We start from the raw sequence: 114,619 nt of genomic DNA, 5'->3' as shown, positions 1-114,619 counted from the left end.
CATAGCCCTGGGCTTGGGAGAGATTATGGATAACATCCTGGATAATCTCATCAGGAGCGTCGAAACCGAAAGGGGCGGGGTTGCCGATATTCAACTTCAGGATTCGGTGGCCTTCTTCTTCCATCCGGTAGGCCTGCTCCATGACAGGGCCGCGGATTTCATAGCAGACGCCGTGCAGTTTTTCAGATTTATGGATGTCCTTCATGGTGGTTCGGCAGCCCTGTAGCTTGGCAGGAGCGGTCCTGGGCCGCGTGCGAGCTGCGCGAAAGCCGGGAAGTTCACTGGCGGCGATTGCCGCTCCTGCGGGAACTGGTAAAAATGGAACAAGAGAGTATGTCAAAACCAAAAGACGATAACTACTGGCGCGATAAGCTGACAGATGAGGAGTTTGAGGTATGTCGCAAGGGGGGGACAGAGCCACCATATACCGGCGAATATTGGGATGTTTTTGACGAAGGCGTTTATCGTTGCAAGTGTTGTGGCGAAGTTCTGTTTGATTCCGGAGCGAAATTTGAGAGTCACTGCGGCTGGCCCAGCTTTGATGCAGAGTTTGCCGAGGGGATAGTGCGAGAGCTCCCTGATAACAGTTTCGGTATGCAGCGAGTGGAGGTGCTTTGCAGCAAGTGTGACAGTCATCTCGGGCATATATTTGATGATGGCCCTACAGAAACCGGGTTGCGTTACTGTATTAATTCCTTATCGGTAAAACTGGATAAAAGCAGCGGCGAGGAAGGGGAAGAAGAGTGATTGAAAAACACTGGAGTCGCTGGCTGTTGTGGGCCCAATGGGTGCTGCTCAGTGCGATTGTTCTGGCCGGGCTCGCGCTGAGATTTGGGCTGCTGCATTTCAGTATGGCTTTCAAGGTGTTCACCTACGCCGGTGCTGCGGCCCTGGCGATCGCCTTGGTCAGCCTGTTGATCTTTGTCTGGGGGGTACGTAGTAACAGCGCCGTGACCCGTAGTAATGCGTTGTGGGCAGTATTGCTCGGCCTACTGCCGGTGGCAATTCCGCTGATCACGGTGGGCAAGGACAACTTTACTGTGCCGAGAATTCACGATATCACCACTGATACCCGTAACCCACCCCAGTATCGTGTGGTGCCGGGCCTGCGTAAGCCGGGGGAGAACAGTGCGGAATACGGAGGGGAAGAGGTGGCAAGGTTGCAGCGGGAGGCCGATGTTTATGGCGATATCTATCCCTTGCATGTGCACCTGCCGGTCGAGCGCACTACTGAACTGGCCGCTGAGGTGGCTAAGGAGCTTGGCTGGGAAATTGTTTCCTACGAGCCCAGTAATGGCCACCTCGAAGCCGTGGATAGAACTCTGTTGCTGGGATTCACGGATGATATTGTTGTGCGAGTCAGGGCGGAAAGTGACGGTAGCTCACGAGTGGATGTCCGGTCCAGCTCACGGGTTGGGGTGAGTGACCTTGGTGCCAATGGAAAGCGTATCCGAGAATTTCTGGAGGAGTTGCGCCTGCATGCAGTCAGTGCGGCGAACAGTGCCGTCTCCCAGGGCCGGAAATCTGTTCCCTCGAATCCACCGGGTTAGGTAAGTGCCTGACAATAAAAGAAAAAAATTTTAACTCGGGTGTTGACAGCACCCTGAACGGTACATAGAATGCGCCCCACTTCTGACGCAGAGCTACACTTTAAAACGCAGCGATGACGACAGAGGTGATTCTGGGTCCCCATCGTCTAGAGGCCTAGGACACCGCCCTTTCACGGCGGTAACAGGGGTTCGACTCCCCTTGGGGATGCCACGCGGGAATAGCTCAGTTGGTAGAGCGCAACCTTGCCAAGGTTGAGGTCGCCGGTTCGAACCCGGTTTCCCGCTCCAAGTTTCACGCTTCACGAGTAGATCTCTAGTTCGCTCGGGAAGTATCGCCACAGAGAAATCCGTGGCCACTGCCATGGACAGCATGGCAGCACAGGGCCGAAAGGCTGCAGTGCAAGTTTCTGTCCCCATCGTCTAGAGGCCTAGGACACCGCCCTTTCACGGCGGTAACAGGGGTTCGACTCCCCTTGGGGATGCCAATACGACCTGGCAGCAATGCTGCCGGGTCAAATTGCGGGAATAGCTCAGTTGGTAGAGCGCAACCTTGCCAAGGTTGAGGTCGCCGGTTCGAACCCGGTTTCCCGCTCCAAGTTTTGCTTTACAGGGTGATGTTCAGGTCATATCTGGAGAGTGAAGTCACTGGAATACCAGTGGCAATGCCATGGACAGCATGGCAGCACGGGACCGACAGGTTGTAGTGCAAGTTTCTGTCCCCATCGTCTAGAGGCCTAGGACACCGCCCTTTCACGGCGGTAACAGGGGTTCGACTCCCCTTGGGGATGCCAATAAGGCCCGGCAGCACTGCTGCCGGGCCAACCCAAAGCGCGGGAATAGCTCAGTTGGTAGAGCGCAACCTTGCCAAGGTTGAGGTCGCCGGTTCGAACCCGGTTTCCCGCTCCAAATAAAAAGCCGCTCAATCGAGCGGCTTTTTAATTTTCCGATATATTGCTTCTTAATTTATCGCTTGTGCCAGAGCTTTTGGGACTGTAAGCGCGCGCCTGGACTTTCGGCAATTGCCAGGCTGGGCCACACTGTCAAATCCCAGTATTCCACCGGTTGAATTCCTTTGGGCAAGCGCGTTGAATGGCGCCTCCAGTAACGGGAGTGAGAGATGACCGCCGCGCTATCTATCCAGAATCTGCAAAAGACCTATGAAGGTGGCTTCCAGGCCCTGAAGGGCATCAGCTTTGAGGTGCAGCCAGGGGATTTCTTTGCCTTGCTGGGCCCCAACGGTGCGGGGAAGTCCACCACCATAGGCATTATTTGTTCCCTGGTGCGCAAGAGCGCCGGGAGCATCTCTATTTTTGGGGTTGATATCGATAGTGATTTTCCAGCCGCCAAGCGTCTATTGGGCGTGGTACCGCAGGAATTTAATTTCAGCCAGTTCGAGAAAGTATTCGATATCGTGGCCACCCAGGGCGGCTTTTATGGGATGCCGCGCAAGTTGGCGGAAGAGCGCACTGAAAAGTACCTCAAGCAACTCGGACTTTGGGATAAGCGGGCTACCCAGGCTCGTATGCTGTCCGGCGGTATGAAGCGCCGCCTGATGATCGCGCGGGCCCTGATCCACGAACCCAAATTATTGATTCTCGATGAGCCCACCGCAGGGGTGGATATCGAGCTGCGCCGTTCCATGTGGGCTTTCCTGGAGCAGATTAATGCGCAGGGCACCACTATTATCCTCACTACCCACTATCTGGAGGAGGCAGAAAGCCTGTGTCGCAACATTGCGATCATCGACAAAGGTACGATTGTTGAGAACACCTCAATCAAGTCCTTATTGAAGACCCTCAATCGTGAGACATTTATTCTCGACTGTAGTGAATATCTGGAAAAGGCGCCGGGGCTTTCAGGGTTTGAATGTCATCTGTTGGATAGCCACTCCCTGGAAATCACTGTCGAGAAGGGGCAGTCGCTGACAGAGGTTTTCATTGAGCTTAAAGCCCAAGGCGTTACTGTGACCAGTATGCGCAATCGTGCCAACCGCCTCGAGGAGCTGTTTATTTCCATGTTGTCCGAGGAAAAAATGGAGGGTGTGGACGAGTGAGCAGCAGATTAACCTGGATCTCCTTCAGCACAATTTTCCGGCGGGAAGTGCGTCGCTTTATGCGTATATGGCCGCAGACACTGGTGCCGCCAGTAATCACCATGTCATTGTATTTTGTGATTTTTGGTTCTCTCATTGGGAGCCGAATCGGAGATATGGGGGGTTATCCCTATATGGAATTTGTGGTGCCGGGTCTGATAATGATGTCGGTAATTACCAATTCTTATGCCAATGTTGTGTCCTCTTTTTATAGTGCCAAATTTCAGCGCAGTATTGAGGAGCTTTTGGTATCACCCACTCCCAATTGGGCGGTAATGGCTGGATATGTACTTGGCGGCGTGGCGAGGGGCTTGATTGTCGGCTTGATTGTCACCCTGGTGGCGATGTTTTTTACATCGCTCAGTGTTGAGCATGTTGGCGTTACCATAGCTATCGTTTTCCTGACCGCAGTACTTTTCTCTTTGGCCGGGTTTATTAATGCTATCTACGCCAATAGCTTTGATGCTATTTCTATTATCCCCACCTTTGTATTGACCCCGCTCACATACTTGGGGGGTGTTTTCTACTCTATCGAATTGCTTTCGCCCTTTTGGCAAGGGCTGTCAAAGCTCAACCCGATTCTCTATATGGTGAATTCTTTCCGCTATGGGATACTGGGAGTTTCAGATATCAACGTGGCTTGGGCTTTTATTGGGGTTTTGGTATTTATTGCACTTCTCGCCAGTTGGGGGCTCTACCTGATGAGTCACGGCAAGCGATTGAGGCATTGAGGTTGATTATGAGCAGAGAAGATTGGCAGAACCTCCCGCTGGGTCGGGAAACCACTTACGAATCCACTTATAACCCGCAGTTGCTGCACCCAATTCAGCGTTCCATCTCCCGCGCGCAGCTGGGCCTGTCCGCGGGGGCCCTGCCATTTTTTGGTGAGGATGAATGGTGGGGCTTTGAGCTCTCCTGGCTGAACCCGAAGGGTAAGCCGCAGGTTGCAGTAGCGCGATTTAGCTTCCCTGCGGAAAGCCCCTGTATGGTTGAGTCCAAGTCGTTCAAGCTGTACCTCAACTCCTTTAATCAGAGTAAATTTGAGTCTTGGCGATTGGTTCAAGATACCCTGGCAAAGGACCTGGGCGAAGCTGTTGGAGCTGCGGTTGAGGTGAATCTCCTGGATGTGGAAGATGCTGCCCTGGCGGTAGAAAGACCGCAGGGTTTTTGCCTGGATGACCTGGATATTGCCGTGGAGCAATACCAGCCGGCCCAATCGCTACTCGCTTTGGAAGGAAGTGGGGAAGATGTCAGTGAAACCCTCTACAGTCACCTGTTGCGTAGTAACTGCCCGGTTACTGGCCAGCCGGACTGGGCCACGGTTATGGTGGAGTACAAGGGGCCGGCGCTGAAAAGAGAGGCGCTGCTGGCCTACATTGTTTCTTTCCGTGAGCACCAGGATTTCCATGAGCACTGCGTAGAGCGGATATTCTGCGATCTGCAGCAGTTGGCGGAATTTTCTGAGCTGACGGTATGTGCCCGCTATACACGTCGTGGTGGCCTGGATATTAACCCATTGCGTTCCACTCGTATTGAGAAACCGCTGCCACCGCGTTTCGCCCGCCAATAATAATTTCTCTAGCTCTTATAGGCCTGGCACTAGCTGGGCCAGCTAAAGGCGCTTTTCTCCTTTTTATTTCCATCAATTGGCCAGCTTTGTAAAGGCTGGTACAGGATCAATACCAGTATTTCAGAGTCTTGAACTACGCTTTCTTGAATAAAACTGTGGGAAATATGCATCAGCTGCTGAAATAGCACTTTTAATTTGAGCAGGCCGGGCCCGAGGGAGATGGAGTCAAGCCTTAGATATGGAAATCAATACACAATCCCCTGCGCTTCCTGCTGTGATTGTGTTTGCCATACAGGCTCTTTTTGCCCAGCCTTCGATTGCGCAGGTATATGTTGAGGCGGATCAGTTACTGCGTGTTATCGAGGATCAGCAGCGCCAGCTGGAAGAGCAGGAGGCACAAATCCAGCGGCAAAAAGCGGCTCTTGATGCCCTGCGCCAGCAGGTGGAGGAGCTGCGGCGCGCAATCCCCCAAGACCCTTCACCCCCTCCTCGCATAAAAAACCATCCTCCCGAAATTTCACCCTCTGAATTGGAAGCGGCGATCGCCGAAGCACCAACAGACTGGCCAGGCTCAATTCAGGTAACTGGGACTGAGCTACGGATCAAGATAGGCGGCTTCGCGGAGCTGGATGCCAACTACGACACTGGTGCAATTGTGAGTCCCGCTGAATTTACTACCAGCGCTATTGTCACCAGTGACAGAACCGCAGCCGAAGGGGAGGATGGGCAGACCAATGTCAGTGTGCAGGTTTCGAGGTTAGAACTCGAGACCAAGATGCCCTGGGGGGGGAGGCAGATCAAGACTGAAACGACAATGGATTTCCTCAGGGATACCACTATTGCCGAGCCAATTTTACAGTTGCGTAAGGCTTATGGTCAGGTCAGCGATATCCTACTTGGTGGTGATTTACTGATCGGCCAGGACTGGTCCACATTCACTAATCTTAATGCCTGGCCAAACACCCTGGATTATGAGGGGCCAAATTCAATGCTGTCCCTGCGGCATCCTATTGTGCGTTGGCATCGCAAATATCACCCAACACTTACTCTGGAAGTTGCTTTGGAGGCGCCCGATGAGCGAGTGTTTGAGGGCGCTGTAGAAGTTTCTCGTTGGCCTGATGCGGTAGTCGCTGTTATCTCCCAGACGGACCGTTTTAATTTTCAAGGCAGTTTTATAGTGCGGGATTTACGTGGCAGTGGGGAACCACAATCCGCTGTTTCAGATACCGGGTGGGGAGTGAATTTGAGCGGTGTTATAGATATGCCTGGGCGCTTAGCTCCGGATTTCATTACATACTCCTTAAGCTTTGGGGCGGGATATGGGGGGCTCCTGAACGATTTTCCTGCAGATGCCTCTTATGATTTTTATGAAAACCGGCTGGAGGCGATTCCAACACTTGCCTGGTACATCGGCTACCAACATTGGTGGAGCCCATGCCTGTATACCGTCGCTACCTACGGATTGGTACAGCAGGATAATTTCGACTTTCAGCCTGGCTTTGCATTCCGGGAAACTCAATACAGCAGTATTAACCTGACATGGACTCCGACACCGCAATGGTTATTTGGTGTGGAGGCTCTCTACGGTACTCGGGAGGATAAGGATGGCGCCTACGGTTCGGTTTGGCGTACCCAATTCACTAGCCGAATTTCGTTTTAAGGGGATGGCCAGTGGTTATTAGAGGAGTTTTACTTCTGGCCTTCCTGTGTGTGTACAGCTGCCATTCTGCGAGAACCATAGTTATTCATAGCTGGCATTCTCCATATATAAGTGCACGCCCTCTGGGGAAAACTCTGGTATTGACCTACACAACGGTACCTCGTCCAATCGTTGGAATTCATGTTGAAGATGTTTGGATTGATGAATTGAGCCGCTACGAGATACAGGCCTACTCCTGGAGTGATTTTGCAACGGGGCACGAGGTCCCATCCATGGAAGAGGTCGCCGAAGTGCTGGCAGCTTATCAATTCGATACGCTGTTAGTAACACAGCTAAGTGAGTTCAAACATTTGAACCGGAATATCTCTAACTCCCAGGTTGCCATAGTGGAAACCCGGCTCTATGAGGGCCCGAGTGAGGAGCTGTATTGGTCATTGAAAACTGAAACCTTTCTGGTGAATTACATTGACGGAGAAATTCGTCGGCCACGGGAGGGGGATGCTCTGGAGTATGTGGAGACGGTTCTTCAGGAAATGATGAAGGATGGTGTTTTCTAGGGTGATAACTCTTCAATCGCCGATTAAATGTAATCGTCCGCCAGAAACTTAGCCCAGCAGGAGAGTACACGAGGTTAAAGAATATTTTAATCAGCTATTCTGGTGAGACAAGTCGCATAATAGTGCCCGGTGAGTACAGGGAGTACTTGGCTTTAAATCGTAGGGTGTCGCGACTGTTTTAGTGTAACCGGTAGCCTGAAATGGGTGCCAGCGAGTCCTTTCGTCGGTAGGCTTTACAATGGATTGGAAAGTTGACACGCCAATGGGGTTTTCTCAGAACTTTATACAGTTTTTTAGGTGGTTTTCTCACTTTTTTCCCCGGCCAGTATTGGCTCTGCCCGTAATTATTTTGTTTTTACTGAATGCCAATCCCACCTTTGCATCCGAAAGCTTCCTGATGCCATTAGGTCCAGTGGCACATGAGCAGAAAACCCATTTCTTCTGGGCTACAGCCCTCACTATGGTGGCTGTGTTGCCCGTTTTTATTTTGGTGCCAATTATTTTATTTAAATACCGACGCAAAAAAGGTACCGGTATTTATACGCCTAAATGGGAGGTCTATGGCCCGCTGGAAGTCGTGATGTGGGGCGTGCCTTTCCTGGTTATTCTGGTGCTCTCGGTCATGCTTTGGCGTGCCACGATTAGCCTGGATCCTTACGAGGAAATTCAAGGAGTGGTACCGCCTGTTAAGGTGGAAGTGGTGGGGCTCGATTGGAAGTGGCTGTTTATTTATCCGCAGCTGGAAATTGCCACGGTGGGGGAGTTAGTTGTCCCGGTACACACACCGGTATCTATGACTCTCACCAGTGATACGGTGATGCAGTCTTTTCTCATTGCAGCGTTGGCGGGACAAATTTATGTCATGCCAGGAATGACGACCAAGTTGAATTTTATTGCCACCAAGCTTGGGAAAACCCAGGGGGAAAACACCCAATTTACCGGGAAAGGTTTTACTGACCAAAAATTTGATGTGTTCATTAAGAATGATGAGGATTTTCAGGCTTGGGTAGCACAAGTTCGCGCCTCAGGTATCCCGTTAAATGAGGATACTTACAATCGCCTGGCGACACGTACCACCCGTGAGGAGGCGCACAAAGAGCTGGCCACGGCGCAAATGCCTGCCCAAGCCATTTATTTCACTCTCCCAGATGCCAGTCTCTTCCAGGATATAGTGATGCGCTACCACTCCGGTAAACCCCTCAGTATTGAGGAGCAGCCCGGCACCGAGAAATTTGGACGGGATAAGGAAGTGGAGGGCGCGCAACCATGAATGGATACGGTTGGTTGGGCAAACTAAATTGGGACTCCCTTGTTTTCAGTAAATTAATCACCGATCCCTCGGTGAGCGAATTTGTCGCCAGTACTGCCGGCAGTATCGTGATTATTGCCACTGTCGCAATTCTCGGCTTGCTGACCTGGTTCCGGGTATGGGGCACCCTCTGGTCCGAATGGCTTACCAGTACTGATCACAAAAGAATTGGCATCATGTACATAGTGTTTGCACTGGTAATGATGACCAGGGGGCTGCTGGAAGGAATGGTAATGCGGGCGCAGCAGGCTGCCGCGCCAGATGGTTTTCTCTACGCCGATCACTTTGCCCAGCTATTCAGTACCCACGGCACCATCATGATATTTTTTGTTGCCGTACCTTTTGTGGTTGGGTTGGTTAACTATGCGATGCCATTACAGATTGGTGCACGGGATGTTGCTTTCCCTGTTCTTAATCAAATCAGCCTGGCAGTTACGGTTGCATCTGGAATTTTATTAATGGTTTCCCTGGTGGTAGGGGAATTTTCCACTGGCGGTTGGTCTGCTTATCCACCTTATACCGGAGGGGATTTTAATCCAGGTGTCGGGCCCGATTATTGGATATGGGCCATTGTGTTTTCGGGTGCCGGTACCACCCTCACGGGTATTAATTTCACCGTTACAATCATCAAATGTCGCGCTGCCGGAATGAAATTCTTCCGTATGCCGATGTTTTGCTGGACGGTACTTTGCTCCTCTATTTTGATGATATTTGCCATGCCACCCTTAAGTGTGGCGGCGTTGATGCTGGGTTTCGATAGATACCTGGATTTCCACTTTTTCACCAATGATCTCGGTGGAAATATGATGAACTATGCCAATCTGTTTTGGCTGTTCGGGCACCCGGAAGTTTATTTGTTAGTGCTACCGGCCTACGGCATATTTTCCGAAGTTTTCTCTACCTTTTCTGCAAAGCGCTTGTATGGCTACAAGTCTCTGGTGATCGCCACTATGAGTATTGGTGTGTTGAGCTTTACTGTATGGCTGCATCACTTCTTTACCATGGGTCAGAGCCCCACAATTAATATTGTGTTTGGTATTGCCACCATGTTGATTGCAGTTCCTACCGGAGTGAAGGTCTACGATTGGATGGCGACTATGTACCGGGGACGAATCCGTTTTACCACGCCGATGATTTACTCCATCGGGTTTTTGATTTTATTTGTAATTGGTGGTCTATCCGGTGTGATCCTGGCTAATCCCACCGTGGATTTCCAGGTACACAATACCTTGTTCCTGGTGGCGCACTTCCACAATGTTTTAATTCCGGGCGTGCTGTTTGGGTTGCTCGCCGGATACAACTATTGGTTCCCCAAGGCTTTTGGTTTTCGTCTCAATGACAAGCTTGGGCGCTGGTCGGCATTCCTTTGGGTTCTCGGTTTTATGCTGACGTTTTTCCCGCTATATGGTGCTGGCCTGTTGGGAATGCCAAGGCGTTCCTTCAGTTATATGGACCTAACTTTCAAACCCTACATGCTGGTTGCATTTGTTGGAGCCATGGTGGTTTTGTGCGCATTAATCAGCTTGGTGGTGCAATTGGTGGTCAGCCTGAGAGACAGGGATAAAAACCGTGTTCCAGTGGGGGACCCGTGGGATGGCCGGTCTCTTGAGTGGTCAATTCCTGCTCCAGCGCCTTCTTACAACTTTGCCGAACTGCCGAGGGTCACTGATCGGGACGAGTTTACCGAGGCCAAGGAACAGGGGCGCGCTTATCTGGCGCCAAAAGTCTACCGTGATATCGAAGTGCCAAAAAATAATCCGCTGGGTTTTCTCCTCTGTGTGTTGAGCGGCATCCTCATGTTTGCGCTGGTTTGGTATATCTGGTGGCTGGCGCTGATATCCGCTGTGGCCATTATTGTTGCAGTAATAGCCTCCACTTTCCGTTGGGACAGTGAACGGGTAATCCCAGCAAGCCAGGTGCAGGAAGACACGGAAAAGTGGCTGGAGCAGGTGAAGAAGAGCAGGGCGGTTGGCAGGGATTTGGAAAATACCCCTGCCAATGTTGGGTACGCCAAGTTGGAGCACTAGGCTGACAAATGAACGGAACCCCTTCGACCAGTAACCCCAGTGTAAACCCAGGCCAGGTGCCTGGGGCGATTCACAAAGACCCGGATATGGTGATCTTTGGGTTCTGGGTTTTTATGATGAGTGACCTCATTTTCTTTGGGGTGGTCTTCGCCATCTATATCACCATGATTGGGGCTACCGCAGGTGGTCCTGGACCAAGGGAATTATTCGATTTTGGCAGTTTATTCGCGCAAACCATGTTGCTGCTTACCAGTAGCCTTACCGTGGGCATTGCAACTGTCACCATGAAGCACCAACGCAGCCAGGCGAGCTTTCTGTTCTGGGTGGTGGTAACCCTAATTTTGGGGTTGGGCTTCCTGACATTGGAGCTCTACGATTTTTCGCAAATGGCGGCACAGGGTGGTGTGCCCCAGCGCAGTGGCTATTTATCAGCTTTCTTTGGCCTGGTGCCCTTACACGGCTTACATGTCAGCTTCGGCTGTTTATGGATGCTGGTGTTGATCGTGCAGATATGCAAAGTGGGTATGCTGGATATTATCAAGTTGCGCTTCCTGCGCCTGGCCCTTTTCTGGCACTTTCTGGACTTGATCTGGATCGGGATTTTCTCGGTTGTCTATTTTGGCGGATGGGTATATGGCTAATAAATCCGGTTACGCGGCCCATTTACGTACCTACCTAACCGGTTATGTTCTGTCGGTAGTGCTTACCATTGCGGCATTCTGGGCAGTTTTGGCAGTGGGGCGGGAAAATAAAAGCGTACTTATTTTGGTTGGTTTGCTTGGGGTAGCGCAACTGGCAGTGCAACTTAAGTGCTTCTTGAATGTTACAACACAAAAAGAAGGACGGGACAACCTGGCCTTGGTTCTTTTTTCAACCCTGATTCTGCTGATCATTGTGGTAGGTACTGCATGGATTATGGGGAACCTGGCCGTGCGTATGCATACCACTATGTAAAGCTAATTGGCAGAAACCGGGCGAGCTAGATAATGACCTTGCTTTTGAGGCTTGAGGTGGCTTTCTCCAGGGATTGCAGCACCTTGCCCTTGTCATAATTACGTATCTTATCCAGATCCAGGTGCATAGAGAAACCCGGGGCGTGTTCTTCCAGGTAGCTTTGTTGACCACCGAGGTTTTTACGCAGGTCTGTCACCTGGTAAACCTTAACCGGGGTGCTGATGCCTTTAACAGTGATATGGCCTTTATCACGGCACATAACCGTGTGCTTGATCATTGCCCAGGTCTCATGGCTGATCAGGATTTCCCCAGGCTGGGCCGCACCCTCAAGGCGTGAAGCCAAGTTCACATGGGTGCCCATTACGGTATAGGACTGGTAGTTGGCTGTGCCAAAGATTCCAACAGTACAGTAACCTGTATTAATTCCCATTCGCACTTGCAAGGGGCGGGAGATCCCCTTGTTGTACCACTCCTGCTTCATCTCACGAACCCGCTTGCGCATGGCCAAGGCCATAGCGACACAGCGCAGAGCATCAGATTTGGGGCCCTTGCTTTCATCATCCCCAAATACCACCATAACCGCATCACCGATAAATTTATCGATGGTGCCGCCGTATTGGCCGGCGATACGTGCCATTTCTGAAAGGTAGTTATTGAGCAATAGAGTAAAGGTTTCAGCCTCCAGCTCCTCGGTAAGCTGGCTGAAATCCTTGATGTCTGAAAAGAAAACTGTCAACAGCTTACGCTGTGTAGTCAGGGCCTCTTCATCACCAGTAGTAATAGAACGCCATAGGCGCTGCGGCAGATATTTGGAGAGTTTATAGGAGCGTACCTTACTTACACGTTGCTCGGTGGTGAGGGCATGATTGGCCTCCTTGAGCTGGCTGATTTGTCGGTGGGTAAAAAATGCATAGGCACATAAATAGGCGAGGATGCCTATTAAACTCACGGTGCTAATAGTGAGGTCGGCATTAATCAACAGTGCCGGTCTGTGTATCAGGTAGCCAACTACAACACCGACGAGAAGGCCTGTGTTGTGTTCAAACCACTTTCTGCCACCGCCCTGAGTCAGGGCATTGAGCTGCACCACAGTGACAAACAGCAATGATGGCAACATGCTGAAATTGGCTAATGCGATAGTGATACCAACAAATATGGTATCGATAAAGGATAGACAGCGCCGGGTTTTATAGGCTTTTTTATCGCGGGACTTATAAAGCAGGAATTGGGCAAAGCCGCAGTAAGCGAGTAGTAATACTGCTATGCCAATTGTAATCAGCTTGTCCAGTTGCCATGGAGAAGACCAATCGACAGTATTTGCCAGGGTGCCCGTAGCCGCAAAACAAATTAAGGTGCGGAAATAGGTAGAGTAATGGGGGCTAATGCCCCGCTCTGTGTTCCCCTCAAGCTTGTCCTGCATCTGTGGTTATCTTTTTGTCCGTTTAGCGGAATTATACATATAGCGAGCGGCCCGTAACCGGTTTCAATATCCCTGGCTTTTACTCGCAGTGCATCGATTTACTGGGCGAAGTGTACTCCTCCAAAAGCCAGATTGCTAAAAAACCGATATTTATACTGGGTTTTAATACGGGGCGCACGTATGCGCTACGTAGGCTGGTTAGGGTACACTCCGCGCTCAGACTTCAACTGGAGAAAACGATGGATGCCCTGACCGCCTTGCATAACAGAGTCTCAACGGGAAAGCTTATTGAGCCAGCTCCCAATGAACAGCAGCGCCAGAACATCTTTCGCGCCGCCCTTCGCGCGGCGGACCACGCCTGTTTGCGCCCCTGGCGCTTCCTGCTAATAGAGGGCCAGGAGCGTAATCGATTGGGGGAGCTATTCCTGCAGGCGGCTGAACAAGCTGAAGGCGCTCCACTAGTGGAAGCCCAGCGCAAGCGTACATTGGCTATGCCGCTGCGAGCGCCTTTGATCATTGTGGCTATCACCCGTCTACAGGAGCATCCCAAGGTACCTCACATGGAGCAGCATATGTCTACTGCGGGCGCCGTACAGGCTATGCTCACCGCTGCCTTCGCAGAGGGTGTTGGCGCCTACTGGCGTACTGGCCCCCTGGCCAGTAACCCGGTGGTTGCTGAGGGGCTCGGCCTTGCGGAAAATGAGCGTATAGATGGTTTTATTTACTGTGGGACCCCGGATAAAGCTCCCCGCCAGGCACCGGATTTACAGGTGGATACATATTTTTCCCAATGGAATGCACAATAGTACTTGCACATCAGGAAACATTTGGGTAAAGTGCGCGCTCTCTCGACGACACAGCAGCTATCTTCCTGATTTTCTTGAAGATTTCTCTAAAGAGAGATCCCCGCTGAAAGGCGGATTGCCCTCCCAGAGGGTGACAATTTGGTGAGGTGTCCGAGTGGTCGAAGGAGCACGCCTGGAAAGTGTGTATGTCGAAAGGCATCGAGGGTTCGAATCCCTCCCTCACCGCCATCTACTAAAAGCCCGGTTTATGCCGGGCTTTTTTATTTCTGTTTACTGCTTAACTCTCCGTTATCTTTTCGGCAATTATTATGCTGACTGTATAGATATTCGTTTGTCAGATGGGCCTCAACTATTTAAAGCGGCACTATCTAGTTAATTCTCTATTCAAGCTTTTATTTTCTGGCTGCCCCAACCGATAGCGCCAGGACCTATTGAGTGCTGCTATGGAGAGATATCTTTTCATTGGCTACCCGGTAATGCTGCTGTGCTTATAGCCGGTGAATCGTTCGATCTAAGGTGAGCGTAAATACAACTTGGTATGTTCATTCGGTTTAAACGCTTCTATGGGTTTCCCCCTTATTGTGGCTCTTCTTGTCTGTTGGCATTTCCTCTACGGACAAAGTTGCGCGGGTTTGGTTAGCTCAATTGAATGGATTGCAGTTGCGAATTTAACTTGCTGCCTTTGCTTTGAGTCACAGCGGCGCCTTTTATCTTTTCAGTGTTTATCTCGCTCGTATCTGCATCATGTATTTTTACTGACTTGGTTTGCTTTTTAGAAAATTATTACCTGGTGAGTAAAGGCGTCATGTTCATAAATATTTCCTACTTCTTGTTTTTATCTTCTTTAGTATGGAATTACCCCTTATCTGTTAGCTGTTCTAGTGCAACTGCCCGGACAAGATTGGCTTAACTAAAGCGGCTTCGTCAGAGTCGATTTAGTTAAGTTGCACGGCCAACGCGACCTGTCGATAATTCAATCCAATACCGCCCGCCACATACTTTTTCTTGACGGTAGGCAGAGTAATATCGAGTCCAGCACCACCGTTTGTGGGCTGTCTTGGGCTGTCTCAGGCAAGCTGATAACCACGCTGGGCAAGCATAAGCCGGAAATCTCCGATAACCGCAACGGTATAAAAGTGCCGCTATATGAAAGCAGGAGTGAGGCTCGTTGAGATTATCCCGAGCGCGCTAGGGTAGGGTGATCTGTTCACGCCAGGTCAATCGGCAAGGGCCAGGGAGACTATGCAAGCCAGTGATAGCATCAACTGCAAGTTTGGTCGGGGCACTCCTTTCCTGGGGGCTGAAGGCATCCAGAAGAAATGAAAGATGCGGCAGGCTTATACATCGCCTGCCTATACCACTTGGTGGTGGGACTTGCTTCAGGTGATGGCTTGAGTTGTTACCGGAAGCAGCGCTTTAGGAGTTTTATGCCAAGAGCAGTGGCAGTTATTTGGGGAGGGCTGCCATTGCTGCTAAGGTTTTTTAACTAGATGTTTACGTAGACTGCGTTGATTTTTATCCAGGAGCTTTGACAACCTTCAACATTCAGCCTTACTTCTTTCTCCGCTATAGCGGCGGATAGCAGTGTAGATTTCAAGATTGGGTCATCGTCGCTACTTATGCCTGCGTAGCCATTATTTGTTGGGCATTCAGCTTTTGCTTCGTCGCTAAACCCTTCTTTCAATTTAAGTGCAACGGCTCCATTAGCGGTTGAATAGTAGTAGCTGATGGTTCCAATTGTTTGTGCGGAATGTGCTGGGATTGATGCCAGCATTATAAGCAGTGAGGTTAGCAGCGTAGGCTTTTTCATAGGTTTCCTAATTAATTAAGTGTCCAAATCTTATGCTTGCGTAATAGTAATCACTATCCACTTCAAGGCAATCTGGCAGCGCACTTTGCCGTATGAACTGCATTATTTCAATTAGAGTTTGAATGAGCAGAACTCCATTCTCAATTGGTGATCTGGAGGTAACTGTGAAGCTGTTGAGAAAGGCTAGGTCGGGATGATCTAGTCACGCCAGATCAATCTGCAAAGCCAAGTGAGACTATTGATAGTATCAACCACAAGTTTGGCCGGGGGACTCTGTTTCTCGGGGCTGAAGGTATCTAGAAGAAATGGAAGATGCGGTAGGCTTATACGTCGCCTGCCTACACCACTAAATGGGGTGATTTGCCTAAAGTGACAACTTAATCTGATTGTACTAATTAGATTCCGATAGATTTCATACTTTGCAAAGCCCTCAGTAGGTTAAAATGAGTGCATTTGTATAAATATACAGCAGGGATTGGCGCCCCATAAAATGTCTAAGATTTGCTCCTAAATTATTGATCTATATAGAGCAAAAATGAGCAATAAAGGGTAGTTTTCTTAGACAGAGATTCCCCGGAAAGCTAGCAATCACGAGAGTTAGAGGGCTGTTTTAGTCAATACTGCTGCAGTATATGAGTGCCTTTATGAAACCCTCCTACTACCAGGCTGAGGTTGCTTAAGTTGCCTAGTCGACCATAAGTAATTATCGTTTTCAAAGAGGACGCCGCTCCGACAGGCGGCTTCTATAAAATTCTCAAGTACTATCCAGTATTTGTTCCTTATTGCGAAATGCCTTCTTCTCTCCTGTCGCGGGAAATTGATCGAAACCCATAAGCAGTAAGCTCCCCTCGCTTTGTCCGGTGTAATACTATTGGCATTTCCATCTTGGATAATTGAATGCTTTATTGACTCAACTCCAGGGGGCAACCAAAATACCTGCCTAGTAGTAATTTGCCGCAGTTTAGTTTTATGCGACTTAAGTCTTTGTTATTGATTTCCTTGCTCTCAGTAAGCGGATGTTATGAGGTTGCGCCTCAGTCTTACAATCGTAGTGAGTGGTTGCCTGGTTGGGCTGATGTGGATGGAGATTGCCAGAATACTCGCCAAGAGCTTTTGATAAGGCTTTCACTGGCTCCGGTAGTTTTTAACAATGAAAAAGGTTGTACAGTGGTGTCCGGTTTATGGATAGACCCATATACAGGGCAGTTTTTTGAAAAGGCATCGGACTTGGATGTAGAGCATATAGTACCGCTTTCCTGGGCCCATAAACATGGTGGCTCCACTTGGAGTCGAGAGCAGCGTAGGGCATTTGCCGAAGATCCAGCTAATCTTTGGCTGGTGGATGATGGCCACAATCAACGTAAGGGTGGTAAGGGGCCGACTGAGTGGTTACCTCCATATCAGCCAGCCCGAAGCGTATATAGGCGGCAGTTCATGGCTATCGCCAGGAAGTATGGGCTCGATCAGTGAAGTAAATAGTGAGATGTACCTTCACTTGGCAATTTATATTGACTTTTGAAGGGGCAATTTTTGATTGAGTTCTGCTTATTCTAAATTATTGCTTACCCTTTTATCGGTAATCTCTCTTTTTGAATTTTTTTTGTTTTATATTCTTTCGTCTGATTAATATGTCTAGGTATTCTGTGCCTCGGAGCCAGGTTGATTAATTAAAAGCGTGCTGGTTATAGTTGTTTAAGATCTTGGGACCGTGATTCTAAATATCTTGGCATAACTATCTACTTGTACCGCAATACTACTGCGCTTCGTTGCCTTGGGTGATAAGTTCTGCGACTACTTGACCTTGTGGTAAGTTGGGGTGTTGTCGAGAACGTGTCTATAGGTTGCATAATTAAAGTGCTTCTTATGGGGTGAGAGCCTTTTAGGTAGGGAAGTAATTTCCTGGTTTAGTGGAAGAATAAAGGATAACAGTATGGACAGGGTTGCCGGAGTTTCATCAATATGTATGGGGCTAATCTATATTGCCGCTTTTTTATTTTTTGGATTTTTTTGGGCCTTTCCATCGGGTGGAAGTCCTACTGAAAAGATGGCATTTCTGGCAGAAAATCAACTGCTATTTAGTAGTGTTTATATATTAATGTACCTGGTGTTTGCTGTCTTTTTGGGGTGTTTGGTGGTTTGCCTTTATGAAAAGCTCAGGAATAGAGGCAGGAGGATCACAGCTCTAGCTTCCTTATTTGGGGCAATCTGGGTTGGTCTTGTGATTGCTAGCGGTATGATTGCGAATATTGGGCTTGCTTATGCCTTGGGGCTCTCCGAGGTCAATGTAGAAAAAGCTTTTGAAGCTTGGGGTGTTATATACCTGTTGGTTGAGAGCCTTGGTGGAGGGAATGAGTTGGTTGGTGGGCTTTGGGTCTTGCTGATTAGCGTGGTTGCGTTGCAAGCAAGGGTTTTCTCCCGCCCATTAAATTACCTTGGAGTGATAGTAGGAGTCGCTGGAATTGCGACCGTTTACCCTGCTGATATTCTCACGGAAATTTTTGGTGTCACTCAAATAGGCTGGTTTATCTGGATGGGTATTTCTTTATTAGGAAAGAGCAGTAATAGGCAGACTTGGGAAGCTGCTAACGCTGTTAATGGTGCTACGGAATAGTTTCGTGCTGACTAATTATACTTCAGTGTAGAGAAGGCAAGTATTTTGTTGTGGTTATTATCGCCTCCACTTCCTAGTGTTTGTCTTCATTGGCCCCCTCTTGGCATTATCAGTGGGATGACTTTGTCTGTTCCACTGGTCTTGCTTACTTTACTTTCTGCTGGAGGGTTAAAACTGGAGCTTCTGGCTTCACAAGAAGTGATATCAAAGGCTGCTTAGCATTTTTTTGGATCTCGCGCCAAAAAATGAAAAATGCGTCTATTCTTTCAATGGGCCAGACAGTCTTTAAAGAGGTGTCCTGGCTAGAGTTTCCGCTGTAAAAGGTGTGGTGTAGAGACGGGCTTTACCAGTTGCCCATTGCTTTCAGTGTTTTTAGGCATGAATAGCTAGTCTCAACCTGCCAGCTCCTGGGAAGCGAGCGGATAGCACATTACCTGCAATTGATTTACAGGGTGATAGCCCTGGAAACTTTGGAGATCTTATTGTGAAAAGCAAGCAGTACATCCTTCCTTTGGTAATTGCCAGTCTTGCTGCTTCTGCTGCCCTTGCGGATTCTCATCCCAAGAAGCCGGCGAAGGACTGGACTTGTGCAGATTTCCTGGCCATTGATGATGAGTTTAAGCCTAAAGCAGTCTATTGGGCTGCGGCTTATTCAAAGCGCGGTAAGGAAGAGGGCGATATGTTGGATATCGAGGGCACCGAAAAGGTGACACCAATGATTATCACCGCCTGTGCCAACGCGCCAAAAGAGTCCTTCTGGGCCAAGTTTAAGGATGAGTGGCACAAGATGGGGCGCCACCACGGTAAGGACAAGGCGAAGCAAATGATGAACATGCAGGGTGGCGGCAATAACATGGGTACCGATGGCAATAACAGTGGTACCAACGGCAGCAACAATATGCAGAAGCAAAAACAGAAGCAGTAGCCCACTGCGTTGGATGATACCCGGCTTCGGCCGGGTTTCGTCTATTCTGGTCTTGAAGCTTACCTTTGGCGGGGTATAGGCTATTGGTAAGTTTTCAAACCGGCTAGAGTTGGAGCTGCGATCGTTGCCGGGTAATCAAGTAGTCAAATGGAGTTGTGCTATGGGGAAGTCTGTTAGGGATGGTGTGAAGCGTGGACGGAACATTAATCGTTCTGCCAGGCTGTTTTGGGGTGCGGTGCTACTGGCGGGCCTCTTCATGGCGCTGTTTATGCACTCAGCCAAGGCGTTCCCTCTGTAGCGCTTTTCTATAGCATAAGGGGGATAGAGATGGCGCCCCCGGGTGGACTCGAACCACCAGTCCGGACTTAGGAGGTCCGTGGTTTATCCTGTTAACCGACGGGGGCAGGCACTTTAACCGAACTTTGTATCTGGCTATGGGTGCGAAGGGCGGCCATTCTATCCGGTATGCCGGCAAATGTCATGTCATCCTGCACCCTCAACGTCTATCTGCTTAGTTTCATTATTCGCCGATACTCGCGAGTAGACCTGTCACTCTAGGTAACAGGCAGAAGCTCTAGTTACCGCATTACCCGCTGTTTCCTATCTGTGCGGTTTTCGAAATTTTTTCATAATTATTTGCTGTGCCATCGTTGATTTTGTGTTTGAAAAACGCAATTTGGCGGACATTTTTGCGTGCTGAAAAGCGGAATCTGATTGAAGTCAATTTGTCATTGTTTAGGTGTAAATTTTTGCTTGACCATGATTGTTTAGCATCGCTAATCTGCAGTGGCACCCAAGGTGCAATAAGGATATTTCTGCTTTCGCGAATCAAGATTATGGAGTTTCGTATGAGCGGTAACGTTAACGAAAAGTACATGGATTTTGACAGTGTGGATATTCCACAAATAGCTAATGAAGTACTAAAGCAGGCTACTTCCCAGCCGCCGCGTGACGCGCGCAGGATGGTGGAGGATAAACTGGAGGAGATACGCTTGAGGCGGGAGTTAATGGATTATGATTTTGAAAACTAAATACTCAAAAGGGATTTAAGTTACCAATTATTTTAGGGTTGTACGGGGTTGCCACTAAAGCCCCGTACAATTTGAGAACTAATTACATCCATTTATTTACTGCTTTATTCATTGCTAATAAATTTCCCACGGATTAATTTCCATTGAAATTAGCTGATAAGTAGTTGATGGGAAAATCTATCAATAACGCCCCAATTATCGCTGATGCAATTAAATGCTGACGTCCAGCGCTCAGAATTTCTCTATTACTACGTAGAGTTTTGCCGCTAATGACTTTGTAACTAAGTAGTGGTTCTCTATGCGCTTTTAAGCAGGAATGAGCGCTCTATAAGGAATTGCAAGCAAAGGCGGCCCAGGAGCCGCACCTTTGGCATTTAATTACATTTGTGTAGCTGTTCCTTCATCCCCTTTACTTTGCTTGCCGCCAAACCAGCCCAACAGTTGCTTTAGCTTATGGGATAACTTGCCGCGCTTGGCTTTACGCTCTTTGTCAGCAGCACTTACCAGCCAGGCTACCTGGATAACCATTCGCTGCCCCTCAAAAGGCAAATGGCCGTGGAACGAATTATCCGCGCGCTTAAAGGCAGCAAGGGTGCCGTAGACAGGAGAGACTTCAGGCGCAACAGTATCTTCGAAGTCATCTATGCGCTTAAGGAAACGTAGGCAGCCGTTGCCATCCACGGTCCACTCAGGGTTGAGGTAGAGCAGGGCGGTAGCGATTTTGGATTTACCGTCGGTATGAATCCTGCCGTGTCGCTTTTTCAAGGTGCGGCTGATGGAGACATAAGTTGGGTATTGGGAGAGCTGTTCAATGCCCAGGTTGTCGCCGATGGCATTGGCAAATTCCGGATCGGTAAACTGGGTGATCAAGGTATTAATGGAAGTCCCGCATTCCTCCTTTTCATGGGGGAGGTAGCCAGCGCCTTTAAGGCGCGGAAAGTCTTCAATAAATGAAGACATCATGTTTTCGTTCAAAACTTTCTGGGCTACAAAGAATGGGAAGGGCTGGCGGTTAATCAGGATATCTTCGCCGGTCAAGTCACTGGCATTGAGCCAGCGGCTGGCTTCAGCAGCAGGGCTAGTCATTATTGTGCATCCTTACAAACTGGTCCGGTGTAGCCACCGGGTCACATCGAAGTTTTTGTTGATGTCGACCACAGAGTTTCAGCCCTGGTTCACTTGGGCATACGGCACTTGGCGCCGCCTCACGACAGTGCGAAAAGTATCAGAGCCAGGCTCTCGGGCCAATACCAGCGTACAAATACTGCCCCGATTTCTGGCTTTGCCTTGCTTGAAATCAAGGGCATGTGAGATAGGTTGCGTTGAATACCATGCATTTGGCGCAAGTGCCGGTATAATGCCGTTCAGATTTTCGTCAGAGCGGTTTTATCCAAGCAATGTCTGTGACTTCCAAGTCCCCAGTTGTATTGCAAGTACGCGACCTCGCCTGTGAAAGGGATGGTCGTCGCTTGTTTGAGGGCCTTGATTTCTCACTCCCAAGCGGGGCTGCGATCCAGGTTAAAGGTGCCAATGGGGCGGGTAAAACCACACTGTTGCGCACCTTAATTGGCAGTTCCAGTGATTTTAGCGGAGAGATCCTCTGGCGCGGCAATCCTTTCCCTGAGGCTTTGCGGGGAATGCGTGAGTCCCTACTATATATCGGCCATCGGGGTGGGGTACGGGCTGGATTAACTCCCTTGGAAAACCTCACCTGGTATGGGGCAGATAATGAGTCTGCTCTGCAGGCTCTTGATAGGGTGGATTTGTTCGGTTTTGAGCACAGTTTGTGCCATAGCCTGTCTGCTGGGCAAAACCGCCGAGTAGCCCTGGCCCGGATGTTCTTGCCGCAGGCGCCACGTTTGTGGGTCCTTGATGAGCCCTTGACTGCCCTGGATGTTGCCGGGGTGGCTGCGCTGGAAAAGCAGATGTCTGCGCATATGGATAAGGGTGGTTCCATACTCCTGACCTCTCATCAACCACTGGCCTTACCTGGGCTCGATTTTATCGATCTGTCTGACTTTGTAGTCGATGAGTCTTTTACAGATATCGGGGGAGAGCATGTCTTCAGTTGATGTCCAACCCCCGGTGAGTGAAGCCCGTACAAGCCCCGGTTTTGTTGCACTCTTCCGGATTGAAATGCTACTGGCCCTGCGTAAGCGGGCAGATATTGCTAACCCCTTGCTGTTTTTTGTCACAGTGCTCGCGCTTCTACCCCTTGGAGTAGGACCGGAGCCCGATCTATTGGCAAAAATGGCCCCCGGAATGATCTGGGTGATGGCTCTACTCGCCACCATGCTCTCCCAGGAGAGCCTGTTCCGCGGAGACTTTGAGGACGGAACCCTGGAGCAGTTAACCCTATTGCCGCAACCTCTATATTTTGCCGTATTGGCAAAGTCATTGGTGCACTGGGTTGCTACCGGGTTGCCACTAGCGCTTTTATCGCCGTTGTTGGCATTGATGCTGAATCTCCCCGTCGAGGGATATCTCTGCTTATTTATTTCGCTGTTCCTAGGGACGGCAAGCCTCAGTTTGATAGGCGCAATAGGCGCGGCGCTCACAGTAGCTCTGCGTCGCCCCGGTCTGCTGCTGGCGCTAATTGTTATGCCCTTGTATGTGCCCGTGCTAATCTTCGGCACCGGCGCGGTGCAGGCGGCTATTGATGGCTATGCCTACAGCGCACAGCTGGCGATTTTGGCCGCTCTGCTGGCCGCCGCTGCAGCCCTTGCTCCGCTCGCTGCTGCCGGGGCGATACGTATCAGCCTGGATAATTGATTCGGAGGTCTTCTTGGCTTGGCAATGGTTTCACCGTTTAGGTTCGCCGCGTTGGTTTTATCAGAAGACCAATGTGTGGCTTCCCTGGCTGGCACTGGCAAGTGTTGTATTGTTGTCAGTGGGTACTGTTTGGGGACTTGGTTTTGCGCCGGAAGATGCCAAGCAGGGCAATAGCTATCGCATTATTTTTATTCATGTGCCAGCTGCTTTCCTGGCCCTGGCCGGCTACTACATTATGGCGATCAGTGGGGCTATCGGCCTTATCTGGAAGATGAAGCTTTCCTTTGCGGTGATGCGGGCCGCAGCGCCTATCGGTGCGGTGCTAACTTTTATTTCCCTTTTCACCGGTGCTGTTTGGGGCAAGCCTACCTGGGGCACTTACTGGGTATGGGATGCTCGTATAACCTCCATGTTGATTCTGTTATTCCTGTATATCGGTGTGATGGCCTTGTCGCAAGCTGTCAGCCGTGAGCAAGTGGCCGATAAAGCCAGCGCACTCCTTGCCCTGGTAGGCACGGTGAATATTCCGATTATCTACAAATCGGTAGACTGGTGGTTTACTCTGCACCAGCCTGCCACCATCCGCCTTACAGAATCCAGCAGCATCGATCCGAGTATGTTCTACCCATTGCTGACCATGATCATCGGTTTTTACTGTATGTACGCCTGGACCCTGCTGACCCATACTCGCGCTCTGTTATTGCGCCGGGAGATTCGCACCCAGTGGGCACAACAGGAATTAGCGGGAGGAAAATAACGTGGAGTTCCAGTTTTCCAGTTTTGCAGATTTCCTGGCGATGGACGGCCACGGTATCTTCGTGTGGATCTCTTACGCCGTTACTTTTGCAGCACTGGCTGCCATGGCTCTTTATCCCCGACTTGCCCGCCGCCGTCTGCAGCGGGAACTGCAACATCAGCAACGGATTAGCCAGCGGCGCCAAAAGGTGAAAGCAGCGAGGCAAGCTGTAAAGGAGCCCGCATAGGCTGTGCCGGTTCACAGGTTTAGATTTAGATGTTTGCCCGGTTGTGACCGCTGCCCAGCTAACAAGATCAAAACTTAAATATATGGAGTTTAACTAAGACAATGCATCCTGTACGCAAGCAACGTCTGATCCTGGTACTTGTCCTGGTCACCTTGTCTAGTGTCGCCGTGGGTTTTGTGACCTATGCGATGCGTGAAAATATGGATTATTTCTACGCGCCCAGTGCTTTTGCGGCTGGAGAGGTCCCTTTTGAAAAGCGTATTCGCGCAGGCGGTTGCGTAGTGCCAGGCAGTGTGCAACGCGCTGAAGATAGCCTGGATGTGCGGTTTGTTATCACTGACGGTGAAGCCGAACTGGCCGTGGTATTCGACAAGATACTGCCGGATTTGTTTGCTGAGGGTGAAGCTGCAGTAATTTCCGGGCGCCTGATGCAGGACGGCACCATGCGTGCAGACCAGGTCCTGGCCAAGCACGATGAAACCTATACGCCACCAGAGGTGGCTGAGTCTATGGTTTCTCACGAAAGCTGTGCTGATGGAGCAAAAATATGATCCCTGAGTTGGGCCATTTTGCACTGGTAGCGGGATTGCTGCTTGCTATTGCCTTATCTGTCCTGCCTATTGCCGGCAGCTATACCGCTCGGCCCTTATGGATGGAGGCCGGTAAACCCCTCGCCATGGGCGTATTCGTCTTTGTATTGATCTCTTTTGCTTGCTTGACGATTGCCTTTGTACAGAGTGATTTCACAGTTAATTACGTCGCAAAGAACTCCAATAGCATTCTGCCTGTTTACTACAAAGTGACGGCAGTTTGGGGAGGGCATGAGGGCTCCATACTTCTGTGGCTTTTGATTCAGGCTGGTTGGGCAGCTGCGGTTGCCATGTTCGGCCGGCAGTTGCCACCGGAGCTGTCGGCACGGGTGCTGTCTGTAATGGGCATGGTGCTGATCGGTTTCTTCCTCTTTATCCTTTTAACTTCGAATCCATTCGATAGAACCCTGCCTTTCCCGCCGATGGAAGGTTCAGATCTGAATCCACTGTTGCAAGACCCGGGAATGATTTTCCATCCGCCTCTACTGTATATGGGTTATGTGGGGTTCTCTGTGGCTTTTGCATTCGCTATTGCAGCCCTGCTCGGTGGCCAACTGGATGCAGTGTGGGCGCGCTGGGCCAGGCCCTGGACGGTCGTGGCCTGGGCTTTCCTTACCCTGGGTATCGCCCTGGGTAGTTGGTGGGCTTATTATGAACTCGGCTGGGGTGGCTGGTGGTTCTGGGACCCGGTGGAAAATGCTTCCTTGATGCCATGGCTTGTTGGCACTGCACTGATGCACTCACTGGCGGTGACAGAGAAACGTGGTCTGTTTAAGAGCTGGACTATTTTGTTGGCGATATTCGCCTTCAGCCTGAGCTTACTAGGTACCTTCCTGGTACGTTCCGGAGTGATTACCTCAGTACATGCTTTTGCTACCGATCCCCTGCGGGGCAGTTTTATCCTTGGCTTCCTGGCGCTGGTTGTCGGGTTCTCCCTGTTGCTGTTTGCTTTGCGCGCGCCTTCAGTCAGTGCTCGCAGTGTATTCTCCTTCCGCTCCCTGGAGACTTTCCTGCTCGGCAATAATATTTTGCTGATCCTCATTATGGCGGTGGTGCTGACTGGTACTTTGTATCCATTGGTTGCAGATGCTTTGAACCTCGGCAAGATCAGTGTGGGACCGCCGTTCTTCAATCTGTTCTTTGTACCGATAATGGTTGTGTTGTGCCTGCTGCTGGGTATGGGAGTGCACGCCAACTGGAAAGACAGCCGTTGGGACAAATTATTGAATATTTGGCGTTTGCCGTTTTTGGCAGCATTGGTTATCGCTCTGATTTGGCCGTTGGCTTTCGACCATTACCACTGGGGGGCAGTGCTGGGTATCTTTATCGGTGCCTGGGTATTCTGTGCGAGCCTTGCCGATATCGTAACCAAGACCCGCAACGCCAAGTCTTTCTTTGCTGGATTAAAGCGCCAGCGTGCCAGCTATTATGGTATGCATCTCGCGCATATTGGCCTGGCTGTTGCAGTACTCGGGGTTGTATTAACTACGGTATACAGCGTGGAAGATGACCTGCGCATGGGGGCTGGGGACAGCCATCAAGTGGCTGGCTACGATTTCAAATTTGATGGGGTGCGCCTCGCTCAGGGTCCAAACTACCGTGCCTTTGAAGGGGTGTTGCACGTAAGTAAAAATGGCGAACCTGTAGCAGAGCTGCTTCCGCAGAAGCGGAATTATTTCTCTGGCGGAAATACCATGACCGAGGCGGCGATCGACACTGGTCTGTTCCGCGATATATACGTAGCCCTGGGCGAACCCTTGGACCGCAGCAATCCCAGCGGCGATTGGGCGGTAAGGCTGCAATATAAGGCATTTGTAGTATGGATCTGGCTCGGTGCTTTATTAATGGCGATTGGCGGTGGTATTGCGGTTGCGGATAAACGTTATCGTAAAGCCAAAGTGGCACGTCAGGTGCCGATTGCTGGCAATGTAGCTACTGCGTAGATTTGGGGAAGATAGTATGTCCAGATTAAAACTTTTCTTGCCTCTGATTATTTTTATTGGATTGGCCGCACTTTTTTGGCGCGGCCTGTCCCTGAATCCGCAAGAAATGCCCTCCGCGTTGCTTAACAAGCCGGTGCCGGAATTTTCCCTGGAGAATGTTGCCGATAGTAATCAACTGTTGCAGAAGAGTGACTTACCAAAAGCGCCGCACTTGCTCAATGTGTGGGCGACCTGGTGTGTTGCTTGCCGGGTGGAACACCCCTATCTGAATGCCTTGGCGGAGCAGGGTGTCCCTATTGTTGGGGTCAACATGAAGGATGAGGACGAAGCTGCAATCAAGTGGCTGGAGAAATTCCACAACCCTTATATTTACAGCCTTGCAGACAGGGAAGGGCGCCTGGCCCTCGACTTGGGGGTTTTTGGAGCCCCGGAAACTTTCCTGGTGGATGCCGAGGGTACCATTCGCTGTAAGCATGTAGGCGTAGTGGATAACAAGGTGTGGCAAACCAAGCTACAGCCCCTTTACGAAAAGCTGAAAACCCAGCATTGGGACGAGTTTGCCGGTGACCTATCAGATTCCCTCGTCTCCCGTTGTCAGTGAGACCGAAGAAAAGAAAAGCCGCTTTATCTGTTGGTTGGGCCCGGTCGAAGATAAGGTGGAATTTCAGCAGCAACTTGACCTGGTTCGTGCAACATATCCGGATGCCAGTCACCACTGTACAGCATTGGTGATTGGCAACCCTTCCAATCCTGAAGTGATGCAAGCGGATGATGATGGTGAGCCTGGCGGCAGCGCCGGTCGTCCTATGCTGGAATTGCTGCTCAAACAGGGTATCGGTAATGTCGGAGCTATAGTTACCCGTTATTTTGGTGGTACCAAGCTGGGGGTTGGGGGTCTGATGCGGGCCTATAGAGGCTCAGTTGGCAGCGCCCTGCAAGAGGTCAGGCTCGACACTTTTGTACCTCTGGAAAGTATTGTCGTTGGCTGTAATTTTGCCCAGGAATCCCGCTTGCGTTTCCTGGTAGGGCGTCATCAGGGAAGCTGTGGGCCGGCAGAATATGCGAGCAAGGTTGCTATTCCCATCTCCCTGCCAAGTAGTGAATGGCCGTCTTTACGATTACAGCTTCTGGCTGAAAATTTTGAAGTACAGGATTAACTAAATAATCCCATTGTTCTTCAGCTGCTTAATTTCTGTTTCTGAATATCCCAATTGGGAGAGAATGTCGAAGTTATCCTGCCCCATTGTTGGGGCTTGCTTGAACTCTGGCATTTCTTTGTCACAGCGAATTGGCGGTGCGAGAATTTTAATTTGCTTTCCATTGTCATCATACATTGATTGTATTTTGCCATTCTCTGTGACAAATGGGTTGGTCAATGCTTGCTCCACGTCATAAATAGGAGCTGCAGGAACGCGACTCGAAAATAGTTTAAGCCACTGGTTAGTCGTCTTCTTACTGAGAATCATATCCAGTATTTCTGTGAGTTGATCTCGATTTTTTAGGCGTGTTTTGAAATCCAAAAATCTGGAGTCAGTGGTTAACTCAGGGTGCTCTATAGCCTTACATAGTTCTGTCCAGAATTTTTCCTTATTACACATTAGGTAAATCCAGTCGTCTTTGGTCCTATACAGTTGGCAAGGGGTAAGGGAAAAATGAGCCGAGCGGGGCTGTCGATGCTGGTTGTGCCCGGCATTCAACTGCCACATAGCTACATAGTTTAAATTATATAGTGCGTTATCAAATAAGCTGATATCGATATCTCTTCCCTTTTCCGTTTCCCTGGCACTGAAAATACCTGATACCAATCCAAGTGCCATAGCTACCCCGGTAGATAGGTCCACTAGTGAGAGGCCGCAACGTGTGGGTGGTCCGTCGGGTTCTCCTGTCAACTTGAAGTAACCGGCCTCCGCTTGCATGGGATAATCGTAGCCTGGCCAAGATGCTCTTTCTCCACTCCTGCCAAAAGCGGTTAGGTGGGCGCAGACAATTTTAGGGTTGACCTTTTTAAGGGCATCAAAAGTGATTCCCAATTTTTCAGGTACGTCACCACGTAGATTACCGGTTACCCCATCAGCAGTTGCAACGAGCCTATGGAGTATTTCCTGCCCTTCTCTCGATGTGAGGTTAAGGGACAAGCTCCGTTTATTGTGGTTGAGTCCCTGGAAAAACAAGCTGCTGTTATCTGATTTTTCACCTTTTATAAAATAGGGTCCAACGGTGCGGGCCACATCCCCACCATGGGAAATATCCTCAATTTTTATGATTTCAGCGCCTAAATTGGCGAGAAATAATGTGCCAAAGGGGCCTGCGCCATATTGTTCTACGGCGATTACCCGCAAGCCGGAAAGAGGGAGCATTGAGAAGTTCACCAATCTTTGTTTATCGTCAATTACGATTTTAGGACAGATAAATCTGGGAGTGCTTCCCAGCAGTATTGATTAAGGAATGGGAGGCTGGCGCAAAAAAGGGTTTCAGTCCGATAAGCCATTTTAATTGACAGCGCTTAATGAGCTCATGATTTTTAGGGCTGCTAATATGCTGGGATAGATCTAAGTATGAAGATGTCATTAAGAGTTAAATTTTAAAGATTTGGGCGAAGAAACCTGGTAAGGCGAAAGTGCAAATGATGGACCATGAGACAGTTTGTTTTTTTCGCAGTATTTTGTTTATTCCCGCTACACGTCCCGACAGATATATAAAAGCGTTAATGAGCGAAGCCGATGTAGCATGTGTTGATCTGGAAGACGCTGTTGCACCAGGTGAGAAAGAAGCTGCCAGAGAGAAAGTCGTCGATTTCTTTAAAGCCAAAACCTCAAATTCTATCCAACGGGCATTGCGAATTAATCACCTGGCAAGTGAGCAGGGATTGAGAGACATGTTGTTGATATTGAAGATGGAGCCGTTGCCAGACATCGTTATGATACCGAAGGTGGAATCCTCCGAGGAGATCGCTTGGTTTAACGAAGTCATGACCTCTCTTGAACACCCTGTCAGATTAATACCCTTGGTTGAAACGACAAAAGGATTGGAAAATGCCATCAAAATTGCAATGGCGCCAAATGTAGTGGCTATCGGTTTTGGTTCAGCAGATTACTCATCCGAAGTAAGGGGAGATATGAGCTGGGATTCCCTGCTGTATGCTAGAGGGCGTATTGCGCAGGCAGCTGGACATGCCAATATAGCGGCAATTGATGGGCCCTGGTTGGATCTAGGCGATGACCGCGGCCTGCTTGAGGACACACAAAAAATAACGGCATTGGGTTTTACTGGAAAAATTGCACTACATCCGGGTCAATTGCGGGGAATACATCGGGGAGTCTCTCCGTCGGAAGAAAGTCTACGTCAAGCGCAAAAAATTGTAGATGCTTACAGGGCAAACAGGGGAGGGGTCTTGGTGGTCGATGGCCGGATGGTGGATATACCTGTGGTTGAGCGGGCGCAGCGGCTGATCAACCTGGCTAATAGGAAATAGCCATTCAGTTACGGCCAGGTAATTTGCTTTTCAGGACTTTATTTATATGGAACATCTTTGTTATCCCGGATATATAAGGGTAGGCGATAACCGATATAGGGAGAGATACGGTTTGGATTTTGAAGATTTTCAGGTGGGTCAGGTTTTTAAACACCGCCCCGGAGTCACTATAAGCCAGCAGGATAATGTCGAAGAATGTATTACTACATTTAACCAGGCAATGATACATTTTGATTCAAATTATGCAGCACAGACAGAGTTCAAGCAGCCACTAATTGTGACCACATTGATTGTATCGCGCCTGATGGGAATGACCTGGAAAACGTTCAATCGGCGAAAAAGCATACTGGAGTGGAAAAGTATTGACATGCTCGCACCAGTATTTGGTGGGGATACTCTCTATGCCGAAAGTGAAATCTTATTTGTTGGTGCAACTTCCAAAGACTCAGACGCAGGCCTGATAGAAGTCGCTGTTCACGGCATTAACCAGGATAAAGTAAAGACGAATGAAATGCGTTGTAGTATGTTGATTTTCAAGCGGGATCATCTACCGTTTTCCGCAAATAATTACTAATGATTAAATCAATAGATTACGTTGGAGAGCCATTGTGAAGGATTCATTCAGTTTTCTCCGTGAGGTTGAGCCCAATGTATTTATTGAAACTTATGGGGTAGATTTTGAGGATTTTGAAGTAGGCCAGGTTTTTGAGCACCGGCCGGGCCACACCTTCTCAGAAGCCAGCTCACTGAGCTATGCAGGCAATGTATTTGATCTCAGCCCCGGTTATGCTGATCAACGCTATGCCCGAAGGGTCTATGGTGACCGGATAAAGGTATCTGAGACTTTTGTTTTAAGTGCGATGGCTCTTACAACCAAAACATTTGGTAAAGTCGTGGCAAACTTGAGTGTGACGGATTGTAAGGTTGAACCAGTATATGTTGGTGATACTTTATATTTTGAATCAGCAATTCTCGGAAAACGCAAATCCAAATCACGCCCCGATCAGGGACTGCTACATGTTAGTTCACGTGCGCATAATCAAGATGGCGCTTACGTATTAAGTTTCGAACGGAAACTGCTAGTTTACAGACGCCATGTTGGTCCTTATACAGCTGCCGGCTACTAACTAATAGGATCAAAGTGTTCTGGGGGTCGATTATATAATGTGGTTCTTTAACCAAAAGCTCATTAATTCTAATATTATCAAGGGTATCAATATTCAATAAGTGTGAGAATACCACCTTGATGGAAACAGTATTTTCCACCATATATTTGACCCGATCTCACCTCAGGGGTTAGATTCCTTAGTAGTTTCAAAGATATTGTTTGCTGTACATGGTCAATGCTGAAAACTTCAGCGTCGAGGAAATCAAAATATTGTTTTACTTTTGGGTAGAGGGCTTTGAACAGGCTTTCCTTGATAGAAAATATCAAAGTTAACCAGTTGGCGTAAGGTAAGCCGGAATTGGAGAGTAATAGCTTTTCCTTTTCACTCACTATCAGGTTACTAATTTCATTGGCGGTCTTATCTGTCACGGGTAATTCATAATCAATACCAAGCCCAACAGATTGTCTGCTGATTGCACAAACAGCTCTATTACCCGCATGTGTGATAGATCCAATCACACCTTTTGGCCATTGCGGGGACCGGTCCTGCCCAATCGGAATATCAATATTTTGATAACCATAATGATTTAAAGCTTGTTGGGCACAATACCTCCCTGCAAGAAACTCAGATTTACGTTTGTCTCGAGCTAAACGAACATCTTCAGATAAAGTAACATCCAGGGCCTTAAATAAAAGGTCGCTATACTCCTTGGGATTGAATTCACACTCGAATAGCTGACCCTGTAAAGGAAGCTTGGTAATTGGCCTTACTTCCGAAATAAATTCTTTAGTTCCCTGATTTTGAGGTGGAGTGCTTGTATGTATCATGGTGACATGAAGGTTGGTGTCTATATTCTTTGCTTCAATCTCGCTTCCCCCCTTGTTATCCGAGGATAGAAGTAAGGATGTAAAATAGGATTTGCGAAGGTAGTAATTTCAGTATCATTGTCACAGATAGCTGGAGAACTGCAAGAGAAAAATAAGGATCTTTGAAAAAATACTATCTCTATTTACCCCTTCGCTATAATTCCCTAAATACCAAAGTTATCGCTGGTTAATTTCTGTGCAGCCCAGCGATTGATTGTAGTTGTTAGTATGGTTCTATGAGGTATCTCAGAGTAAATCAAGCCCCTTAAAAGCTACTTCTACTACAGGTTAGGGCACTAACGTGGAAAGTTAATTTGCATACTTATCCCTGGGAATTGAGAATATCCATAGCAGTTGTGTTTCGAGAATCGGTAGAGAAGCAGTACAAATCTATTTTTTTAGGATAGTTTCTCAGTTACTTTGAGTAGCTCAGCAATTTTTTTGCTAATTGATGACAAGATATTTGACGTCAAGAAATCCGACGTGATGATCAAATCTCACCAGGTCGGTATTCCTTTTAATCTCTCCCTAAAATAATCACTCAACTTAACGATGCTCTGCTCTAAACAAACTGATTTGCTCGATAATTAACCAGCGGGCTCCGGAAGTGTATGTGCATAAATTTGTGCCGTGACGAAAAGTGACGAGGCCTGGACTGTAAGTTCAATTACCGTGACTGCTATTTCTGAATAGTAACTTGATTAGCTTAAAATAAAATCATAGGGTTGTGTACTGATGGATATTTCGGGATAGTTGTCATGATCACTTTATAAATGTTAAGTTATCTATGAATTGGATAAGCGGCGTTTCAGTGGCGAAGTTATCCAAATGATCAATTAAAATGGGTAAATTTGAAGTAATTGAATATAGTGGCAATATTTCAGTAAAAGCTTCTGATATTGTTTCAAATTGATTCGAAATCTTTCAGAGCTTGATAGAAAGTTACCGTAGCTTAGCATACGTTGTGGTGGGAGCCTTATTCGTACTACCGTTTTAACTATTCCAGTAGCATTGGTTTAAGACTATCGAGGAAACTGGAACCAAGGCCTGTGAGCTACTAGGAGAACCGGCCTGATGGTATGGCAATGTATATGATCCGCAAAATAATTAATTTAATTAGTGGATGTAGCTGGCTTCACGATGCAAAGCCCTGTGGCCGAATAATTTTCATTGCACGAACTATTTATGACTTTACCTTTGTGTTATGGCTACCAAGATGACTAATCTATCACTTTTCAGTGAATTATAACCCCCTCAGAATTTACCAAATACTTAAGGAGGTATGAATGAACATCGAAGTAACATCAACCCCACAAAAAGAAGATTTAAAATTTATTAGCGAGGGGATAAAAAAATATAATCAGAAGTATATTCCGGATGATGTTGTATTTGAAGAAGATGCTAAATTTGCAGTGTTTGCTAAAAGTGAAAATGGAGAAATTCAAGGTGGCATCCGGGCAACAGGGTTCTGGAACTATTGCATTATCGAGTTACTTTGGTTGTCGGAGGATACCCGCGGTCTAGGTGTTGGTAGTGAATTGGTGGCTGCTGCTGAAAAATATGCTCTTGAAAAGGGGTTTCAATATATTCGCACGGAAACATTAAGCTTCCAGGCTCGTCCTTTTTATGAAAAACTTGGCTTTAAAGTTTATGGTGAGTTGCCAGATTACCCCAAAGGACATACAACATACTGCCTAGTAAAAAAGTTATAACAATGTGTTCTAGGGGCGCCCTATCAAGTAGCCCCAAAAGTCAATGCTAGGTGGTTGTTCAGCTAAGGTTCATAGTTTAATAGAGAGAATATTAAACTTTGAATCGGAGGTTCAGCATGTACGAAGATTTAGCATTAAGAGCAACCATGACGGAGTTTCCTCAATCATTACGTACGAAGATCGATATTAATTCCGGTTTGAAGGAAAGAGCTTAGCTTGACGGAGAGTGTTCTTAAGATTCCCTCATAGCACTCAACTATGTTGCTAAGTATTAGTTGTGAAGCTTAGTAGGTTATGAATCAGGGTTTTGGCACTTATGTAATGGCAGTAATTATCTAATTTTAAGTAATAGTGATGCTGTGGGGTGTATAGCATGGATTCCGTAAGAGCTTCTATCCTAGAAAGCCACGAGACAAATGGTTAAAGCTGGTTAAGGGCGCAAAACTCAGCCTGCTATTTTAGGTGTATTAGACAAAAAATATGAAACAGTTTTCAGAATTGACGATTAAGATTTTGGCGGCATATCTGGTTCTAAGTAATTTAGGAAATGCCCTACCGTTTATCATTGCACCTGCATCTTGGGGTATCAGTGGGCCAATACCCATTGCTCCCGTTCTTGGATCGATAGTAGTGCCAGCTGTTATTGGCATAATTCTTTGGGTATTGGCTCCAAAAATAGCACCTAAAATCATCAGATCTACCGATGGGGATACCTCTATTTCTGAGAAGGGACTGGTGGCGGCTGGCACTTTTCTTATAGGAGTCTACTGGGCTTTAAAGTCTGTGGGAGTTATTGTTGGCCAGCTTTTTACTCAGGGAACTATCAATTACGGTTATGTCACTGTTTTGCTAATTTCACTCGCAATGATTTTTGGTGGTAGGTTTGTTACTACCATGTACCATCGATTACGCACAGCAGGTACGGGTGTATAACCAGGTATAGTACTTGGTTATCCACCTTTTTACTGGTTGCTTTATGCACATTTCTGGACTAGATATATAGCATTGTCCTCTGATGAGAACGGCAATAAAAGAGAGTTGATATGAAGAAGATTGTTTTTTTTATTTCTTTGTTAATATTTGCTAACAACGCCTTTGCATTGAGATGCGGCAACGAGTTGATATCGGTAGGAGACATTAAGTATAAGGTGTTGAGCGCTTGCGGCCAGCCCGTAAGTGAAGAGGTTATTGGGTATATTGATCGGGAAGATGCTGCGGGGAACAGGGTTCGGGTAATGAAGATTGAGGAGTGGATCATTCAAGTTACTAATTATGGAAAAACTAATTACTACAGTTTGGTTTTTGAAGGGAATAAGCTTTTTAAGATAAATGCTGTTGACCAAAATTGATTGTGTCGTGTTTTCAACTTCCTGTGCTTCACAAGCTGTTGGTCAAGGGCTGGCACTACATGTTAGCCTCATCGCTATCTTATATGATTTTCAGGTAAGCAAGTACTTGTTTGGTGTGACTGGTATATACATACCTTTAGTCTATAGATATGGAATTAGCATTTTATAATAGACTGTTTGGTGAAATCAAAAACTCTGAGTTAACAGTTTTGTTATCTACCTGGAAACATGATTGTTGTCCAAAACTTAGTGTATATCTGAAATATATCGTCAAATATATTGGTTTAGGATAAGATATGAATGTGAACTACAGGCTTGGAAAAAAGGATGATTGTCGCCGTATTGCAGAGCTAGACTATATTGCGTCTGACGGAGCTGTAGAGTATCTATTTCATGATTTGATACCTAATGTGCCAGCTATTGAAGTGCTTTCCAATGGTTTGGAGCAAGATATTTATCCACATACTTTCCGTAGTTGTATTGTTGCTGAGTCTAATCAGGAAATCGTCGGGGTAGCTTTGTCTTATCCTGCAAAGTTCCACTGTATAACAAAAGAGTTAGTGAATTTTCTTCCCCCGGATCGTTTAAATAGGTTTCGAGAATTTTATTCCAGCAGGGTTGAAGGGAGTTATTTTCTAGATGCTATGTGTGTTGATGAGGCATATCAACAGAGAGGGATTGGAAAATCATTGCTGGAACAGACGAAAGAAAAAGCAAGAAATGAAGGCTACAGTGAGCTAAGTCTTATCGTATTTTCTGACAATACTATAGCCATTAAGCTTTACGAAGAGCAAGGATTCAAAAGCATTAAGAATGTTAAATTGGAATCACATCCACTTATTCCACATGTTGGTGGGTGTAAACTGATGAAATGCTTGTTGTAAGGAGTTTATGTTGTAAACAGATTAAACAATGGTTTATTTTAGTATATTGCCTAATGAGGCAGCAGGTTAAGTTTTCAGTAACCCTGATGTTTAGTGATATGCGCTTGCGATAGCGGAAAAATCATAAGATGCATATAAATGATTTCATTCCAATATGGCGCCTTCTAACTTACTGATATTCACAAAATGTAAGCCCGTCAAGAGCTGGCGCAATCTGGGGCAGCCTTGAGTGCTAACCGGGCTAAACAGGATCTCTCTAGTACTAGTCCGCACAGATTACCTAAGACTTTCTTGGGTTATTCTTGTTGGTGACATTGCTTGCCGTGGGTGTTTGGCTGAGCGCTTATTTCTCTATTTAAAAGTGTATCAAAATTCAGTAGGAAAGACTGATAACTTCTTATTAAGTCTAGATTTACAGCTATGACAAATTACAAGAAAAATTTGCAAGTTCGAGCTGTCAATTAGAAGTCATTTGATTAGTGACTAGCTTTATCTGCATGAAACATAACTTCTTGATGTCATCACAGAAAATCTTAATTTTTCTTTTTTTAATTTTCACGCGAGATTAATCCTGGCTGTAAGTTGATGTATTTTTGCGTGCTTGGCTAAAATGTGTTGATCGGTTAGGCTTTCTCGAAATTGTTAGGCTCACTTCGGTGGTTTCTTAGGCGAGATACCTGGGCTAACTCTTAGTGGAAACCAGTTAGTAAAAATGTAACAAATGATTGCATCACAATATGGCCGCTACATAGTTTTCACTTGATTCTCATCAGGTTACGTTACTAGTGGGGAGTGTCAGGCGGTAGGATGTAAGATTAATAATATATTTTTAAGGGCTTCGTGATTCTAGTTAATAAGTTAACACTATTCTTTCTTATATTTCGGTTTGCAACTTGGTTACAGAAATAGGCTGTATTTCAGTAGAATCTATTTGGCTGGAGTTCCTGAGGTGAATTTTCCAGTCACAACAGTTTTATAGTTGTAAGGTTTGACCATTATATACCAAGTGTCAGAGCCAATATGGATATTCTCTATACAGGAGGGGGTTCACTGACCCCGCAACGTAGAGTAGGTTAATCAAAAAACTATTGAAATCCAATGGATAATTTTTAAGTTTTTGGAGCATAGGTGGCGGAGACTAAATTTTTATGGTGCAAGTTGGTATGTTGATTGTAAAGCTTCAGCAAATGAACATTTCAACAGCATTAATCTTCAGTTTGGGTTTTCCGAGTGTGAACGTTGTGGTTACTTCTGGTTTAAAAAAGGGGGCAAGAGTATAGGGAGTTTAATGAATCTTTAAAGTGTGTATGTCTGATTTTAATAATACGTGTTTGGTTGCCTAAAGGGGACTTTCAAACACGCTAATCAAGTAAAAATGGATAGATCGATGCTTAAAAATAAGATTTATAAAAAGGCTTTAAAAGGGATTGTCGGGGTATTATTTATTTCTGTGAGCTGGCAGGCACAGGCGTTAACCTGCCCGCAACTGGAAGACGTTCAATTGCCACCCAAGTGTAACTCTACAGATCTGGAAAGCTGCAACGTCGCAGTGCAGAATATTATTCCTGCAGCGGCGTGTGCAATTTTTGAAGTGTCTCCCGCTGCTAATGACGCTACTTTAGTGCTCCGTTTTACGACGCTAATTACCAACTCTTGGTTTGATGCCACAGCCCCTTATCATCCGACTGCCAAAGGAGTTTACTCAGATATTGCTCGGATGGCTGAGCCGACAGATAACAGTGAGTTAAATATTGCACTTTCCTATGCGTCTCATAAGGTATTGAATGGGTTGTTCCCACACTTGGTATCTGAATGGGATAATCTGTTACTTGAGTTAGGGTTGGATCCTGATAACTTTTCAGAAGATACTACTACCCCGATTGGTATAGGGAACTATGCCGGTAGAAAAGTATTGGAAGGGCGTGTTAATGACGGTATGAATCAGCTGGGTAATGAGGGTAATCAGTTGTATCACCGCTTACCTTATGCCGATTATACCAATTTCAAACCAGCTAACACTGCCTATAAATTACGTTTTCCTTCGAAGTGGCAGCCAGCAGTTTTAATGGAGCGCCCTGGCGTATATCGGGTTCAACAATTTGTCACGCCCCAGATAGCGCTGACGACGCCATACAGTTATGAGTCTCCGGATGAATTCACTTCGCCGGTACCTCTAAAATCGAAAATATGGAACTATCCAAGTTACGTGGCGCAAGTAAATGATGTTTTGACTACGTCAGCTAACTTAACTGATGAGCAGAAAATGAAGGCAGAGCTGTTTGATATGAAGATCTTCAGCTTAGGCTTTGCTGCTGTGTTTGCATCGGAGGCTCAGGGTTTATCGCTGATGGATTTCATTCATTACGATTTCCTGACTAATATGGCTGCCTTTGATACTGCTATTGCGATTTGGAAGGAGAAGCGTCGACACAATTCCGTACGCCCCTTCTCTGCAGTTCGGTATATTTATAAAGACGAGCCTGTTACTGCCTGGGGAGGAGTGGGAAAAGGAACGGTAAATGATTTGCCTGCTAGTCAGTGGACCAGCTATTTGCCTGTTGCTGATCACCCAGAGTATCCGTCTGCTTCTGCCAGCTTTTGTGCCGCGCATGCTGAAACAAGCCGCCTCTTTTTACCCCAAGGTGATACATTGGGCTATACCGTGTCAGCGTTTGCAGGAAGCTCGCAGATTGAGCCAGGCATAACACCACAAACCGATTTGTCTTTGCACTTCCCAACCTGGACTTCATTTGAAGAAGACTGTGGTAATAGTCGTGTTTGGGGAGGTGTGCACTTTGAGCCCTCAGTTCCGGCGGGCCAGGCGATAGGTCACCAGGTTGCAAACCGTGCTTATCAATTTTATCTTTCTAAAGTGGCGGGTGAATAACAGGTAGAAGTTGGGATGGAGGATATATTTATCAATCAATATGATAAATGTTTATACCCTCCATTCCATTTTAGTTGTAAGGGTAGCGTAAAAAAATTCTGGTTTGTTATTCTATTAGGTACATGAAACATTACATTTGGAAAATGAACAATTGCTCTGTTGGGGTAAGCAGCATGGATACTTCAGCTGATTTCTATAGCTATCTTTTCAAATGAGATTCTCGTTACGAATAGAGCTGCTTCAAGACTGGCAATTTGCTGCAGAATACAACCGGTGAGGGCCATATTCTCAACGGTTTCTATTGCTTGCTTCCTGTTTCTTTTGGATACGGATATAAACTTCTTCTCGGTGAACAGATAAGGATTTAGGGGCATGTATTCCTATCTTTACCTGATTACCGTTAACCTCCAATACGGTGAGAGAGACATTCGCCCCAATTCTTAGGTTTTCGCCAGTCCGGCGTTTCAAAATCAACATTTTTATTTCCTGTTAATACTTAAGTCATGGGTGGGCGCTTTTGGGTGAAAAGCTTAGAAGTCGACATCTGGAGGGCTTGAGGGGTGGGGCGCGGGAGCGGTGGGCACAAAATAGGAAAAGGCGAACGCTAGGCTCCCGGAGCTTGGAAAGTCGCTCCAAGCTGCTGAATATTCTCGACTTTATTGAATGCGAGCGGGTTTCTAGCGTACTATGCATATAGCCAACTTGATAGGATCGATATCAATTTGGTTAGCTGGCCCCTGGTGTTGGTAGCACCTTGGGTCAGCGCCTTTTCTCTATTCTTAGGTCACGCTACCGCTCTCCTATTGAAGGGTGGATCATTGTGAAAGTTTTAGGCTCCTTTAAGGTATGAGCCTTACACAGCTTGCTTGATAACCAGCCGCAATACTGATAAATATCTATTGATTTTACGCGGCTTTGACACAGATAAAAACCAAATAAAATCCGATAAGATTATTCGTGCGCCTAATTTTTTACAGGCACTATTATTTTTTCGGATTTTTAGGTGGTTAAAGGAATCTCATGTTTTTACAAGTTAAGCATATTTGTAGTATCTGACTTAACCGGTTCCGCAGCTCATCCAGCTGATTTCGAGGCTCTTTTTTGTGTGGGATTTTGGGTGGCGGTTGATAGGGCTTCTTTGTAAGTGTTAGTTGATTTTGGCTTCCTTTGTACTAAGGGACCAGGTTTGCCATTGCTGTTCTACAGATGCGCCCAGCTGCTTATAGAAATCTTGCGCATTGATATTCGAGCAAAGTACTTCCCACTTTATTTTTGTACTACCTTGCTTGCGGGCTTCATGGATCAGTTGTTGCATTAAAGATTTGCCTATTCCTTTTCGGCGGTATTTCATACTGTCATTTACATATAGTTCCTTAATCCAGAACCAGGGAGTTAAGTCATAAGTAAATGGCAGGGGGTAAAAGGCCAAGTAGCCAACAATTACTCCATTATCTTCAGCGACTAGACACTTGAAATCTGCTTGATCGAATAGCCGGCTTTTCAGTTCACGCTCGTTGACTTTGAACTCAGTTAGGTAACCTTCAAATTTGGCGAGGGCACGCATCATTTTTAATAATTGGGCACCATCGCAAGGCATTGCGTAACGTATTTGCATTGGTCTCTTTTTTCTTTATTGGAATTCAGGTTGGGGAGACGATTTTGGGCGCAGTCCTGCGCCCCCTTGATTTCTGAATTGGTGAGACAAGATCCAACTTGCTTACTCGGCGTTGGTAGTTTCGCTATCTTTAATAAGATGAAATCCTTCATCTATCCAACCAGTAACACCACCAATCATCTTTTTTACCGGGCGACCCAACTTGGCAAGCTTGATAGCGGCTTTCTCTGTGGCATTGCAGTGGGGGCCTGCACAGTAGACAACAAACAGTGTATTGGCTGGATAGTTGGATATAGATTTTTCATTGATACGTTGGTGGGGTAGGGAGTGAGCGTCCTGGATGTGGCCTTGCCGGAATGATTCTTCGCCACGGACATCCAGCAGAACAAAATCCCGTCGCCCATTGGTAATGGCATGGTGGACATCCCAGCAGTCGGTCTCGTAGGCCAGCAATTCCTGAAAATGAAGCAGGGCTTGTTGGCTGCTGGCTGGGGCGAAGCGGCTTACAGCTGAGCTCATAAGTATCTCCTTGGTTCTTACTCTCATAAAAGCTTGTGCATAGTTTGTTCCTTGGCTGACAATTAGGCGATTGGCTTGAACGCCAAATAGCGTTAAGTTTGAGCCAAGCGTTGAATGGTGATGACTGATAAAGGGGCTGGGCCAATGGGGTGTAGTGATCCAAAGCGAGTAGCGATTCTGGTGCACCGGCAAGTTGCCTTGTTTGAACTTGGCTGCGCGACTGAGCTGTTCTGTTTGTCTCGCCCGGGTATGGATGAGCTCTATCAGGGTGAGGTGGTCTCCTTTGCCCCAGAAGCCCCGGTAGGCGTGGGCGGGGTGTCTCTGCAATGTAAGCAGATCAGCAGTTTGTTGGATTACGATCTGCTAGTGGTTCCCTGCTGGTCTACTACGTCACTGGCCAAAGATCGTTATTTGGACTCTTTGTACGGTGCTCTGGAGGGGTTCGTTGCGGAGGGTCGGCAAATCCTGACTTTCTGCTCGGGTTCATTTCTGCCTGCTGAAGTTGGCTTGCTCGATGGGAAGCAAGCTACTACCCACTGGCGCTATGGGGATGTCTTCAAACAGCGTTTTGCCAATGTGGAGTACGTGGGGGATGTGCTTTATGTTTGGCAGGGTGCGCTGGCCTGTTCGGCTGGCAGCTCGGCGGCAATAGATCTGGGGATAGAGTATTTGCGTCGCAACCATGGCCAAGAGTTTGCCAACTCTGTGGCTAAGCGCTTGGTGATGGCTCCCCACCGACAGGGAGGGCAGGCCCAGTTCGTGGAGACTCCAGTTCCCAAGCGGCCAGACCATTTCGCGGGGGCGCTGGATTGGGCCCTTGCCAATCTGCATAAACCTATCATGGTGGGGGACCTGGCAGAGCAGGCCCATCTTTCACGTCGCAGTTTTGATAGGAAATTCCGCCAGTCTATGGGAGTCGCTCCGAAGGCGTGGTTGATTCAGCAGCGTTTAAGGATGGCGCAGAAGGCGCTGGAGTCCGGCAAGGAGAGTGTCGATCTTGTAGCGCAAATTGCAGGCTTTGAGTGTAGCGCAACCCTTCGCCACCATTTTCGCAAAGCCTTCGGTATATCCCCCGGGCAATACCAAAGGCAATTTGCCTGTCCGGAAAGGCTTGGGGTTATAAAAGAGGAGTGAGTCTTTGACGATGAGAGCAGGGGGGCTTACTGGCTGGAAGCCGATTCCTTCCGTTGATACAACCCTAGCCGCGAACAGGTTATGATTCGCCCTTTATTGCCTGAATTCAGTACAGGAAACAAAGGATTTATGACCAAGCAGCGCGTATTGACCGGTATTACAACTACCGGCACTCCTCACCTGGGTAACTATGTTGGCGCCATTCGCCCGGCTATCGCCGCCAGCCAGGACGAGAATAACCAATCTTTTTACTTCCTGGCCGATTATCACGCGCTGATCAAGTGTCAGGACCCGGAACAGGTACATCAATCCACCCTGGAGATTGCCGCCACCTGGCTGGCTTTGGGTCTCAATACAGACAATGTCGTGTTCTATCGGCAGTCCGATATTCATGAAATCCCGGAGTTGACCTGGCTGCTGACCTGTATGACTGGCAAGGGCCTGATGAACCGCGCCCACGCATACAAGGCTGCCGTGGATGCTAACCGTGTGGATGGCGAAGATTCTGACTTCGGTGTGACCATGGGTTTGTATAGCTATCCGATCCTGATGGCTGCAGACATCCTGATGTTCAATGCCAATAAAGTGCCGGTGGGCAAGGACCAGGTCCAGCATATAGAAATGGCTCGCGATATTGCCCAACGCTTTAATCACCATTATGGCGAACACTTCGCGCTGCCAGAGGCGGTAGTGGACGACCATGTTGCCGTATTGCAAGGGCTTGATGGTCGAAAAATGAGCAAGAGTTACGGCAATACTATTCCGTTATTCCTGCCTGAGAAGAAACTGAAGAAGCACATCAATAAGATCAAGACGAATCTTCTGGAGCCAGGAGAACCTAAAGATCCTGATACTTCAACGGTCTTCCAGATCTGGCAGGCATTCGCTACTGAAGAGCAAACCGCAGAAATGCGTAAGGCGTTTGAAGAGGGTATTGCATGGGGGGAGGCCAAGAAGCAGCTATTCGAGCTGGTTAATGGTCAGATCGGTGAAGCCCGTGAACGGTATAACACGCTGCTTGAAAACCCATCTCAGATTGAAGCAGAGCTTGAAAAAGGGGCGGCTAAGGCGAGCGCTTACTCTGCTCCGTTTATTGAGAAATTGCGCCATGCGGTAGGTATCCGCAAGATCGGTAAGTAATGTTTTGAATTAAAGTTGGGAGGCTATGGCTTCCGTAGCCGTCCTATAGATAAAAGAGCATTAATAAAAATATAACGATACAACAGGGATTCATTATGGAAAATGTTCAAGCTAACCCTGCAGAGGGTGGCGACGCGAACAAGAACGGCTGGATCAACCGGGCCCTCAACTTTATTGAAGTGGTGGGGAACAAGCTTCCCGACCCGGCAGTACTCTTCCTCGTATTAATGGTTGCTATCTGGGTGCTGTCCTGGATGTTGTCTGGAGTAAGTTTCGATACCTTGCATCCAGCCACCGGTGACGCAATCCAGGTGACCAACCTGCTCTCCAGTGGGGAGCTGGCTCGCTTCCTCTCCAGTATGGTGACCACCTTTACGAGCTTTGCTCCACTTGGTGTGGTGCTCGTGGCCATGCTGGGCGTTGGCGTTGCAGAGCAGAGTGGCTTTATTAATGCCGTTCTGAAAAAGCTACTGGCGGTGACCCCGCAGATGCTGCTTACCCCGATGCTGATTCTGGTGGCGATTGTCAGCCATACCGCTGTAGATGCCGGTTATGTATTGGTGATTCCCTTGGGCGGTGTGATCTTCTATGCGGCTGGCCGTCATCCTTTGGCAGGTATCGCTGCGGCTTTTGCCGGGGTATCCGGTGGCTTCTCAGCAAACTTTGTTCCTTCGGCCATTGATCCCTTGCTGCAGGGCTTTACCCAAACCGCGGCACAGATTGTTGATCCCGAGATTCAAGTAAACCCTCTCAATAACTGGTTCTTCACTTCGGCTTCCTGTCTCGTAGTAACTATCTTGGGCTGGTGGCTCACCGATAAGGTGATTGAGCCCCGCCTGAAGAATGTCGCCATTGATGGGGACAAAGAAGATATGCCAGTAATGCAGGAGCTGGGTGCTCGCGAGAAAAAGGCGATGTACCTGGCAGTGACTGTCATGGTGGCTGGAGTTGTGGGCCTTATCGCCTGGATGTTGCCAGAGACTTCTGCATTGCGCGACTCCCAGGGGCAATTGGCCTCCTTTAGCGCGCCGGTTATGAAGTCTATTGTGCCGCTGATCTTCTTACTGTTTGTTATCCCTGGAGTTGTATTTGGATATGCCGCTGGGACCTTCCGTAAAAGTAAGGATGTGATCGATGCGATGTCCAAGACCATGGGCTCCATGGCTTACTACATCGTGATGGCATTTTTCTGTGCCCTGTTTATTTCTGAATTTGCCCGCTCCGGTTTAGGCACCCTGTTGTCAGTAGAGGGAGGCAGCCTGCTGGCTGCCATGAATCTGCCGGGCCCAATTACCCTGATGGGTATTATTGTGCTGGTGGCATTTATTAACCTGTTTGTGGGCTCGGCCTCTGCTAAATGGGCGCTGCTCTCGCCCATTTTTGTACCCATGTTGATGCAGATTGGTTTCTCTCCGGACCTGACCCAGGCGGCATACCGTGTAGGTGATTCTTCCACCAACATTATTACGCCGTTAATGCCTTACTTCCCACTAGTAGTTGTCTATTGCCAGCGCTACGTGAAGGGAACAGGCATTGGTACACTGGTATCTATCATGTTGCCCTACTCGGTGGTGTTCCTGATCTGCTGGTCCATATTCCTGGTGATTTACTGGAATCTGGGTATGCCTTTGGGGCTGCAAGCCAGCTATACCTATCCAACGCCATAATGAGTAGCACCGGTGTGGTTTTACCCGCCCCGGGATGCATCATTTCAGTTTCCACTCAGAGGTGTCCGGGTTCCTGGGCGCCTCTTTCCCAAGCTCTCCCCAACTAAAAATCAGCCTGATCTTTGCCAGGTAGTCCCTTCTATTCATCTTTTTAAATATAAAAATATTGATTAATTCATGGCTTGTGCTGGGTATGAGCGAGGCTGAATTTCGATGGTCCCATGTGCCTACACCTCGCTCCTCCAGAGTATCTATTTCAGGCGCAGGTTTGCTCCCTTGCCTGCAATAAGGACACGGGCCAGACCGCATTAGTAAAAAAATGTTCTAATAATGTTGTAAGTGATAACGATTCCTATTAAGATCCGCGTCAACTTATTTCGGTAGCAACTGCTGCGGCAGATAATATTTCCACTGAATTTTGAGGGATATCCATGGGCACCGCTCGAATCCAAGGTTTACGCCAAAACTCTTCTCCCATTCTTTCTGGGCTGAGCCACTCCCTGTTGGCATTGGCTATTGCAGCAGGCGGCTCTACTGCAGCTTTTGCAGCAGAGGATAAGAATGAGGGTATTGAAGAGGTTCATGTAACCGGCGAGCTGAACCTGTCCCGCCAGACTTCTATTGGCAAGCAAGATATTCCGGTTGATGAGACGCCGTTCTCTATTTCTCTGCGCGATAAAGATTTCTTCGATGTAACTGGCTCTAAAACTGTGCAGGATATCCTGCAGTACTCTGCCGGTGTGAATGGTGGCTTGTTTGGCGTTGATGCTCGCGGTGACTGGTCTACCGTTCGTGCTGTTGAGCCAATCATGTTTGTCGACGGACTAAAAACTACTTTCGGCAGTTATACCGGTTCACGTGCAAACCTGTATGCCTTTGAGCGTGTAGAAATCCTCAAGGGGCCTTCTTCTGTGCTTTATGGACAGGGTTCTACAGGCGGTATAGTTAACTTGGTATCCAAACGCCCCAAAGAGGAGTTTGGCGGTGAGCTGATGGTACAGGGCGGTGACTATGATCGAAAAGTTATAGCTGGTGACGTAACAGGTGCTTTCGATAGCGATGGCGAGTGGCTCTATAGGGTAGTGGGTTACGCTCGCGATGCTGATGCTCAAGTTGATCATGTTGATGATGACAGCACCCTGTTAATGCCTTCCGTTTCCTGGCGCCCCAGTGCGGATACTGAGATTACTTTCCTGGTGAATCACCAGGAAGAAAAGACCGGTACCACTGCAGCTTTCCTACCTTGGGGCGGTACCATTGTCGATAACGTAAACGGTGAAATCCCGACTGACACATTTATTAGTGAGCCGGGTTGGGATAAATACAATACTGAGCAAACCGCTTATAGTTTGTGGGTTGATCATCGCTTGAATGATAGCTGGGGTATCAATGCGGGCCTCCGTTATTCAAAAGGGGATGTTGACTACAACTCGATGTATGCTGACTACACACTTGCACTGCGTCTGCAAAAAGACCTCCGTGAAGTATCGCGGACTGTCTATATGAAAGATGCGAAAAGCGACCTTTTGATTTTTGACCTGCGCTTGTCAGGCGAGCTGACTACAGGCTCTCTTGAACATCAAATTTCAGCGGGTGTTGATAGCCAGAATGCAGAAATCGATAACAGTATTTTAAGAGCCCGTGGCTACGGTGGTGATATCGATATTTTTGACCCGGTTTATGGTTATGTGCCAGAGGGACTGGAAGGGCTGGATAGAGAAATTACCGATGTCAATGCTGAGCAAGTAGGTATTTACTTCCAGGACCAAGTTAGCCTTGGGAACTTTATTTTTAATTTGGGCTTGCGTGAAGATAGGTTGTCTTCTAGGACCCATAGCAATGTTTCTACGAAGGCTAGCGACAAGCAGAGAGAGACGGAACTCACAAAAAGATTTGGCGTGATGTATGCCTTCGACAGCGGTGTATCTCCCTATGTTAGTTATTCAGAATCTTTTGAGGCTGTTTTAGCAGATCCGAATAGCCAGGGCGGTACCTACGAGCCTGTGAAAGGGGAGCAGATTGAAGCCGGTATTAAATACCAGCCAGAAGGTACTAATATCCTGATGACTGCCTCTGCCTTTGAGATTAAGCAGAAAAATCGCTTAACTTTCGGTCCTGACAGGTCCTATCGACAAATCGGTGAGGCGCAGATCGATGGATTTGAGCTTGAGGCCAGTGGGCAGTGGGGTAATCTGACACTGGTGGCTAATTACAGCCAGATGGATACTGAAATAGTAGAGAGTAGCGATCCATTTGAGGTTGGCACTGAAATTGAGACTGTGCCTGAGGAGCAATTCTCTCTTTGGGGAAACTATGACTTTAGTGAGTGGGTACCTGGTCTAAGCGTTGGAGTAGGGGCTCGTCATGTTGGTGACAGTTACACCGGTATTGATAAAGTTCATGCGCAGTTGGTAACTGCTTATGCCGAGCAGGCTGCTTATTACGATTATGTTTTTGCAGATTTCCCTACCGAAAATCCTTCTTACACCCTGTATGACGCTACTATCGGCTATACCCTGGAAAGCTGGAAGTTCCAACTGAATGTGAAGAACCTGACTGATGAAATTCACACGACTTCTTGCCTGAGCCGCGGTGATTGCTTTTACGGTGAGCGCCGTTATGTAACTGCTGAGGCACGTTACACTTTCTAAGTTAGAGTAGGCTGGGAGTTTGTCCACAGGGGGAGTCTGTGGGCAGACTCCCTTTTTTACGTTTTAACAATCAGCCGGGAAGCGAAATTTCCCAGTGTGGTGGTTATGCAAGATTCCTTTTACTTCGTTGCTGGGCTAGCCAGTGTTTTTGCCTTTGCAGGTATTTTTTCCTTGTACTCGGCTTGGTCCAGTAAGGGGGCTCAGCCATTACGTAGTTGGCTTGGTTGGGCAATGCTGGTTTTGTCGGCCGTTGGCTGGAGCCTGGCAGTCGGTACAGAATTTGGGATCAGTATTGCCGCCTTAATAGTAATGCTCGGTGTATTTGCATTACTTGCCGTTAGGGGTGAATGGCCCAGCGGCCCCCGGCCTATTGAAAAGCAACGATCGGGTGGTGTTTCAGAGCCCGGAGCCCTGCGCCAATTGTGGTTGCGGGGCATTTTGCGTTTTTTAAGTGCCACATTTTTACCCTTGGTGAGCGGGATCGTTGCCGGGTTGCTTTTCTTTGGTTTTACCGGCCTCTCTGATAGTTGGCGACTAGTTGGTGGTGCTTTTGTTTCGGTGACCATATGGACCCTGGCGATGGTGTGGGTTTGTGCCGACAAAAAATTGTTGCGTCCTTCGGCAGGCCTGCTGGCATTTTCAGTGCTCAGTGGCCTGATGTTGAAACTTGCCATTCCCGCTGTGGCAGCTTAGTAAAACGGACCTGAGTAGGGATCTAACGTGAAATTATCCTTTAAGCCGACGCCTGCTTTTGTAAGAAATATGACCGATGGGCATTCGGTTCTCGGACTGGCGGTATCGACACTTTTATACATTGTCTGTGTCAGTGGAACACTCGCAGTTTTTTACAATGAATTTGAACGCTGGGAGCAGGCCTCCGAACTGGAAAATCTCAGTGTGGCTGCGTCTGTGTATCAGACTGCTGCTGAGCAGGCGATTGCGCTGGCAAAAGAGCAAAATGAAGAGTTTGACTCAGTAAAATTCACTATTCCAAATACAGATATGCCCCGGCTGGTTGTCGAGGTTGGTGATATTGAGCGCTATGTTGCCGAGGACGGCGCTCTTCTGGGGGAGGTAAAACATGAGTGGACACACTTTCTAGCCTATTTGCATTTCGCCCTGAACCTGCCTTTGGGTTTGGGGGTGCCGCTAGTGGGGCTGATAGGTGTTTTAATGGCGGCCCTGATAGTCTCTGGATTGCTCGCGCACCCCAAAATTATCAAAGATGCATTCTCTTTCCGGCTATCCGGGTCTAAGCGCTTGCAGCAGGTGGATCTGCATAACCGCCTTGGTGTCTGGGCTTCTCCTTTCCATCTGGCCATCGCGATTACCGGTGCCTTTATCGGTCTTTCCCAGGTTGCAGCCTTTGCAATTGCGGGCCTTTTCTACGATGGGGATACAGAGAAAGTTGAGCACATCCTGTATCGTGAGCATCCGGTTATGCAAGAAAATGCTCCCGAAACCTCACTGCCAGACTTTGCCGCTGTACTCGCAGAAATGGAGCGTATTGCCCCCGAAGAGGAGCGAACCAGGTTGGAGGTGGCTTTCCCTGGTCGCGAGGGGCAGGTGGTAGAAATATGGACTCGTGTTCCCGAGCGACTGGTTTGGGGAGAGCGCTATCACTTTAATCCAGACGGAAGCCTGATTGAGAAGGAGGGGTGGTCTGAAGGGGACAGCGCTAAGCAGGTCTATCTTTCCACCTTCCGTTTGCACTTTGGCCATTTCTCCGGATTCCCTGTGAAAATTGCCTACTTCCTGTTGGGTATTGGCATGTGTGTGCTTGTGGTTTCGGGTATCAATATTTGGTTGGTGCGCAAGCGCCAGAGAGGTGCTCCGGCTGTGCGGCTTGAGCGTGTATGGATGGCCCAGGTTTGGGGGATACCCTTTGCTATAGCTTTGAGCGCGGTGACTTATTTGGCCTTTACTGCGTCGGCAGTAAAAGTGTTCTGGTTAACCACGTTAAGTTTAAGCGTGGTCGCCGCTTTTGCGGGCACTGCAGCAGGCTGGTCTATATTATTGAGAGTGGCGACCATCATCGCATGTCTAATGGCGGTCATTGTGCATGCTTCTATTTTCGGTGCAGACTCTTTTGTGCGTGCCTCATTGGTGGCCAATGCAGTATGGTTGCTAACTGCTGCCGGTATCGCTGCTTCTTGTCTGTATACCTGGGTGCGTCGCCGCGATAGCAATTTTGCTACTGCGGTGAACGGCGCTGTGGGCAGTAACTAACGAGGAGAATTGCCCGGTATTCGTCACGATGCCGGGCGCAGCATTTCTATATGGGGTATGCCGTCTTCGTCGTAGGGGTCGGATACCCTCTCGAAACCATATTCCCCATAGAACCGGGCCAGGTGTTCCTGTGCAGAAATACGAATTCCTCTATTGGGGTATTCATTCTGCGTCTGTTTTACAGCGCGATAAATAAGTTCTTTGCCTAGTCCTGTTCCGCGGCTGGACTCCGCGGTAAGTACTCGTCCAATGGAGGGTTCACTATATTTTTCACCGGGAAATACAACGCGTAGGTAAGCCTTTATTTGTGGGTTTTCATTGTTCCCGTCCCAGCAGATCAGGTGCCAGGCATGCTGGTCTTTGCCATCGGCATCTTGATAGGGGCAGTCCTGCTCTACGGTGAAAACCTCCTGGCGCACTCGCAGAATTTCATAGAGCTGGTTGATGGAAAGTTCATTAAAGCTGCACCATTGCCATTGCATCTTGGTTATTCCCTCATAAATAGAGCTTTTATTTTTCGCGCTCATAGTCTGGGTTGTTAACGATAACCTTTGGCAAAAAAAATATTGCCAATTTTTAAGTTTTGCCGAGTCGGTTAGTTCCCGGTTGTATTGCCTGGACTGGCAGGGGTTGGGTTTTGTTTGCTTTTGGCAAAAGCACCATGCTCCAGATAGTGGAGGACCTGGGAGATTACCTTTTTATCTTTCATCATAAATACATGGGTAACAGGCATTTCCAAGTGATCATTCATGCCCTCTAGCTTGGTGCTGGAGACAGAAACTTTGCCATCGTCGGTTTCGGGTATCATTTGCGATAGTAGGAGGTTAATGCTGCGTGTCCCGGCGATAATACCAACATCAAAATCTGCCTTTCCCAGTTTGTTGGGAACACTCATTGCGCCGGTGCCCAGCTGTAATCCGGCATCGCCAAAAGCAAACTGAAAGCCCGGAAAATTACCGAGCTTATCTACCACTTCGCTGCCTTTGTTGGGAGGCCCCAGCATAACCACGCGGTTCAAATTTTCAATTTTCACTTTGCTCAAATACTGGCGAACCAGAATGCCGCCCATAGAGTGGGTGACGAAGTTAATTTCATTTTCACCGGTGCAAGCATCCAATGCTGGTGCGATTGCTTTGCCGGCCAGCTTCTCTATGGGAAACTTTGTGGAAGGATAGTCCACATTGACCGTTTTATATCCTGCATTGCTGATTGCACGCTCCATCTTGGCCATAGAGCTATCAGATTTGGCGAGGCCGTGAAGTAAAATAACGCAGGCGGAGTGGGCATTTACCGACAGGGCGCCGAAGGCGAGTGCCAGCGCAACAACAACTTTTCTCATTTACTTCCTTACCAGTATTACGTTTTGCAGGAGTATGCTGCTCGTCCTGAAAAAAGCCAAGTATGCCGCAGGAGTTGAGCTTTCCCGCTGGCCGGATGTGTGGCAGGGCTAGGAAGTATGCCGGTTAAGTATTTCAGCCATACGTTCTGGCCTGTCTGGGGTGATAACCAGTGTTTTGGTAGGGAAGTTTAGTACTACGGCCTGGTCGTGATCGGTCGCAAAAGCGCGGTAGCGCCCCAGCTTCTTGTTCTGGAAGAGGCCTGTGTAGCCAAATAGTCCAGAGTTTCCAAATATACGGATCGATCCTTGCATAGCTGAAGGGTCGGCTGAGGCTTTTCTGAGGTCCTGCAAGGGGATTCGTGTCCTCCAGCCCAGGCGGAGAACAAACAGGTTGTTATTCTGAATGACATAGCCTCTGACCATGAACAGGGCGCCTAACAGCAGTATGGCTGGCGGTAGTGCAAGAGCGATACTAAAGAGTAGGGACGGCGTGGGTGGGGCCTTAGTCATCAGGAATAGTGGAATGGCCAGTAAGAGAGCGGCACTTATAGTACTGATTATTTTTAACTGACGGCTCCACGGGGCTTGAAAAACGGCAGATGGCATAAATTACTCAATTAAGGACAAATAGCCTGAATTCTCCAATCATAGTGCTGGTGGAATCAAGTTGGCAAAGACCTTGTCCTAAGTCAGCGGTGATATTGAGGCGGGCCTGGAGAATTTTATGACCCATAAGCCATATTTTTGGGTGTGGTATTGAGATTTTGTGTTTTTATGGCGGTTTACCTATGGCAAGTGAACTAACAAAGAAAGAATCTTTATCTGCCCTTGTAGTGGAGGGTGGCGCTATGCGCGGCATATTCGCCGCGGGTGTGTTGGATGCTTTTATCGAAGCGAATTACTGTCCCTTCGACTTCGCAATTGGAGTCTCTGCAGGCTCGACAAACCTGATTGGATACCTGGCGGGGGATTACGGGCGAAGTCGCCGGATATTGCTTGATCATGCGCGCCGTACGGACTTTATAGATTGGCGGCGTTATCTAAAAGGGGGGCATTTTTGCGATATTAGTTGGCTTTGGCATGCCTCTTACAAGGACGTGCCATTAAATATTCAAAGCTATATCGATAATGCAGTGCCTCTCTACGCGGTAACTACCAGCATCAATAGCGGTGAAGCTCATTATGTTCGAGTGACGGAAGAGAACATGCATGAAGTGTTCCCTGCGTCCTGCGCTATTCCGATGGCGTATCGTGAATTTCCCATTGTTGACGGCGAGCCAATGACAGACGGAGGGCTTGCCGACTCCATTCCGGTTATTCGTGCTTATGAGCAGGGCGCAAGGGATATTACTGTTGTGCTGTCACGCCCGTTAGGGTACCGCAAACCGGTTGGGGCGGCGCCAAAGTTTATTAAGCAGTTCTTCCACGATCACGCGCGGCTATTTGAAGCTGTCCTGGAGAGGGGAGAGCGCTACAACCGCGCTTTGGACTTTATTCAATCTCCCCCAAAAGATTGCCGCGTTTCGGTCATTGCGCCGCCGGAAGACTTCCCGGTAAAGCGCTTTACACAGGAGGCTGAGTTGCTTGAGCAAGGCTATCAAGATGGGAGGTCGCTAGGGTGGCATTTTTTGCGGGGTGAAGCGAGCGCCGCCTTTTCTGCGTCGGTAGCAGACTGAGGTCGATTTGTTTTCGCAGTTTTTTAAGGTTCAGTGATGAAGCCTTGTCGTTGCTTTTTTAATTGGGGAAGAAATGGAAATTAGGCCGGTGAGGATAGAGGATGCTGAGGGACTCTCCGATTTTTATTCTAGTAACGCGGATCATTTGCGCCAGTGGGAGCCAGCCAGGGGGAGTGGTTACCATAGTCTTGGAGCGTGGCAGCAGAGATTACAGGGTTGGCATATAGAGCAACAGGAGGGGAGAGGAGCATATTTCCTGATCACTTTTCCGGAATCCTCCGGGGTTGTGGCTACTTGTTCTCTTACCAACATTGTTCGCGGGCCTTTTCAGGCATGTAATATGGGGTACGCGGTGGACAAAAGTTTTGAAGGGAAGGGGGTAATGTACTTATTGTGCGAATATGTAATTGCTTTCGCCTTCAAGGAATTGGGGCTAAATCGGGTGATGGCAAATTACATGCCTGAAAATTATCGATCGGCAGCTCTTTTACGTCGGCTTGGTTTTGTGGTTGAAGGCAATGCTAAGCGTTATTTGTTGATTAATGGGCGCTGGGAGGACCATGTACTGACGGCGCTAGTTAAAGAATAAGAAGCCCTTTTAGTTTCCATAAGGTCGGATGGAGTACCAATTGGCATTTACTTCCTCGTGCCGTTATAGGAGTCTAAGGTAGGGATGGGATATTGTTGCTACCCTATTTCGATTTCAGATAAGACTCTGAATTTCAGCTTATGGTAAGGAGGAAGGAATGAATGGAAAGTGCCTCTGTGGCGCAGTCGAGTTTCAGCTGGATGAGCCACTACCAAGCCTTTATCAGTGTCATTGTTCGCTCTGCCGCAAACTGAGTGGCTCCGCATCAGATACTGCAATGTTTGTGGCGCGTGATCAGTTTCGCTGGGTGCGAGGGTTGGACAAGGTTTCTTCTTACCGCACTCCAACAGGATATCGCTCAGACTTTTGTAGCGGCTGCGGTAGTACAGTCCCCCACCTGATGAGCAACACCACGCACTTCTGGGTTCCCGCAGGATTGATAGAGGGGAGCTTGGAGAGTCAGGTAGTTGCCCATTTGCACGTGGATTCCAAGGCAGCCTGGGATCTTATCGCCGGAAATGGCGAGCACTTTGCGGAGATGCCAGATCTGGAAGAGTTAACCCGCCTGTTACATGCCGATTTCGAAAAGGCAGAAACTGAATTGGCCGAAAGTTAATATTTGAAATACTGGATAAGCTAATTATTGTTCGGTGTTTTCACAAAACACAAACAAAAAAGCCCCGCTCTTTCGAGCAGGGCTTTTTTGTATATGGCGGACCGGACGGGACTCGAACCCGCGACCTCCGGCGTGACAGGCCGGCATTCTAACCAACTGAACTACCGGTCCGCATTCCTGTTTCTCTTTATTGCTCCTGCCTGGCAAGAGTAAGAGAAGTGGTGGGTGGTACAGGGGTCGAACCTGTGACCTACGGCTTGTAAGGCCGTCGCTCTCCCAACTGAGCTAACCACCCCGTGTCAGGAGCTGCGTATCTTAATGATATTTTTTTCACGGTCAACAGGTTTTTACGAAAAAGGTTTAAAAATAATTAATGGAATAAAAAAGCACCAATTTCTGCTTAAAGAATATTTGCTGTGAAATTATTTGGTTATTTTTTGGCAGAAAGTAAATGTTTGCTGTCTTTTTGTTGGGGGGGTGCCCTGGTACTAATGGGTGGAATTAAATTGGTGTTGGCGGGGAGAATAATTTTTTTGTAGCGGCCGGTTTATCTGTGCGCGGCAAGTTTTTTAAGTGCGGAAAATGATCGTAAAAATTTGCCGGTCCTTTTTTTGGTTGGGTTGTGCTTTGTTGAGGGGAAGCTTCCATTAACTTGGAGTTAGGTTTGCTCGATCTGCCGGGGTCTGTTTTTAGTGGGTGTGGTTCTAATAATGGAAGATGAAAATTAAAGGAAGGAAAAAATAATCACAAACAAAAAAGCCCCGCTCTTTCGAGCAGGGCTTTTTTGTATATGGCGGACCGGACGGGACTCGAACCCGCGACCTCCGGCGTGACAGGCCGGCATTCTAACCAACTGAACTACCGGTCCGCATTCCTGTTTCTCTTTATTGCTCCTGCCTGGCAAGAGTCAGAGAAGTGGTGGGTGGTACAGGGGTCGAACCTGTGACCTACGGCTTGTAAGGCCGTCGCTCTCCCAACTGAGCTAACCACCCCGTGTCAGGAGCTGCGTATCTTAATGATATTCTCCGCGGCGTCAACGCCTTTCTTGAATTTTTTTTTGACTTTCAATGAGTTAAGGCAGTTAAGTGTGAAGTCGCGGGCGTGTCCGATGGCAGGTGTCGCTGTTATAATCAGCCAAATTTCCCATGGATAAAGCGTGAGAGAAGCTGTGAGACAAAAGAATTGGCTGGGCCAAATCCTTTTAGCGATGGCCGCTCTGAGTCTGTCCGTTATGGTGCAGGCGGTGGTAGAGACCGAAAAGTTATCCTCCCCGGAACTGGAAGCACGCTATCGGGTGCTGATTGAAGAGATGCGCTGTCCAAAGTGCCAGAACCAAAACCTGGCAGATTCTGATGCATCGATATCAACAGACTTGCGCCGTGAGATTCGCCGGCTGTTGGAAGAGGGTTTCACAGATAGGGAAATTATTGACTACATGGTGGCGCGATATGGGGATTTCGTTCTATACCGACCACCGGTACAGAAAAACACTCTGGCCCTGTGGTTGGCTCCGGGTGTATTCGCCTTGATAGGCCTGTTAGCGCTGATCATTATTGTGACACGCTCCCGAAGTGGAACCGGTGCGAGCCAGGATGATAACAGCGGGGCCTTGAGCGAAGACGAGCGGCGCAAATTGAAGAAACTGCTGGGTGAAGATCCCAGTGATTTGACTGATGGTGGGAAGAAGAGCAAATGACTGATATCTGGTTTGGTTTGGCGATCCTTTTGCTGGCGTTGGCCTTTGTCTTCTTATTGCCAGGGTTGCGCGCTGCAGGGACAAAACGCTCGGGCAGCAACAAGCAAGAGGCTTTAGCGGAGCTTTACCGCGAGCGCTCCCGTGAGTTACGTGCGGCTGTGCAGAGCGGGGCTATGGATGAAAAGCAGTTTGCCCAACTTGAGGCGGAAATGGCCCGTGAGCTTCTCAGTGCTCAGGAAGAGGTTCAGGCCTCCGCACCTACTAGGCGTGGTGCGGGCGCTTTGCTCGGCCTGGCGGTGGTAGTGCCGGTGGTGACAGTTGGAGCTTATATGATATCCGATCGGCCCGGTGAGGTGGCGCTCTATCGGGAGATTCTGGCTAGCCAGCAGGGGCAGACAGACGCAGAAGCTGAGAAGAGAATCACCAGTCAGCTCAAGGCGCGTATTGAAAGCCACCCTGAAGACTTGAGCACTCGTTATGTGTTGGCGCAAAGGTTGCTGGTAAGTGGAGATATTGTCGGTGCCGTTGAGGCCTATCGATATGTGGTGGAGCGGGAGCCTGAGGCGGCCTCTGTAAAAGCGGAGTTAGCCCAGGCGCTATTTTTCGCTGGCGGTTCAAAAATAACCGAGGAAATCCGCCTGTTGGTCGGGCAGGTCCTTGAATCCCAGCCCGGCAATGGCACGGCGTTGGGGTTGGCCGGGATAGCCGCGTACGAGGATAAGGAATACCGTAAAGCACAGGAGTACTGGCAGGCAGCCCTGCAACAGTTGGCACCAGGGTCGGCCGCTGCTGAAGCCCTTGCTGCGGGTGTTGCCCGGGCGGAAAAGGCGTTGGTGGATGCTGGTGAGCCGGTGGTTGTTGCCCGGGACCCTGGTGAAAAGGCAGGCCCCGAGATTCGCGTCCAGGTTAGTTTGGACAGCAGTGTCGAGGCCGAGGCTTCAACGCCTGTGTTTATCTATGCCCGCAGTGCTGAAAGCCCAATGCCGCTGGCGATAGTGCGGCTGACCGCGGGCCAGCTGCCTGCGGAGGTGGTTCTGGATGAATCTCGTGCGATGATGCCGGGCCGCTCTATTTCTACGGTCGAGTCGGTTCAGTTGGTTGCACGCCTGGCACTGCACGGCGACGCGCGTCCGGCAGCTGGGGATTGGCAGGGCACTATTAAAACCCTGCCAAAGGCCAGTTGGGATAAAGCGCAGTCCATTACCATCGACCAAAAATTGTAAGAGGTGGCGATGCGGGGCCTAATGGCCCCATCTTCTCCGTCGCTTAGAGCCGGTGCGGGGACTGTAATTTCTCGCCTTGTATTAAAGTGTATTGCGGCCAGAGAACTTGTTCGCGTCTAAATGGTCACAGGCGCACGAGGCAACGTCGTGAGTGGTTTGAGGTTGTTAATGCAAACTTACCGGGCTATTGAGTTGGCCTTGGGTACCAGTTGCAGCTTTAGAGCGATCTTGACTTGACCACAGGCCATTCCGGCCGATAATCCGCTTGAAAAGTAACTGTGAAGAATTGCGCTGAAAGCCCAGGCAGCGCCATGTACAATTGAGTGTTTGGTGATCGGGCCGGCAAAGATAAAAAATACCGAGTTTAAGAATACATGCGTCTGAAGTGCATCAAACTTGCGGGCTTCAAGTCCTTTGTTGACCCCACCACTGTCTACTTTCCTACAAACCTTAACTCGGTGGTAGGTCCCAATGGGTGTGGCAAATCAAATACCATTGATGCCGTGCGCTGGGTAATGGGGGAGTCGTCAGCGAAGAACCTGCGCGGTGATTCCATGACGGACGTCATCTTCAACGGTTCCAGTGGGCGTAAACCCGTGGGCCAGGCTTCTATCGAACTGGTTTTTGATAACTCTGCCGGCAAGCTCTCCGGTGCCTATGCCTCTTTTACAGAGATTTCCGTAAAACGAAAAGTGACGCGTGAAGGGCAGAATAACTATTACCTCAACGGTGAGAAATGTCGCCGCCGGGATGTGACAGACCTGTTCCTGGGAACCGGTCTTGGCCCACGCAGTTATGCGATTATCGAACAGGGCATGATCTCCAAGCTGATCGAGGCCAAGCCGGAAGAGCTGCGCGTTTATATTGAAGAAGCCGCCGGCATTTCCAAGTACAAGGAGCGGCGCCGAGATACTGAAAATCGTATGCGCCGCACCAATGAGAATCTGGAGCGTCTTACCGATATTCGAGACGAACTGGATCGACAACTGTCCCGGCTGGAACGGCAGTCCGCAGCAGCGGAAAAATATAGTCGCTTTAAAGAGGAAGAGCGCAGCTACAAAGCGAATTTACAAGCCCTTAAATACCGCGAACTCAACGATCAAAATACCGCTAAGCAGCAACAAATCGGTGAGCTGGAGCTGACGGTTGAGGAGTTGGTTACCCGACAGGTGAGCTGTGACACCGGCATTGAACAAAAGCGTGTTGGCTACCATGAGTTGTCCGACAGCTTCAATGAGGTGCAGGGCCGCTTTTATGCGGTTGGAGGTGATATCGCGCGCCTCGAGCAGAGTATTGCCCATGCCCGTGAACGTTCCACTCGCCTGCACTCCGACTTGGCGCAGACTGAACAGGAGTTCCGCGAAGCGGAGACCAACCTGGAAGTGGATCGAGAAAAGGCTGCCCAGTTCGAGGAGGAGCTCGAAGTAATTGTGCCGGATCTTGAAATGGTTCTCGCCGCCGAAGAGGAGTCCGCTAGTGGCTTACTTGAGGCCGAGGAGCAAATGCGCAACTGGCAAAATGAGTGGGACCAATTTAATCAGGGGGCTTCAGGTTCCCGCCAAAAGGCCGAGGTGCAACAGTCGCGCATCCAACACCTGGAGACTTCCGGGCAGCGATTGCTTGAGCGCATTAACAAGCTGATCGCAGAGCAATCCGGTCTTCAGGTCTCTGAGGATGACGAAGAGACCCTGCAGCTGAATGAAGAGCTCGCCGAGATGGAAATGCAGGCTCAGGAGCGCCGTGAAGAGACGGCTGAGCGACGCGAATCCCTGGACGGATTGCGTTCCCGCGAACAGGAGATGGCAGCTGACCTTGACCAATTGCGCTTACAACTACAGACCAGCCGCGGTCGCCAAGCCTCCTTGGAAGCGCTGCAGCAGGCGGCACTGGGGCAGGGTAAAGCTGTTGAGAGCTGGCTGCAGCAACAATCCCTTTGTGAAAGGCCGCGTCTTGCCGACCAGATCCAGGCTCAAGCCGGTTGGGAAACCGCAGTAGAAACGATAATGGGTTCACAGCTGCAGGCGGTCTGCGTGGATCAGCTAGAGGGCCTTGTTGAGGGGCTGGGTCAACTGCAGAGCGGCCAGGCAATCTTTATTGATGAGGCCAGTGTAGCGGCCCCCCCCGATTCTTCATTACCCACGCTGGCCAATGTAGTACAGGGGCCGGCCTCTCTCACCGGGCTGCTTTCAGGCATTTACACTGCTGAAAACCTTACTGACGCACTGGCGAAGCGTTCTGAGCTGCGGGCTCATGAATCGATCGTAACCCGGGATGGTCTCTGGTTGGGGCCAAACTGGTTGCGTGTAAGCCGGGCCAGCGATGCGGAGGCCGGGGTGTTAGCCCGCAAGCAGGAACTGGAGGCATTGGCACAGGAGATTGCCCTGTGTGAAGAGCAGATAGAAAGTCTCAGTGAGCAGCGTGAATCCATGCGAGGTGATGCCGTAGACTTGGAGCGCGCAATTGAGCAGTCCCGACTGGATTCCGAACAACTCGGTCGCCGTGAGGCGGAGCTTCGCAGCCAGTTGTCTGCCCGTCGTGCTCGTGCAGAGCAGATGAGCGAGCGTCGCACTCGCATTGAGCAGGAAATTGCTGAAGTGCGTGAGCAGCAGGAGCTTGAAGGTGAGTCCCTGTCTGAAGCGCGGTTGTTGCTGCAGGAAGCCGTGGAGGCTATGAGCGATGATACCGATCGTCGTGAAACGCTAATGGCGCGTCGCGAGGAATTGCGCGAAGCTTTGGATGCTGCGCGCCAGCGTGCCCGAGAGGACAAGGATCGCGCTCACGAACTGGCTATGCGCGAACAATCTGTGCGTACACAGATGGTCTCTTTGGAGCGCACCCTGCAGGTGATGAATGAACAGCTCGAGCGCCTGCGATTACGTCGCAACCAGTTGCAGGAGCAAATGGCTGAAACCGAAGACCCTTCCCAGGATTTCCAGGCTGAGCTGGAGGAGAAGCTGGGCGAGCGTATTGAGGTGGAAACCGAGCTGGCAGAAGCGCGTAAAAAGCTTGAGGAAGTGGAAAGCGGCCTGCGTGAGCAGGAGCAGGAGCGCCACAAGATTGAAGCGGCCTTACAAGGGATACGTGCACAGCTTGAGCAAGAGCGTCTCGCCGCGCAAACCCTGGAGGTGCAGCGCAATGGTCTGGTTGAGCAGCTGCAAGAGAGTGATCACGATGTAGAGCAGCTTTTAGAGCAGTTGCCCGGTGATCTCACCATCGCCCAGGTGCAGGAAGATTTGGAACTCGTGGCCGCGCGTATTTCGCGCCTGGGGCCGATTAACCTCGCGGCCATTGATGAATATAAGCAGGAGTCTGAGCGCAAGCATTACCTGGATCGCCAGTATGGCGACCTGATGGATGCGCTGGGGACTCTGGAAAATGCAATTAAGAAAATCGACAAGGAGACGAGAACCCGCTTCAAGGAGACCTTTGACCAGGTCAATGCGGGGCTGCAGGAACTCTTTCCGAAAGTATTCGGGGGCGGTAATGCCTATCTGGAGCTTACAGGTGAGGATCTGCTCGATACTGGAATCGCAATTATGGCGCGCCCACCGGGCAAGCGTAACAGTACCATTCACCTGCTATCCGGCGGGGAGAAGGCACTTACTGCGATCGCTCTGGTGTTCTCTATTTTCCGTCTGAATCCAGCACCTTTCTGTATGTTGGACGAGGTGGATGCTCCTCTCGATGACGCTAACGTAGGTCGCTACGCTCGAATGGTTAAAGAAATGTCAGAACATGTTCAGTTCATCTATATTACCCACAACAAGATCGCAATGGAGATGGCAGATCAGCTGCTGGGGGTAACCATGCATGAGCCGGGTGTATCTCGCCTGGTATCGGTGAATGTGGAAGAAGCCGCTGAGCTGGCTTCCGCATAAGAGCGTAAAAGGAGAGACGCTTAAAATGGATAACTGGCTGGTTACAATCCTGGTAGTAGTGCTGCTTATCGCGGTATTGGATGGTGTGCGCCGCGCAATCATGCGGCAGCGGGCGGCTGTAAAAGTCTCCCGAAATTTATCCAAGGCGATGCAATCTGAGGTGGACAGTGAAGCTGACCCCGTCTCAAAATCGGCCCCCAAACCTACCGCTGATGATACACCGAGCAAACCCCGTGATGAACGTGCTGAGGAGAGGCAGGCGAACAGTGAACTGCCTGGCCAGGTGCGCGTAGTTCAGCGCCGCGCAATGGAAGATGCCCTGCACGTCAACCGCCAGGTGCAAGAGAGTTTTATTTCCTCGCGTAAGCCCCTCGCAGGGAGTACACCCCAGCGCAAACTGGAAGAGCAGGGTGTGCTTGATCTGGAAGAGCAGGTACCTACCTTAATGGAGTCCATTAGTGAAGAGCAGCGTTTTGAGCCGGAACTGAATGAATCCGAGAGCCTGCATGCGATCAGTGAGGACAGGGCAGAAACCACAACTTCTCCCGAAAATGAGCCACCTGCACACCGGGATCCAGGCCCGCAAATGCCTTTGGCTGATGAGTACCCCCAGGAAAAAGTACCGGTGCGCGACGAAGTTCTTGTCATTAATGTGATGGCTCCGGAAGGGGATTACTTTGAGGGCAATGATCTCCTGCGGGTGATGGTGGCTTCGGGTATGCGTTTTGGCGAAATGAATATTTTCCATTACCACGAGGGTGGTGGAGCCGATGGAGCGGTTATTTTCAGCCTGGCAAATATCGTTGTGCCGGGCGTTTTTGATCTCGCCCAGATGGAGGAGTTTGCCACTCCCGGGGTTAGCCTGTTCCTGGCGTTGCCGGTAGAGGGGGAGGCGATCAAGGCATTTGATCAGCTGTTGTCCACCGCTTACACCATCGCCAAGTTGCTCGGTGGGGAGCTGAAAGATGAAAATCGCAGTGTTTTCACAGCCCAGACCGCTGAGCACTATCGCCAGCGTGTCATGGAATACCAGCGCCGCCGCGCATTGGCTATGGCACAGAACTGATAGCGAAAACTTTTATTTGTCAGTAACAGCGGCCCCAGGCCGCGGTGAAATCCCCTGGGGTTTTGGCCGCGGCCTGGGGCCGCTGCTGTATACCAAATTCAAATTTCTTTTTTTAACCTGTTTTTCAATTGAATTGTTGATGACCATACAAACTATTCCCAAGCAGACCCGCGATCGGGTGCAGGAGTTGCACGAACTGCTCCAGCGAGCGAATTACCAGTATTACGTATTGGATGATCCGGAGCTGCCGGATGCGGAATATGATCGACGTTTGCGGGAATTGCAGGATATTGAACAGCAGTTTCCTGAACTGCAGACTGCAGATTCGCCTACCCAGCGGGTTGGTGCTGAGCCCCTGTCCTCCTTTGCCGAGGTACGCCATGAAGTGCCGATGCTTTCGCTCGACAATGCATTTAATGATGAAGAGTTGGTGGAATTTGATCGCCGGGTATGCGAGCGATTGAATAGCCGGGGGCCAATTGAATATGCCTGTGAGCCAAAGCTCGATGGTATTGCTATCAGCCTTTTGTACCGAGATGGTGTTCTCCAGCGCGCGGCTACCCGTGGTGATGGCACCACCGGCGAGGATATTACACAAAATGTGCGAACGGTGGGTTCGGTGCCATTGCGCTTGCGTCAGGCAAAAGGGGTTGCCAGGTTTCCCGCTGTTCTGGAAGTGCGCGGTGAGATTTATATGCCCAAGGCGGGATTTGCCGAGCTGAATCGCAAGGCTGCCGCAGCGGGTGAAAAGTTGTTCGTCAATCCGCGCAATGCCGCAGCCGGTAGTTTGCGTCAACTTGACTCCCGTATCACCGCCCTGCGCCCATTAGAACTTTGCGCCTATGGTACCGGGCTGGTAGAGGGGGCGCGCCTGCCGGAGGAGCATATAGCAACTCTGGAATTGTTGGGGCAATGGGGGTTTCGCATTAATAGCGAGATGCGTGTGGCAGAAGATATCCAGGCTTGTATCGATTATCACAAAGAGCTGGGGGAGAAGCGCGAGAGCCTGCCTTACGATATCGACGGTATTGTATTTAAGGTTAATAGCATACCCCTTCAACGGCGATTGGGCTTCGTGGCTCGGGCACCTCGCTGGGCTATGGCTTATAAATTTCCTGCCCAGGAAGAAATGACCGAGCTTCTCGATGTGGAATTCCAGGTGGGGCGCACAGGTGCGGTAACACCGGTAGCTCGGTTAAAACCGATATTTGTCGGTGGGGTTACCGTCTCCAACGCAACTCTGCATAACCGCGATGAAATTCAGCGCCTCGGAGTTATGATTGGCGATACTGTCGTTATTCGCCGTGCTGGTGATGTAATTCCGCAGGTAGTTTCGGTGGTGGAGACGAAGCGGCCGAAGGATGCCAAGGCAATTGAATTTCCCACGCACTGTCCGGTATGTGATTCGCCTGTTGAGTCGACACCCGGTGAAGCCGTAGCCCGCTGTAGCGGTGGTTTGATTTGCAGCGCCCAGCGCAAGCAGGCCATCAGACATTTCGCCTCGCGCAAGGCCATGGATATTGACGGTCTCGGAGACAAATTGGTGGAGCAACTGGTGGATGAGGGGCTGCTGCATTCTGTTTCCGGGCTCTATCACCTTGAACTCGAACAGTTGGCGGGTCTCGAGCGTATGGGGCAAAAGTCCGCGCAAAATCTGTTGGATGCGCTGGAGCGCAGTAAAGATACCACTCTGCCGAAGTTCCTCTATGCATTGGGGGTACGCGAAGTCGGTGAGGCGACTGCGCGAAATCTGGCGCGGTATTTTGGCACTCTGGAAGCATTGATGGCTGCTGATGAAGAGGCTTTACAGGAAGTAGATGATGTCGGCCCGACAGTAGCTCACTTCGTTGCTGAGTTTTTCCAGCAGACCCATGCTCAAGAGGAAATCGAAGCTCTACGCCAGGCTGGAGTACATTGGCCAGCGGAGGAAACGGGTGGTGAGGAGCAACCTCTATCAGGGCAGACCTGGGTGCTCACCGGAAAACTCGAAACCCTTTCCCGAAGTGAAGCCAAAGACTACTTGCAGCGTCTTGGAGCCAAGGTGGCTGGTAGTGTGTCAGCAAAAACTCATCATGTTGTGGCGGGCCCGGGAGCGGGCTCAAAGCTGAACAAAGCGCGGGAGCTTAACATTCCGGTAATGGATGAGGAGGGTTTAATGGAAATGCTGCGCCAGAGGGGCTTTGAAATATAACTTCCGCCTCGTGGGTGCTGTGAAACAGTACCCGCGTTTTCCGTTAATTCCCGCTCAACATAAATGATCGCCCGCGGAGTTATGGCTTTCTTGCCGCTTCGCCGTTAAAGTGCATCTCCAAGATCTTTTTTGCCCTGGGTACCTGATGTCCGGTGGCGCTGTGGTAAGGAATGGAATTAATGCTTCAGGGCGATCAGGAATCCATAGTTTACGGTTGTATCAAAGACAGCAATAGTCTTAGCGGCGGCAGTGAACGTCGCCGGGTTAACCGCAATGCGGTCCTGGCCTTACCTAGTGCCGATGAGTGGCCTTTTCTCTGTCGCGATATGTTTTCCATCCCTACCATCAAGGTAAAGCAGTCCCAGTACCAAACTGACGTAATTCATTTCGGTGCCTCATACCGGGCCGTGGAGTATGAGTGGGATATGTGGATTCAGAAGTTTGAAGAGCTGCTGAAAAGCATGTACTGGGTGTCGGCAACTGTACATTTGGAAACTGAGTTGTCGGGAGTCCACTCTTTTAGCTGGGAGGCAGCCGGCCTCTATCATGAGCCGGGTAGTGGCGATATGCAGGTGCGCTGCGAGTGGACCCAGGAAGGGCGTGTCAGTGTCTAAGAATTTACAGCCGAGGCTCTCTGGCTAATCCTTTTAATAATCCCGTCAGCTAATATTTTCTCTATCGCCAGCTATCCAGCTGGCACAGTCGCTGTTGCACTACTAGAGTCACAGATTTTGATGTACTGGTTCGATTCGGCAACTATATTCCCAGTGAATGCCTTTCAGTGAAACGATGGTCTGGTAAAGTGCCTCTGTCATTTGGCAATAACAAAGCCAATGATTGGCAATAAAGCCGGATTATAAGAATTGGCGCCTGGGGCGCCTTATCAGGAAGGAATGATCATGATCAAAGCAAGCTCTCTACTCTTTGCCAGCGCCCTGATGCTGTCGCCGTTGTTACACGCGGCGGAGCATGAATCCAAAACCGATATGGCCAGCAAGGCGCCGGAGAATGCCAAACTCTATATTATTTCCCCCAAGGATGGCGAGAAGGTTCCTCGGACATTTACTGTGAAGTTTGGTTTGTCCGGTATGGGGGTGGCTCCGGCTGGAGTGGATAGTGAAAATACCGGGCACCACCATCTGCTGATCGACGTGGATGAAATGCCGGATATGAGTAAGCCGCTACCTGCGAGTGAGAACATTATCCACTTCGGCGGTGGCCAGACAGAGACCCAGGTCACTTTGCCGCCAGGTAAACATACTTTGCAGCTGGTACTGGGTAATTACATGCATGTACCCCATGAAAAGCCGGTGATGTCCAAGAAGATCACTATCGAAGTAGAGTGATCCACGGCATAAAACGATGGTCACCGGTGTGCCTTGGTACACCTTGAGGAAGAGCAATGAGCGACAAATTCCGCACTGAAAAGGACAGCCTCGGTGAAATCCAGGTGCCGCAGGCAGCGCTCTACGGGGCCCAAACGCAGCGTGCGGTGGAAAATTTCCCAGTCAGTGGCAAGGGTCTACCGACAGAGTTTATTCAGGCTGTAGTGCTGATTAAGAAGTCGGCGGCCGAGGCAAATCGAGACTTGGGGCTGCTGGATAAAGCGCGAGCAGCGGCGATAATCGCTGCCTGCGACAGTCTTGGCGATCCGGAGTTTGCCGCTCACTTCCCAGTGGATATTTACCAGACTGGCTCGGGCACCAGCTCGAATATGAACGTTAACGAGGTGTTGGCACACCTGGCCGGTAAGGGTAATGGGCTCGCTATCAGTCCTAATGATCACGTCAATATGAGCCAGAGCAGTAATGACGTAATCCCCACGGCAATACATGTCTCTGCGCTGCTTGCGGTGCGCGATAAATTGTTGCCCGCCTTGCGCCACTTACATACCCGCTTGTGTGATAAGGCGGAGGAAGTGCAAAGTGTGGTCAAAACCGGCCGCACTCACCTGATGGATGCGGTGCCTATGACCATGGCACAGGAAGTGGGAGCCTGGGCAGCGCAGGTAGAGGACTGCCGTGAGCGGATCCGTGGGACCATACCGCGCCTGGCGCAGCTGGCCCAGGGGGGGACTGCAATCGGCACAGGGCTAAATGCCCACCCGGATTTTTCCGAGCTGTTTGCACAAAAGCTCAGCGCTCACACCTCACAACAGTTTCGCCCCGCAGACAACCTGTTTGCCGCTATCTCAAGTCAGGATACGTCAGTAGAGCTGTCTGGTCAGCTCAAGGTACTGGCGGTGGCGATGATGAAGATCGCCAACGATCTACGCTGGATGAATAGTGGTCCCCTGGCCGGAGTAACTGAGATAGCACTTAAGGCCCTGCAACCGGGTAGCAGTATTATGCCGGGAAAGGTTAATCCGGTAATTGCCGAGTCGGCGGCCATGGTAGCTGCGCGGGTGATGGGTAATGACACCACGATTACCGTGGCCGGGCAGAGCGGTAACTTCCAGTTAAATGTTATGTTGCCACTAGTGGCCAGTACCTTGCTCGAAAGTATCCATCTGCTTGCCAATGCATCACTTCTGCTAGCGGACCGTGCTATCGCTGGCTTTACGATAAACCGGGCGCACATAGAGGAGATGTTGGGACGCAACCCTATATTGGTGACGGCGCTAAATCCTGTAATTGGTTATCTTAAGGCAGCGGAGATTGCCAAGGCCGCCTACAGCAGCGGCAGGCCAGTATTGGATGTAGCTTTGGAAATGACTGATCTTGACCGCAAGACCCTTGAAGATCTTTTGGATCCTGCGCACCTGGCGAAGGGCGGTTTGGTCGGTGAGTAACTGGGTTTCAGGCAAATATGGCGATGCCCAGCATGATTAGGGTGATAATCGCTGTCATGCACATCATCCAGCGAAATAGGCGCAACAGGGTGGCCTGATCCTCGGGTTCCAGCATTCTTCTGGGCATCCTCGCCTCCTGCGGCGTTGACAGATACCTGCCAATCCCTCACGATTCGACGCCGCGTCGGTACCTGAGACCGACAATACAATGGTAGCGCCACAGAAAGTGGTAATCTCACCGGTTTTACAATCAATTTATTCAGATCACCATGGCCAATAAAAGTCGCCGCTCCTTTATTACCAGCGTACTTGCCTGTGTCGCATTTGTCGTGGCAGCGATTTATAGCTGGGACCTGCCTGTCAGAGACGTTGTGTACTACTTCCTACTTCTTCTGGTAGTGCTGTTTGTCATTATTGTAGTTGCGATGGGGTTTGGGGCTTTGTTGAACTGGCTGCGCAGGCGAAAGTAGATAGATGGCGTCAGAAGAGGATATCCGCATACCGATTGCCTACCTGGAGCGTTTGCTGGAGGAGGCGATTCGCCATGGTTGCGATCGCAAAGAGTTACTCAACTCAGTCGGCATTGATGAAGCCGAGCTTGAGGGCGTTGCCGCTTTCTCCGCGATCAGGTACGGCCGGCTGTACCAGAGGGTAATGTGGCTGGCCCAAAATGAGTGGTTTGGCATGCTCAGTGGTGGGCGTGTGCGCTCAGGCTCTTTCCGCTTACTGTGTCTGGCAGTGGTAAATTGCGCGACTTTGCGTCAAGCGATCACACTGTGTGCCGAGTTTATGGAGATCTGTAGGGGCTTTAAGGTGAAGCCCGTGCTTGAGGGAGACCCCTCCGGGCGTGTGAGGGTAGAGATTCATGGCATTTCTTCTTTGGAGGAAGGCGAGTTTGATCAGCTGTTAGCCTCCACCAGTCCCAGTGTGGTGCGCACAACTTTGGCGGTTTGGCACCGCTTCTATTGCTGGCTTGCCGGGCGCGAGGTGCCCTTAGCGCGTCTGCACTTTTCATTCCCGTGCCCGGAAGAATTCCGCAGCCTGGCCCAGAGCGAGGCTGATGAGTTACTGTTCGAGCAGCCATTTAATGCCCTCGAATACGATACGCGCTATCTCGAGTATCCTGTTGTGCAGAGCCCGCAGATGGTCGAGGATTTTATCCGTACCGCGCCCTACCACCTGGTGATCAGCGACGGCAGCGCGAACAGTATCAAAACAAAAGTGAAAACCATCCTGAATCGGGATGTGAGTGAATCCATGCCTGCAGCGGAGGCGGTGGCAGATCGCCTCAATATGTCTGTGACAACCCTGCGCCGTCGATTGCAGCAGGAAGGGACTTCCTATCAGAAACTGAAGGATGAGTGTCGCATGGAGGCTGCTTTTCACTATTTAAGCTGCCCAGACCTGTCTAATGGACAGATTGCCGAGATGCTTGGCTTCGACGAATCCAGTGCATTTTTTCGCGCGTTTAAGAAGTGGACAGGTATCACGCCAGGTGAGTATCGGCGGGGCGGTCGCGCCGCTGCCGGCCTGGATATTTGACCGGGTTGGTCACATTTTTTCGAATTCCCGCCTCGATTTGTCACCGCTTTGGACGGATTTAGCCATAGAGAGGGCTGCCGGCTTACTACTATGATGAACAAATCCTAGTAATTAGTCACAACTATGACCGGCCAGTTTTGCGCTTGGTCCTAAACATAAACAAATTGAGGGTATCAGGATGACCGATATCAAAGTGCCACTGCGTGATATGCGTTTCGTCATGCGCGAGATGCTGGACTCAGACAAGCATTACGAGTCACTTGGATTTGAGGAGGCGACTCCTGATGTCGTAGATGCCATCCTGGAAGAGGGTGCGAAGTTCTGTGAAAACGTACTGGCACCGCTGAATCAGGTTGGCGACCAGCAGGGTTGTACCTGGAAAGACGGTGAGGTCACCACCCCGGAAGGTTTTAAAGAAGCCTATCAACAGTTCGTAGAAGCTGGCTGGCCGGCATTGCCCCACGATCCCGAGTATGGCGGTCAGGGCCTGCCGCCCTCTCTGGGCACCATCATGAGCGAAATGGTGGGTATCGCTAACTGGTCTTGGGGCATGTACCCGGGCCTGTCCCACGGCGCCATGAATACCCTGGAAGAGCATGGTACCGATCAGCAGAAGGCCGTTTACCTGACCAAGCTGGTTGAGGGTAGCTGGACTGGCACCATGTGCCTGACCGAGCCTCACTGCGGTACTGATCTGGGTATCTTGCGTACCAAAGCTGAGCCCACCGGAGACGGCTCCTACGCAATTACCGGTACCAAAATCTTTATTTCTGCCGGTGAGCACGACATGACTGAAAACATCGTGCATATCGTACTGGCGCGCCTTCCGGATGCGCCGGCTGGCACCAAGGGTATCTCCCTGTTTATCGTGCCCAAGTTTGTACCTAATGCTGATGGTTCTGTCGGTGAGCGCAACGGCGTTGTGTGTGGTTCCCTGGAACACAAAATGGGTATTCACGGTAATGCCACTGCAGTTTTGAACTTTGACGGTGCAAAAGGCTTTTTGATTGGCGAGCCCAACAAAGGCCTGAACTATATGTTCACCTTTATGAATACCGCGCGCCTGGGTACGGCTCTGCAGGGTCTTGCTCACTCAGAAATCGGCTTCCAGAAGTCCCTGGCTTACGCCAAGGACCGTCTGCAAATGCGCTCCCTGTCCGGCGCCAAGAACCCTGAAGGCCCGGCTGATCCGATCATCGTACACCCCGATGTTCGCCGTATGCTGTTGACCCAAAAGGCTATCGCTGAAGGCAGCCGCATGCTGGTTGCCAACTGTGCGCTGCTGGTAGACATTACCCACAAGGGTGACGAGGCTGCTAAGAAAGAAGCTGAAGACCAGCTGGCTTTCCTGACGCCGATTGCCAAAGCATTTATCACTGAAGCCGGCCTTGAGTCTGCCAACCTGGGCCTGCAGTGCTTTGGTGGCCACGGTTACATTGCCGAGTGGGGTATGGAGCAAAATGTACGTGATGCACGTATCTCTACTATCTATGAGGGCACTACCGGTGTTCAGGCTCTCGACCTGCTGGGCCGCAAGGTGCTGATGACTCAGGGCGAACTGCTGCGCGGTTTCACCAAGAAGGTACACAAGTTCTGCCAGGCGGAAATTGATAATGAAGCGCTTGCACCTTTCGTGACCAAGCTGCAGGAGCTGAACAAGCAGTGGGGCGATTTGACCCTGCATGTTGGTGGTAAAGCAATGGAAAACCCGGATGAAGTTGGTGCGGCTTCTGTCGACTACCTGATGTTCTCCGGTTATACCGTACTCGGTTACTTGTGGGCCCGTGCCGCCAAACTGGCCAATGAGAAACTTGCAGAAGGTACCGCTGAAGCAGATTTCTACCAGGCCAAGCTGAAGACTGCGCGTTTCTACTTCGAGCGTATTCTGCCACGTACCGCCAGCCACGCAGCGACCATGCTTAGTGGTGCGACCAACCTAATGGATCTGGACGCTGAGCATTTTGCGTTCTAATTCCACTCCCAGTAAAAAAACCGCCGGTTCTTACCGGCGGTTTTTTTTACCGGCGCCGTAGTGGTTAATAACGGAGAGATTCCGATGCAATTGCCGGATTCAGTGCAGCAGCGCCTTCGGCGTCTAGCTTGTTTGCACCCACTTGCTCGGGTACAGTTTCGGCTGCCGGACGCCTGTGATTTTTTTGTTTATATCACTGGTAGTGCCAATGACCTTGAGGTGGTATCCGAATTCGGACAAGCAGAACAGCCGGCACTAATATTAGAAATGGCTAACCAAACGCTCAAAGCAATATTGGATGGTCATTTAAACGCGCGCCATGCCTTTCTCTTGGGGGACGTTCAGTACACGGGGGATAGAGAGCTGGCGGCGGCCTTGGCAGGTTTATTTCCTGCGCGGAGTAAAAAGGGAGATATGTTTGGAGAGGCATGAAAGCGCCTCTTTTTCACTATCTCGCAAGATACTACAAACAATAAATAAATTCTCGCTGGCGCCTTTAGATGGCAGGTTTCGTCTATAAGGACGGAAGATGAGAGCAAGCGACAACAACAATCAGGAATGGGAGAAGAGAGTTGGACATTGAACGCAGCATACTCGATGTTTTTAAGGGCGCTTGCGCCAAATTTGGTGACCGACCGGCTTTTACCTGCCTGGGACGAACTCTGACGATTGGCGATATTGACACTCTGAGCGCGAAGTTTGCGTCCTATCTGCAAAATCATACAAATTTAAAGCCGGGTGATCGCATCGCCGTCCAGCTGCCCAATGTACTGCAGTATCCTGTAGTGGTTTTTGGTGCCCTGCGTGCGGGCCTCGTGGTGGTTAATACTAACCCGTTGTATACCCAGCGTGAGTTAAAGCACCAGCTAAATGATTCCGGAGCCAAGGCGTTAATCGTCCTGGCCAATATTGCCGATACTGCTTCTGCAGTGGTTGCGGAAACCGGCGTGGAAGAAGTAATTGTTACTGAGATTGCGGACCTGCACAGTCCGCTCAAGCGCACGTTGATAAATAGCGTTGCCAAGTACATTAAGAAAATGGTGCCGGAGTTTTCCTTCGCCAACCAGGTGTCCTTCCGTGAGGTTATGACTCTCGGTGCCCAGCAACCGCAGCAGGATGCTGAGCGCACACCGGATGATATTGCCGTGTTGCAATACACAGGCGGTACTACTGGCGTGGCTAAGGGCGCTATGCTCACCAACCGCAACCTGGTTGCGAATATGGAGCAGGTGCGCGAAGCGTTTGGCAGTGGCATGAAAGAGGGTGAGGAATACTATATCGCGCCTTTGCCCCTTTACCATATTTACGCTTTTACCATTCACTGCATGTGTCTCTTCTCGACTGGCAATCACTCGCTGCTGATTCCGAACCCGCGCGATATTCCCGGTTTTGTAAAAATGCTAAAAGGTCAGCGTTTCACTGGTTTTGTCGGCCTCAATACCCTGTTTAATGGTTTGATGCGTAACAAGGAGTTTGCTGAGCTGGACTTCAGTAAACTGCATTCCACAGCTTCCGGCGGTATGGCTCTGACCCGAGATACGGCCAAGCGTTGGGAAGAGATGACCGGCTGTGTGGTAATGGAAGGCTATGGTATGACCGAGACTTCCCCTGTTGTGTCCTTCAACCCTACCGATGGTGTTCAGTTAGGTACTGTTGGTATCCCGGTGCCGGGTACTGAAGTCAAAGTGGTTGATGAAAATGGTAATGACCTGCCGAATAATTCTCCCGGTGAGCTTTGCGTGCGCGGTCCTCAGGTAATGAAAGGTTACTGGCAGCGTCCGGAGGCAACTGCGGATACTATCGATAGTGAGGGCTGGTTGAATACCGGGGATATGGCGGTTATACAGGATGATGGTTACATCAAAATTGTAGATCGCAAAAAGGACATGATTATTGTGTCCGGCTTTAATGTGTACCCCAACGAAATTGAAGATGTAGTGAGTGCCCACCCGAAAGTCACTGAAGCTGCAGCGATTGGTGTGCCCGATGAAAAGAGCGGTGAGCAGGTAAAACTGTTTGTGGTGAAAGCCGACTCGTCTCTGACTGAAGATGAAGTTATTGCTTTCTGTCGTGAAAATATGACTGCCTACAAGGTGCCCAAGCAAGTGGAATTCCGCGAAGACTTGCCCAAAACGAATGTGGGTAAAATCCTGCGCCGTGAACTGCGCGATGAGGAATTGAAAAAGCTGGAAGCCGTTAGCGCATAGTGCTTAGCCGGGTGAAGTCCCGGTTAGCTATTTTCTTTAAGCCTCACTGGAAACGGTGGGGCTTTTTTATTTTTAACTGTGCCGGGTTAGTAGATGGTTTTGCAGGAGGAGACCAAGACTGAGAGAGAGGGTTGTGTAAGTAAAAGGGGAGAGAAGGTCGCGGCAGCCCTGGGGTGCCGCCGCGAATAAAGGGAGGTTACCAGTTATTTGCGTGACTCTGCACTTGCATCGCGAATCGCACGGAACTCGTTACCCTCATACCAGTTGGGCCAGTCTCGGCTGTTGGCCAGTTCTAAGCCGAGTTTCAGACCCAGCTGCAGATCCATAGCAGAACCTTTGAGGTTCCAGGAGGGGTCGTACTCGTCGCCAGGCTTGTGATAGTGCTGGCTAACGTACTCATTGCCTTTCGCCTGGGCCCATTCGCGGCCATGCTCAAAGTTGTCTGTTCCGGAATCGAAATACAGCATGGGCACGCCTTTCTTCGCCAGGCTGAAGTGATCTGAGCGATAGAAGTAGCCGCGCTCTGGGTGCTCTTCCGGAGCCAGGTAGCGACCTTGGCCTTTGGCAGAAACTTCCAGCAGCTGTTCAAGCTCGCTGCTACCGTAACCAATCACGGTGATGTCACGGGCTGGGCCCAGAACATTCATTGCATCAAAATTGATACCGGCAACCGTTTTCTCCAGGGGGGCTACAGGCTTTTCAGCGTAGTATTTGGAGCCGAGCAGGCCGGACTCTTCAGCAGTCACAGCTACGAACAGTAGTGAGCGTTCCGGGCGATCCAGTTTTACAGCTTCGGCTGCCATAGCGAGCAGGCCGGCAGTACCTGTTGCATTATCCACGGCACCGTTAAAGATCCGGTCCTCACCTTCCGCGTTCTTGTTGACACCCAGGTGATCCCAGTGTGCGGTGTAAACAACCACTTCGTCCGGGTGCTTTGTGCCGGGTAGTTTGGCCACTACGTTGCGGGAGTTGGATTTCTGCAGGCGGTTTTTCAACTGAACACTGGCAGTTACCCCAAGGGCCTTAGGTTTGAAGCCCTGGGCTTTGGCTGCATCCATTTCCTTTTGTAAATCCAGACCAGCGGCGCTGAATAGCTCGTTAGCGGCTTGGTTAGTCATCCAGGCCTCTACAGCGACACGGTCAGCATTCTTGTTTTCAGCTTCGAGACTGACTTGCGCACCGGACCAGGAGCCGCTAACCACTTCCCATGGGTAACCCGCAGCCCCGGTCTCGTGGATGATGATTGCACCGTCAGCACCCTGGCGGGCCGCTTCCTCGAATTTGTAGCTCCAGCGACCGTAGTAGGTCATAGCATTGCCATTGAACAGAGCTTTGCCCTTGGTCGCGTAACCAGGATCGTTGACCAGAATGACTGCTGTCTTGCCCTTCATATCCAGGCCGGCGTAATCGTTCCAGTTGTTTTCAGGAGCGACAATGCCGTAGCCGACAAATACCAGCTCGCTGTTATCCAGGGCGGAGGCTGCAGTTTGCCTTTGGGTGAAGGTCACCATGTCTTCAATAGGTTGCAGCTGCTGCTCGAAACCATTTCCTGAGAATTTAAGGGGAGAGGCTTCTATCTCCATCTCCACGATGGGCACCTGCTGGAACCAGCTTGGCTTGCCGGCGGCATCTACGGCGCCGGGTACCAGGCCCAGGGCCTTGAACTGTTCTGCCAGGTAAGTAACGGTCAGCTCCTCACCCTTTGTGGCAGGAGCGCGCCCTTCGAACTTGTCGGAAGCTAGGATTGCAATATGCTTGTGCAGATCAGCAGCTATGGCATCAACTTGCGCCTGCTCAGCTTTGCTGAGGGACAGCTTGGATTCAGCGGCCTGATGCTCAGCATGGGCTGCACTGTGATCTGCTTCCGGTTTGGCAGCTTCGGGGTTGCCTTTACCACAGGCGGTAAGTGCACTGCCAACGGCTATGGTTAAGCCAAGGCGGCGCCAGAGGGTAGGGATTCGCATAATTATGTCCTGAGAGTCTTGCTCAGGCATAGATTATGCCCCATTTCAACTAAACTAACGACAGCTCTGAGTGGGCGGTACAAATGGGGTCCGCATAAAAAGAGCCCGCTGCATAGGCAAGCGGGCCCAGAATAGGGATATGAACTCAGTTTTTTTTACCAAATATTTATTTACCTAAGGCTCACTCGCTGCGGAGCCATTGTCCCTCATTGGCTTGGTCCTGGTAGTTGACCCAAACTTTGTCGTAACCAGTAGCTTCTTTAGCTGCTTTTAAAGCCTGGTTGTCCTGGCTGTTAGTGGGAACCTCAAATACATACTCGCTACCAAGTGACTGGCAAATATTGGCTCCGTGGGACCAGGGGCCGATGGAGGCGCTGACCAGCCAGCTGCCATTATTCATATTCTTACAGGCAAAGCTGTACTGGTTGCTGCAATTGGCATCATTCCAGCGGCCATTACCCCACTGCATCGCGCAATCTTCATTATTAAGATTGTTGGGTTCGCTTTGGTCCCATGACCAGATGGCAGCTGCGATGCGTCCATCGGTAGTATTCATATTGTCTAGATTGATGATGTTGCGGCCAAGGGCAAAGCCTTCGCGAACATCATTGGCAGTAATTCTCTTGATACCGCCGTTAAAAATTTCCCCAATGGTGCCAATGGTGGTGCTGTCTTCCCATACTCGACCAATTTCACCGAGACCAGTGAATGCCATATTTTGCATATCACTGTTTCCAGAGCAGCCGCCATCTTTCCACAAAATTACCTGTTTGCCCTCTGCCAGTACTTGATTTTTAGTTAGGGTGTTTGGAATGCTTTTGCAGCCGCCACTGTAATAAATTCTATCGCCGAAACGGCTGTTAATCTGATTGTAAAGATCCTGATGGCGACCGTCGGAGTGATCTTCGATGTACAGAATAATGACTTCATCCTGATTTGCGCTGTCTTCGAGCCAGGCTCTTACCTCATTGAAGCCTTCGGTCGCATACTTGTCATTGAGGCTGCATAGTCCATGACAGAGCAGCAGGCGTTTGGGGTAGGAGAAAAGGCTCTCCATCTTCGCTGTCCAATGAACATCGAGTTCTATAAAGCGGGCACCCATCCGCAGTTGATCCTTGATGGAATATTCCTGCTGGGGGTCAAGGTAGCGGCAACCAACAGAGAAGTTACAAGCCCGGTACACTTCCGAATTGTAGGTATTGTGCGTACCGAGAATATTGTTCTCGCTCATAGGCGTGTGGTTGTCAATTTTCCGTTGTAGATCCAGAGCTTTACCAGTCCAGCTATTTTGAAAATCAGTAACGGTATCTGCCCAAAGGGGGGAGCAAACAAACAGCGAGATAATAGCTGTTGCCTGGATTAGCTGCATGATAGTGCGTTTCATTATTATTCTCCGGGGGAGTTGGGGGTTGAGTAGCAGTTTCATTTACTTCGTATTTTGAATAAATGAACAGCCTTGTTGATTTTTATTGGTTTATTTTTTTGAGAGTATGAAGTAGAGATTTATTTATTATTTTTGGGGTTTTTACTATGGATAAATTTCCCTGTCTAGAAAAAGTGAAATGCACTATTGGCTTTTGGGATGTTGGTTTGGTTGCCGGGCGGTTGCGTGAATAGAAAGTTCCAATATTGAGTTGATAATGTTTTGTGGTGACTGGTTATTCTATTTTTGGTTTTTTCGGTTAACTCAAATTTCTCTTGTTGATTGGTCAGTATTTGTATTGACTAAGCGTTCACTTTTTAGTGTATGAGAAGGGATTGTCTGGGGACTTTTATTGCTATTTGTGAAGGCTCCCGTGTCGTGATATGCCCTTTATGCTTATTGGTAGAAAGTCCACTGTGTGGGGAAAGTGGGATGAGTCTTATCTCAATAAATACCCCCTACAATTATTATTGGCTTAGAAGATGCTTGATTCTTTGGTGGTTGTTATCGCCAGTCAGGTATTTGGGAATAACGAAGTGGAGCATTGAGCGGTGCAGCGACTCAACAAATGGACTATTTTACTGGGTTCCTTTCCCGCTACTTTTATCTTGGGCCTGGACTACACCATAGTCAGTATTGCCCTCCCTACTATTCAGCAAAGCCTCGGCGCTACATTTGTCCAGACCCAATGGATAATCAATATCTTTATGTTAATGCTCTGTATCCTGATGGCGAGCATGGGGCGTCTCGGGGATATTGTTGGTTCGTTAAAAATGCTAAATGTTGGATGGATACTGCTAGCAGTTGCTTCTCTATTGGCTGGGTTGGCAAATGATCCATTGTGGTTGATTGTCTGGCGTGGTTTACAAGGTGTTGCTATCGCCATCATTGTGCCAAATAACATAGCGTTACTGTCCCATAGCTTTGTGGAGAAAGAAGCGGGTTTTGCTATGGGCTGGTGGATGTCAATTTTGGCGATAGGTTTTGCACTTGGGCCTGTATTGGGCGGAATAATGTGCCATCTTTTTTCTTGGCGCTCTATTTTCTTTATTAATATTCCCTTTGTCTTGGTCAGTGTTGTTGTAGGGCTCTTTATGATGAAGAGCCCACAGTGTCTGGATGCAGAAAAGAGCTATATAGATTGGCGCGGTATGATTTTGCTCGCGCTAAGTGTTGGATCGTTGGTATTACTGGTGGTGGAGGGGCCTCAAATCGGGTGGATGAGTTGGCCTGCTCTGGTTCTATTGGGGGTTTCTATTATTGGTTTTTGGCTTCTGTATAGGGTTGAGAACAAATTAGAGCAACCGCTAATTCATTTTTCCTACTTTAAAAACGCTCTATTTTCTGCCTGTATACTGACTAATTTTAGTTTGTTGGTGTTTTTGATTTCTGCATTTTTCCTGTTGCCGTTTTACTTGCACGTTGTTCGCCAGGACACAACAGTGATGTCCGGATTGATACTGCTACCAATTACTTTGGTGATGGCATTAGTCTCCCCGCTTGCAGGGCGAATGGCTACAAACTCACGTCCCGCTGCGCCGATACTAATCGGTGTAATATGTATTTTGATTGCGGCCATAGTAATGACGCAATTTTCTACTCAAACAAACTTTACTACTTTATTGTTGGCTTTTGTTCCTTTTGGTATTGCCTGGGGCTTTGTCTTTAGTGCTACCGCGCCTATCGCAATAGGTGCCCTGCCTGCGAATAGTGCCGGTATTGCCACAGGTATGCTGTGGGGTATTCAGAATATTGGTGCTGCACTTGGTTTGGCTGTTACTGGTACTGTTTTCCGGTTGTTGGAAAAGCACAACTTGTTACAGTTGATAAAGGAAGATGGGATTGCTATGTCACATAGCTTTGAAAAGTATATTCAAGCTCTATTAATGAATCCTGAGCGAGTTGACCACAGTGCCGCAGGAGTTTCCAGTCAGCTTCATAGCCAAGTTGTTACAATGTTTGACCAGTCTTTCGCGAGTGCTTTTCAATCTGTAATGTGGGGGTTGGTGGTATTTACCTTTTTACTTTTGTTGATGGTTATATTTCTACTGAAAAAATCGCAGTAAGTTTTCAATATTTTTTCTGTTTTCTGTTTTCTGTTTTCTGTTTTCTGTTTTCTATTTTCTGTTTTCTGTTTTCTGTTTTCTGTTTTCTGTTTTCTGTTTTCTGTTTTCTGTTTTCTGTTTTCTGTTTTCTGTTTTCTGTTTTCTGTTTTCTGTTTTCTGTTTTCTGTTTTCTGTTTTCGGTTTGGGGTGATTTAAAAATTTTATGTTGCAGTCAGTCAACGAAAAGGGTTGGTAAATCTTCTCATTGGAGATTGCTGTACAAAAGTTTGTGCATCGTAGTGAATGCTATTGAAGTTAATTGTAAATGTGTTTTGATATTTGTTCTAAGTGAATAATCGTAGAGGTTGCCTTCACTATTGCGCCAACATGAGTAAGCTGGATCCAGTACGTAAAGCCTACCTGGAGCGGGTGGATTTGTTTGTATTCATTGAATAATTAATGTAATAAGAAATGTCTTTTATTAAGCCGAAAACTATAGCGCCCACTCTTCTCCATGTCTCTAAACTAATATCCAGGCAGTGAGTTTTGCTTCCTTGAAAGTGGGTTCCCGGCCGTATCGGCCGGGGCCATTTGTGACCTGGTTTTACTTCAGGGTTTTTAGTACTTCACGTATCGGGTACAGGATATCGCGGGCCAGCTGTTGGCTGCGGGCTGGTGACCAGCCTTCTATGGGATCGGGGAGGTTGTCGTTGTCTTTAAAGGGCATTTCCAGAGTTAGTGCCAGGGTGCGGAATTGGTGGCCGGCCCAGGCGGTGCCAATAGTGAGGTTGGCTTCGCCAGGCTTGTCCAGCTCATAACCATGCTCAGTTTGGAAGTCAGGGCTTAGGGCCTCATAGGCCTGTTTGAAGGTCTCCTCCAGTTTCGCATGGCGTTCATCGTAGCCGGGAATACCCTCACAAGCTGCAACAAAATTGTAGGGAAGCGCTTCATCGCCATGAATATCTAAGAAAATATCCCCACCAATTTCCAGCATTTTTTCTCGCACCAGGAATACTTCAGGACTCCGTTCCATCGTTGGGTTAAGCCACTCGCGATTCAGGTTGGCACCAGCGGCATTGGTGCGCAAATGTCCGCGGACACTGCCATCGGGGTTCATATTGGGGACCACATAGAAAACGGTGTCAGTGAGCAGCTTCTGGGCCTGTGGGTTGGCATCATCCAGCAATGCTTCAAGGAAGCCCTCTACAAACCACTCGGCCATAGTTTCTCCGGGGTGCTGACGAGCAATCATCCATACCCGGTGCTTGGCAGTATCAGCATCTCCGATAGTGAGCATGGTCATGTCGCGCTCGTCGAGGGTCTTACCGAGGGTTTGCACTTTCACCCGATCGTTGCTCTGCGCCCACGCCAGCAAGTCCAGATGCCGCTCCCAGGAGTAGGGGGCGAAATAGGCGATATAAATGCTTGGTTCATCCAGGGTAACTGTAAAATCGAGGGTGTTACCGTCATAGTTGGCGCCGACTCGGAACCAGTTTTGTCTATCGTATGAGGCACATACTCGATAGTTCTCCCAGCCTTCCGGATATGCTGATTTGCCCGCATTGACGATGCGCAAGGGGTAGCTGGCCCCAACTTCGCCTTCGAGGCGAAAGTGGAACCACTGGTAAAAATCAGAATTATTGTCCTGGCGGATGGCCAGTTCTATTGGGCTGCTATCAGTATTGATGACTTCGATATTGCCGCTGTCAAAAGCACTGGTTATATACATTTAGAGAGCTCCACGCTTGTTGTTGGGCGCAGGATACAGCGGTATGGGGAATATTTCAGGAATAGGAAAGGGAATATCGCCACTTTATGGTGCGATTTCGCGCTGCCAATAATAAAAAAGCACGGTATCGAATTCGATACCGTGCTTTAGCCAATCCCTGGCGGCACCTGCTACGACTACTGCTCCCTGAAATTTCCGGTGTCGGACCCCTGGCGACTGCTCACTGCCCGGCCTGATCACAAGTGCGTCACTCCACACTGTCAGAAATCGTATACTTCTCCATGACATACCGCAGCTAGTGCTGGTTAAAGTTTAGGCAGTCTCGGTGATCAAATGTTGTACCTTGGTGCAGATCGGCGTAAATTTGGTTATCTTCTGTCCATGCTGAATGGGGCGATAGCCCCGTTAAGAGCGTGTTGGGTTGGCAAGCTTCAATTTGAGGGCCCATGACCTTACAGAAATATTATTCAATTAGATAAATGAGGTAAGCCATGAATAGAAATATCAAACGTGGCATTGTGTTCAGCGGCTTGTTGACAATGTTAATGAACCTCAGCGCATGTGGTTACTTTCTGTATCCGGAGCGCAAGGGGCAGGCCGGTGGGCGTGTTGATCCGGCTGTAGTAATACTGGATGGTGCAGCGCTGCTTTTTGGTATTATTCCAGGGGTTGTGGCCTTTGCAGTGGATTTTACCAACGGTACCATTTACCTGCCGCCAGGTAGGAGTTCAGTCGTTGATCGGCACGTCAGTAGTGTTGAGCAAGGTGAGGTGCGTCAGGTTGTCGATGAAAAGGGACAGGCTTGGCTGGAGGTACCGGTTGAAACCTCCGCTTTAGAGCATGAGAACCTGCAGCGCTTGAGTGAAACCTTGTCGGATGTCACTGGAAGCCAAGTTGATAGTGGTGAAATTCTCTGGCTGGAGGATTCGGCAGCCTTACGGGCAGCGACGTCAACCCAGACTGCGTCACGCTAACTCCCACTGCTGTCATATCATATTTTTGATATTGATGAGCTGCCAGCTGTGTAATGGTAGCTCTCAATGTCGCCTCTGCTCTTTCTCCAGATACTTAGCCGAGCCCGGACTGAGAGTAAAGGGGTTCCAGCAAGCCGCAGACGACAGTCCCCAAGCAACCAAACTTTAATAAACAGTTTTTGGTTCGTGCTAGATGCCAGGGTGGCATTCACAGGGCTTTTTCCGGTTTTTTCTCTTTCCTAACTCGCAGTTATCGAGGGCTTTCCTCTGGAAAGGGCATTCGAGGCGAGTGGAGGGCTCCATGCTAAGATGCAGACAAAGCCGGGAATACACTCGTGAAATTTATCGATAGCCACTGCCACTTTGATTTTGATGCCTTTCAACCAGATCGCGCTCAAGTCTGGCAGCGATGTATTAATTCAGGAGTAACTCGCCTGATTATTCCGGGAGTTTGCCGAGCACAGTGGCATCCACTTACAGCTTTGACCGGTAGCCAGTCGGGATGGTACGGGGCTGCGGGTATTCATCCATGGTGGGTAGCAAAAGAATCAAACCCCGATGGGAGCCTGATTCAACCTGAAGCGCTTGGTCGGGCACTTTCTGATTACCTTAATTCGAATCATTGTGTTGCCGTTGGAGAGTGTGGCCTTGATGCAGCTATTGAGACGCCTATTGAAATTCAGGAAGCAGTATTTAGAGTACAGCTGGAAGTCGCCAGTGAATTGGAATTACCGCTGATATTGCACGTGCATCGGACACACAATGAGGTGCTGAAGCTCTTGAAACAGTTCCGCCTGCCCCGAGGAGGTGTGATCCATGCATTTAGTGGCAGTGAGCAGATGGCTATGGATTACTGGAAAATGGGTTTTTATTTGGGCATCGGTGGCACTATTACTTATGCGCGCGCGGCGAAAACCCGCCGAACTGTGTCGCAGCTGCCCATTGAGAGCCTGGTACTTGAATCCGATGCGCCAGACATGCCTATTTCGGGCAGGCAGGGGTTGCGCAACAGTCCGGAAAACCTGCCGTTAATAGCCGCAGAGCTGGCTAAGTTACGCGGTGTCTCCCTGCAGGACATTGCGGATAAGACACAAAACAATACTGAGATTTTATTTTCCTTATGAGTTTTTCTGCAGAACACTTTAAGCAGCAGTTCCCGCTTTTTGCCCAGGAAGAAAATGCTGGGCTGGTTTATCTGGATAATGCGGCCACAACCCAAAAGCCGATGCCCGTAATTAATGCCGTGCGTGATTACTATATCCATAGCAGTGCTAATACTCATAGGTCTAGCCACCGTCTAGCTCGGAAGTCCACTGAAATGGTGGAGCAGGTTCGTAAGAAGGCTGCGCAGTTTGTGAATGCCGCCAGCGAGAGAGAAATTGTATTTTGTCGCGGCGCCACTGAAGCCTTGAACCTTCTTGCCCACTGTCTTTGTAGTGACATGGAGCCTGGAGATGAAATTGTTATTTCCACTGCTGAGCACCATGCCAACATTGTTCCCTGGCAAATGGCAGCGGAACGGTATCATCTGACTTTGCGCTTTGTCCCCCATACTGCTGGTATCCCACAATTTGACCGTTTGGGTGAAGTGCTGAGCGAACGCACCCGGGTGGTTTCCCTGACCGGTGGCTCGAACTCTATTGGCCTGCGACCCGACTTGGAAGTGATCCGCCAATTGTTGCGGCGTAGACACATTATGTGGATCGTTGACGGTGCACAGTTGGCGGCCCACGAACAAATAGATGTGCAGAAAATTGGCTGTGATTTTTTTGTTTGTTCAGCCCATAAATTTTATGGGCCGAGCGGAGTAGGTTTCCTTTATGGAAGGGAGGCTGTCTTGGAGTCTATGCCCCCATGGCTGGGGGGGGGTGAAATGATCTCAGAAGTGGAACTGCATACCAGTCGCTATGCCGGCTTGCCGCATAAGTTTGAAGCGGGGACATCGCCACTGGCTGCGCTTGCCGGTCTTGGTGCTGCGATCGACTTTCTCGCCCAACAGGATCGCCGGGCGATGGAGGAGCATGAGCAGAAGCTTGTACGCTGGCTTCATCGCGAGTTGAGGGCTTCGCCAAACTTCCGTCTGATTAGCCAGGTGCACCACAACCTGGGAATTGTTGCTTTTGTGCCAGTGTATGGCAGTGCAGCTGATTTAATGCATTGGCTGGATGAGCGGGATATTGCCGTGCGTGTGGGGCATCATTGTGCGCAACTACTCGGGCGAGCTAGTGGTAACCTGGTGACAGTGCGTGCTTCCGTTGCGGCGTATAACACAGATAGTGATATTAGGGATTTTTTACAAGCACTTGAGGATTACTGTGAAGTGCAGCAGCTGTCCGCCTCGGGGCTGGAAGATGAGAGTAACAGTTGGGACCTGGATGACTTTTCCACGTTATTGTTGGAGCGCTTGACATCCCAGCGTAATTGGCAGGGGCGCTACCGCGAACTTTTACTATGGAGCAAAGTCGTGAGTGCGAAACCTGAGATCCGCAACCCGGAAAATCTGGTACGCGGCTGTGAGTCAGAGGCTTGGCTGGTACACAAGGAGAGGGAGGGGCGCCATTATTTTGGTCTTGATAGTGATAGCCGTGTGGTGAAAGGGCTTGGGGCCCTACTTCTTTCCCAAATTGATGGGCGTACCCTGGAGGAAATTAGGGCGCTTGATCTGCCCCAGCTCTTTAAGGAGTTGGGGCTTAGTAAACACCTCAGTCAATCGCGCACTAATGGCTTCTACGCCTTGTTGCGCCGTGCTTTGCACCAGATAGAAGACGGTACTGCTGAGGTTTAATGGGTTTAGCTACCCTGAGGCAAAGGATTTTTGCCCGCTGCCCCTTTCGATACCAGGGGCTTAAGGCCAAACAATAAGCGCAGCAGAGGTATCCGCCTAATGAGCAACTCGTGGATAGCCAGGCACCCGACAATTGTGATTGCCAATACAAGTAGGGGCTCAACTATTGGCCCTAAAGACAAACTCCTCAATTTAAAGATCGCCGTTACGGTTATTGTCTGGTGCAATATGTACCAGGGGTAGACTGCTTCTGTTGCATAGGGTAACCAGGAGAAAGGTCGATTGAGGTAGTGATTCCCCCAAGCCAGTACTAGCAGCAGCCAAAGCCAGCGGTTGGTATAGATAATTATCAGGTTGATAAGTGACTGACCTGGAAATGAATTTTCCTCTATTGTCCGAGTAAAAAGCAGGAACAGGCCGAAGCAAGCCGGCGCAGCAAACAGAAGGAAAATACGCAGACGTGTCAACAGTTGCCAGGGTGCCTGGCTACTCACAAGCAGGTAGCCAATAAAGAAGAATGTAAAGAACTGGGCATGGGTGTACCAGTCGCCTACTACTGCGTAGTTAATACCGCCGAAGTGTGGGAAGAGAAAGAGGCCATACAGGGTCAGTGGAAGGAGCGGCAACAATACTAGGTGCCAGGATTTGATACCAGATATCCAATGTTTCAACAGTGATTGCTTGTTTCGCAGGTAATGGGCAACAGGGATAATGGCTAAGGTGTAGCAGAGCAGGTAGGGCAGGTACCAAAGGTGATTCCAGGTGAAACCAACATGGCTGCCAGCAAAGCTATCGGCAGGCCAAGGTTGAAAGGAGAAGTAGCGCCAAAGGAAACTCAGGTAGCCGGGCTCTATCACGCCATTGCTGAGCGCTTCATAATAGGCTTGTGGTGGCACTATAACGAGAATGCCAAACAGTAGGGGAATCAATAGCTGCTTCAATCTGCGCAGCAGGAAGCCGGTACTCCCCAACTTGTTAAACAGAAAGTGAGTCGCCGCACCGGAGATCAGGAATAGTAGCGGCATGCGCCACTGATTCACCGCCAGCATGATGAGCTGTAGAGTCTCACTTTGATTGGCACTTTTTACATGCCAGCTCCACTCGGCGACATAAGCCATTCCCAGGTGATATAAGATCAGCAGGCCAAATGCTATTACGCGTAGGGCATCGATATCGTAGCGACGACGAGAGTTGTTTTCCATTTTTTCCTTCTTATGGGCATGGTTCGAGTAGTCACTATGCTTCCCTCTTCAACACGTCGCACGCCACTACAAAGGGTCGATTGGTCCCTGTTTGGGTACCAGTGGTGGCTTTTAGGGATAAATAGCGGATAGACTGCCGCTGAAAATTCATACAGGGCTGAATTAAATGACGGTGCAGATGTACCTGGCGCGCAGACGGTTACATGAAGTGGGATTCTGGGCACTGTTTTTTCTCGTGCTGTGGCTGGTGCAGTTTGCGGTGGAATATCTCGAACATCATGGTGGAGAGTCAGGCTTCAAGCCCTGGGAGTTCCTGGTTTGGGAGGGCACCAGTATCCTGGTGATAGCCATGTTGCTTCCCTTGTTATTGGCATGGGATCGCCGATTCCCCCTGCAGAAGGGAAAGATCCGGCGCAACCTGTTGATCCATTTGCTGTTTACCCTGCCGTGGTCATTGCTACATGTTGTTGGTATGGTGGTATTGCGCACCGGGATCTATCGCCTGGAGGGTGGCTCTTATGACTTTGGCAATTGGCCTGTAGAGTTTTTCTATGAATACCTCAAAGATTTCCGTACATACGGCTTTCTACTAGGTTCAGTTTATTTGTATCGCTTCCTGCTACTTCGTTTGCAGGGAGAGGTATGCATGTTAGAGCAGCCGGATGATGGGGAGTCAGTAGATCTGATTGAGCGCCCCGAGCGGCTTCTTGTGAAAAAGCTGGGCAAGGAATTTTTAGTCAATGTGCGGGATATCGAGTGGGTAGAAGCCGCTGGAAACTACGTTAATCTGCATCTGGAAAACAGGATTTACCCTTTACGGGGCACCATGGCAAAGTTGCAAGAGCGCCTGGATCCAGATTCATTTGTGCGCGTACATCGCTCTTATATTGTGCGTCTGGACTCTATCGCTGAAATTGAGACCCTGGACAGTGGCGATGCGCGCATTCGATTGTCAAATGGACAACAGGTGCCTGTGAGTCGACGTTATCGCGATCGCCTTAGAGCCCAATTGGTGACGGCTTAACTTTTCGATTGAAGGAGTCGCTCAATCGCTTTACTGGCAGCGATAAAACCAAAGGTACCCGTGACCATAGTGGCGGCGCCAAAGCCGCCACTGCAATCCAGCTTAACCCCATCCTGCATAGCGCTCTTCTGCTGGCAAACCTGGCCATCAGGCTTTGGGTAGACCATTGCTTCACTTGAATAGATAGCATCAATGCCAAACAGGCGCTTGCGGCTTTTCTGGAAGTTATGGAATCGATACAGGTGCTGGCGTACCTTGGCCAACATAGGGTCATTGATAGTTCGCCCGAGATCAGTGCATTCAATAGCCTGGGGTGAGCATTTGCCTCCGGCGGAGCCTACGGTGATCAGGCGCAGTTTTCGCGCTTTGCAGTAGGCTATCAGAGCGGCTTTTACCCGGGCGTTATCGATAGCATCGACAACAATATCGATGGGCATTTTACCTGGATCGATTAACTCGGCCAGGTTATCTGTGGCGATAAAGTCCTCAATGGAATTGACCTGAATTTCGGGATTGATCTGCCGCAGGCGTTCCGCCATTACTTCAATTTTCATGTTGCCAATGGTGGTAGCCAGCGCGTGGCTTTGGCGGTTAGTGTTAGTAATACAGATATCGTCCAGGTCGATAAGGGTTAGGGATCCGACTCCACTGCGGGCCAGAGCTTCTGCAGTCCAACTGCCTACGCCGCCAATGCCGATGACCAACATATGAGCGCTGCTCAATGCTTCCAAAGCGCGATTGCCGTATAAGCGGCCGATACCGCCAAAGCGTTGAAGGTATTGTTCAGACTGGCTCATTGGGGTTCTCTTCCGATACTTCTTCCAGAAAGCGATGCTCGTCTGCAGCTCTTGGCAGCAGGCAACTGTTACGTCGGCCAAACCAGCGATACCGGTTACGGGCGATCAGGTCATACAGGAGATCGCGTGCGGGACGTGGAATGTATCGCAAAAGGGCAATTAAACGCCAGTAGCCGGTAAGGGAGGCTGCGATACGCAGGGCAGCATCACTCTTATGATATTGGCGGAATGAGCCATTTTCGCGCTCCAGCAAAACCATTGTTTCAAAGTCCTGCAGAGGCATTCCCAGTTTCTGGAGAAGATACTGTCCTGCGGCTGACTGCGCTCGACAGAGGGTGAAATAGTGTTCCTTGTCATACTTCAGCAGCAGGCGGCTCCAGCCGTTACAGAGGTTGCAGATGCTGTCGAAGATAACGATCTTTTTGGGAGTGGGGGGGAGCATAACTAAGGAAGGGCGGCCCAAAGGATAAAGCTGGCTCCAGTACCGCCCGGCAGATAGATTAATGCACGTGGCCGTGGTCAATTTCTTCTGCAGAGGCTTCGCGCACGGAAACCACTTCGATGTCGAAGTGCAGTTCAACGCCAGCCAGTGGGTGGTTGCCGTTAATTGTCACCTCGTCTCCGTCGATATCAATGATTTCCACTTCGATGGGGTGGCCGTCAGTGCTCTCAGCGCGGAATGCCATACCCACTTCCAGGTCTTCAACTCCACCGAATGCACTGCGTGGCATTGTTTGGATCAGTTCAGGGTTTTGCTGGCCGTATCCATCCTCAGGGGCAATAACGGCTGTGAACTTGTCTCCAGGTGCTTTTTCCAGCATTTCCCGCTCGAGACCTGGAATAATATTGCCGACTCCCTGCAGGTACTTTAGCGGCTCGCCATTGGCAGAAGAGTCGATGACTGTACCGTCTGCATCTTTCAGGGTGTAGTGAATTTCCACAACTGTGTGGTTGGCAATCTTCATGGATAATCTCTGATTTAGAAGCGTAAGTGAAGTAGCGCTTACCGCTGCGCTGGAAAACGGAAGGTAAAGGCTGTGAGGCATCAATTGTATTGAGAGGTTGGGCGCGCCGCAACATACGCGGAGCGCTCAAAAAATCAACAGGCGATGGAAAGGTCTTGTTCGCAGCCACCGTAGAGGCTGCTCGCGGTCCGAACGAGATTTTCACTTAATTGCCAAGGGAACCCCAGTTCAACCAGGCGTTCCGCAAGGTACTCAAGTAGAGCATCGAACAAAGCTGGATTCAGGCCCCGAGCAAGGAAGCTGGCCCGACTACTGCGGTCCGGTTCGGGCTGCTCTGAAAGTGCGTGGTTGAGGAATTGAGCCTGGCGGCTCTGTTGCTTACGGTGATCGCAAGTTTCGTAATTTGATAGGTGGCGGCCTATGGCCTCGTAGAATTCACTGACTGTGCGATTTACAAATTTAGCACCACCGACCTGATCTAACAGGCTGTCCATATCTCTCCCCCCGGTGAGCAGTAGGTATTTAAATAAAAAATTCCGCAGAGCCGAAAATATTGTGATGGCGATAGTGCACAAAGTGCGTTGGCTCAATGACGGTACAACATTAATTGGTGAGCAGCCTAAGACATATCCGCCTGTACTGCCAACTTGCTTTAAGAAAATTGTCATTCTGTTCGACAGGTTGTTGTACGCTTGCTTTTATGAACGCCAAATAAAAAATCGCGATTTGTGTTAGTGTTTTTTTACGCGCGACGCTGTGTTTTTATCTCTCGGTGTTAGACTGCACGATTGACCCAAGTACAAAAAAAGCAACTGAAAAGGATGATTTATGGCAAGTATTTTTACTCAAATTATAAATGGGGATTTACCTGGGCATTTTATCTGGCGCGATGATAAAGCGATTGCGATTATGACAATTGCCCCAATTAACCCGGGACACTGTTTGGTAATTCCGGTAGAGGAAATTAATCACTGGGATGATATTCCTGCTGATCTTGCGGCGCATTTAATGCTTGTTGCACAAAAAGTCGCCAAAGGCCTAAAGGCGACTTATTCACCAAAGCGTGTAGGTGTGATGATTGCTGGGCTGGAAGTTCCCCACACCCATTTACATTTAATTCCTGTGAATGAATTAACGGACTTTGATTTTTCCTTGCAAAAATCTGCTACGCCTGAACAGTTGGCAATTGAAGCTGAAAAAATCCGTACGGCTCTGAAAGAAATGGGTTGCAATGAGGCTGATTGCGCTTGATGGGAAGTTGATAAACAACTACTGACTGAATGGTCTGCTTTCTTCCTGGTGAAAGTTATTTGAAGGCGGTGCATCCAAACCAGCTTCTCAGGTAGTCTAGTAGAACGTAACGGTGATAATTACGAGAAACCTGCAATGGCAACTTTGAAAAAAGCTTTTTTGGCCCCAATACTCGCTCTGCTGGCTGTGTGCTCTGTCTACAGCACCTCCGTTCAGGCTGAGAAAATGGAAAGCAAGACCTTCGACGTCAGTGACTTTACCCGGGTGTCCCTAAAGGGGAGCTCCCATGTTGAGGTGATTCAGGCAGACCAATTTGCAGTGAGTGCAACGGGGCCGGCTGAAGCGATGCCCTACACCAAGGTGGTGGTAAAAGGCGATACGCTTGAGCTGTCGGTGGAAGACAACACCCAGCGTTGGTTTGGTGTGGTTACTATCACTCGCGATCAGGAAGTGCACTTTACTGTGAAGATGCCGAAGATCGAGGGACTTTTGGTCACAGGGTCTGGAGATGCTAATGCCGACAGCATTGAAAGTGAAAACCTGGATCTCGGAGTCAGTGGATCTGGTGCGATTTATGTTAAAAAGGCTGCCGCAGAGACCCTAAATGCATACGTAACGGGTTCTGGTGATCTGCTGGTAGACAAGGCGCTGGCAGTGAATGGAGAGGTGGCTATCACCGGTTCCGGTGACCTACATTTTCGCAGTATTACCGGGGAAAGCCTCTCCGCGGCTATCAAGGGCTCTGGGGACATGAAGGTTGGTGGTCGAGTCGCCAGCGTCAATATCAACATTATGGGTTCTGGGGACTTTGCTGGACGCGGTCTGCGCGCTGATAGTGCCTCTGGTTCGGTGATGGGGTCCGGAGACATTGTCTTAAAACGTCCACAACGGGATTCTTTCTCGGTGATGGGCTCTGGAGATGTCGCCCTGGTCGACTGATCCCGGTTGCTTATAGCCATATGCGTATTGCCTATTCAGCATTGCGCCTCCCATACGAGACCGGCTTTGTGCCGGTTTCGCTCGTTATTTAGGAAGTCACTTCCCATATGGAACCCCAGGTAGTAGAGCCTCGGCAGCAAGGCCCGGACAGCGACATAGATCAAAACAGCAGTCGTGCTAAACGCTTTAAGGAAAAGTTGCGCAACTGGGGGCGAGGAGCCCAGGAGAAGTCCCACTGGGCAGCAGAGCGGCTGTTGGATCGCCGTGTATGTATTGGGGTGACAGGGCTCAGCGGCGCGGGTAAGTCGACACTCCTTACCAGTTTGATCTATCAACTGAGTCATCCGCAAAAAGCCCAGTTACCCGGATTTGCCCCGGCGTTAAATGGTGATCTGCTCGGTGCCGAATTGAAGCCAGCCCTCGATTCGGGCCTTCCGGTATTTGACTATCAAAGTTGCCTCGATGCACTGATGTCAGAGCCACCTCGCTGGCCGCAGAGCACGCACGATGTTTCGGCTATGGAGCTCCATATTCACTTGCGTAGCCACCGGCGCTTTCGGGGCAGGGGTTATAAAACCCTGGTTCTGGAATTGCGCGACTACCCGGGGGAGTGGTTAATGGACCTGCCCCTGCTGCGGATGGATTATCGTGAATGGTGTCGTCATCAGGCGCATATCATCGGCTCTGACACCAGGGCTGGTCTGGCTCCCGAACTCGTAACACGCTTAGCTGCTCTGTCACCTCGATCTCAGGCCAGGGAAAGTGAGCTTGCGTCACTCTGGGAGGATTACAGGCGATTCCTTCAGGATTGTAGGAAAGAACGGAAGCTCAGTTACCTGCAACCTGGGCGAGCCCTTCTCGATAGTGAGGATTATGGGGTACTGCCGTTACTCGATTTACGTGAGTTAAGTGCCGATGAGTTGGCGGCGATGCCGGATGACAGTAACTACCAGGTATTGCGACGCCGCTATGAGGCCTATGTTCAGGGACAGGTAACCCCCTTCGTTGAGAGCCATTTTCGCCATCTGGATAGGCAGTTGGTGTTAGTGGATATGATTGGCACATTGTTTGCCGGAGAGCAGGCCCTCAATGATATGCGCCTGGCTTTCACTCATATCGCAGATACTTTCCGCTACGGTGAGTCCGGCTTACTGAGTAAACTTTGGCGCCCAAAAGTTAACCGGCTTCTATTTGCTGCGACCAAAGTGGACCAGGTTCTGGCGGCAGATCATGATGCGCTCCGCCAGTTACTCGGGCAGCAATTGCAGCAGACATTTACCGGTGCTAGACATCGTGGTCTTCCCATTTTTAGTGAGGCAATTGCAGCGGTGCGCTGTTCTCGGGAAGATCAGCGCAATGGTCGGCGCATGCTCGTGGGCCACGATCTCAAGGGGCGTTATTTGGGGTTTGAGAATGCAGAGATTTTCTCACGTCTTCCAAGCGAGGAGGACGGCTGGAGCCACTACACCGGTGCAGCACCTCCACAGCTGCGCCCTCCCCAGGGAATGGATTCCGGTACTATTCCCCATATCCGTGTCGATGCGCTACTGAATTTGCTGCTTGGAGATAAAGTTTGATGCAAGGTGACAATAATGAGACACAGCGGCGAACCACACGTATAGAGTCATTACAGGAACCTGAAAGAGAGGTGCCACACAGGGATACGACGCGGGTTGAAGCCTTACAAGAGGAACGGGGGGATATTCCCAGATCCATCACAACTGGAGAGTCTCTACCGGATCGTATTGCATTTTCAGAGTTGCGCCTGCCAGTTTTCCGGCTCAAGTGGTTGAAACCTGCACTTCTTTCGGCGCTTGCGCTTACGGTGGGGGTGCTGGCGTGGGAGTTGCGACAATTATATACCTGGGCGGCGGATAAACACTGGAGCCTGGGAGCCCTTGCAGGCGTGGTTATTGCGATATTTGCAGCCGTCATTGTCAACTCTGTGTGGGAGTTCTTTCGCGCTGGTCGTCCTCTGCGAAAGCTTGAAAAAACCCAGTCGATGGCTGCGGAGATGCGTGATTGTCGCAGTCACAAAGAGGCGGAGCCATTTCGTAAGCAGTTGCAGGAGCACTTTGCCACCAAGCCCCAAGGGGTCCTGCTCAATCGTGTGCTTGATGAGGCGCCGGACTACTTTGATAGCAGTGAGCTGCTCCAGCATCTCGAAGTGACCTTTCTAGACGCCCTTGACCAGGAAGCGTTGCGACGTGTAGTGCGCCACTCAACAACAACCGGTGCACTGGTGGGGTTGAGTCCGTTTGCTAGTATTGACATCCTGGTCGCGCTGCGCCAGTCACTTCGTATGATTGATGATGTGGCACAAATTTATGGGGTGCGTCCATCGCTCGTCGTGCGTTGGCGTCTCTTCAAGAAGGTACTCGCCCTTGTGGCCTACAGTGGTGCCAGTGAATATGCCATAACAGAAATTTGGCCAGAGCTGGTTGGGGATAGCGTGCTCAGCACGTTTTCGGCGCGCCTGGGACAGGGGGTTGGAGCCAGTCTGTTTGTTGCACGTATTGGTCTGGCAACCATGCAGAGCTGTCGGCCTATCCCATTTGCGGACAAGCGTCGTCCACGCCTGGGCTCCGTAATGGCACGCATTGGGCTGGGACTGAAGGAGAGGATGCCCCAGCTCTTCTCTGCTGTAGGATTTGGCCGTAAGGAAGTGGGGCCTACGCGCAAAGAGCATACAGGGTTTTCCCGTTCTAGCGGTGATTAGCTCCTCCATTTTTTCTAAAAATCGCCCAGCCCAAATATGGTATGGGGAAGGGCCTGAGCTGGGTAATCAGGCCCCTCTGTAAGAGGCAGAGCTTTCTTGGATTTTTTACTGGAACTGCTTCTTCATCAGCATGCGGGTGTGGTGCCGGTCTACCAGTTGGGCCAGGGCTTCAAAACGACGCTTAACATAAGGGGCAGGGTTGTTATTTCCCGCATCGTCCCGATATTCAACTCCAGAGCGAACGTGTTGCAATTCACGGGTTAATTCAGTGATCGCGCTAAAGATGCTTTGTGTGTCATCTTCGCTGTGAAAAACATAGGTTTGTGCAGTGTCTTTGAGGTAATTATTGCACTCATTCAACCACTCGAGGCGCTGTTCCAGAAAGCGTATGGTATTGCGGATGCCCCCTTTGTATTCGGGGTTGAAGTGCTCATTGATATACTTGTCGAGACTGCGCATGCCTGAATCGACGAACTGTTCCACCAAGCTGCTGCAGTACTTTTCGGTGAGGTAGGATGGATGGGTATTTGCGATGCTCTGAGTGCTGGTAAATAGCAGGCATAGGAGCCCGGTGGCCCGTAGAAATACTGAGATAGGAGAGTTCATATTCTTGCCCATGCGTTGCTCTTTTTTTGTGACGGTTATTCTATCCGCCTAACACGCATTATTGGTTTACGACTTTGTCCGGCGGAGTATTTTTTGTGACAGTCTTCACATGAATATCTAAAGCGCCAAAAAGTGTCAACGATTATTAAGTGAGGAGTGACAGCTTTGTTCCAAATGGTTTGTCAGATGGTAAATTTCCTTCGGCTCTTTGTTGAAAAATTAAGTGAAGTAGAGGTTTGTTTTGGCTGAATATGAGTTTGATCTTTTTGTTATCGGGGCGGGCTCTGGCGGTGTGCGTGCTGCACGCATGGCTGCAAGTCAGGGCATGAAAGTTGCTGTGGCTGAAGACCGCTACATGGGTGGCACCTGTGTCAATGTAGGGTGTGTTCCCAAAAAGTTGTTTGTCTATGCCAGTGGCTACAGTGAAAACTTTGATGATGCGCGGGCCTATGGCTGGAAAAATTCAGGAGCGAACTTTGATTGGCCTACGCTTCGAGACAATAACGCAAAAGAAATTAGTCGGCTTAACGGAATCTATCGCAACCTGCTAAACAATTCCGGTGTTACTGTAATTGATGGTCGAGCCAGCATCGCCGACCCGCATCGTGTTGTCGTTGATGGGCGTGATTATACGGCGGAGCGTATCTTGGTGGCCACTGGTGGCTGGCCATTTATCCCAGAAATTCCCGGTAGGGAATTTGTGCTGACTTCCAACGAAGTGTTTTCTATGGAGGCGTTTCCGAAACGCGTGCTCGTAGTTGGCGGTGGCTACATCGCTGTAGAGTTTGCTGGAATTTTCGCCGGCCTGGGGGCCGATACCCATCTTTCTTATCGCCGGGACCTGTTTCTTCGTGGGTTTGATCGGGATATTCGCAATTTTGTACGTGACGAGGTAGTTAAAAAAGGCATTGATTTGAAATTCAATCATCAGGTCAAAGCAATTGAAAAGCTGCAGGATGGCAGCCTGCTTGTGCATGATGAAGATGGCTCCAGCCTGAATGTAGATACGGTTTTATATGCTACTGGGCGAAAAGCTAATACGGTAGGGCTTGGCCTGGAGCAGCAAGGAGTAGTGCTTCATAAGGATGGCACCATTTCAGTGGATGATAATTTCCGCACAAATGTGCACTCTATTTATGCGCTGGGAGATGTTACCGGTGAGCCTCAGCTAACGCCTGTCGCATTGGCGGAGGCTATGGCACTAGTTAAACACTGGCGTACAGGAAACACGGCAGAAATTGATTACAACAATATCCCCACGGCGGTTTTTTGCCAGCCAAATATTGGTACTGTAGGTTTATCTGAGGAAGAGGCGCGGGATTCAGGCATCTCAGTAACTATTTTCAAATCCGAATTTCGGCCAATGCGCCACACGGTAAGTGGTAATACCGAGCGTACATTGATGAAATTAGTTGTTGACTCTAGTACCGACAAGGTAATTGGTGTGCATATGGTAGGAGATGATGCCGGGGAAATTATTCAGGGTATGGCGATAGCCTTGAAAGCAGGCGCGACCAAGAAAACCTTTGATGAAACTATTGGTATCCATCCAACGGCTGCTGAAGAGTTTGTCACAATGAGAGCGCCGGTTGGAAGCTAGGGTTTACTTGCTGGATGATGATTTCCATTAGCGACTAGGGAGCTTGTGGAGGGCAGCAGGATTTATCTGTGTTTCCCGGAAGCTTGCATCAGTTCCAACAACAAAAAGGCGGCGCGATTGCGCCGCCCTGTCTTTTTATCTCCTCGAATACTTTCCTTACTCTTCTAGTTCGGCTTCTTCGTAAAGTGCCTGGTGGCGCATGGCCTTTCTGCGTTCACTGCGCTCTTTCAGGCAGCGCTCTGCAGAGGCAAACGTATCATTAACCGCCCGGTGAATAGATTCGTTTTCACTGCTGATGGTGACTGGGTTACCGCTAATGGCAAGCTCCAGAGAGGCTCGAAATTGTCGGCCTTTACTCTTGTGTTGATGGGGGGCTTCCAGGACTACACGACTGCGAATGATGTCGCCACAATAACGTTCCAGTTTATGTAACTTTTTGGATACCGTAGTAGCCAGGGCAGCTGATTTGTCGATATCGCGGAACACAATGTTATCGTTAGGCGCAGATTTCATGGGCAAATACCTCCGGTTAAAGGAAACCATGCAGGCCGCTTATGCGGTTTGCTAAAAGAAGGTAGGGCGCCCTAGTGGGAGGGGTCGTGTCTGCAGTTGGAGCACCGAGCCGCCGGGATCGCAACGAGAGTTTGCTGATAGCACAGCTAAGGGTGTTTTACGTCCGGGTCGGGTTTCCGCTGAGTCCAGCGATCATCTCCCTGCTATCCATAATGCTTCCGCTAAAAAAAAAATCAAGCGCTATTGCAGGAAAATGTCACATAAAATTCGACGAATTATCTTTAGAGTGACTTTGTCCATGTATTTTGCGGGATTATTGAGCAGTTAAGTACGAGATGTGGACGAGAGGTCATTGCCCACGGGCTTGAGCCTGCGTAAAATTAGCTCTGGCGCACAGTAAATTTTGGAATGGTTGAGCAAAAATTAGGCTCTGCGCTTTTATCTCACGTGTGACAAAAAATCGAGAAATGGGTTCTGTACAATGGCGGTAAAGCAGTACTGCTCGCTCTTTCTAGCGGGCTTGGTAGTTTTTGGCGGGGCTGTGGCACAGGCGCAATCATCCCTGACGGTGGAAAAAAACCGGCTGGCGCGTCTTGAGCAGTCTCTCGAGAACAAGCAGGTCGAGTTAGAAGACATTGAGAATGAGCTGCTCTCCTATGAGTACAAGCTTGAGCGTGCGCAAGAGTCCCTGAGTGAGCTGCGCAAGGAGTTTGAGGAAAGTCGCCTCGAGCTGGAAGAGGCGCGTCGCATCCACGACTCCAATGGGAATTCGGATACTGAGCGCCGTTTAACCAAGGCAAAACATGGTTTCGCTATGGCGGAGCGCGGTGTGGATAGCCGTAGCCGCCGTCTCGAGTTTATTCAAGAAAATCAAAATGAGTTGCAGACCAGGCTGGCTCAGGAGCAGCAGTCGATAACTCAGACTAAGGCCAAGATTTCCGCCCAGCAGGACAAGATCAGCCAAATGGTGGACACTATGCTCGCCAAGGCTGAAGAGTCGGAGAGAAGAGCTGCTCTGGCTAGGAGTGCCAGACTTGAGCAGCCCAAGCCACCCAAGCTTAAGACTGCATCCATAGAGAAACCCAAGAAGCGTGAAGTTGCGCCCGAGCCGGAGCCGGTACCGGAATTGAAGCAGGATATAGACCCTGAATTGCTTGCCTATGTTAAGCGTGAACAGGAGCGTCTGTCGTCTTTGTTGGGCGAGCAGGATGGAGATAATAAGCAAACTTTCCGCAATCTGGAATTGCGCCCCTCAGGAAGCGAGAGAGTGCCTTTTGAGTTCCTGGGTAAGAATCAGTACCGGTTGGTGACTACAGTAGAATCGGGTAGGCAAACCTATAAAATCAATACCTGGAAATTCCGTCGCACGATTCCCGCTGAAGATGATGGTACACGCTATGTATTTGTATTTGATGCGCGACGCCTTTCAAGGCCTCGCTTAGTGATGTATCCCGAATACGTTTTGGACTCTCTGAAATAATATCCCCAGGAAGGCCCGCATTTGCGGGCTTTTTTGATTTACCTTATATCTTCTGTGCCTGACAAGCTTGTTTCGAAAAGTGGTTGATAGTGACTGCTTTCCGGGGCAGGGTTGCTTTGGTAGAGAATGATATTGTCGAGCCAAAGGGGATGATCCAGGGCAGCAGTCAATAAATTGGAAAAACCACTCCGACAGCGAGCTAAGGTTATATGGGGGCGGTAGTCGAGCTCTTCAGGTTTCATGCCTAGGTTCTCGATCAGCCTTTTGCAATCCTCATACGCTTTCAGCAATTCCGGGCTGTGCGTCAGCTCAGTAGCGAGTAATTTTGAATTGCTTTGTGGGAAGGGGGTTATTGAGCTGATACATCCTTCGAATTTCACGGTGTTTTTCGCAATTTCCTCTAACCCTTTTTGGAGTGGCAGTACTTTTTCACTTGGGGTCTGGCCGAGAAACGCCAGTGTTAGGTGCCTGTTCTGTCTGCTTGTCCAGCGTATTCTGTTGAGTGTCTCCGGGTGCATTTTCGTCTTGCAGCGCGCACATAGATTATCGAGAAAAACTTGGGTGTCGCTTGGTGGGCGGATACCGATAAATAGGCGTGAAGAAGTTTTTGAGGCCAATTTTGAATCTTTTGACATGTTTTTTCTCTTTAAGCCCTTGAATAACTATTTGTTACCCTTATCTCTGTAGTGCGGAAGGCAGCTTTTTTTAAAGTGTTTTTTGCAAAAAATGCTCGGGCTTTGTGGCGAGCGAATTCTAATATTGCTCTGAATTGAGGATATAACAATGCGTAATTTTGATTTTTCCCCCCTGTACCGCTCTGCGATTGGTTTTGACCGTATGGCCAGCCTACTAGATGCCATGACTACCAGTGAACAGAAGCAACCTTCCTATCCTCCCTACGATATAGAGTTGACTGGTGAGGACAGTTATAGAATTTCGATGGCAGTTGCAGGTTTTGAACAGTCTGAACTGGATATCCAGGTTGAGCAAAACCGCCTGACAGTATCGGGCAAAAAGCCGGATGAGTCTCCCCGAGGAAATTTCCTGCATCGGGGTATTGCAGCCAGGAGTTTTGAGCGACGTTTCCAGCTCGCGGATCACGTTAAAGTTACGGATGCGAAACTTGCCAATGGATTGCTGCATATAGAGTTGGTGCGAGAAATTCCTGAGGCAATGAAACCTCGCAAAATTGAAATCAGCGAAGGCAATTTATTACAGCATACTGATGGTGAGAAAAAGTCAGATTCAGTTGCAGCCTGATTTGTCATATGTATGCCCACTGTGCCGCCACAAGGCGGTACAGTTTTATTACCGCGATAAGTTTCGTAGTTATCACCAGTGTGATCGCTGCGCCTTAGTATTTGTGCCCACCGAATATCATCTTACCCCAGATGAAGAGCATGCCTACTACGACCTGCATGAGAATTCCATGGAGGATGAGGGTTACCACCGTTTTCTCAGTCGTTGTGCTGCACCATTGCTGGATGAGTTATTACCGGCAAGTGATGGTCTGGATTTTGGTTGTGGTCCTGCACCGCTACTAGCCAGAATTTTGGCTGATAATGGCCACAGGGTTGATTTATACGATCGCTATTATGCTCCCACCACCGGTGCGCTGAAAAAGTCTTATGACTTTATCGTTGCGACGGAAGTGGTGGAGCACCTTGTGTCGCCTGGAGATGAATTGACCTGCCTTTGGCAGAGGTTGCGGGATGGTGGAGTGATGGCACTGATGACAAAGTTGGTGATTTCACCAGAGCGCTTTGCCAGTTGGCACTATATCCGTGACCCTACACATATCAGCTTTTTCAGTGTGCAAACCTTTCAATGGCTGGCTAAAAAATTAAAAGCCGAGCTTCAGTTTGCCGATAGCGACGTCATTTTCCTGCGCAAATCAGGTATTTACCCTGAATAGTTTTGCCCGCACAGTGGTGCGATATTCACTGGGCGTTGTGGCCAGGAATTTTTTGAATAGTGCGGTAAAGTGCCCCATATCCTGGTAGCCAACTTTTTCTGCGATTTCGTTAACCGATAAGTTGCTGGACTGTAAAAGTTCCCTAGCCATATCTACCCGCACATTCTGCAGATATTGCAGCGGTGTTTGCCCGGTAGCCAGCTTAAATCGCCGGTTAAATGAACGTACACTCATGTCAAACATTTGCGCTACTTCACTCAAGCGCACTTCTGTATTGCAATGTTCCTTAAGCCAGGCCTGGGCCTGGACGATATCTTCATCCGGGTGCAAGTGCACCGCGCCCTCTGAATAAGCGATTTCTTCAAAAGGCCTGCGGATTTCGTGGGAGAAGTTCCTTTCCACATGGCTTGCGACTGCAGGTCCGTAAAGTTGACGGATCATATGCACGGTGACATCAGCGAGGGCGTTGACGCTTGCGGCACAAAAAAGCTTATCTGCCTGGGTAATAAAATACTGTTGTTTCAGCTTAACTTTGGGGTAATCGGAGCTGAAGCGATCAAAGTAATGCCAGTGTGTGGTGGCGGGCTTGCCGTCTAGTAGGCCGGCTTCCGCTAAGAAGCACACACCAGTACCCACTGCATTGATGGCGGCTCCGGCTGCTGCCTGGCTCTTGAGCCAGTCCAGGATCGGTCCGCTACGCTTAAGTGCAGGGCGTGGATTGCGCCATAGAGCGGGAATATAGATGAGATCGCTATCTGGGGCTTCGCTCAAGGCGACATCGGGCTGGAAAGTAAAGCCACAACGGGTGTTGACTGGACGTCCATCCATGCTGGCAGTTATCAGGCGCAGGGATTCTTTTTTTCCCTCCACCCGGGCACGGCTCTCGGCTCCACGCAGCATTTCAAGTGGAAGCACCGTGCCGGTCGCCAGCATTTGATCAATTAGGAGAAAGGTTACCGTTCGCATTGCATACTCAAGCGCACTTGCGCCATTGGCCAAAACACTCAATTTTGCTGGCCAGTATGCCCATAACTGGGCGGAATCGCCACCCCCTACACTCCCCAACTCGAAAATTAAGTGTTTAGTGCTTGGCTGGAGGTCAGGATGCAGCGCCTTCCCGTAATCACCGCATTTGGTGGTTTTAACCCCGCAGGACGTAGTTCCTTTCATCGGGGCTATTCCCGTTTGGTGTTGGATAAGCTGGATCAGCGAGAGCGGGCTGATATCCTGTCTGACCTTGCTGCGCTAATGGGGCTTCGCAGGGGAGCTGAAGCCGGAACTCCCCTGGATCCAGGGCTTGAGCAGCAAGTACTGCAAGGGACTCTGGTGCGAGAGCTGGAAGCGCGTTTTTATGACTACCACCGGTGTCATTTCCACCAGGCAGCAAACTTGAATAGCGCCAATGGCATCACCTTTGAGATGTCGGCGCGTCAGTTACCTCATCCCCAACCAGATGGGTGGCAGGTTGAGCCCATCGGGGGTGGCAAGGTGCGTGTGATGGCATCGAGCTTGTCGGTGATGTTGGACAGTTACCGAGAAATTCCTGTTGGCGCTGGGGGACAGTTGCCTACTGGGTTTGAGCCTGGCGATCACTACAATTCCCGCTTCCACCCCCGCGGCCTGCAACTTGCTGTGTTGGGGGCCTCTGACGCAGTGCGCTCCATGGGTATTGACTGGGAGACAGTTGTAAGGGCTGTGGGACCAGGAAATATTTCTGTGTATGCCTCCTCGGCCATGAGCCAATTGGATCACTTTGGCAATGGGGGCTTGATGCAGTCCCGTTTGCGTGGTTCTAGAGTCAGTTCCAAGCAACTGGCGCTCGGTCTGAACAGTATGCCTGCCGACTTTGTAAATGCTTATGTGCTGGATAATGTGGGATCGACAGGAGCAGTGACAGGGGCCTGTGCCAGTTATTTGTATAATCTGCGAGCGGGAGTGGAGGATATCCGCACTGGCCGTGCCAGGGTCGCCATTGTGGGGGCTGCAGAGGCCCCGCTAGTGCCGGAAGTGGTAGATGGTTATTCCACCATGGGAGCCCTGGCTACCATCGAAAATTTGCGCAAACTCTACCCGGGTGAAGTGGACTTCAGGCGAACAAGCCGCCCCTTTGGGGATAACTGTGGGTTTACCTTGGGAGAGGGCACTCAGTGGGCAATCCTGATGGATGATGCCCTGGCGTTGGAGCTGGGGGCGAATATTCATGGCTCTGTTGCGGGTGTGTACATCAATGCCGATGGCAATAAGAAGTCAATCTCCGCACCGGGTCCGGGTAATTACCTCACTATGGCCAGGGCTATGGCAGAGGCTCGATCGATAATTGGTGACGAGGCCTTGCGCCAACGCAGCTTTGTACAGGCTCATGGCTCCAGTACTCCGCAAAACCGGGTAACCGAATCGGCGATACTCGACCGCCTGGCTGGAACGTTTGGAATAGAAAAATGGCCAGTGTGTGCTGTTAAAGCTTTTGTAGGGCATACCGTAGCTGCGGCCAGTGGCGACCAGCTGATTACAGCGCTAGGCATTTTTGATAAAGGAATACTTCCGGGTATCCTGACCACTGACAGGATTGCTGACGATGTTCATCAAGAGAACCTGGATTTCTCCCTTGAGCACGTCGAAAGAGACCCTCGCTCTCTGGATCTTGCGTTGCTGAACTCGAAAGGGTTTGGTGGCAATAATGCCACTGCTGCAGTGCTTTCTCCGCATCTTACTCGCAACATGATTGAGAAACGGCACGGGAAGAAGTCCGTATCTCATTACCGCAAGAGTAACGAAGCCGTTATTGAGCGGGCGCAGGCTTACGATGCCGAGGCTAGCCGGGGAGAGCTAAATACCATCTACCGCTTTGGGGAGGGTTTGTTTGATGAAGGTGAGATTGCATTGTCTACTGAAGAAGTTGTTCTTCCGGGGCTTTCGCCGGTCTCCCTTCCTCAAGAAAATCCCTATGACGATATGGTGTAGAGTAAAGGGACGATTAATCACTAGCGCCAATTGCTGTTATTGAAGGTGTGGTGACCGGAGGGTTAAACACTCAAATTTGATAGGAAATGCAATGGCAGACATGGATGTGTCCAGTGAATCCGGCGATAGCAGTGATGTCGGTATTCGATTGAAAATGGTGCGCAATATCTACGGTATCTCCCAGCGTGAGCTGGCACGACGGGCAGGCGTCACTAATGCCACCATCTCTTTTATCGAGCAGGGGCGGGTGAGTCCGTCGGTGGGGTCATTGAATAAGATCCTGGGTAGTGTCCCAATGTCCCTAGCGGAGTTTTTCTCCCTGGAGCTTGGTAAGCCAGGCCAGATTTTCTTTCGCGCTAATGAAATGCCTGATATTGGCCAGGGAGGTGTACGCTCCCAGCTATTGGGTGGTTTTCGGGAGCATCGCAGTATGTCTATTCTGCGAAAAGTTTTTCCTGTTGGGCGGGACTCGGGACCTGACTTTGCTGCCGCCGGCGGTGAGGTAGGGGGAATAGTGGTTGCCGGTGAGCTGGAGGTTGCGGTTGGGTCAGATCTCGCGCTGCTAAGAACTGGGGATGGTTTTTACTTTAGCAGCAGGCGCCCCCATCGCTTTCGAAACCCCGGTAGCTGTGACTGTATAGTTGTCTATGCTGCGACCCCAGCTCAAGCCCTTCCTGAACCACAATCCGCTGATCTACATACTGTGTTGAATAAAGAGTAATTTGCGCCAGACGGCTGAAAAGTCAAATCAATCCGGGATAGACTAGCTCCGCTTAAAAGCTTGGCCACCGTTTCTTAGGTTGGCCATTTTCTGTACTTCGGTGCTGGTAGCGCCATTCTATTTGTAAGAAATAGTATTCAAACAATCGTTTGAATCTGGCTATACTACGGCTGACCATATTGGGCCAAAGTGTCACCGCACCCTGCGGGACGGCCTGTGGTTGCACAAAAATTCCGACCCCGGGCCCAGGATCGCGGCCCAGAATAAAAGAGGTCAATCAATGTTATTTAGTGGCAAAGCGCTCACGGTACAGATGCTGGACAACGGCATTGCCGAGCTCAAATTCGACCTTCAAGGCGAATCCGTCAATAAATTTAACCGCCAGACGGTTTCTGAATTCTCTCAAGCGCTGGATGCTATCGAAGCAGCGGATGGTATAAAAGGCGTACTGCTGACAAGCGGCAAAGGCGTCTTCATTGTTGGTGCTGATATCACTGAGTTTGGCGATGCCTTCTCTGCGGGTGCAGAGGGTGTTGCTGATCTGATGAATCAGAACAACGAAAATATCAACCGCCTGGAAGACCTGCCGGTTCCGACTGCAGTGGCAATCAATGGCTACGCGCTCGGCGGTGGCTTTGAGGTGTGCCTGGGCTGTGACTTCCGCCTGATGGGCGAGGAAGCCAAAGTTGGTCTTCCCGAAGTTAAGCTGGGCCTGATCCCGGGTTGGGGTGGCACTGTTCGTCTGCCGCGCGTGGTGGGTGTTGATGTTGCTGCTGAGTGGATTGCAGCGGGTAAAGAACAGAAGCCGGCTGCAGCGCTTGAGGCTCATGCGGTTGATGCAGTGGTGCCTACTGACAAGCTCAAAGATGCTGCGATCAAACTGCTCGAGCGAGCCATTAATGGCGAGCTGGACTGCAAGGCTAGCCGCGAGATCAAGAAATCTCCGATCCCCCTAAACGATACTGAAGCTTTGATGGCCTTCTTCACTACCAAGGCATTCGTCGGTCAGCAAGCGGGTAAAAACTACCCGTCCCCAGTAGCTGCAGTCGAGTCTATTGAGCAGGGTTACAAGTTAACCCGTGAAGAAGCGCTGAAAGTTGAGCAGGAGAAGTTTATCTTCTGTGCCCAGACTGGCACTGCCAAATCCCTGGTGGGTTTGTTCCTGGCAGACCAGGCGATCAGCAAGGTCGCCAAGGGCTGGGAAAAGAAAGCCGACAAGCCGATTGAGCGTGCGGCAGTATTGGGTGCTGGCATTATGGGTGGTGGTATTGCTTACCAGTCCGCCTACAAAGGCACTCCAATCAAAATGAAGGATATCGACCAGAAAGGTATTGACCTCGGTCTGAATGAGGCCAATAAGCTGCTGTCCAAGCTGGTTGATCGCAAGCGCCTGACCCCTGTGAAAATGGGTGAAGTGCTCAATCGCATTGAGCCAACCCTAAGCTACGATGGCTTCAACGATATCGATGTTGTTGTCGAAGCCGTGGTTGAAAATCCCAAGGTGAAGCATGCTGTATTGAAAGAGGTGGAAACCAAGGTAAGCGAAGACACTGTAATCGCTTCTAATACTTCTACCATCTCCATTAACCATCTGGCCGAGCCGCTTTCCCGCCCGGAAAACTTCCTCGGTATGCACTTCTTCAACCCGGTGCACAAAATGCCGCTGGTTGAGGTGATCCGCGGCGAGAAAACTTCCGACACCGCCGTAGCTCGCGTTGTTGCCTACGCTAACAAGATGGGTAAGAAAGCTATTGTTGTGCGCGACTGCCCTGGGTTCCTGGTTAACCGTGTTCTCTTCCCCTATTTTGCTGGTTTCTCCATGCTGGTACGTGATGGCGCTGACTTCCAGGCCGTTGATAAGTTGATGGAGCGCTGGGGTTGGCCGATGGGCCCCGCTTACCTGATGGATGTTGTTGGTATTGATACCGGTGTCCACGCAGAAAGCGTAATGGCTGAAGGCTTCCCTGATCGTATGGGTAAAAACTTCACCGCCGCTTCTGATGTGATGTATGAAGCGGGTCGCTATGGTCAGAAGAACAACAAAGGTTTCTACAATTACGAGCAGGACAAGAAAGGTCGCCCGAAGAAAGTGGCTACCGAAGAGTCCTACGAGCTGCTGAAGCCGCATGTTGCTGATCGACGCGAGTTCGAGAAAGACGAAATTATCGAGCGCATGATGGTGCCCATGGCAACAGAGCTGGCTCGCTGCCTGGAAGAGGGTATCGTCGATTCCCCGGCTGAAGCCGATATGGCACTGATCTACGGCATCGGATTCCCTCCATTCCGCGGTGGAATCTTCGCATGGCTGGACAGTATTGGCCTGGATGAATTCGTGAAGATTGCCGATAAGTACGCCGAACTGGGCGAGCTGTACCAGCCGACCGATCGTATGCGTGAAATGGCCGCAAGTGGCAAAACCTACTACGGCAACAAGTAAGGAGAATAGCGATGAGTTTAAATCCTAGAGATGCCGTAATCGTCGACTACGCGCGTACGGCCATGGGTCGCTCGAAGAATGGTGTATATCGCCATGTTCGCGCCGATGACATGTCCGCTGAGCTGCTGAAAAAATTCCTGCAGCGCAACGACAAGCTCGATCCCGCTGAGATCGATGACCTGATCTGGGGCTGCGTTATGCAGCGCGATGAGCAGGGCTTTAACGTAGCTCGCTTTATTCTGTTGCGTGCCGGTCTGCCACACACCATTCCGGCGCAAACCGTCAACCGTCTGTGTGGCTCCTCAATGTCTTCCCTGCACACTGCCGCTGCCAACATTCAGGCTGGCGTTGGCGATGTGTACGTTGTGGGCGGTGTTGAGCACATGGGCCACTTGAATATGATGGAGCATGTCAGTCCCAACCCAATGCTGGGCCGATATATGGCAAAAGCTGCAGGCTCTATGGGTATGACTGCTGAATACCTGGCGATGATGCATGGTATCCAGCGTCAGCAGATGGATGAGTTCGGTGCTCGTTCCCACCACCGCGCTGCTGAAGCTACTAGGGCCGGGAAATTCAATCGCGAGATTATTGCCATTGAAGGCCACGACGACGACGGCGTACCTTTTCTGGTTGAAACGGATCAAACTATCCGCCCCGATACTACCGTGGAAGGCCTGTCTCAGCTGAAGCCGGCTTTCGACCCGAAGCATGGCCAAGTGACCGCCGGAACCTCCTCCCAGATCACCGATGGAGCTTCTGTGATGCTGGTAATGTCTGCTGAGCGCGCTCAGGCTCTGGGTATGACCCCTATAGCCCGCGTGAAGGAAATGGCTCTGGCTGGTGTCGATCCATCCATCATGGGTTATGGCCCCGTGCCTTCCACCAAGAAGGCGCTCAAGAAGGCTGGCTTGACAATCGGCGATATCGACAAGGTCGAGCTGAATGAAGCGTTTGCGGCCCAGGCACTGCCGGTGCTGAAAGACCTGGATCTGCTTGAGCAGATGGATGAGAAGGTCAACCTGTATGGTGGCGCTATCGCTTTGGGGCATCCCTTCGGCTGCTCAGGTGTGCGGATCACCGGTACCCTGTTGAGCGTTATGCAAAACGAAGGCGGTAACCTGGGCGTGTCCACCATGTGTATCGGCCTGGGGCAGGGTATTACCACTGTCGTGGAGCGAGTCTGATCTAATTGGATCCCGAAAAAAGGCGCCTTTGAGGCGCCTTTTTTTATTTTGTGAGGAAAGTGTTCAGTAAAGTGTTGAAGCCCTCAAAATGCTGTGGCACAATCTGCACCCCTTGTCGCGATGGGCTCTTGTTTTGAGCTGAAACTCTTTACTTTTCAAAGAGTTAGCGGCGGAAAAGTTCTGGGGACGTGGTGAAATTGGTAGACACGCCAGATTTAGGTTCTGGTGCCGAAAGGTGTGGGAGTTCGAGTCTCCCCGTCCCCACCAAATTAAGAACTCTGGAGTCCGCATGACTTGCCCTGGAGGGGTGAGTGCGGGCTCCTTGTATTTGGTGTTGGCCGGAAATTGCTGTGCAATTTTGACGGCTATGCCCTAAGAGGCGGTTGGCTAAGTCCCGGCGGCCCGGTATTCGTTGGCGCTGCGGCGCGATAAAAGAGATAGTCTCACGAGGATAAACATGCAGGTTTCCATCGAAACTACTTCCGGTCTGGAGCGTCGTTTAACGGTTAATTTGCCGGCGGAAATCGTCGATAAAGAAGTGGACAAGCGTCTCCAGCAGGCCGCCAAGACTGTTCGCGTAAATGGTTTCCGTAAAGGCAAGGTACCTTTGAAGGTGGTGCGTCAGCGTTTTGGTGCTGGTGTTCGACAGGAAGTGCTTGGCGAGGTGATGAGTCGTTCCTTCTATGATGCTGTTCAAAAAGAAGAGCTGAAGCCGGCCGGCCAGCCCAGTATTGAAGCCAAGCAGACTGCAGCTGGTGAAAATCTGGAATATGTTGCCACTTTTGAAGTATATCCTGAAGTTGAGCTCTCTAACCTGGCGGAAATCAGCGTTGAACGCCCAATTGCCGACGTAACTGATGCCGATGTAAACAACATGATTGATGTGCTGCGTAAGCAGCAGTCTTCCTGGAAGGACACTAAGCGCAAAGCACAAAAAGGTGATCGTGTTGTTATCAACTTCCTCGGTCGTAAAGACGGAGAAGAGTTTGAAGGTGGTAAAGCGGAAGGTCATCAGCTGGTTCTCGGTTCAGGCCAGATGATCCCTGGCTTTGAAGAGGGTATTCTCGGCATGAAGCCAGGTGAGGAAACAGACCTGGACCTGACTTTCCCTGAGGACTATCAGGCTGAAGATCTGCGCGGTGCTGCAGTAACCTTCAATATCAAAGTAACTTCCTCCGAAAAGCCTGAATTGCCCGAGTTGAATGAAGAATTCTTCAAAGCCTATGGTGTTCAAGAGGGCGGTGAAGAAAAATTCCGTGAGGAAGTGCGCAACAATATGCAGCGCGAACTCAAAAATGCGGCGTTAAATAAAGTTAAAACCCAAGTGATGGATCAGTTGTGTGAAAAGCACCAGGTCGAGCTGCCATCAACATTGGTTGCGAATGAGGTTCGCACTCTGCGCGGTCAAATGGTTCAGCAATTCGGAGGTCAGATCAAAGCCGAAGACGCTGAGCGCATGCTGCCGGACACAATGTTTGAAGAGCAGGCAAAGCGTCGTGTAGTACTGGGTTTGGTTGTTGGCGAGATTGTTAAGCAGAACAGCCTGTCTGTAGATGCAGATCGTGTAAAAGCGAAGGTTGAAGAGTTGGCGTCCACTTACCAGCAGCCAGAAGAGGTAGTTGAATACTACTATAACAATCGCGAGTTGCTGTCTGGTGTTGAGTCAGTAGTTCTAGAAGATCAAGTTGTAGACTTTGTACTGGATGCTGCGAAGGTTGAAGAGGTACAAAGCTCCTACGACGACGTAATCAAGCCGCAGAAGCAGGGTTAATAATCTGCTTTCTCAAGGATGCAATGGCTCTCGGCTTTGCCGGGCGTCATTGCATCTCCTTCCTTTTTACCGGCTGGCTTTATCCGCCCTGACCGGTTAAGCTCTGAAGACGAATTTCTCAGCACAGGCAAATCTGCCTATCTGCTGGCCTGCCGAAAACGCCACAAAAGGAAGCAATGGTACCTATGGCACGAATTGATTTTCCCCAAGCCTCGATCGAACCTTCAGCAAGCGGACTGGTGCCGATGGTGGTGGAGCAAACTGCCCGGGGTGAGCGTTCATTTGATATTTATTCCCGTCTGCTTAAGGAGCGGGTTATTTTCCTGGTTGGACCGGTTGAAGACCATATGGCCAATCTGGTGGTTGCTCAGTTGCTATTTCTTGAAGCTGAGAACCCCGATAAAGATATCCACCTATATATCAACTCCCCTGGAGGGTCTGTTACTGCAGGGATGTCTATCTACGACACCATGCAGTTCATCAAGCCTGATGTAAGCACCATGTGTATTGGCCAGGCTTGCAGTATGGGCGCTTTCCTGCTTACTGCGGGTGCTCCGGGTAAGCGTTTTGCTACGCCCAATTCCCGGGTGATGATTCATCAGCCCAGTGGCGGGGCTCAGGGGCAGGCTAGTGATATACATATCCACGCCCAGGAAATCCTGAAGATTCGCCATCGCCTCAATGAATTGATGGCGCATCATTCCGGCCGCCCGGTCAGTGATATTGAGCGCGATACTGAGCGAGATCACTTCTTGAGCGCTGATGAGGCCAAGGAATATGGCTTAGTGGATGATGTCCTATCCCGTCGCCAAGCACTGGAAAAATAGTATTTCAACAAAAAAAATTTGCTAGTGGCGTTTTCCTATATTTGTTAATAATTTTGAGCAGACTTCCTAGTTGAGGGGCTTGAAAAATACGCCAAAAAACAGCATCTTGCTGTAATAGCTAAATTTGAAGGCCCTGGCCGGCCAGTGACCACGGAGTATTTTGATGACCGACAAAAGCAGCGGAGAAGACAGCGGCAAATTGCTGTACTGCTCTTTCTGTGGCAAAAGCCAGCAGGAAGTGCGGAAGTTAATCGCTGGGCCGTCAGTCTTTATCTGCGATGAATGTGTCGAACTGTGTACAGACATTATTCGCGAAGAGGTCCAAGAGAGTGCGGAGGGCCCGGAGGGACGCTTGCCCACGCCGCGCGAGATCACTGAGATCCTTGATCAGTACGTTATTGGCCAGGAGCGGGCCAAGCGTGTACTGGCAGTGGCTGTATATAACCACTACAAACGCCTACGCAGCAAAGCTGGTGTAAAGAGCAAGGATGAAGTTGAGCTAAGTAAGTCCAACATCTTGTTGGTTGGGCCGACTGGTAGCGGTAAGACATTGCTTGCGGAAACCCTTGCTCGCCTGCTCAACGTACCTTTCACGATTGCAGATGCTACTACTCTCACTGAAGCTGGTTATGTTGGTGAGGATGTAGAAAACATTATTCAGAAGCTGTTACAGAAATGTGACTACGATGTGGAGAAGGCTCAGCAGGGCATTGTTTACATCGATGAGATCGACAAGATTTCTCGCAAGTCAGATAATCCCTCTATCACCCGTGATGTTTCTGGTGAGGGTGTTCAGCAAGCACTTCTGAAACTGATTGAAGGAACTGTGGCCTCAGTGCCCCCTCAGGGAGGCCGTAAGCACCCTCAGCAAGAATTCTTGCAAGTGGACACCTCTAATATCCTGTTTATTTGCGGTGGAGCATTTGCCGGCCTTGATAAAGTAATTCGCGATCGCTCCGAAAAGGGTGGAATTGGCTTCAGTGCTGAAGTGAAGTCCAAGGACGGAACCAGTAATTTCGGTGAGATTCTCAGAGATCTCGAACCCGAGGATCTAGTGCGTTACGGTCTCATTCCCGAATTTGTTGGGCGGCTTCCGGTAACCGCGACTCTTGAGGAATTGGATCGTGAGGCCCTGGTCCAGATCCTGACAGAGCCTCGCAATGCACTGACCAAGCAGTACGGCAAACTGTTTGAGATGGAGGATGTGGAACTGGATTTCCGCCCAGATGCCCTGGATGCTGTAGCTACCAAGGCAATGGAGCGTAAAACCGGTGCTCGTGGACTGCGTTCTATTATGGAATCTGTCCTTTTGGAGACTATGTACGATATCCCCTCCACTGACAACGTAGCTAAAGTAGTTATCGATGAGGCTGTAATCAAGGGTGAGTCGGCCCCGCTACTCGTCTATGAAAGTGAGACCCAGCCCCAGAAAGCAGCTCCTGAAGAGTGACGCCTCGTACTTAAAAAAGCCCCAATTCGGGGCTTTTTTTATAACCTCAACTTCTTAAAAAGAAGCTCCTTTTACCATTTGAGGCCCCAATACCGAGGCGGCTTATTGGTATTCAGTTGAGTTCGGCACAAATTGGTCGCCAGATTAGACTTGTATTCCGGGCTCTCCCCCCCCATCTCTAGCAACTGAAGGGCGGTGGCCCAAATTGAGCTGTCATTTACTACAGCAGCATGATGCCGCGCCAAATACCCAGTGATAGGGCCGAGAGGAGTTCTATGGATCAGTCATCCGACACCAAACTTGAATATCCGTTGTTGCCATTGCGCGATGTTGTTGTTTACCCCCATATGGTTATCCCGCTATTTGTTGGCAGGGAAAAGTCCATAGAGGCTCTGGAAGAGGCCATGCGCAGGGATAAGCAAGTGTTACTCGTAGCCCAGAAAAAAGCATCGGAAGATGACCCTGGCGCTGAGGACATCTATCGCGTGGGCACCATAGCTAGCGTTTTACAGCTGCTCAAACTTCCCGACGGTACGGTCAAAGTGCTAGTGGAAGGGGGGGAGAGAGTAAATATTCTCGATGTAATGGAGAGGGATAACCACTTCGAGGCGACAGTAGAGCCTATGGAGACGTTTGAGTTGCCTGAGGCCGAGGCTGATGCTCTGGTGCGCTCGGTGATGACTCAATTTGAACAGTATGTCTCTGTGAGCAAGAAGGTACCCAACGAGGTCATCACCTCTCTGTCTGGGATCGATGAGCCAGGGCGCCTTGCAGATACCATTTCTGCCCATATGTCCCTTGAGCTAGCACAGAAGCAAGAGCTTCTTGAAACCTCCAGCGTTAAAGAGCGCTTGGAGCATCTGCTTGGCCTGATGGATTCAGAGATCGACCTGATCCAGGTAGAGAAGCGCATTCGTGGCCGCGTGAAAAAGCAGATGGAGAAAAGCCAGCGTGAGTACTATCTGAATGAGCAGATGAAGGCGATTCAAAAGGAGCTGGGCGAAATTACTGAAGAGCCCAATGAAATTGAAGAGCTGGAAAACAAAATTGCCGATTCCGGTATGAGTGCAGAGGCTGAGAAGAAAACCCGCGCTGAACTTGCCAAGTTGAAGATGATGTCTCCGATGTCGGCAGAAGCGTCGGTCCTGCGCAGCTATATCGATTGGATGTTAAGTCTGCCCTGGAAAAAAGCGAGCAGGGTAAGGCATGACCTTAAGAAGGCTGAAGAGATACTCGAAAAAGAGCATTACGGTCTGGAGGAGGTCAAGGAACGTATACTTGAATACTTGGCGGTACAGAAGCGCGTAAAAAAAGTGAAGGGTCCGATCCTCTGCTTGGTTGGGCCTCCAGGGGTTGGTAAGACCTCACTTGGGCAATCTATAGCTCGCGCTACCAATCGACAGTATGTGCGAATGGCCCTTGGCGGCGTGCGCGATGAAGCGGAAATTCGTGGGCATCGCCGAACCTACATCGGCTCACTGCCAGGGAAGTTGATTCAAAAAATTTCCAAAGTCGGTGTAAAGAACCCGCTGTTTCTGCTCGATGAGGTCGACAAAATGGGCATGGATCAGCGCGGAGATCCGGCCTCAGCACTGCTCGAGGTTCTGGATCCGGAGCAGAACAAGACCTTTAACGACCATTACCTCGAGGTAGATTATGACCTGTCAGATGTAATGTTCGTATGTACTTCCAACTCCATGAATATTCCCGGTCCATTACTGGATCGCATGGAGGTTATCCGTATTCCCGGTTATACCGAGGATGAAAAACTCAATATTGCCCAGCGCTACCTTGTACCAAAGCAGCGTAAGGCTAACGGCTTGAAAGACGATGAGTTGGATCTGTCCGATGAGGCAATACGGGATATCGTTCGCTATTACACTCGTGAAGCTGGTGTACGTGGGTTGGATCGCGAAATTGCCAAAATCTGCCGGAAGGTCGTGACCGAGCATGTACGCAACCCATCGGAGAAAACGGCTGTGGTCAAATCTGACCAGCTGGAAGAGTTGCTGGGTGTGCGTAAATTTGACTTCGGCCGTGCCGAAGAGGAGAACAAAATCGGTATCGTTACCGGCCTTGCCTGGACGGAGGTCGGCGGTGAATTGTTAAATATCGAAGCTTCTGCGGTTCCAGGTAAGGGTCGTATGATCAAGACCGGATCTCTCGGTGATGTAATGCAGGAGTCTATCCAGGCTGCCCTGACAGTGGTGCGCTCGCGATCGCAAGCCCTCGGAATAGGGCCCGACTTCCACGAGACACGGGATATTCACATTCATGTGCCAGAGGGTGCTACACCGAAAGATGGCCCCTCTGCGGGTATTGCGATGTGCACGGCTTTGGTTTCAGTACTCACCAATATTCCTGTGCGCTCGGATGTGGCGATGACTGGTGAAATCACTTTGCGTGGAGAAGTTTTACGAATTGGTGGTCTCAAGGAAAAGTTATTGGCAGCACATCGAGGCGGTATAAAAACTGTACTGATACCTGCGGATAATGAGCGTGACCTGAAAGATATTCCCGACAATATCCTTCAGGACCTGGTGGTGAAACCGGTCAAGTGGATCGACCAGGTGTTGGAGTTGGCACTTGAGCACAAACCCGAGTCCCTTTCGGATGAGGAATATTCTGCCTTGCAAAAGCAGGCGGAAGAGCGCTCGCAAAGATCGATCCAAACTCATTAACCTGTTACGGGGTGACTGTTGTCACCCCGTAACAATTGCAAGACCAAAACATAACCACTCTGTTGATTTTTGATGCTCGGGTTTCGTTCAACTGTCCGGAAACCCGCATGGTTCCTTGACCCGTTACCGGGCAGTTGGTATAAAACGAGGCTTATTGCCCGGCGCCAAAATTGCCGGTGGTTAAAAAGTTACTAATAGTGATACCTGGCCTGAGGGTGTCCTGAACATATTTAAAAGAACAGAGGGATTAAGCGTGAATAAGTCCGAACTGATTGAAGCAATTGCCGCGTCTGCAGATATTCCAAAAGCAGCAGCTGGCCGTGCTTTGGACGCAATGGTTGATAGCATTACTGATGCGCTTAAAAAAGGCGATCAGGTTGCCTTGGTAGGCTTTGGTACTTTTGCAGTGAAAGAGCGCGCAGCCCGTACTGGCCGCAATCCTCGCACTGGCGACCCCATCGAAATCGCCGCAGCGAAAATCCCTAACTTCAAGGCCGGTAAAGCCCTGAAAGACGCCGTAAACTAAGTTTTTCGGTGAACTTCGAGACCTTGTAAAAGATTCGAAGCTATAAAGAGGCGTGTCAGGTTGGATACGCCTTTTTTGTATCTGGTAACAGTTAAATAATTAGAGTCAAAATTCGGAGCTGAGCATGCTTCAGTCCATGCGCGATAACCTGAAAGGGACGGCAGCGATTATTGTCGCAGCTTTCTTTGGGTTCATTATGGTCATTGGGGGAATCGACTTTTTCTCAGGGGCCAGTGGTGGTGCCGCCGATGCGGTTGCCGAGGTAAATGGTGAAAAAATCACCAATCTGGATTTGCAGCGAGCGATTCAAAATCGTCGCAGTATGATCATGAGTCAATATGGGGAAAATGTCCCAGCAGACCTGATCAGCGACGAGCAGTTACGTGAACCTGTATTGCGCCAATTAATTTCAAGCTCAGTCATGCGCCAAGCTGCTTTGGAGAGCGGTATGGTTATGAGTACTGCGGCTGTTAATAAAGCCATTACCGATATTCCAGCTTTTCAGGTAAATGGCACCTTTGATCCTCAATTATATCGCGATGCTTTGCGTCGTATGGGCTATAGCACAGCCAATTTCCCTCAAATTGTCGAAAGTGATCTGGCGCTGCAGCAATATGCAGACAGCGTTACCGAAAGCGCTTTTACTACGCAAGCTGATGCCGAGCAGGTAGTGGCGGCATCAATGGAAGAGCGTGATTTCAACTATGTAGTAATGCCGGTACAGGAGCTTCTGGCCACCACTGAAGTTGGTGATGCAGAAGTCGAGCAGTTCTACCAGGAAAATCAGAGCCAATACCAGCGACCTGAGCAAGTGGCAGTTGAGTATATAGAGCTTACTCCCGCGTTGTTTGCAGCCAATATCGATATTTCAGAAGAGGATGTTCGCTCGCAGTACGACCAAGAGATTGCCAGTTTTGGCGCTGACCTTCGTCGTCGCGCAGCTCATATCCTTTTGGAGGACGCAGACCAAGCGAAGCTGGAGGAGATCCAGACCAAGCTGGATGCAGGTGAAGACTTCGCCGAACTGGCCAAAGCTTATTCAGAAGATATTGGTTCACGGGAAGAGGGTGGAGACCTCGGCTTTACTGCCGGTGATGTTTTCCCTCAGGCTTTTGAGGAGGCACTGGCAAGCTTGGAGGTTGGTCAGGTGTCTGCTCCGGTTACCACTGATAGCGGAACACACTTTATTAAGTTGCTGGAAGTTGAGGAGAGTGAGCCTCCAACTTTTGAGGAGCGTAAGGGTGCTATCGAGACCCAGTTACGTGCAGCCGCAGCAGAGAGTGAATTCGTTGATGCCCTGAGCCGTTTGGCAGACCTTGCTTATAATGCCGATAACCTGGCAGGTCCCGCCGAGGAGCTGGGAGTGCCTCTAAAAACCAGTGGCCTCTTCTCTCGAGAAAGTGGCGCTGGGGTCTTGGCTAATGGGCAGGTAGTGGAAGCTGCTTTCTCCCCTGAAGTGATGGAAGATGGTAACACTTCAGATGTGCTCAATCTTAA

Annotated in this window: 102 protein-coding genes, 13 tRNA genes and 2 pseudogenes (2 of these 117 cut by a window edge); 88 read left to right on the top strand and 29 right to left on the bottom strand. The window is 49.8% G+C overall.

Annotated elements, in window-relative coordinates; genetic code table 11:
* Positions 1-205, bottom strand: the beginning of a protein-coding gene (locus ACJJIP_RS13600; protein WP_444945337.1) for a pyridoxal phosphate-dependent aminotransferase. It extends 1,010 nt beyond the left edge of the window; only the first 205 of its 1,215 coding nucleotides appear in the window; the start codon lies at positions 203-205; the stop codon falls past the left edge of the window.
* A gap of 128 nt (positions 206-333) precedes the next feature.
* Between ACJJIP_RS13600 and msrB the strand changes: the two genes are divergently transcribed.
* From msrB to cyoD, 17 genes are all read left to right on the top strand, one after another.
* Positions 334-747, top strand: a complete 414-nt coding sequence (gene msrB / locus ACJJIP_RS13595; protein ID WP_211214958.1) for a peptide-methionine (R)-S-oxide reductase MsrB — start codon at positions 334-336, stop codon at positions 745-747.
* The gene (locus ACJJIP_RS13590; protein ID WP_020414723.1) at positions 744-1,550 is read left to right on the top strand and encodes a DUF1499 domain-containing protein; all 807 of its coding nucleotides are present in this window, start codon (positions 744-746) and stop codon (positions 1,548-1,550) included. The genes msrB and ACJJIP_RS13590 overlap by 4 nt, the downstream gene beginning before the upstream one ends.
* 135 nt (positions 1,551-1,685) lie before the next feature.
* A tRNA-Glu gene (locus ACJJIP_RS13585) sits at positions 1,686-1,761 on the top strand.
* A 1-nt stretch (position 1,762) separates the two neighbouring features.
* Positions 1,763-1,838, top strand: a tRNA-Gly gene (locus tag ACJJIP_RS13580).
* Positions 1,839-1,959: 121 nt separating this feature from the next.
* Positions 1,960-2,035: transfer RNA gene (locus ACJJIP_RS13575), tRNA-Glu, on the top strand.
* Positions 2,036-2,069: 34 nt separating this feature from the next.
* Positions 2,070-2,145: transfer RNA gene (locus tag ACJJIP_RS13570), tRNA-Gly, on the top strand.
* Between the two features lie 120 nt (positions 2,146-2,265).
* Positions 2,266-2,341, top strand: a tRNA-Glu gene (locus ACJJIP_RS13565).
* A gap of 39 nt (positions 2,342-2,380) precedes the next feature.
* Positions 2,381-2,456: transfer RNA gene (locus tag ACJJIP_RS13560), tRNA-Gly, on the top strand.
* Between the two features lie 211 nt (positions 2,457-2,667).
* Positions 2,668-3,603 carry an ABC transporter ATP-binding protein gene (locus tag ACJJIP_RS13555; RefSeq protein ID WP_020414724.1) on the top strand — a complete coding sequence of 312 codons (936 nt, stop codon included), beginning with the start codon at positions 2,668-2,670 and terminating at the stop codon, positions 3,601-3,603.
* Positions 3,600-4,373, top strand: a complete 774-nt coding sequence (locus tag ACJJIP_RS13550; RefSeq protein ID WP_020414725.1) for an ABC transporter permease — start codon at positions 3,600-3,602, stop codon at positions 4,371-4,373. The genes ACJJIP_RS13555 and ACJJIP_RS13550 overlap by 4 nt, the downstream gene beginning before the upstream one ends.
* An 8-nt stretch (positions 4,374-4,381) precedes the next feature.
* Positions 4,382-5,212, top strand: a complete 831-nt coding sequence (gene queF / locus ACJJIP_RS13545; RefSeq protein ID WP_020414726.1) for an NADPH-dependent 7-cyano-7-deazaguanine reductase QueF — start codon at positions 4,382-4,384, stop codon at positions 5,210-5,212.
* A 238-nt stretch (positions 5,213-5,450) separates the two neighbouring features.
* Positions 5,451-6,872, top strand: a complete 1,422-nt coding sequence (locus tag ACJJIP_RS13540) for a DcaP family trimeric outer membrane transporter (RefSeq protein WP_444945336.1) — start codon at positions 5,451-5,453, stop codon at positions 6,870-6,872.
* Between the two features lie 11 nt (positions 6,873-6,883).
* Complete coding sequence (locus ACJJIP_RS13535) at positions 6,884-7,429, top strand: hypothetical protein (RefSeq protein WP_353375053.1); 546 nt, start codon at positions 6,884-6,886, stop codon at positions 7,427-7,429.
* A gap of 238 nt (positions 7,430-7,667) precedes the next feature.
* Positions 7,668-8,699: a cytochrome ubiquinol oxidase subunit II gene (locus tag ACJJIP_RS13530; RefSeq protein ID WP_444945335.1), complete on the top strand. Its 1,032-nt coding sequence runs from the start codon at positions 7,668-7,670 to the stop codon at positions 8,697-8,699.
* The gene (locus ACJJIP_RS13525; RefSeq protein ID WP_444945334.1) at positions 8,696-10,765 is read left to right on the top strand and encodes a cbb3-type cytochrome c oxidase subunit I; all 2,070 of its coding nucleotides are present in this window, start codon (positions 8,696-8,698) and stop codon (positions 10,763-10,765) included. Before ACJJIP_RS13530 ends, ACJJIP_RS13525 begins: the two co-directional genes overlap by 4 nt.
* An 8-nt stretch (positions 10,766-10,773) precedes the next feature.
* A complete protein-coding gene (locus ACJJIP_RS13520) occupies positions 10,774-11,406 on the top strand; it encodes a cytochrome c oxidase subunit 3 (protein ID WP_020414732.1) in 633 nt (210 codons plus the stop codon).
* Positions 11,399-11,719 (top strand): cytochrome o ubiquinol oxidase subunit IV, encoded by a 321-nt coding sequence (cyoD, locus tag ACJJIP_RS13515; protein WP_020414733.1) that lies wholly within the window; start codon positions 11,399-11,401, stop codon positions 11,717-11,719. The genes ACJJIP_RS13520 and cyoD overlap by 8 nt, the downstream gene beginning before the upstream one ends.
* Positions 11,720-11,744: 25 nt before the next feature.
* Here cyoD and ACJJIP_RS13510 read toward each other — a convergent pair whose 3' ends face one another.
* Positions 11,745-13,139, bottom strand: a complete 1,395-nt coding sequence (locus tag ACJJIP_RS13510) for an adenylate/guanylate cyclase domain-containing protein (protein ID WP_020414734.1) — start codon at positions 13,137-13,139, stop codon at positions 11,745-11,747.
* 239 nt (positions 13,140-13,378) lie between these two features.
* Here ACJJIP_RS13510 and ACJJIP_RS13505 point away from each other — a divergent pair, with 239 nt between their 5' ends.
* The 3 genes and pseudogenes from ACJJIP_RS13505 (at position 13,379) to ACJJIP_RS13495 (ending at position 15,340) form a co-directional block, all read left to right on the top strand.
* A complete protein-coding gene (locus tag ACJJIP_RS13505; RefSeq protein ID WP_353375056.1) occupies positions 13,379-13,945 on the top strand; it encodes a nitroreductase family protein in 567 nt (188 codons plus the stop codon).
* Between the two features lie 140 nt (positions 13,946-14,085).
* A tRNA-Ser gene (locus tag ACJJIP_RS13500) sits at positions 14,086-14,173 on the top strand.
* A gap of 1,014 nt (positions 14,174-15,187) precedes the next feature.
* Positions 15,188-15,340: pseudogene (locus ACJJIP_RS13495) on the top strand (DUF4113 domain-containing protein).
* Between the two features lie 91 nt (positions 15,341-15,431).
* Here the strand turns inward: ACJJIP_RS13495 and ACJJIP_RS13490 are convergent.
* Positions 15,432-15,755, bottom strand: a complete 324-nt coding sequence (locus tag ACJJIP_RS13490; RefSeq protein ID WP_353375057.1) for a hypothetical protein — start codon at positions 15,753-15,755, stop codon at positions 15,432-15,434.
* Between the two features lie 237 nt (positions 15,756-15,992).
* On the opposite strand from ACJJIP_RS13490, the pseudogene ACJJIP_RS13485 reads away from it, so the two are divergent.
* The 5 genes and pseudogenes from ACJJIP_RS13485 to ACJJIP_RS13465 all read left to right on the top strand — a co-directional run bounded on the left by ACJJIP_RS13485 (position 15,993) and on the right by ACJJIP_RS13465 (position 19,589).
* Positions 15,993-16,136: pseudogene (locus ACJJIP_RS13485) on the top strand (DUF4113 domain-containing protein).
* Positions 16,137-16,724: 588 nt separating this feature from the next.
* On the top strand, positions 16,725-17,225 hold the full coding sequence (locus tag ACJJIP_RS13480; RefSeq protein WP_444945333.1) for a GmrSD restriction endonuclease domain-containing protein: 501 nt from the start codon (positions 16,725-16,727) through the stop codon (positions 17,223-17,225).
* A gap of 460 nt (positions 17,226-17,685) precedes the next feature.
* Positions 17,686-18,366 (top strand): hypothetical protein, encoded by a 681-nt coding sequence (locus ACJJIP_RS13475; RefSeq protein WP_444945332.1) that lies wholly within the window; start codon positions 17,686-17,688, stop codon positions 18,364-18,366.
* 484 nt (positions 18,367-18,850) lie between these two features.
* Positions 18,851-19,291 (top strand): acid-activated periplasmic chaperone HdeA, encoded by a 441-nt coding sequence (gene hdeA, locus ACJJIP_RS13470; protein WP_020414739.1) that lies wholly within the window; start codon positions 18,851-18,853, stop codon positions 19,289-19,291.
* Between the two features lie 160 nt (positions 19,292-19,451).
* Positions 19,452-19,589: a hypothetical protein gene (locus ACJJIP_RS13465; protein WP_020414740.1), complete on the top strand. Its 138-nt coding sequence runs from the start codon at positions 19,452-19,454 to the stop codon at positions 19,587-19,589.
* Positions 19,590-19,619: 30 nt separating this feature from the next.
* On the opposite strand, the gene ACJJIP_RS13460 is transcribed toward ACJJIP_RS13465, so the two are convergent.
* Positions 19,620-19,695: transfer RNA gene (locus tag ACJJIP_RS13460), tRNA-Arg, on the bottom strand.
* Between the two features lie 444 nt (positions 19,696-20,139).
* Here ACJJIP_RS13460 and ACJJIP_RS13455 point away from each other — a divergent pair.
* Positions 20,140-20,322 carry a PA3496 family putative envelope integrity protein gene (locus ACJJIP_RS13455; RefSeq protein ID WP_020414742.1) on the top strand — a complete coding sequence of 61 codons (183 nt, stop codon included), beginning with the start codon at positions 20,140-20,142 and terminating at the stop codon, positions 20,320-20,322.
* 378 nt (positions 20,323-20,700) lie between these two features.
* On the opposite strand, the gene ACJJIP_RS13450 is transcribed toward ACJJIP_RS13455, so the two are convergent.
* Positions 20,701-21,408: a 2OG-Fe(II) oxygenase gene (locus tag ACJJIP_RS13450; protein WP_020414743.1), complete on the bottom strand. Its 708-nt coding sequence runs from the start codon at positions 21,406-21,408 to the stop codon at positions 20,701-20,703.
* 317 nt (positions 21,409-21,725) lie between these two features.
* Here ACJJIP_RS13450 and ccmA point away from each other — a divergent pair, with 317 nt between their 5' ends.
* The 8 genes from ccmA (at position 21,726) to ACJJIP_RS13410 (ending at position 27,767) form a co-directional block, all read left to right on the top strand.
* A complete protein-coding gene (gene ccmA / locus ACJJIP_RS13445; RefSeq protein ID WP_020414744.1) occupies positions 21,726-22,394 on the top strand; it encodes a cytochrome c biogenesis heme-transporting ATPase CcmA in 669 nt (222 codons plus the stop codon).
* Positions 22,381-23,094 (top strand): heme exporter protein CcmB, encoded by a 714-nt coding sequence (ccmB, locus tag ACJJIP_RS13440; RefSeq protein WP_020414745.1) that lies wholly within the window; start codon positions 22,381-22,383, stop codon positions 23,092-23,094. Before ccmA ends, ccmB begins: the two co-directional genes overlap by 14 nt.
* 13 nt (positions 23,095-23,107) lie before the next feature.
* On the top strand, positions 23,108-23,851 hold the full coding sequence (locus tag ACJJIP_RS13435; protein WP_444901895.1) for a heme ABC transporter permease: 744 nt from the start codon (positions 23,108-23,110) through the stop codon (positions 23,849-23,851).
* 1 nt (position 23,852) lies between these two features.
* A complete protein-coding gene (ccmD, locus tag ACJJIP_RS13430) occupies positions 23,853-24,077 on the top strand; it encodes a heme exporter protein CcmD (protein ID WP_020414747.1) in 225 nt (74 codons plus the stop codon).
* A 101-nt stretch (positions 24,078-24,178) separates the two neighbouring features.
* Entirely contained in the window at positions 24,179-24,628 is a 450-nt protein-coding gene (gene ccmE / locus ACJJIP_RS13425; RefSeq protein WP_020414748.1) for a cytochrome c maturation protein CcmE, read from the top strand.
* A complete protein-coding gene (locus ACJJIP_RS13420) occupies positions 24,625-26,610 on the top strand; it encodes a heme lyase CcmF/NrfE family subunit (protein WP_444945331.1) in 1,986 nt (661 codons plus the stop codon). Before ccmE ends, ACJJIP_RS13420 begins: the two co-directional genes overlap by 4 nt.
* A gap of 16 nt (positions 26,611-26,626) precedes the next feature.
* Positions 26,627-27,211: a DsbE family thiol:disulfide interchange protein gene (locus tag ACJJIP_RS13415; RefSeq protein ID WP_020414750.1), complete on the top strand. Its 585-nt coding sequence runs from the start codon at positions 26,627-26,629 to the stop codon at positions 27,209-27,211.
* A complete protein-coding gene (locus ACJJIP_RS13410) occupies positions 27,174-27,767 on the top strand; it encodes an IMPACT family protein (protein WP_444945330.1) in 594 nt (197 codons plus the stop codon). Before ACJJIP_RS13415 ends, ACJJIP_RS13410 begins: the two co-directional genes overlap by 38 nt.
* On the opposite strand, the gene ACJJIP_RS13405 is transcribed toward ACJJIP_RS13410, so the two are convergent.
* Positions 27,768-28,967, bottom strand: coding sequence for a CaiB/BaiF CoA transferase family protein (locus tag ACJJIP_RS13405; RefSeq protein WP_353375061.1), 1,200 nt, complete (start codon positions 28,965-28,967; stop codon positions 27,768-27,770).
* Between the two features lie 266 nt (positions 28,968-29,233).
* On the opposite strand from ACJJIP_RS13405, the gene ACJJIP_RS13400 reads away from it, so the two are divergent.
* The 3 genes from ACJJIP_RS13400 to ACJJIP_RS13390 all read left to right on the top strand — a co-directional run bounded on the left by ACJJIP_RS13400 (position 29,234) and on the right by ACJJIP_RS13390 (position 31,209).
* The gene (locus ACJJIP_RS13400) at positions 29,234-30,082 is read left to right on the top strand and encodes an HpcH/HpaI aldolase/citrate lyase family protein (RefSeq protein ID WP_444945329.1); all 849 of its coding nucleotides are present in this window, start codon (positions 29,234-29,236) and stop codon (positions 30,080-30,082) included.
* Positions 30,083-30,194: 112 nt separating this feature from the next.
* Complete coding sequence (locus tag ACJJIP_RS13395) at positions 30,195-30,656, top strand: MaoC family dehydratase (protein WP_353375063.1); 462 nt, start codon at positions 30,195-30,197, stop codon at positions 30,654-30,656.
* 34 nt (positions 30,657-30,690) lie between these two features.
* On the top strand, positions 30,691-31,209 hold the full coding sequence (locus ACJJIP_RS13390; protein WP_444945328.1) for a MaoC family dehydratase: 519 nt from the start codon (positions 30,691-30,693) through the stop codon (positions 31,207-31,209).
* A gap of 86 nt (positions 31,210-31,295) precedes the next feature.
* Here ACJJIP_RS13390 and ACJJIP_RS13385 read toward each other — a convergent pair whose 3' ends face one another.
* Positions 31,296-32,018, bottom strand: coding sequence for a 4'-phosphopantetheinyl transferase family protein (locus ACJJIP_RS13385; protein WP_444945327.1), 723 nt, complete (start codon positions 32,016-32,018; stop codon positions 31,296-31,298).
* Positions 32,019-33,343: 1,325 nt separating this feature from the next.
* On the opposite strand from ACJJIP_RS13385, the gene ACJJIP_RS13380 reads away from it, so the two are divergent.
* The 5 genes from ACJJIP_RS13380 to ACJJIP_RS13360 all read left to right on the top strand — a co-directional run bounded on the left by ACJJIP_RS13380 (position 33,344) and on the right by ACJJIP_RS13360 (position 38,889).
* Complete coding sequence (locus ACJJIP_RS13380; protein ID WP_444945326.1) at positions 33,344-33,769, top strand: GNAT family N-acetyltransferase; 426 nt, start codon at positions 33,344-33,346, stop codon at positions 33,767-33,769.
* 480 nt (positions 33,770-34,249) lie between these two features.
* A complete protein-coding gene (locus tag ACJJIP_RS13375; protein ID WP_444945325.1) occupies positions 34,250-34,702 on the top strand; it encodes a hypothetical protein in 453 nt (150 codons plus the stop codon).
* Positions 34,703-34,812: 110 nt separating this feature from the next.
* The gene (locus tag ACJJIP_RS13370) at positions 34,813-35,118 is read left to right on the top strand and encodes a DUF2845 domain-containing protein (protein WP_444901887.1); all 306 of its coding nucleotides are present in this window, start codon (positions 34,813-34,815) and stop codon (positions 35,116-35,118) included.
* 296 nt (positions 35,119-35,414) lie between these two features.
* Complete coding sequence (locus tag ACJJIP_RS13365) at positions 35,415-36,002, top strand: GNAT family N-acetyltransferase (protein ID WP_444901886.1); 588 nt, start codon at positions 35,415-35,417, stop codon at positions 36,000-36,002.
* Between the two features lie 1,387 nt (positions 36,003-37,389).
* The gene (locus ACJJIP_RS13360; RefSeq protein WP_444945324.1) at positions 37,390-38,889 is read left to right on the top strand and encodes a vanadium-dependent haloperoxidase; all 1,500 of its coding nucleotides are present in this window, start codon (positions 37,390-37,392) and stop codon (positions 38,887-38,889) included.
* Between the two features lie 288 nt (positions 38,890-39,177).
* Here the strand turns inward: ACJJIP_RS13360 and csrA are convergent, their stop codons facing one another.
* The 3 genes from csrA to ACJJIP_RS13345 form a co-directional block, all read right to left on the bottom strand.
* On the bottom strand, positions 39,178-39,366 hold the full coding sequence (csrA, locus tag ACJJIP_RS13355; protein ID WP_020414762.1) for a carbon storage regulator CsrA: 189 nt from the start codon (positions 39,364-39,366) through the stop codon (positions 39,178-39,180).
* Positions 39,367-40,036: 670 nt separating this feature from the next.
* On the bottom strand, positions 40,037-40,504 hold the full coding sequence (locus tag ACJJIP_RS13350) for a GNAT family N-acetyltransferase (RefSeq protein ID WP_444901884.1): 468 nt from the start codon (positions 40,502-40,504) through the stop codon (positions 40,037-40,039).
* A 102-nt stretch (positions 40,505-40,606) separates the two neighbouring features.
* Complete coding sequence (locus tag ACJJIP_RS13345; RefSeq protein WP_444945323.1) at positions 40,607-41,023, bottom strand: rhodanese-like domain-containing protein; 417 nt, start codon at positions 41,021-41,023, stop codon at positions 40,607-40,609.
* 120 nt (positions 41,024-41,143) lie between these two features.
* Here ACJJIP_RS13345 and ACJJIP_RS13340 point away from each other — a divergent pair, with 120 nt between their 5' ends.
* The 6 genes from ACJJIP_RS13340 (at position 41,144) to ACJJIP_RS13315 (ending at position 49,844) form a co-directional block, all read left to right on the top strand.
* Positions 41,144-42,157, top strand: coding sequence for a helix-turn-helix domain-containing protein (locus tag ACJJIP_RS13340; protein WP_211214960.1), 1,014 nt, complete (start codon positions 41,144-41,146; stop codon positions 42,155-42,157).
* 129 nt (positions 42,158-42,286) lie between these two features.
* Positions 42,287-43,297, top strand: a complete 1,011-nt coding sequence (locus tag ACJJIP_RS13335; RefSeq protein WP_020414766.1) for a tryptophan--tRNA ligase — start codon at positions 42,287-42,289, stop codon at positions 43,295-43,297.
* Positions 43,298-43,392: 95 nt separating this feature from the next.
* Positions 43,393-44,964, top strand: a complete 1,572-nt coding sequence (locus ACJJIP_RS13330) for an AbgT family transporter (protein ID WP_020414767.1) — start codon at positions 43,393-43,395, stop codon at positions 44,962-44,964.
* 431 nt (positions 44,965-45,395) lie between these two features.
* The gene (locus tag ACJJIP_RS13325; protein WP_020414769.1) at positions 45,396-47,615 is read left to right on the top strand and encodes a TonB-dependent siderophore receptor; all 2,220 of its coding nucleotides are present in this window, start codon (positions 45,396-45,398) and stop codon (positions 47,613-47,615) included.
* 105 nt (positions 47,616-47,720) lie between these two features.
* Entirely contained in the window at positions 47,721-48,308 is a 588-nt protein-coding gene (locus tag ACJJIP_RS13320; RefSeq protein ID WP_353375074.1) for a hypothetical protein, read from the top strand.
* 27 nt (positions 48,309-48,335) lie between these two features.
* Positions 48,336-49,844, top strand: a complete 1,509-nt coding sequence (locus ACJJIP_RS13315; RefSeq protein ID WP_157533674.1) for a PepSY-associated TM helix domain-containing protein — start codon at positions 48,336-48,338, stop codon at positions 49,842-49,844.
* Positions 49,845-49,867: 23 nt separating this feature from the next.
* On the opposite strand, the gene ACJJIP_RS13310 is transcribed toward ACJJIP_RS13315, so the two are convergent.
* The 3 genes from ACJJIP_RS13310 to ACJJIP_RS13300 form a co-directional block, all read right to left on the bottom strand.
* Complete coding sequence (locus ACJJIP_RS13310) at positions 49,868-50,326, bottom strand: GNAT family N-acetyltransferase (protein ID WP_040629208.1); 459 nt, start codon at positions 50,324-50,326, stop codon at positions 49,868-49,870.
* Between the two features lie 113 nt (positions 50,327-50,439).
* Positions 50,440-51,183 (bottom strand): esterase/lipase family protein, encoded by a 744-nt coding sequence (locus tag ACJJIP_RS13305; protein WP_282951078.1) that lies wholly within the window; start codon positions 51,181-51,183, stop codon positions 50,440-50,442.
* Positions 51,184-51,291: 108 nt separating this feature from the next.
* Entirely contained in the window at positions 51,292-51,789 is a 498-nt protein-coding gene (locus ACJJIP_RS13300) for a PH domain-containing protein (protein WP_353375076.1), read from the bottom strand.
* A 182-nt stretch (positions 51,790-51,971) separates the two neighbouring features.
* Between ACJJIP_RS13300 and ACJJIP_RS13295 the strand changes: the two genes are divergently transcribed.
* The 3 genes from ACJJIP_RS13295 to ACJJIP_RS13285 all read left to right on the top strand — a co-directional run bounded on the left by ACJJIP_RS13295 (position 51,972) and on the right by ACJJIP_RS13285 (position 54,064).
* Positions 51,972-52,859 carry a patatin-like phospholipase family protein gene (locus tag ACJJIP_RS13295; RefSeq protein WP_444901879.1) on the top strand — a complete coding sequence of 296 codons (888 nt, stop codon included), beginning with the start codon at positions 51,972-51,974 and terminating at the stop codon, positions 52,857-52,859.
* A gap of 73 nt (positions 52,860-52,932) precedes the next feature.
* Positions 52,933-53,448 (top strand): GNAT family N-acetyltransferase, encoded by a 516-nt coding sequence (locus tag ACJJIP_RS13290; RefSeq protein ID WP_444901878.1) that lies wholly within the window; start codon positions 52,933-52,935, stop codon positions 53,446-53,448.
* A gap of 157 nt (positions 53,449-53,605) precedes the next feature.
* Positions 53,606-54,064 (top strand): GFA family protein, encoded by a 459-nt coding sequence (locus tag ACJJIP_RS13285; RefSeq protein ID WP_353375077.1) that lies wholly within the window; start codon positions 53,606-53,608, stop codon positions 54,062-54,064.
* Between the two features lie 94 nt (positions 54,065-54,158).
* On the opposite strand, the gene ACJJIP_RS13280 is transcribed toward ACJJIP_RS13285, so the two are convergent.
* The 4 genes from ACJJIP_RS13280 to ACJJIP_RS13265 all read right to left on the bottom strand — a co-directional run bounded on the left by ACJJIP_RS13280 (position 54,159) and on the right by ACJJIP_RS13265 (position 55,056).
* A tRNA-Asp gene (locus tag ACJJIP_RS13280) sits at positions 54,159-54,235 on the bottom strand.
* A 48-nt stretch (positions 54,236-54,283) separates the two neighbouring features.
* A tRNA-Val gene (locus ACJJIP_RS13275) sits at positions 54,284-54,359 on the bottom strand.
* A gap of 496 nt (positions 54,360-54,855) precedes the next feature.
* Positions 54,856-54,932, bottom strand: a tRNA-Asp gene (locus tag ACJJIP_RS13270).
* Between the two features lie 48 nt (positions 54,933-54,980).
* Positions 54,981-55,056 (bottom strand) — tRNA-Val (locus ACJJIP_RS13265).
* 176 nt (positions 55,057-55,232) lie between these two features.
* Between ACJJIP_RS13265 and ACJJIP_RS13260 the strand changes: the two genes are divergently transcribed.
* The 13 genes from ACJJIP_RS13260 to ACJJIP_RS13200 all read left to right on the top strand — a co-directional run bounded on the left by ACJJIP_RS13260 (position 55,233) and on the right by ACJJIP_RS13200 (position 72,630).
* Positions 55,233-55,760, top strand: coding sequence for a cytochrome c-type biogenesis protein (locus tag ACJJIP_RS13260; protein WP_245556722.1), 528 nt, complete (start codon positions 55,233-55,235; stop codon positions 55,758-55,760).
* Positions 55,757-56,983 carry a c-type cytochrome biogenesis protein CcmI gene (ccmI, locus tag ACJJIP_RS13255; RefSeq protein ID WP_020414779.1) on the top strand — a complete coding sequence of 409 codons (1,227 nt, stop codon included), beginning with the start codon at positions 55,757-55,759 and terminating at the stop codon, positions 56,981-56,983. The genes ACJJIP_RS13260 and ccmI overlap by 4 nt, the downstream gene beginning before the upstream one ends.
* Positions 56,984-57,357: 374 nt before the next feature.
* Positions 57,358-60,861 (top strand): chromosome segregation protein SMC, encoded by a 3,504-nt coding sequence (gene smc / locus ACJJIP_RS13250; protein WP_444945322.1) that lies wholly within the window; start codon positions 57,358-57,360, stop codon positions 60,859-60,861.
* 25 nt (positions 60,862-60,886) lie between these two features.
* Positions 60,887-61,927, top strand: coding sequence for a cell division protein ZipA (gene zipA / locus ACJJIP_RS13245; protein WP_444945321.1), 1,041 nt, complete (start codon positions 60,887-60,889; stop codon positions 61,925-61,927).
* Positions 61,928-62,066: 139 nt separating this feature from the next.
* Complete coding sequence (gene ligA / locus ACJJIP_RS13240) at positions 62,067-64,118, top strand: NAD-dependent DNA ligase LigA (RefSeq protein WP_444946926.1); 2,052 nt, start codon at positions 62,067-62,069, stop codon at positions 64,116-64,118.
* A 179-nt stretch (positions 64,119-64,297) separates the two neighbouring features.
* The gene (locus ACJJIP_RS13235; protein WP_020414783.1) at positions 64,298-64,732 is read left to right on the top strand and encodes a hypothetical protein; all 435 of its coding nucleotides are present in this window, start codon (positions 64,298-64,300) and stop codon (positions 64,730-64,732) included.
* A gap of 285 nt (positions 64,733-65,017) precedes the next feature.
* The gene (locus ACJJIP_RS13230) at positions 65,018-65,464 is read left to right on the top strand and encodes a DUF4399 domain-containing protein (protein ID WP_020414784.1); all 447 of its coding nucleotides are present in this window, start codon (positions 65,018-65,020) and stop codon (positions 65,462-65,464) included.
* A 56-nt stretch (positions 65,465-65,520) separates the two neighbouring features.
* Positions 65,521-66,909: a class II fumarate hydratase gene (locus tag ACJJIP_RS13225; protein ID WP_444945320.1), complete on the top strand. Its 1,389-nt coding sequence runs from the start codon at positions 65,521-65,523 to the stop codon at positions 66,907-66,909.
* Positions 66,910-67,178: 269 nt separating this feature from the next.
* Positions 67,179-67,379: a hypothetical protein gene (locus tag ACJJIP_RS13220; RefSeq protein ID WP_020414787.1), complete on the top strand. Its 201-nt coding sequence runs from the start codon at positions 67,179-67,181 to the stop codon at positions 67,377-67,379.
* A gap of 4 nt (positions 67,380-67,383) precedes the next feature.
* A complete protein-coding gene (locus tag ACJJIP_RS13215; protein WP_020414788.1) occupies positions 67,384-68,451 on the top strand; it encodes an AraC family transcriptional regulator in 1,068 nt (355 codons plus the stop codon).
* Positions 68,452-68,629: 178 nt separating this feature from the next.
* Entirely contained in the window at positions 68,630-70,423 is a 1,794-nt protein-coding gene (locus ACJJIP_RS13210) for an acyl-CoA dehydrogenase C-terminal domain-containing protein (protein ID WP_444945319.1), read from the top strand.
* A gap of 84 nt (positions 70,424-70,507) precedes the next feature.
* Positions 70,508-70,855, top strand: a complete 348-nt coding sequence (locus tag ACJJIP_RS13205) for an SCP2 sterol-binding domain-containing protein (protein WP_020414790.1) — start codon at positions 70,508-70,510, stop codon at positions 70,853-70,855.
* Positions 70,856-70,995: 140 nt separating this feature from the next.
* Positions 70,996-72,630: an AMP-binding protein gene (locus ACJJIP_RS13200; RefSeq protein WP_020414791.1), complete on the top strand. Its 1,635-nt coding sequence runs from the start codon at positions 70,996-70,998 to the stop codon at positions 72,628-72,630.
* 203 nt (positions 72,631-72,833) lie between these two features.
* Here the strand turns inward: ACJJIP_RS13200 and ACJJIP_RS13195 are convergent, their stop codons facing one another.
* Both ACJJIP_RS13195 and ACJJIP_RS13190 read right to left on the bottom strand, forming a co-directional pair.
* Positions 72,834-74,594 carry a M28 family metallopeptidase gene (locus ACJJIP_RS13195; protein ID WP_444945318.1) on the bottom strand — a complete coding sequence of 587 codons (1,761 nt, stop codon included), beginning with the start codon at positions 74,592-74,594 and terminating at the stop codon, positions 72,834-72,836.
* 181 nt (positions 74,595-74,775) lie between these two features.
* The gene (locus ACJJIP_RS13190; protein WP_444901875.1) at positions 74,776-75,978 is read right to left on the bottom strand and encodes a phosphatidylinositol-specific phospholipase C domain-containing protein; all 1,203 of its coding nucleotides are present in this window, start codon (positions 75,976-75,978) and stop codon (positions 74,776-74,778) included.
* A 590-nt stretch (positions 75,979-76,568) separates the two neighbouring features.
* On the opposite strand from ACJJIP_RS13190, the gene ACJJIP_RS13185 reads away from it, so the two are divergent.
* The gene (locus ACJJIP_RS13185) at positions 76,569-78,083 is read left to right on the top strand and encodes an MFS transporter (RefSeq protein WP_444945317.1); all 1,515 of its coding nucleotides are present in this window, start codon (positions 76,569-76,571) and stop codon (positions 78,081-78,083) included.
* Positions 78,084-78,666: 583 nt separating this feature from the next.
* Here the strand turns inward: ACJJIP_RS13185 and ACJJIP_RS13180 are convergent.
* Complete coding sequence (locus ACJJIP_RS13180) at positions 78,667-79,791, bottom strand: M14 family metallopeptidase (RefSeq protein ID WP_020414795.1); 1,125 nt, start codon at positions 79,789-79,791, stop codon at positions 78,667-78,669.
* Between the two features lie 491 nt (positions 79,792-80,282).
* Here ACJJIP_RS13180 and ACJJIP_RS13175 point away from each other — a divergent pair, with 491 nt between their 5' ends.
* The 3 genes from ACJJIP_RS13175 to ACJJIP_RS13165 all read left to right on the top strand — a co-directional run bounded on the left by ACJJIP_RS13175 (position 80,283) and on the right by ACJJIP_RS13165 (position 83,550).
* On the top strand, positions 80,283-80,765 hold the full coding sequence (locus ACJJIP_RS13175) for a hypothetical protein (protein WP_020414797.1): 483 nt from the start codon (positions 80,283-80,285) through the stop codon (positions 80,763-80,765).
* Between the two features lie 335 nt (positions 80,766-81,100).
* Positions 81,101-81,889 carry a TatD family hydrolase gene (locus ACJJIP_RS13170; protein WP_444945316.1) on the top strand — a complete coding sequence of 263 codons (789 nt, stop codon included), beginning with the start codon at positions 81,101-81,103 and terminating at the stop codon, positions 81,887-81,889.
* Positions 81,886-83,550 (top strand): aminotransferase class V-fold PLP-dependent enzyme, encoded by a 1,665-nt coding sequence (locus ACJJIP_RS13165; RefSeq protein WP_444945315.1) that lies wholly within the window; start codon positions 81,886-81,888, stop codon positions 83,548-83,550. The genes ACJJIP_RS13170 and ACJJIP_RS13165 overlap by 4 nt, the downstream gene beginning before the upstream one ends.
* A 5-nt stretch (positions 83,551-83,555) precedes the next feature.
* Here ACJJIP_RS13165 and ACJJIP_RS13160 read toward each other — a convergent pair whose 3' ends face one another.
* Entirely contained in the window at positions 83,556-84,752 is a 1,197-nt protein-coding gene (locus ACJJIP_RS13160; protein ID WP_444945314.1) for an acyltransferase family protein, read from the bottom strand.
* Between the two features lie 166 nt (positions 84,753-84,918).
* On the opposite strand from ACJJIP_RS13160, the gene ACJJIP_RS13155 reads away from it, so the two are divergent.
* Positions 84,919-85,776, top strand: coding sequence for a LytR/AlgR family response regulator transcription factor (locus ACJJIP_RS13155; RefSeq protein ID WP_353375085.1), 858 nt, complete (start codon positions 84,919-84,921; stop codon positions 85,774-85,776).
* Here the strand turns inward: ACJJIP_RS13155 and tcdA are convergent.
* The 4 genes from tcdA to ACJJIP_RS13135 all read right to left on the bottom strand — a co-directional run bounded on the left by tcdA (position 85,773) and on the right by ACJJIP_RS13135 (position 88,032).
* On the bottom strand, positions 85,773-86,573 hold the full coding sequence (gene tcdA, locus ACJJIP_RS13150; RefSeq protein ID WP_020414802.1) for a tRNA cyclic N6-threonylcarbamoyladenosine(37) synthase TcdA: 801 nt from the start codon (positions 86,571-86,573) through the stop codon (positions 85,773-85,775). The genes ACJJIP_RS13155 and tcdA overlap by 4 nt on opposite strands.
* Complete coding sequence (locus ACJJIP_RS13145) at positions 86,560-87,015, bottom strand: thiol-disulfide oxidoreductase DCC family protein (protein ID WP_020414803.1); 456 nt, start codon at positions 87,013-87,015, stop codon at positions 86,560-86,562. The genes tcdA and ACJJIP_RS13145 overlap by 14 nt, the downstream gene beginning before the upstream one ends.
* Positions 87,016-87,073: 58 nt before the next feature.
* A complete protein-coding gene (locus tag ACJJIP_RS13140; protein WP_020414804.1) occupies positions 87,074-87,538 on the bottom strand; it encodes an FKBP-type peptidyl-prolyl cis-trans isomerase in 465 nt (154 codons plus the stop codon).
* Positions 87,539-87,672: 134 nt separating this feature from the next.
* The gene (locus ACJJIP_RS13135; protein ID WP_020414805.1) at positions 87,673-88,032 is read right to left on the bottom strand and encodes a globin family protein; all 360 of its coding nucleotides are present in this window, start codon (positions 88,030-88,032) and stop codon (positions 87,673-87,675) included.
* A gap of 334 nt (positions 88,033-88,366) precedes the next feature.
* On the opposite strand from ACJJIP_RS13135, the gene ACJJIP_RS13130 reads away from it, so the two are divergent.
* The 4 genes from ACJJIP_RS13130 (at position 88,367) to ACJJIP_RS13115 (ending at position 92,447) form a co-directional block, all read left to right on the top strand.
* Positions 88,367-88,789, top strand: coding sequence for an HIT family protein (locus ACJJIP_RS13130; protein ID WP_020414806.1), 423 nt, complete (start codon positions 88,367-88,369; stop codon positions 88,787-88,789).
* A 135-nt stretch (positions 88,790-88,924) separates the two neighbouring features.
* Positions 88,925-89,728 (top strand): GIN domain-containing protein, encoded by an 804-nt coding sequence (locus tag ACJJIP_RS13125; protein ID WP_282951062.1) that lies wholly within the window; start codon positions 88,925-88,927, stop codon positions 89,726-89,728.
* Positions 89,729-89,835: 107 nt separating this feature from the next.
* Positions 89,836-91,305: a YcjX family protein gene (locus tag ACJJIP_RS13120; RefSeq protein ID WP_444945313.1), complete on the top strand. Its 1,470-nt coding sequence runs from the start codon at positions 89,836-89,838 to the stop codon at positions 91,303-91,305.
* Entirely contained in the window at positions 91,305-92,447 is a 1,143-nt protein-coding gene (locus ACJJIP_RS13115) for a TIGR01620 family protein (RefSeq protein ID WP_444945312.1), read from the top strand. Before ACJJIP_RS13120 ends, ACJJIP_RS13115 begins: the two co-directional genes overlap by 1 nt.
* Positions 92,448-92,552: 105 nt before the next feature.
* On the opposite strand, the gene ACJJIP_RS13110 is transcribed toward ACJJIP_RS13115, so the two are convergent.
* Entirely contained in the window at positions 92,553-93,053 is a 501-nt protein-coding gene (locus ACJJIP_RS13110) for a hypothetical protein (RefSeq protein ID WP_444945311.1), read from the bottom strand.
* Between the two features lie 241 nt (positions 93,054-93,294).
* Here ACJJIP_RS13110 and gorA point away from each other — a divergent pair, with 241 nt between their 5' ends.
* On the top strand, positions 93,295-94,653 hold the full coding sequence (gene gorA, locus ACJJIP_RS13105; protein ID WP_444945310.1) for a glutathione-disulfide reductase: 1,359 nt from the start codon (positions 93,295-93,297) through the stop codon (positions 94,651-94,653).
* Between the two features lie 156 nt (positions 94,654-94,809).
* Here the strand turns inward: gorA and ACJJIP_RS13100 are convergent, their stop codons facing one another.
* On the bottom strand, positions 94,810-95,166 hold the full coding sequence (locus ACJJIP_RS13100; RefSeq protein ID WP_020414812.1) for an HPF/RaiA family ribosome-associated protein: 357 nt from the start codon (positions 95,164-95,166) through the stop codon (positions 94,810-94,812).
* Between the two features lie 481 nt (positions 95,167-95,647).
* Here ACJJIP_RS13100 and ACJJIP_RS13095 point away from each other — a divergent pair, with 481 nt between their 5' ends.
* Positions 95,648-96,646, top strand: a complete 999-nt coding sequence (locus ACJJIP_RS13095) for a hypothetical protein (protein ID WP_282951056.1) — start codon at positions 95,648-95,650, stop codon at positions 96,644-96,646.
* A gap of 38 nt (positions 96,647-96,684) precedes the next feature.
* On the opposite strand, the gene thpR is transcribed toward ACJJIP_RS13095, so the two are convergent.
* Complete coding sequence (thpR, locus tag ACJJIP_RS13090; protein ID WP_020414814.1) at positions 96,685-97,281, bottom strand: RNA 2',3'-cyclic phosphodiesterase; 597 nt, start codon at positions 97,279-97,281, stop codon at positions 96,685-96,687.
* 148 nt (positions 97,282-97,429) lie between these two features.
* Here thpR and ACJJIP_RS13085 point away from each other — a divergent pair, with 148 nt between their 5' ends.
* On the top strand, positions 97,430-97,906 hold the full coding sequence (locus ACJJIP_RS13085) for an Hsp20 family protein (RefSeq protein ID WP_020414815.1): 477 nt from the start codon (positions 97,430-97,432) through the stop codon (positions 97,904-97,906).
* Entirely contained in the window at positions 97,872-98,561 is a 690-nt protein-coding gene (locus ACJJIP_RS13080; protein WP_282951054.1) for a class I SAM-dependent methyltransferase, read from the top strand. The genes ACJJIP_RS13085 and ACJJIP_RS13080 overlap by 35 nt, the downstream gene beginning before the upstream one ends.
* On the opposite strand, the gene ACJJIP_RS13075 is transcribed toward ACJJIP_RS13080, so the two are convergent.
* A complete protein-coding gene (locus ACJJIP_RS13075; protein ID WP_026305271.1) occupies positions 98,541-99,527 on the bottom strand; it encodes a GlxA family transcriptional regulator in 987 nt (328 codons plus the stop codon). The genes ACJJIP_RS13080 and ACJJIP_RS13075 overlap by 21 nt on opposite strands.
* Before the next feature lie 138 nt (positions 99,528-99,665).
* On the opposite strand from ACJJIP_RS13075, the gene ACJJIP_RS13070 reads away from it, so the two are divergent.
* From ACJJIP_RS13070 to ACJJIP_RS13020, 11 genes are all read left to right on the top strand, one after another.
* Positions 99,666-101,522: a beta-ketoacyl synthase gene (locus ACJJIP_RS13070; protein WP_444945309.1), complete on the top strand. Its 1,857-nt coding sequence runs from the start codon at positions 99,666-99,668 to the stop codon at positions 101,520-101,522.
* Between the two features lie 91 nt (positions 101,523-101,613).
* Positions 101,614-102,243: a helix-turn-helix domain-containing protein gene (locus tag ACJJIP_RS13065; RefSeq protein ID WP_282951052.1), complete on the top strand. Its 630-nt coding sequence runs from the start codon at positions 101,614-101,616 to the stop codon at positions 102,241-102,243.
* 280 nt (positions 102,244-102,523) lie between these two features.
* A complete protein-coding gene (gene fadB, locus ACJJIP_RS13060; protein WP_444945308.1) occupies positions 102,524-104,680 on the top strand; it encodes a fatty acid oxidation complex subunit alpha FadB in 2,157 nt (718 codons plus the stop codon).
* An 11-nt stretch (positions 104,681-104,691) separates the two neighbouring features.
* Positions 104,692-105,867 carry an acetyl-CoA C-acyltransferase FadA gene (gene fadA, locus ACJJIP_RS13055; RefSeq protein ID WP_282951050.1) on the top strand — a complete coding sequence of 392 codons (1,176 nt, stop codon included), beginning with the start codon at positions 104,692-104,694 and terminating at the stop codon, positions 105,865-105,867.
* 182 nt (positions 105,868-106,049) lie between these two features.
* Positions 106,050-106,134 (top strand) — tRNA-Leu (locus ACJJIP_RS13050).
* Between the two features lie 190 nt (positions 106,135-106,324).
* Positions 106,325-107,638 (top strand): trigger factor, encoded by a 1,314-nt coding sequence (gene tig / locus ACJJIP_RS13045; RefSeq protein WP_020414822.1) that lies wholly within the window; start codon positions 106,325-106,327, stop codon positions 107,636-107,638.
* 185 nt (positions 107,639-107,823) lie between these two features.
* Positions 107,824-108,465 (top strand): ATP-dependent Clp endopeptidase proteolytic subunit ClpP, encoded by a 642-nt coding sequence (gene clpP / locus ACJJIP_RS13040; protein ID WP_020414823.1) that lies wholly within the window; start codon positions 107,824-107,826, stop codon positions 108,463-108,465.
* A 163-nt stretch (positions 108,466-108,628) separates the two neighbouring features.
* On the top strand, positions 108,629-109,915 hold the full coding sequence (clpX, locus tag ACJJIP_RS13035) for an ATP-dependent Clp protease ATP-binding subunit ClpX (protein ID WP_020414824.1): 1,287 nt from the start codon (positions 108,629-108,631) through the stop codon (positions 109,913-109,915).
* Positions 109,916-110,190: 275 nt separating this feature from the next.
* A complete protein-coding gene (gene lon / locus ACJJIP_RS13030) occupies positions 110,191-112,596 on the top strand; it encodes an endopeptidase La (protein ID WP_020414825.1) in 2,406 nt (801 codons plus the stop codon).
* A gap of 253 nt (positions 112,597-112,849) precedes the next feature.
* Positions 112,850-113,122 carry a non-specific DNA-binding protein Hbs gene (gene hbs, locus ACJJIP_RS13025; RefSeq protein ID WP_010132873.1) on the top strand — a complete coding sequence of 91 codons (273 nt, stop codon included), beginning with the start codon at positions 112,850-112,852 and terminating at the stop codon, positions 113,120-113,122.
* A 124-nt stretch (positions 113,123-113,246) separates the two neighbouring features.
* Positions 113,247-114,619: the 5' portion of a SurA N-terminal domain-containing protein gene (locus ACJJIP_RS13020; RefSeq protein ID WP_444945307.1), read on the top strand. Its footprint extends 511 nt past the window's final position; only the first 1,373 of its 1,884 coding nucleotides appear in the window; its start codon is at positions 113,247-113,249; its stop codon lies off the right edge, out of view.

The organism is Microbulbifer variabilis (assembly GCF_052467165.1).
Note: the sequence above shows the minus strand (reverse complement) of the source record. Positions and strands in the feature narration are given on the sequence as shown.

What these genes read in the sequence shown, in the direction of transcription:
- ACJJIP_RS13180 (WP_020414795.1), bottom strand. Translation starts at nt 79,791, where the DNA reads ATGTATATAACCAGTGCTTTTGACAGCGGCAATATCGAAGTCATCAAT.
- ACJJIP_RS13365 (WP_444901886.1), top strand. Translation starts at nt 35,415, where the DNA reads ATGAATGTGAACTACAGGCTTGGAAAAAAGGATGATTGTCGCCGTATT.
- ACJJIP_RS13300 (WP_353375076.1), bottom strand. Translation starts at nt 51,789, where the DNA reads ATGCCATCTGCCGTTTTTCAAGCCCCGTGGAGCCGTCAGTTAAAAATA.
- ACJJIP_RS13385 (WP_444945327.1), bottom strand. Translation starts at nt 32,018, where the DNA reads ATGATACATACAAGCACTCCACCTCAAAATCAGGGAACTAAAGAATTT.
- ACJJIP_RS13415 (WP_020414750.1), top strand. Translation starts at nt 26,627, where the DNA reads ATGTCCAGATTAAAACTTTTCTTGCCTCTGATTATTTTTATTGGATTG.
- ACJJIP_RS13210 (WP_444945319.1), top strand. Translation starts at nt 68,630, where the DNA reads ATGACCGATATCAAAGTGCCACTGCGTGATATGCGTTTCGTCATGCGC.
- lon (WP_020414825.1), top strand. Translation starts at nt 110,191, where the DNA reads ATGGATCAGTCATCCGACACCAAACTTGAATATCCGTTGTTGCCATTG.
- ACJJIP_RS13320 (WP_353375074.1), top strand. Translation starts at nt 47,721, where the DNA reads ATGCAAGATTCCTTTTACTTCGTTGCTGGGCTAGCCAGTGTTTTTGCC.
- ligA (WP_444946926.1), top strand. Translation starts at nt 62,067, where the DNA reads ATGACCATACAAACTATTCCCAAGCAGACCCGCGATCGGGTGCAGGAG.
- ACJJIP_RS13075 (WP_026305271.1), bottom strand. Translation starts at nt 99,527, where the DNA reads ATGCGAACGGTAACCTTTCTCCTAATTGATCAAATGCTGGCGACCGGC.
- ACJJIP_RS13205 (WP_020414790.1), top strand. Translation starts at nt 70,508, where the DNA reads ATGCAATTGCCGGATTCAGTGCAGCAGCGCCTTCGGCGTCTAGCTTGT.
- ACJJIP_RS13095 (WP_282951056.1), top strand. Translation starts at nt 95,648, where the DNA reads ATGGCGGTAAAGCAGTACTGCTCGCTCTTTCTAGCGGGCTTGGTAGTT.
- ACJJIP_RS13340 (WP_211214960.1), top strand. Translation starts at nt 41,144, where the DNA reads ATGACTGATAAAGGGGCTGGGCCAATGGGGTGTAGTGATCCAAAGCGA.
- thpR (WP_020414814.1), bottom strand. Translation starts at nt 97,281, where the DNA reads ATGTCAAAAGATTCAAAATTGGCCTCAAAAACTTCTTCACGCCTATTT.
- ACJJIP_RS13295 (WP_444901879.1), top strand. Translation starts at nt 51,972, where the DNA reads ATGGCAAGTGAACTAACAAAGAAAGAATCTTTATCTGCCCTTGTAGTG.
- ACJJIP_RS13225 (WP_444945320.1), top strand. Translation starts at nt 65,521, where the DNA reads ATGAGCGACAAATTCCGCACTGAAAAGGACAGCCTCGGTGAAATCCAG.
- ACJJIP_RS13455 (WP_020414742.1), top strand. Translation starts at nt 20,140, where the DNA reads ATGAGCGGTAACGTTAACGAAAAGTACATGGATTTTGACAGTGTGGAT.
- ACJJIP_RS13085 (WP_020414815.1), top strand. Translation starts at nt 97,430, where the DNA reads ATGCGTAATTTTGATTTTTCCCCCCTGTACCGCTCTGCGATTGGTTTT.
- ACJJIP_RS13175 (WP_020414797.1), top strand. Translation starts at nt 80,283, where the DNA reads ATGAATAGAAATATCAAACGTGGCATTGTGTTCAGCGGCTTGTTGACA.
- ACJJIP_RS13190 (WP_444901875.1), bottom strand. Translation starts at nt 75,978, where the DNA reads ATGAAACGCACTATCATGCAGCTAATCCAGGCAACAGCTATTATCTCG.
- ACJJIP_RS13160 (WP_444945314.1), bottom strand. Translation starts at nt 84,752, where the DNA reads ATGGAAAACAACTCTCGTCGTCGCTACGATATCGATGCCCTACGCGTA.
- ACJJIP_RS13110 (WP_444945311.1), bottom strand. Translation starts at nt 93,053, where the DNA reads ATGAACTCTCCTATCTCAGTATTTCTACGGGCCACCGGGCTCCTATGC.
- ccmI (WP_020414779.1), top strand. Translation starts at nt 55,757, where the DNA reads ATGACTGATATCTGGTTTGGTTTGGCGATCCTTTTGCTGGCGTTGGCC.
- ACJJIP_RS13290 (WP_444901878.1), top strand. Translation starts at nt 52,933, where the DNA reads ATGGAAATTAGGCCGGTGAGGATAGAGGATGCTGAGGGACTCTCCGAT.
- ACJJIP_RS13345 (WP_444945323.1), bottom strand. Translation starts at nt 41,023, where the DNA reads ATGAGCTCAGCTGTAAGCCGCTTCGCCCCAGCCAGCAGCCAACAAGCC.
- csrA (WP_020414762.1), bottom strand. Translation starts at nt 39,366, where the DNA reads ATGTTGATTTTGAAACGCCGGACTGGCGAAAACCTAAGAATTGGGGCG.
- ACJJIP_RS13475 (WP_444945332.1), top strand. Translation starts at nt 17,686, where the DNA reads ATGGACAGGGTTGCCGGAGTTTCATCAATATGTATGGGGCTAATCTAT.
- ACJJIP_RS13220 (WP_020414787.1), top strand. Translation starts at nt 67,179, where the DNA reads ATGGCCAATAAAAGTCGCCGCTCCTTTATTACCAGCGTACTTGCCTGT.
- clpX (WP_020414824.1), top strand. Translation starts at nt 108,629, where the DNA reads ATGACCGACAAAAGCAGCGGAGAAGACAGCGGCAAATTGCTGTACTGC.
- ACJJIP_RS13530 (WP_444945335.1), top strand. Translation starts at nt 7,668, where the DNA reads ATGGATTGGAAAGTTGACACGCCAATGGGGTTTTCTCAGAACTTTATA.
- cyoD (WP_020414733.1), top strand. Translation starts at nt 11,399, where the DNA reads ATGGCTAATAAATCCGGTTACGCGGCCCATTTACGTACCTACCTAACC.
- ccmE (WP_020414748.1), top strand. Translation starts at nt 24,179, where the DNA reads ATGCATCCTGTACGCAAGCAACGTCTGATCCTGGTACTTGTCCTGGTC.
- smc (WP_444945322.1), top strand. Translation starts at nt 57,358, where the DNA reads ATGCGTCTGAAGTGCATCAAACTTGCGGGCTTCAAGTCCTTTGTTGAC.
- ACJJIP_RS13540 (WP_444945336.1), top strand. Translation starts at nt 5,451, where the DNA reads ATGGAAATCAATACACAATCCCCTGCGCTTCCTGCTGTGATTGTGTTT.
- ACJJIP_RS13350 (WP_444901884.1), bottom strand. Translation starts at nt 40,504, where the DNA reads ATGCAAATACGTTACGCAATGCCTTGCGATGGTGCCCAATTATTAAAA.
- queF (WP_020414726.1), top strand. Translation starts at nt 4,382, where the DNA reads ATGAGCAGAGAAGATTGGCAGAACCTCCCGCTGGGTCGGGAAACCACT.
- ACJJIP_RS13115 (WP_444945312.1), top strand. Translation starts at nt 91,305, where the DNA reads ATGCAAGGTGACAATAATGAGACACAGCGGCGAACCACACGTATAGAG.
- ACJJIP_RS13155 (WP_353375085.1), top strand. Translation starts at nt 84,919, where the DNA reads ATGACGGTGCAGATGTACCTGGCGCGCAGACGGTTACATGAAGTGGGA.
- ACJJIP_RS13335 (WP_020414766.1), top strand. Translation starts at nt 42,287, where the DNA reads ATGACCAAGCAGCGCGTATTGACCGGTATTACAACTACCGGCACTCCT.
- ACJJIP_RS13490 (WP_353375057.1), bottom strand. Translation starts at nt 15,755, where the DNA reads ATGAAAAAGCCTACGCTGCTAACCTCACTGCTTATAATGCTGGCATCA.
- ACJJIP_RS13400 (WP_444945329.1), top strand. Translation starts at nt 29,234, where the DNA reads ATGATGGACCATGAGACAGTTTGTTTTTTTCGCAGTATTTTGTTTATT.
- ACJJIP_RS13235 (WP_020414783.1), top strand. Translation starts at nt 64,298, where the DNA reads ATGCTTCAGGGCGATCAGGAATCCATAGTTTACGGTTGTATCAAAGAC.
- ACJJIP_RS13100 (WP_020414812.1), bottom strand. Translation starts at nt 95,166, where the DNA reads ATGAAATCTGCGCCTAACGATAACATTGTGTTCCGCGATATCGACAAA.
- ACJJIP_RS13070 (WP_444945309.1), top strand. Translation starts at nt 99,666, where the DNA reads ATGCAGCGCCTTCCCGTAATCACCGCATTTGGTGGTTTTAACCCCGCA.
- ACJJIP_RS13130 (WP_020414806.1), top strand. Translation starts at nt 88,367, where the DNA reads ATGGCAAGTATTTTTACTCAAATTATAAATGGGGATTTACCTGGGCAT.
- ACJJIP_RS13505 (WP_353375056.1), top strand. Translation starts at nt 13,379, where the DNA reads ATGGATGCCCTGACCGCCTTGCATAACAGAGTCTCAACGGGAAAGCTT.
- ACJJIP_RS13125 (WP_282951062.1), top strand. Translation starts at nt 88,925, where the DNA reads ATGGCAACTTTGAAAAAAGCTTTTTTGGCCCCAATACTCGCTCTGCTG.
- ACJJIP_RS13305 (WP_282951078.1), bottom strand. Translation starts at nt 51,183, where the DNA reads ATGAGAAAAGTTGTTGTTGCGCTGGCACTCGCCTTCGGCGCCCTGTCG.
- ACJJIP_RS13230 (WP_020414784.1), top strand. Translation starts at nt 65,018, where the DNA reads ATGATCAAAGCAAGCTCTCTACTCTTTGCCAGCGCCCTGATGCTGTCG.
- ACJJIP_RS13420 (WP_444945331.1), top strand. Translation starts at nt 24,625, where the DNA reads ATGATCCCTGAGTTGGGCCATTTTGCACTGGTAGCGGGATTGCTGCTT.
- ACJJIP_RS13135 (WP_020414805.1), bottom strand. Translation starts at nt 88,032, where the DNA reads ATGGACAGCCTGTTAGATCAGGTCGGTGGTGCTAAATTTGTAAATCGC.
- tig (WP_020414822.1), top strand. Translation starts at nt 106,325, where the DNA reads ATGCAGGTTTCCATCGAAACTACTTCCGGTCTGGAGCGTCGTTTAACG.
- ccmB (WP_020414745.1), top strand. Translation starts at nt 22,381, where the DNA reads ATGTCTTCAGTTGATGTCCAACCCCCGGTGAGTGAAGCCCGTACAAGC.
- ACJJIP_RS13510 (WP_020414734.1), bottom strand. Translation starts at nt 13,139, where the DNA reads ATGCAGGACAAGCTTGAGGGGAACACAGAGCGGGGCATTAGCCCCCAT.
- ACJJIP_RS13450 (WP_020414743.1), bottom strand. Translation starts at nt 21,408, where the DNA reads ATGACTAGCCCTGCTGCTGAAGCCAGCCGCTGGCTCAATGCCAGTGAC.
- ACJJIP_RS13370 (WP_444901887.1), top strand. Translation starts at nt 34,813, where the DNA reads ATGAAGAAGATTGTTTTTTTTATTTCTTTGTTAATATTTGCTAACAAC.
- clpP (WP_020414823.1), top strand. Translation starts at nt 107,824, where the DNA reads ATGGCACGAATTGATTTTCCCCAAGCCTCGATCGAACCTTCAGCAAGC.
- ACJJIP_RS13360 (WP_444945324.1), top strand. Translation starts at nt 37,390, where the DNA reads ATGCTTAAAAATAAGATTTATAAAAAGGCTTTAAAAGGGATTGTCGGG.
- ACJJIP_RS13480 (WP_444945333.1), top strand. Translation starts at nt 16,725, where the DNA reads ATGCGACTTAAGTCTTTGTTATTGATTTCCTTGCTCTCAGTAAGCGGA.
- ACJJIP_RS13120 (WP_444945313.1), top strand. Translation starts at nt 89,836, where the DNA reads ATGGAACCCCAGGTAGTAGAGCCTCGGCAGCAAGGCCCGGACAGCGAC.
- ACJJIP_RS13285 (WP_353375077.1), top strand. Translation starts at nt 53,606, where the DNA reads ATGAATGGAAAGTGCCTCTGTGGCGCAGTCGAGTTTCAGCTGGATGAG.
- ACJJIP_RS13330 (WP_020414767.1), top strand. Translation starts at nt 43,393, where the DNA reads ATGGAAAATGTTCAAGCTAACCCTGCAGAGGGTGGCGACGCGAACAAG.
- ACJJIP_RS13405 (WP_353375061.1), bottom strand. Translation starts at nt 28,967, where the DNA reads ATGCTCCCTCTTTCCGGCTTGCGGGTAATCGCCGTAGAACAATATGGC.
- ACJJIP_RS13145 (WP_020414803.1), bottom strand. Translation starts at nt 87,015, where the DNA reads ATGCTCCCCCCCACTCCCAAAAAGATCGTTATCTTCGACAGCATCTGC.
- ACJJIP_RS13525 (WP_444945334.1), top strand. Translation starts at nt 8,696, where the DNA reads ATGAATGGATACGGTTGGTTGGGCAAACTAAATTGGGACTCCCTTGTT.
- ACJJIP_RS13520 (WP_020414732.1), top strand. Translation starts at nt 10,774, where the DNA reads ATGAACGGAACCCCTTCGACCAGTAACCCCAGTGTAAACCCAGGCCAG.
- ACJJIP_RS13380 (WP_444945326.1), top strand. Translation starts at nt 33,344, where the DNA reads ATGAACATCGAAGTAACATCAACCCCACAAAAAGAAGATTTAAAATTT.
- ACJJIP_RS13065 (WP_282951052.1), top strand. Translation starts at nt 101,614, where the DNA reads ATGGCAGACATGGATGTGTCCAGTGAATCCGGCGATAGCAGTGATGTC.
- ACJJIP_RS13215 (WP_020414788.1), top strand. Translation starts at nt 67,384, where the DNA reads ATGGCGTCAGAAGAGGATATCCGCATACCGATTGCCTACCTGGAGCGT.
- ACJJIP_RS13465 (WP_020414740.1), top strand. Translation starts at nt 19,452, where the DNA reads ATGGGGAAGTCTGTTAGGGATGGTGTGAAGCGTGGACGGAACATTAAT.
- ACJJIP_RS13080 (WP_282951054.1), top strand. Translation starts at nt 97,872, where the DNA reads ATGGTGAGAAAAAGTCAGATTCAGTTGCAGCCTGATTTGTCATATGTA.
- tcdA (WP_020414802.1), bottom strand. Translation starts at nt 86,573, where the DNA reads ATGAGCCAGTCTGAACAATACCTTCAACGCTTTGGCGGTATCGGCCGC.
- ACJJIP_RS13325 (WP_020414769.1), top strand. Translation starts at nt 45,396, where the DNA reads ATGGGCACCGCTCGAATCCAAGGTTTACGCCAAAACTCTTCTCCCATT.
- fadB (WP_444945308.1), top strand. Translation starts at nt 102,524, where the DNA reads ATGTTATTTAGTGGCAAAGCGCTCACGGTACAGATGCTGGACAACGGC.
- ACJJIP_RS13140 (WP_020414804.1), bottom strand. Translation starts at nt 87,538, where the DNA reads ATGAAGATTGCCAACCACACAGTTGTGGAAATTCACTACACCCTGAAA.
- ACJJIP_RS13165 (WP_444945315.1), top strand. Translation starts at nt 81,886, where the DNA reads ATGAGTTTTTCTGCAGAACACTTTAAGCAGCAGTTCCCGCTTTTTGCC.
- ACJJIP_RS13375 (WP_444945325.1), top strand. Translation starts at nt 34,250, where the DNA reads ATGAAACAGTTTTCAGAATTGACGATTAAGATTTTGGCGGCATATCTG.
- zipA (WP_444945321.1), top strand. Translation starts at nt 60,887, where the DNA reads ATGGATAACTGGCTGGTTACAATCCTGGTAGTAGTGCTGCTTATCGCG.
- ACJJIP_RS13195 (WP_444945318.1), bottom strand. Translation starts at nt 74,594, where the DNA reads ATGCGAATCCCTACCCTCTGGCGCCGCCTTGGCTTAACCATAGCCGTT.
- ACJJIP_RS13555 (WP_020414724.1), top strand. Translation starts at nt 2,668, where the DNA reads ATGACCGCCGCGCTATCTATCCAGAATCTGCAAAAGACCTATGAAGGT.
- msrB (WP_211214958.1), top strand. Translation starts at nt 334, where the DNA reads ATGTCAAAACCAAAAGACGATAACTACTGGCGCGATAAGCTGACAGAT.
- ACJJIP_RS13310 (WP_040629208.1), bottom strand. Translation starts at nt 50,326, where the DNA reads ATGCAATGGCAATGGTGCAGCTTTAATGAACTTTCCATCAACCAGCTC.
- fadA (WP_282951050.1), top strand. Translation starts at nt 104,692, where the DNA reads ATGAGTTTAAATCCTAGAGATGCCGTAATCGTCGACTACGCGCGTACG.